This window comes from Paludibacterium denitrificans (assembly GCF_009707705.1).
GTDB classification, from domain to species: Bacteria; Pseudomonadota; Gammaproteobacteria; order Burkholderiales; family Chromobacteriaceae; genus Paludibacterium_A; species Paludibacterium_A denitrificans.
Map to the genome: position 1 here is coordinate 2,753,243 of NZ_WLYX01000001.1, position 111,027 is coordinate 2,864,269.

Here is a 111,027-nt window from a genome sequence, read left to right on the forward strand (position 1 = left end):
GTGGCCCGGTTGGCACTTCGCGTGATCCGTGGCCACTGTTACAATGCGCGCCATATCCGGATGGCTGGATCGGGTCGCCATGACAGGCGGTTCGGCCAACTTGCCATCCTTCTGCAGGCTGAAAGGATTTTCATGTATTTTGTCGATCGTTCCGTGGCTGTGATCAAGCCCAAAGAACCCTTCTTGCAATGGCTGAACAGCGTGCCGGGTAACGACATGGATCTGTCGCTGGACAGCCTGCGTACGGATTGTACGGTGATTTTGCTGCCGGAATTTACCGATCCGGAAGAGGGTATCAACCACGTCGACGAAATGTACGAGCAGTTGTTCAAGATGGAACTGGCGTCATGGTACGAAGACGAAAGCCTGTGGCCCAAGGATTTGAGCCTGAAAGCGTTCTGGGAATGGTTTGATGTGGAAATCCACGCCACGGTGATCGATAGCGTGGAAGGCGACATCACCAACATGCCCGCACACGAACTCTGACCCCATGTCGCACCAGCTGCCACCGTTTGGCCTGAATCTGCGCCCGTCACGGCTGTGGCTGGCGCTGGTTCTGTTGGCCGTGGTGGCGTTTTCTGCCGTTGTGTTGCGATACCTGCCGCTGGCATGGTCGGCCTTGTTGCCCTTGCCGGTGCTGTTGGGCCTGGGCTGCTTGCGGGCCAATGGCTGGTGGCATGGTCGGCAGGCCGTGCGCCGTCTCGAAGTTGATGCCGCAGGTCGGCTGACCTTGTGGTTTGGGACGACAGCCGTGGCGGCGCAGGTGCTGGATGACAGCTTTGTTTCGCCGTGGCTGGTGGTGCTGAACGTCAAGGCGGAAGGCCGACGCCACGCCGTCATGCTCTGGCCCGACTCAACCGATGCGGAATCATTGCGCCGACTCCGGGTCTATCTGCTTTGGTTTGAAGGTCAGCCGCCGCTGGCCGCAACAGAATCTTATGACTGATACTACACGCCGCACGTTGGCCGAATGGCTGGCGTGGCTGGAACACTCCCATCCATCCACGATTGATCTGGGGCTGGCACGCGTCAGCCGCGTACGCGATGCGCTGGGGCTTCGGCCAACCTTCCCGGTCATTATCGTCGGAGGCACCAATGGCAAGGGCTCTGTCTGCGCCATGCTGTCCACCATTCTCAATCGTGCCGGTTTCAAGGTGGGCACCTATACCTCTCCTCACATCGAACGCTATAACGAGCGCATCGCCATTGATCTGCAACCGGTGAGCGACCAGCGACTGCTACAGAGCTTTGCCGCTGTCGACGCGGCGCGCGGCGAAACCTCGCTGACGTATTTCGAATTTGGCACGCTCGCCGCCATGCATGCATTTATCGACGAAGGCGTGGAAGTTGCCGTGCTGGAAGTGGGGCTGGGCGGGCGGCTGGATGCCGTCAATGTGTTTGAACCCGATGTGTCAGTGGTGGTGAGTGTGGATCTCGATCATCAGGCCTATCTGGGCGATAACCGCGAAGACATCGGCTTTGAAAAGGCCGGTATTTTCCGCGCTGGCAAACCGGCCATCTGCGCCGATCCGCAGCCACCGCAACGCCTGCTACAACATGCCGCCGCCATCGGAGCCGATCTCAAACTGTATGGCCGCGATTTTGGTTTCAATCGTATGGAAGTGCAGTGGTCGTTCTTCATGGGCGAGCGTCATCGTCACGCCCTGCCTATCCCGGCCCTGCGTGGCGGTTATCAAATGGCCAATGCCTCCGCCGCACTGGCGGCACTGGAATGCCTGCGCGACCGTTTGCCAGTCAGCATGGGAGCCATCAAGCAGGGTCTGATCGAGGTCGACTGGCCCGGACGCTTCCGGTGTTGCCCGGCCGCCCGGCGGTGGTGCTGGATGTCGGCCATAATCCGCATGCCGTGCGTGCCATGGTGGCCAGTTTGCGCCAGTTGCCATTTGCCGAGAACCGCTATGCGGTGTTTTCCATGCTTTCCGACAAGGATCTGGCGTCGGTGGTGGCGATAGCCAAAGAGGATTTTGATGGCTGGTTTGTTGGCGGGCTGGATATGCCACGCGGGCAGAGTGGCGCGGATATTGCCCGCCAGTTGGCCGAAGCGGGTATTCGCAACGTCACGCCTTTCGAAACTGTGACGCAGGCGTGGGATGCTGCCTTATCGCTGGCCGGAGAGAATGATAGAATCACCGTTTTCGGATCATTCCACACGGTCGCTGAGGTGATGCAAGCCCGGCGCGCCGCACGTTGAGGAAGGCATGGCACTGTCCAACCAAGATGAATTGATACTGCTCAGAAAACGCGCCAGACGCCGTCTGGTGGGGGCAGTCGTACTGGTGGGTATCTCGACCGTTGTGTTGTGGAATGTGGTAGGGCACCTGCCGGATCAGCCGATGAAACCGGAAACGGTAGAGATTCAGAGCGATGCCTCGGCCGCCAGTGCCAGCAAGGCGGCGACCGCTTCCGCTCCAGCCGCCTCTGCGGCGGCGGGACAGACCAAAACGGCATCAGCACCACCGGCAGTTGTTGAAGTGGCCCCGGTCGTCAACAAGGCGGAAACAACCCAATTAGCTGATTTGTCTACCATCGCCGCTCCTGCTGCGGCCGTGGCGCCGTCAGCGGTCGTGGCCAAGCCGGTTGCCCCCGCGCACAAGGTGCCGGAAAACAAACCGGTTGAGAAGCTCAAGGCGCCGTCAACGGTAAGCTAAGCAGACAAACCGCAAGTAGACAAGCCACAAAAAGAGATCACGCCGAAAAAGGCTGAAAGCAAGCTGGATAAGCCGTCCACTAAGTCGTCGGACAAGATGGATAGCCACGCCGCCAGCAAGGCTGAAAGCAAGTCGCATAAGGCAGTCGATCCGGCGGCCATTCTGAACGGTCAGGATAGTGATGCGGTCGCTAAACCCGAACGCAAGAAATCGCAGGACAAACAAGACAAGGCTGACGCCGCCCCCAGTGGCAAATCGATGATCCAGTTGGCCGCGCTGTCCGACCCGGACAAGGCTGATGCGCTCAAGTCCAAGCTCGCTGGTATCGGTGTGTCGGCGCGCTTCAGCAAGGTGCAAACCAGTAAGGGTGAGGTCACGCGCGTACGGGTAGGTCCGTTCGCCAGTCGTGCGGAAGCTGAGGCGACCTTGCAAAAATTATCTCGTGCTGGCGTGTCCGGCATCATAGTCAGCAAATAAGACGCGATGACAGTATTTGACTACATTGTATTAGCCATACTGGCTTAGCTCCGTGGTGATTGCGTTGGTGCGTGGGGTGGTGGCCGAGGTGCTGTCGTTGGGCGCCGGCTGATTGCGTTCTGGTGTGCCAAGGAAATGTCACCGCTGGTTTCCACCTTCCTGCCGGGCGATATTCCGTCGGAAGGGTTGCGTCTGGTTGCTGCGTTTGTGTTGTTGTTTTTCCTGGTGTGGTTACTCACCGCCTTGCTGCGCGTAACGTTGACAGGCTTGATTGATACGGTCGGACTGGGGGGCGTTAACCGCCTGCTGGGTGCGGTGTTTGGCGTGGCACGCGGTCTGGTGCTGGTCACGGTGTTGGTGTTGATGGGAGGTTTGAGCGACATGCCGCGTCAGCCGATATGGAAAAATTCAGTATTGGCTCCGCCATTTGAATCACTGGCCTTGTCGTTGCGACCATGGCTACCGACCATATTGGTCGAACACCTCCATTACACTCAGGAAAGTGTGTGATACAGGCGGAATATCTTGATATCTTTACTTCAAGATATTCCGCTTTTCTTTATCTGTATAGGTAGTTGGGAAGAGAGCAGAAGATGTGTGGAATTCTAGGCGTGGTCGGGCAGTCGCCTGTCAACCAGTTGCTGTATGACGGCTTGCAGTTGCTGCAGCACCGTGGTCAGGATGCGGCAGGGATTGTGACGGCCAATGGCAAGTCCTTTCACATGCACAAAGGCAGCGGCATGGTGCGGGACGTGTTCCGCACACGCAATATGCGCTCGCTGAACGGTAATGCCGGGATCGCCCATGTGCGTTATCCCACCGCCGGTTCTGCTTCCAGCCTGGCGGAAGCCCAGCCGTTTTATGTCAACTCGCCGTTTGGCGTGGTGCTGGCACACAACGGCAACCTGACCAATACCGAAGAGTTGAAGGCCGACATGTACCGCCATGATCTGCGCCACATCAACACCAATTCGGATTCGGAAGTGCTGCTCAACGTGTTCGCCCATGAACTGGCGCAACGTGTCGAGGGCTTTGAACTGTCGGTGGACGCTGTGTTTGCCGCCATCGAAGCCGTGCATCGCCGGGTACGCGGTGCCTATGCTGTGGTCGCCATGATCGCCGGTTATGGTCTGGTTGCCTTCCGCGACCCCAACGGCATCCGTCCGCTGGTGATCGGCGTCAACGAATCCAGTGGCCGTGCCGAGTACATGCTGGCCTCGGAATCGGTGGCACTGGATTGCTCGGGCTTCCAGGTGCTGCGCGATGTGCAGCCGGGCGAAGGCGTGTTCATCAGCTTTGACGGTGATTTCCACGCGCGCAGCTGCGCCACTAACGTGACGCATGCGCCGTGTCTGTTCGAATATGTGTACTTTGCTCGTCCGGATTCGGTTATTGATGGCGCCTCGGTTTATCAGGCACGCATAGTGATGGGCGAGAAGTTGGCCGAAAAAATCCGCCGCGTGTTGCCGCAGATGGATATCGACGTGGTCATGCCTATCCCCGATACCAGTCGCCCCAGCGCGCTGCAATTGGCCAACCATCTTGGTTTGCCTTATCGCGAAGGCTTCATCAAGAACCGCTACATCGGTCGTACCTTCATCATGCCGGGTCAGGCTGTACGCAAGAAATCGGTGCGTCAGAAACTCAATCCGGTTGCCTGCGAATTCAAGGATCGCAACGTATTGCTGGTAGACGATTCCATCGTGCGTGGCACCACGTCCAAGGAAATCGTGCAAATGGCACGTGATGCTTAGGCGCCAAGAAAGTTTATTTTGCCTCGGCAGCACCGGCGGTGCGCTTCCCCAATGTTTACGGTATCGACATGCCCACCCGGGCCGAATTGCTGGCTACCGGCCGTAATGATCAGCAAATCGCAGAAGAAATTGGCGCGGATGCGGTGATTTATCAGGATCTGGATGCGCTTGAAGAAGCGGTGCATAGCGTCAATCCGCAACTTAATGCGTTCGAGACCTCATGTTTCAATGGTGAATATATTACCGGCGACATTACGAATGAATATCTTGATGCAATAGAAAGCGCCCGTTCGCAAGGTAAATCAGCCAAAGATAAAGAGGAGGCATCCAGTTCCCAGATGGTTGATCTCAATTTGAATGTTGCAGAGCAAAACCTGATGTGAGCAAAATAAACGCGCCTGACCGGGCGCGTTTTTATTTAGCCTTCTTTCTTATATCTATATAGCTGGCGATATAGGAAAACCGGCCAATCAGCAGGTTTTACTGTTATCCGGCACCTCGCGGTTATCAGGGGTAGAAAATAATTAGCATGAACCAAGAAAATTCAAACTCACCGTTACATCCGGAAACTCTGGCTATTCGTGCCGGTCGTGAAACCAGCGAGTTTCGCGAACATAGCCAAAGTCTGTTTCTGACTTCCAGTTTTACTTATGATTCAGCCGAACAGGCGGCCGCCATGTTCATGGGCGAACTGGAAGGTTATACCTACTCACGCTTTACCAATCCTACCGTGTCAGCCTTTCAACAGCGCCTCGCCGCACTGGAATGTGGCGATAGCGCGATAGCTACTGCCAGTGGCATGGCGGCCATTCAGGCCGTTGCCATGGCACTGCTCAAGAAGCGATCACATTGTGTCGTCGCAAAGCCTGTTTGGTTCCACCATCAACCTGTTTTCCGGCACCTTGTCCAAATTTGGCATTGAAACCACCTTTGTCGAAGGTGCGGACCTTGATGCTTGGCATGCGGCTGTCCGTCCCAACACCAAGCTGTTTTTCCCGGAAACACCGTCTAATCCGCTGACCGAAGTTTCCGATATTGAGGCGATTGCCGCCATTGCGCATCAGGCGGGAGCCATTCTGGTCGTGGATAACTGCTTCTGCTCGCCAGCTTTGCAGCAGCCGCTCAAACTTGGCGCCGATCTGGTTGTCCATTCCGCCACCAAATATCTGGACGGTCATGGCCGGGTACTTGGTGGGGCGGTGGTCGGCAAGGATGCTCTAGTTGAGCAGGTTTTCCTGCATGTCCGTACTGCCGGGCCGTCGCTATCGCCATTCAATGCGTGGGTCTTGCTTTCCGGCCGGAAACGCTATTTATCCGCATGGAAAAACAGTCGGCTACTTCGCTGGAACTGGCGCGTTGGCTGGAGCAGCATCCTGCCATCGAAAAAGTGTTTTACCCCGGACTAGAAAGCCATCCACAGCACGCCTTGGCAATGAAGCAGCAGGCCAGTGGCGGTGCCGTGGTATCGTTTGTGGTGAAAGGTGGCCGGGAAGCCGCATGGAAGCTGTTTGATAACCTGCAGGTGATTTCCCGCACCGCCAATGTCGGTGATGTGAAAACCACCATGACGCATCCGGCTTCCACTACGCACGCGCGGATTTCTGCTGAGGCGCGAGCCAAGGCCGGGATTGTTGAAGGGCTGATTCGCGTTGCGGTAGGTCTGGAGCATCTGGACGATCTCAAGGCGGATATTGCGCGCGGCCTTGCCTGAGACAATAATTTCACTCGTTTCATTCAAACGGCAGTCTAGAATACAGACTGCCGTTTTTGTGGGCGGCGTTCGGCCCGGTATTGTCTTGACACATTTCAAACCAGAACGTAATTTTGAAACACTTGTTCGAAAGTTGGAGATGAACAAGCTACACTCTGCAAACCTAAAAAAGGCAAAGGTCATCATGGAAGCTAATCGCCCAGACACCGCAACGCGTATTCTGGATGTTGCAGAACAGCTGTTTGTGGAGCAGGGATTTGAGGCGACTTCGCTACGCATGATTACCCAGCAAGCGGAAGTTAATCTGGCCGCGGTGAATTACCACTTTGGTTCCAAGGATGCGTTGTTCGAGTCGGTGTTTCAACGCCGTCTGGCCCCGCTGATCGCTTCCTGTCTGGCCGAACTGGATCAGCTGGAAGCCAAGGAGGAGCACCCGAGTGTGGAAAGTCTGGTGATGACTTTTATCCGTCCTTGTCTCGCCTTGTCCAAGGATCCTGCTCGCGGCGGGGCATTGTTTGTCCGCTTGCTGTCACGTACTCTGGTAGAAAACCACCGATTGCTGCGCGAAACCATTTCACAGCAATACAGTGTGTTTGTGCAGCGTTATACCCGTGCTTTTCGCCATGCCTTGCCAGAGTTTGGGGTGGAAGAGTTGGCTTGGCGCATGCATTTTGCCTTTAGTGTCATGTTTAATGCTTTTGCCGGTAATGATGTGTTGAAGATTTTCTTCCGCAGCCAGATTGTCACCGCGCGTGATCCTGACATGATCGTCAAACATCTGGTGCCCTTTGTTGTAGCCGGGTTGGTTGCACCTGTTCCCGGCTGACACTGTCAATACGGGGGTCGGGCCTCATGATAGCTGCTGTTCTTCTGGTGTTGCTGGTGGGAGGATTGGCTTATTTCCGAGCCCCCATTTTGGCTTGGAGTGCCGTGGTTGCCATATGGCTGTTGAGCTTGCCATGGACTCATGGGGCATCCCTGCCCACTGCTGGCTGGGTGGCGTTTGCCCTGATTGCCCTTGTGCTCAACATCCAGCTCCTGCGCCGTGTCGTTCTGACCGGTCCGTTTTTTGTCGTTTTCAAAAAAATTACACCAGTCATGTCTCAAACCGAGCAAGAGGCGCTCAATGCCGCTCTGTGTGGTGGGACCGCGATCTGTTTTCCGGCAGGCCAGATTGGCAACGCCTATTGGCTTTTCCTGATCCGCAATTATCGGCAGAAGAACAAGCGTTTTTGAATGGCCCGACTGAAGCGTTGTGCCAGATGATTGATGACTGGAAAATCACGCATGAGCTGAAAGATCTGCCGCTGGAGGTTTGGCAATTTATCAAGGAGCATGGTTTCCTGGGTATGATCATCCAGAAACGCTATGGCGGTTTGGAGTTCTCCAATTATGCCCATGCCAAGGTTGTTACCAAGATTGCCACGCGGGGAGGCAGCGCGGCAGTCTCGGTGATGGTCCCTAATTCATTGGGGCCCGGTGAGTTGCTGCAGCACTATGGTACCGATTCCCAAAAAGATTATTACCTGCCGCGCCCGGCCAAAGGCGTGGAGATTCCCTGTTTTGCTCTAACCAGCCCTTATGCTTAAGCTCGGACGCTGGCAATATTCCTGACTATGGTGTGGTGTGTTACGGCAACTATACCGATCCACGTAGCGGTGAGTTGCACCAAAACGTGCTGGGCATGCGTGTTAGTTGGGAAAAGCGCTGGATCACCCGGCGCCAGTTGCCACGATTCTGGGGCTGGCGTTTAAGTTGTATGACCCTGATCACTTGCTGGGTGAAGTGGACGAGCTGGGCATTACTTGCGCGTTGGTGCCAACCGGGCATCAGGGGGTGTGTATTGGCCGACGTCATTATCCCGGCGGTGCGGCGTTCATGAATGGGCCAACCTGGGGTAAGGATGTTTTCATTCCGCTGGAGTGGATCATCGGTGGGCGTGAATATGCCGGGCAGGGCTGGCGGATGCTGGTGGAGTGCCTGTCGGTGGGGCGCTGTATTTCCTTGCCTGCCATGTCGGTAGCGTCTGGAAAACTGGCCAGCTATGTGACGGGTGCCTATGCGCGCATTCGTGATCAGTTTGGCTTGCCGATTGGCAAGTTTGAAGGTGTGGATGAGGCGATGGCCCGTATCGCCGGGCATACCTACCAGATGGAGGCTGCACAGGATCTGGCGCTGACGGCACTCGATCTGGGTGAAAAACCATCTGTCTTGTCGGCTATTCTCAAGTATCACAATACGGAACGCATGCGCAAAGTCCTGAACGATGCCATGGATGTGCATGGAGGCCGTGCGGTGGTGCTGGGGCCACGTAATTATCTGGCACGTGCCTATCAAGCAGTTCCCATCGCCATTACCGTTGAGGGGGCCAATATTCTGACCCGGTCCATGATCATTTATGGGCAGGGGGCGATCCGTTGCCATCCGTTTGTGCTGCGTGAAATGCAGTCAGTGCAGCGTGACGATCTGATTGAATTTGACCGAGCCGTAACCGGGCACATTAATTTTGTCATCAGTAATGTCTTCCGCTCGTTGTGGTTAGGGTTGACCGGTGCCCATCTGACTCGTGTTCCATGTGGGGCTGAAGTCAGGCGTTATTACCAGCAGCTGACGCGGCTTTCCAGTGCTTTTGCCTTGTTGTCGGATATGGCAATGCTTAGTCTTGGCGGAACGCTTAAATTCCGCGAGAAGTTGTCTGCTCGTTTGGGGGACGTATTGTCAGGGTTGTATATCGCATCGGCTTGTCTCAAGCGTTTTGAGCGTGAAGGTGCTGCCAAGGACGATCAGGTAATCCTGCAATGGGCGGTGGAAAGCAATCTCTATGATATTCAGCATGCTATGGATGGCTTTCTGGCTAATTTGCCCAATCGTCTGTTGGCGGGCATTTTGCGCGCCATCATCTTCCCGTGGGGGGGGGGCGTTTCAAGCCACCTTCCGATCGCCTCGGCACCCAAGTGGCGCGCAATCTGATGCAACCTGGTGGAGTGCGTGATCGGCTTACCAACGGCATGTTCGTGCCACTGGACGAACGCGATCCGGTGGGGATGCTGGGTGTGGCCTTGGCGGCGACGCTCAAGGCCGAGCCGGTCGAACAGCGCTTGCGTAAGCTGGCCCGTTCCGGGGCGTTTCATGCCCTGACCGCCAGAGAAAGGTTGGCCGAAGCGCTACAAACCGGCGCGATCTCCCCGGTCGAATTTGAGGACGTCGCACGAGCGCGTAAGTTGAAGCGTGATGTCATCATGGTCGATGATTTTGACATGGCATTGCGTCATCACGATGCAGACTTGCTGGATCGGTTGATCTTCTAACCAAGCGACTGCCCAAGGTGCTCTATTCACTCTTTCAGGCTTGCACTATCTTCCAGATGTGCAGACTTGAAAGCCTATTGTTCTCACCGCCGGTGGTGTGCCATGAACGATGTTCAATTAAAACAACCCGTGTTACGTGTCCGTGCCTTGACCGAAGCGGTTGGCTTGTCTGGCCGGGTGCAGGTGGGGTGGTTGATGGGGCAGGTGGATGCGGCCGGAACGTTGGTGGCGGAACGTCTGACCGGTGGTTGGGTCGCCACCCGTGCGATCAATGCGCTGCAGTTTGCCGCGCCGGTGTGGCCGGGCGAAGTCGTCAGTTTGTATGTGGGAAAACTGCGCCAAGGTGAGACGTCCATTACCTTAAAAATTTCCGTAGAAACCGAGCGGGCTGGGGGTGTCGCCGTGACGGTAACGGAAATTATTGCAACGTTTGTTGCCATTGATGGTGATGGGAGATCAAGAAAGATAGCTGTAGATTAGCGCGTTTTCACGGTCTATTTTTTGCCGTTGTTGTGTAAATACAAAATAAAACGACCGTTTGGAACAAACGCTCTTTATTTTGATAGACAGGTTTGAGTTCTCTGGTAGTATCCCGACAGGACCGCATGCAAAGTGGTTCATAAACGACGCACTTCAAATCAAATAGAGTCGCTAAAAAAGAGGGAGATGACACATGAAACTCAAGCACCTCAGCTTGTCCGTGATGCTCATGGGAGTCACTATCGGAGGCGTTGCGAATACCGCCCATGCCTCGGGTTATCACTTTGGCTCGCAGAGCGTTTCTGCGCAGGGTACGGCGCATGCCAACAGTGCCGAAGCGGCCGATGCTTCGGTTTTGTTCTACAACCCGGCATGTCACGTCTTGAGGGAACCAATCTCTCTGGCGGCCTGACGCTGGTTGTTCCTAATTCCGACTATACCGACAAAGGTTCGACGCGTTTTACCGGTTCACAAACTGGCGGGGGCAATGGCGGTACGTTTGCTCCGGATTATGTTGTCGCCCCGTCTTTCTATCTGACGCATCAGCTGAATGACAAACTCAGTGTCGGTGTAGGCATGTTTGTACCGTTTGGTGCCAAGCTTGATTATGGCAATACCGGCTAAGCCGTTATGGTCTGGAAAACATCACGCTGGAAACCATCGATATCAATCCATCGATGTCCTTCAAGTTTGATGAGCATCATTCGGTGGGTGTGGGTGTGACGGCCGAGTACATGAAGGCCAAGTTGCAGAAGGCAGTGGATGTGCCTGGCGGGGTTTCATACTTGCTGGCACATGGTGCTGGGTCCTCATTGCTGACCAGTTACTATGGTCTGGGTGGTACTCAGGCCCCGGCTGCTGTTCAGTCGGCTTTGTTGGGGGCCAAGGATGGTCAGGCCAAGCTGGATGCCGATGACTGGGGCTATGGCTTTAACCTCGGCTATATGTACCAACTTAACGATGCCACCCGCTTTGGTCTGGCCTATCGCTCCAGCGTACGCCATCGCCCGGAAGGTAACGCAAACTGGTCATTCAATGTGACGTCAGACCCGATCTTGAATCAGATTATTGCCAGTAGTGCAGGCAAGAAAACTTCTGCGGCATCGGTGGATGTGGAAACGCCTGAGTCGGTATCGGGCAACTTCTATCATGACCTGAATGACAAGTGGGCGGTGATGGGCGACCTGACCTGGACCCGTCACTCGCGCATGGATAGCATCGACATCAAGTTCCACAACGTCAATCCGGCGGAAGGTGATCTGATCATCAAGCAAAACTGGAAAGACACGTTCAAGCTGTCGCTGGGTGCCAACTACAAGTACAGCGAGAATTTATTGCTGCGCGGCGGTGTGGCGTATGACCAGTCGCCGGTGAAAAACGACAATCTGCGTCACCCGGCCTTGCCGGATAGCGACCGCTACTGGTTCTCTGTTGGTGCCAATTACAAGCTGAACAAGCAGTCATCCATTGATCTGGCGTACAGCTATGTATTCTTCAAGAATTCCAGTATCAATTATACCGATACGTGTACCCCCGTCACGCCAACCGGTACGTGCACTGGCAACGGTGAAACCACCCGTGGCGATTACAAGACCAATCTGCAGTTTCTGGGTGTGCAGTACAACTATCGTTTCTAACCGGATAGACGTTTAGTTGTGGAAGGGGTCAGGACAGGAAACCTGTCCTGACCAAAGCAAGGCAGGCGTGAGGGGCCTGCCTGATGATTATGTGTGGTCCAACTATAACGAGGAAACCCATGTCTCAATCCAAATTCATCGTACGCAAGGTCGCTGTCCTTGGCGCTGATGATGGGGGCGCAAATCGCGGCTCATCTGGTAAATGCCAAAGTGCCTACCGTATTGTTTGATTTGCCAGCCAAAGAAGGTAACAAGAATGCGATCGCCCTCAAGGCGATCGAGGGTCTGAAGAAACTCAAACCGTCGCCGCTGGCTGGTCAGGACGTTGTCAATGCCATTGAGCTAAGCCAACTATGAAGACCACCTGCATCTGCTGAAAGACTGCGATCTGGTGATCGAGGCGATTGCCGAACGCATGGACTGGAAGGCTGATCTGTATCATAAAGTGGCGCCATTCCCGGGTGAGCATACGATCTTTGCGACCAATACCTCGGGTCTGTCCATTAATACGTTGGCCGAAAACTGCCCGGAATCGGTCCGCCCGCGCTTCTGTGGTGTTCACTTCTTCAATCCGCCACGTTACATGCATCTGGTCGAGATCATCCCGTGCGTGACGTCGGATGCAGGCATTCTGGACAATCTGGAACGTTTCCTTGTTACCACGCTGGGCAAGGGAGTGGTCCGGGCAAAAGACACGCCCAATTTTGTCGCCAACCGTATTGGCGTGTTCTCGATGCTGGCGACCATCGCCAACGCTGAAAAATTCGGAATTCGCTTTGACGTGGTGGATGATCTGACTGGCCCGCGCTTGGGCCGTCCCAAGTCCGCCACCTTCCGTACCGCTGATGTTGTGGGCCTGGATACCTTCGCTCATGTCGTCAAAACCATGCAGGACACGCTACCTGATGATCCGTGGCATGGCTATTTCAAGTCTCCTGAGTGGCTGCAGAAGTTGATTGCTGCCGGTGCCTTGGGCGCTAAAACCAAGGTTGGCATCTACAAGAAAGACGGCAAGCAGATGTTTGTCTTTGACCCGGCCAAAGGCGAGTATGTCGGGGCGGGCGAGAAAGGCGACGACGCCGTTAAAGATATTCTGAAGATCGCCAACCCGGCAGAAAAATTCAAGAAGTTGCGCGATAGCCAGCATCCGCAGGCGCAGTTCCTGTGGGCCTGCTTCCGCGATGTTTTCCACTACATTGCCTACCATCTGGCCGGTATTGCCAACTCTGCCCGTGACGTGGATTTTGCCATTCGCTGGGGCTTTGGCTGGTCTGCCGGGCCGTTCGAAACCGGCAGGCGGCTGGTTGGCAGCAAGTAGCCAAGTGGATTGCCGAAGATGTCGAAGCGGGTAAAGCCTTGGCTTCGGCCAACCTTCCTGCTTGGGTGCTGGAGTCGGATCGTGCTGGCGTGCATTTTGCTGATGGTTCCTACAACGCCGCACACGGCACGCTGCTGGGCCGCTCCTCGCTGGATGTTTATCAGCGACAACTCGCCCCTGCCCGCGTATTTGGTGAGGTTGCCGCTCCGCTGGGCGAGACAGTATTCGAGAACGAAGGCGTACGCGCATTCACTACCGGTGATGACGTGTTGGTAGTGTCGTTCAAATCCAAGGCCCATGCCATTGGCCCGGCAGTGATCGAAGGGCTGAACAAGGCAATTGATCTGGCCGAAGATGGTTTCAAAGGCCTGGTGATCTGGCAAACCGAAGAGCCGTTCTCGGTGGGGGCAGACCTGCAATCGATGCTGCTTAAGGCATTCATGATGGGCGATTGGGAGTCCATCGACGCTACGGTGCGCAAGTTCCAGAACACCTCGATGCGCCTGCGGTATTGCCGGTACCTACCGTGGCAGCGACCCGTGGCTATGTGTTTGGTGGCGGTTGTGAGTTTGCCATGCACTGCGACCGGACCGTGGCAGCGCTGGAGTCGTATGTTGGCTTGGTGGAAGTTGGCGTTGGCCTGTTGCCGGGCGGCGGTGGTTGCAAAGAGTTTGCGCTGCGTGCGGCACAGGAAGCCAAAGGCGACGTGCTGGCCGCTCTCAAGGATTACTTTATGGCGATTGCCACGGCCAAAGTTGCGACCAGCGGTGTCGAAGCGCAGGAAATTGGCTATTTCCGCAAAGGCGATCCGGTTGTTTTCAATAGTTACGAGCTGCTGTATGTGGCTAAACAGCAGGCGCTGGCGTTGGCCGAATCCGGCTATCGTCCGCCGCTGGCAAACAAGGCTTTCCCGGTGGCCGGGCGCCTGGCGCAGCGTCCATCAAGGGGCAACTGGTCAATATGCTGGAAGGGCATTTCATCTCACAGCATGACTTCTTTATTGCCGGGCAGATTGCCGATGTGATGACGGGCGGGGATCTGGAGCCGGGGACATTGGTGAACGAGCAATGGATACTGGATCTGGAGCGCAAGGCGTTTATGACGCTGCTGAAAAACACCAAGACCCAAGACCGCATTGCCAACATGCTGACCACTGGCAAGCCGCTGCGTAACTAATTTGAAGAATGCACGGTGTGACGGCCGCGAGGGGCGAGCCTGTCACACACCAAGGAGATAAAAAATATGGCCAAGCAAGTACAGGAAGCCTATATCGTTGCCACCACCCGCACGCCGGTGGGCAAGGCCCCGCGTGGCATGATGAAACACGTTCGTCCGGATGACATGTTGGCGCATGTGATTACTGGCGCCTTGGCTCAGGTTCCAACGCTGGATCCGACGCTGATTTCGGATTGCGTGGTGGGATGTGCGTTCCCTGAAGCGGAACAAGGTCTCAATATGGCACGTATTGGCGTGCTGCTGGCAGGGCTGCCCGACACGGTTGGCGGCATCACCATCAACCGTTATTGCTCGTCGGGCATCAATGCAGTGCAGATCGCCGCTGATCGTATCCGCATGGGCGAAGCCGATGTGGTCATTGCTGCTGGTGCAGAATCCATGTCCATGGTGCCGATGATGGGCAACAAGGTTGCGCTGAACCCGCAAATTTTTGCCAAAGATGAAAACTACGCCATTGCCTATGGCATGGGCCTGACGGCTGAGAAAGTCGCGCAGCAGTGGAACGTTTCCCGCGAAGATCAGGATGCTTTTGCCGTGGAATCACATCGCCGCGCCTTGGCGGCTATTGATTCCGGCGCTTTCAAAAGCGAGATCACGCCATTGCCGGTTACTTACCGTACGCCGAATCTGGCGACTGGTGAGGTAATCACAACTTCTCGCGTGCTGGATACCGATGAAGGCCCGCGCCGTGAAACCACGCTGGAAGGTTTGGCCAAACTGAAAACAGTGTTCGATGCCAAGGGTAGTGTGACGGCGGGTAACTCGTCGCAGATGTCCGATGGCGCTTAAGCGCGGTGATTCTGGTTTCAGAAAAGATTCTCAAGCAATTCAACCTGACGCCGCTGGCACGTTATGTGACGTTCTCGGTCAGGGCGTGCCGCCTGCCATCATGGGTATTGGCCCGAAAGAGGCGATTCCGGCTGCTTGCCAGCAGGCAGGCATCGGACAGGATGATCTGAAATGGATTGAATTGAACGAGGCGTTTGCCGCGCAGTCCTTGGCGGTCATTCGGGATCTGGAGTTGGATGTCTCCAAGGTCAATCCGCATGGCGGCGCCATTGCCTTGGGACACCCGCTGGGGGCGACTGGCGCCATCCGCACGGCCACTCTGGTACACGGTATGCGCAATGCCGGGCAGCAGGGTTATGGCATGGTGACCATGTGTATCGGCACTGGCATGGGTGCGGCGGGTATCATCGAAGTGTTGTAAGCAACGCTGCATTGTGTGATAAAAATGCCCACCGGATGGTGGGCATTTTTATTGCTGGCAACGTCGTGGGATGAGCGTTGCAGGTCTATGTGTGGCGTCAGTCGACCTTGGCTACCGTTTCAAAATCACTATGCCCACAGTCTTCGAATAACTGCTGGGGTGCCTTGAGGCGGATTTTGTAAGATTTGCCTTGGGCCGTCAGGATCAATTCCTTGTCGGGTACGGTCCAGTTTTTTTGCATCAGGAACCAGCGCTGCCCCCGGCGGGAATTCGGCTGGGTGATGTAGATGGCCGTGGCAGGGTGGCCGTCGGTTTCGCTGGGGTCGAGCAAGGTTACGCCAACAGGGTTTTGTCCCAGAATCTCGATGCCGACCCGGAGCTGGTCTGTTGCAGTTCGATGCGTCGCACAATGCCAAGTACCAGTGGGTGTGACTCGGTCTTCACCAAGATGACCTTGCCGATAGCCAAGGGTTCGTTGGGCTTGCCAACATAGCTTAACCCCATCCCTGTGCCGCTGATATCGGTAATGCGCCATTCTTCCTGCTGGGTATTGTCAGTGTCGTTGAGCGACTGCACCTTGGTTTGAAAGGCTGCGCGTTCAAAGCCAATGCTTACCCACGCCGTGGAACTGTGCAATGAGCGTTCGGATTTGCGTTGCGATTTACCGCGATCACTGGTCCAGCGTACTGCCAGTTTCTCGCACAGGCATGACCACTCTTTACGATCCAGTTCGCACTTTAATGATTTCAGTGCGCTGGGCACCCGTTTGTCCAGCTCAAACATCAGGTCGGCCAGCAGCCCGGTCATGGGCGAGGCGCTCCAGTAACGGTGGTTGGGGCTGGCCATGCCGCGTAACATCAGCTGAGGTTGTTCGGCCTGAGTCAGGTTGATGGCAAATACCGGGTCTTCAATTGGGGGTTGTTTTTCCAGACGCGCGCCCGGCAGAGCAATAACAGCAGTTGATCAACGGCCTGGATTTCCTTGTGCAGCATGTTCTCGGTTTGCGCCAGGTGCAACATGCAGCCTTGCAATAACAATTGTTCGCAGCTTTGTTCGGTTGAGCTGTCCGGATACAGGGCAATGGGAGTACGTGCAATGCCAGACTCTTCTGCCCTGGCTGTAAAAACGATAGGCTTGCAGCCAGCTGCTGCCTTCCGGTTTGAGGTAACGTAATGCATTCCGTGCGATCAATCGCATCTGGTGGTGCAGGCCGCGGGCCGTGATTAGCCGCAGCTGTGGTTCCGGAATGCCGTTGGGCGTGCTTTGGTGAAGTTTCAGGCAGAGCTGGTAGGCGGTGGTCAGTTCATTCCAGTACGCCAGAATGGTCGGCAGATAGCTTTTGCTGCCGGGCTTCTGCTGCAGATAATCCCGGCACAGTTCCCGGTGGATACTGTGGGATTTTTCATCAACATACAGCAGGGTCTTGAAACGCTCTTTGAGCGACATGTCGGTATCCGCGTTAATCTTGGATACCGCCTTGATGATCTCGATCAGTGCAGTGAAGTACTCGGTTTGCGGTAGATCTTGTACCAGCAACGTAGCCGACTGCGCCACATCAGAAGCTGAGGTGTTTTTAGTAAGCAGGGAACTGACGAGCGATTTAAAATCAAACATTGTGTCTAGCTTTTTGGACGTTGTCTTCCCAGATTCATACTGCGCTATCTTACGTGATAAGAACCGTTGGTGAAATAGAAGCCCCACCGGTTTGGTCAACAAATAACAGAGTAAATGCAAGCAAACAGGCTAGTAAATAAAAAAATGACAGTGCAATGGAAATTTCTTGGTTATCTGGTTGTGCTGTGGTGTACGGCGCTGGCGTCCATGCCCTGGTTTGGCGGCAGAGCCCGAGTCTGCGCCAAAGGTTAAGGGCGTCGGTGTGGTGCTGGGCGGCGGCGGCGCTCGTGGCTTTGCGCATTTGGGGGTGTTAAAGGAACTGGACCGGTTGCATGTACCGATCAGTTGTATTGCCGGTACCAGTGCCGGGGCGTTGATCGGTGGCATGTATGCCAATGGTTTGCCATTGGCTGATATGGAACAGGCGTTTAACTCGGCAGACTGGGATCAGATGCTGTCGGGTAAAACCACCCGCTCATCGGTGCCGTATGACCGCAAGCGCGATGACTACAAAAACTACATGGATGTAACGCTCGGCATAAAAAATGGCCAGATCCGTGTGCCACGTAGCGCTATCAATTCACAAGAGATTGATCTGTTTATCCGCAAGCTGACGCGTGACCGTTCCTTCGACAGCTTCGATCAGATGCCAATTCCGTTCCGCGCCATCGCGACCAATCTGTCCAATGGTGACGCGGTGGTGTTTGACAAGGGACCACTGGCGCTGGCTTTGCGTTCCAGCATGGCGGTGCCGGGGGTGTTTGATCTGGTGGAAGATCAGGGGCGATTGCTGGTGGATGGAGGCTTGGCGCGTAACCTGCCGGTGCAGGAGGTGAAGGGCCGTTGTGCCGATCATGTGATCGTGGTGGATGTCAGTGGGCCGTTGCTCAAGCCGGATGAAATCAACTCGTTGTTTGACGTGGTTGCGCAGACCAGCAACATCATGGTGGACCGTAACGTGCGGGAACAACTCGCCCGGCTGGATAAGCGCGATCTGGTTGTCCGGCCGCAGCTGGATGCCTATACCAGCGCCTCTTTTGCTGACAACAAGGCCATCATTGCGCTGGGTGAGGCGGCCGCCCACCGCATGGCAAAGCAGCTGTCTGCCTATGCGGTGAGCCCGGAAGAGTATGCGCGCTGGAAGCAAAGCCTGGTGCGGCCAGCGATACCCATGGTGGACGATGTGCACGTGCAAGGGACGACGGCTTTCGTCAATATCCAGTCGATTGAGAAGGCGGTGGAACACAAGGGGTTGGCCGAACCGATTGATGTGGCACGCGACAAGCTGCGCGATATTTTTGCCCAAGGTGACTATGACCAGCTCGATTACAGTCTGGATAGCCAGTCGGGCCGTAATGTGATGACCGTCATGCCGGTGGAGAAAAGCATCGGGCCAAATTACCTGCGTTTTGGTTTGAACCTCAAGGGCAGTGCGCCGGGCGACGCCAGTTTTACCTTTCTGGCCGCACATCAGCGTACCGGGCCAACCGCGCCGGTGCGTCGTGGCGCAATGAGCTATCGGTGGGCGACCGCAAATTATTCAAGACCGAGTTCTATCAACCCGGTCATTTGACAGCCCGCTGTTTGCTGCCGCGTCGTTCAGTTATAACGAGGAGCCGATTCCGCTGTATAGCCGAGGGCATGTCAAATATGCCGAGCTGACCAATAGCTATCTGAAACTCGGGGCCGATCTGGGCGTGGCGTTGGGTCAGTATGGTGAAGTCAGGCTGGGGGCTTATCGTTCGCGCGTGCGCACCGACGAAACGTTGGGTAATGCATATTCCTACCTCGATGGTACGCGTACCACCGATACCGGGTTACGAGGCAGCGTGGTGGTGGACCAGTTTGATAACCCGCGTTGGCCGCGCCATGGCTATTTTGTCAACGGACAGGTCACGGCCTCATTGCCTAGCTGGGGCAGTTCGCAGGATAGCCGTTTTTATAGCCTGACCGGCGAATCGGCGCAGTCGCTGGGGGAGATGACGGTCCGCCTGACCGGTAAGGTCAAAGGCAATCTTAACCGCAACCCGGACGATTACCGGGTACAGAGCCTTGGCGGCTTTCTTAACCTCACCGGCTATCAGACGGACGAGTTACTGGGGGCGCGCGTGGCACTGGCGCGCCTGATGATGTATTGGCGGGCGGCCTCGTTGCCGTCAGCGCTGGGCAGTGGCGTGTATGCCGGGGCCTCGCTGGAAATGGGCAAGGTCTGGCAGCAGACGTTCCAGAACAAGGATACCCGCTGGATTCCGGCTCGCTTTTCATCGGTGCGGATACGCTGCTGGGGCCGTTCTTTATTGGCGTTGGCTATGCCGAGCAAGGCTTGCTAACCGGTTATCTCTATCTGGGAGTGGATTACTGACGCGGGTTTTCGGCCAACCCGGCCGTACTGGCACCATGAAAAACGGCTCCATGATTCTGGAGCCGTTTGAATTTTGTGCGGCGAGATCAGTTCTGGAACAACCGTTGCAAGGCGGCACCCGGCTGGTCTTCGCGCATGAACGCTTCCCCGACCAGAAAGGTATCGACTTGATGGCTGCGCATCAGGCGTACATCTTCGCTGCTGGCAATGCCGCTTTCGGTGACCGGAATTCGTCCGGCGGCCGCAATGCGCGGCAGCAGGGCAAGGGTGGTGTCCAGATTGACCTCGAAAGTGCGCAGGTTGCGGTTGTTGACGCCAACCAGCGGAGTGGAAAGTTGCAGTGCCAGATCCAGCTCGGCTTCGTTGTGGACTTCCACCAGTACGGCCATGCCAAGCTGATGAGCCAGTGCCTCAAACTCCTGCATCTGCGCTAACGGCAGCACGGCTGCAATCAGCAGGATACAGTCCGCCCCCATGGCACGTGCTTCATAGATCTGGTAAGCGTCGACCATGAAGTCCTTGCGCAATACCGGCAGGGAACAGGCCGCGCGGGCTTCTTCCAGATATTGCGGGCAGCCCGGAAGTAGTGGCGGTCAGTCAGCACCGACAGGCACGCCGCGCCATGATCAGCATAACTGGCGGCGATGGCGGCCGGTTGAAAATCCGGGCGGATAATGCCTTTGCTCGGACTGGCTTTTTTGACTTCGGCGATCACCGCCGCCTGGCCTAGCGCATGTTTGGCACGGATGGCGGCGACAAAGTCGCGATGGTCATCGGCACGGGCCTCTGCGGCGGCTTTGACGGTGGCCAGTGGGCGCGTCTGGATGGCCTCTGCCAGTTCCTGATGTTTGGTGGCAACGATGGTATTGAGAATGTCTGACATGCTGAAAGTGCGTCTTTGCGGGCGAGCGTAAAAAAACATGATGCAGAAGCCGCCGCGCTTTGACAAGTCACGCGCCGGGCTGGCGCGGGCATCAGGTGGTTGGTGTGGCGGCCAGTTGCGCCTGAAAAAAGCCAGAATGTGCTGCGGCAGCCAGTCTATCTGGCCGGGAAACGGCCCGGTGACAAAGCCGACATGGCCGCCTGCCGCGGGGCATTCCAGCGTAATACTGGGGCCGACGTCAGCCGGGTTGGGCAACGCTTCGGCGGGCAGGAACGGGTCATTACGGGCGTTGAGTACGAGGGTGGGGCGCTTAATTTGTGCCAGACGTGGTTTGCTGCTGGCGCTTTGCCAGTAATGCCGGGCGCTGGCAAAGCCGTGCAACGGCGCGGTGACCAGATCGTCGAATTCGCTAAAGGTGCTGGCTTGTCGTACCCGGGTGCCATCAAACAGACCGGGGTAACGGCGCAACGTGTCCAGCGCCTTGGGGCGTAGCGTGCGCATGAATAGCCGGGTGTAGAGCTGTTTGCCCAACCCCTTGTCGAGCCGGGTACTGGCGGCATGGAGATCCAGCGGGGTCGAGATGGCCGCTGCAGCCGTGGGGAGTGCACGGGCACCTTCTTCGGCCAGATAGTTGAGCAACATACTGCCGCCCAGTGAGACGGCGCTGGCCAGTATGACCGGGTAGCGTTCTGTCAGACGCGCAAGAATCCAGCGGATTTCTGCCGTGTCGCCGGCGTGATAGGCGCGCGGTAGCGCGTTTTCGATACCGCCGCAGCCACGAAAATGTGGCACGGCGCCGTGCCAGCCACGTCGCTGCACCTGTTGCATCAACGCCTTGGCATAGTGGCTGTGGCTGCTGCCTTCCAGTCCGTGAAACAGTACAACCAGTGGTTGCCCCGCCGCGCCATCGACAAAATCGACGGCAATCCGGCCGCCGTCCGGCGTGTGCCAGTGTTCACGACGATAGGGCGGCGTCGGCACCTTGATCATCAGTGCTTACCAGATCGTCTGGGAGTGGCCGTCGGGCAGCCAGCGCGGCGGTTGGTATCCCATGGTCAGTGCTGCGCCACGTGATAAAGGTTGGCCGAACGCGGCCGCGCTGTGCTGGTGTGCGGCTTAGCTTTCGTCGCTGTCATCGCTACTGGTATCGCGCGGCGCACCCGGCTCGGGAATCAGATCCTTGATGGCCTGATACAGCAGGCGGAACGACTTGGGCGGCTTGCTCTCTTGCTGTTCCTTGCGGGCGTTACGGATCAGCGTACGCAGTTGCTGCGGGTCGGCCGCCGGGAAGTCGTGGATGAAGGTGGCCAGCATCTTGTCATCCGTCATCAGCCGCTCGCGCCAGCGCTCCAGCAAGTGTTGCCACGCAATATGTTCCGCCGATTCGCCCTTGATCACTTGCAGGTAACGCCGGATCGGTTCCGGATCGACATCGCGCATCAGTTTGCCGATGTATTGCAGTTGACGGCGCAGGGCGCCATGAGCGGTAAAGCGTTTGTAGTCCAGAAGGGCGGTCAGCAGGTCTTCCGGCAGGTCCATCTTCTTGAGGGTGTCGCGCGACAGCTCCACCAATTCCTTGCCTAAATCCTGCAGCGCATCCATGTCCCGTTTGCGCTGGGATTTGCTGACGAGTTCTTCGTCCTGATCGTCATTCTGGTAATCAGCCATTGTTCTCAAGTCTCTTGGTAATTCAAGGCTGGTATGATACCGGAAAAGGGTTGGGCGTAAGCGGCCTTGCGCGCCGATTGCCTCAACCATGACCAGGGCGAAAGACACTATGGCAGATACTACATTCAGTTTTACCCATTCGGCGCTGGAGCACATTGCTTCGCGCGTGCTGGAGCAGGCCCGTGCGCTTGGCGCAACGTCGGCCGAGGTCGATGTCTCGGAGGGCATTGGCCAGACCGTGAGCGTGCGGCTTGCTGAAGTCGAAACCATCGAATACAACCAGGACAAGGGTGTGGCCGTCACAGTTTATCTGGGGCAGCGCAAAGGCCATGCCAGTACCTCCGATTTTTCCGATCAGGCCCGGCCGACACGGTACAGGCGGCGCTGGATATTGCCCGTTATACCGCCGAAGACGAGTGCGCCGGGTTGGCCGAAAGAAGCCTGCTGGCGACGGATTTCCCCGATCTGGATTTGTTCCATCCATGGGACCTGCCGGTAGAGAACGCCATCGAACTGGCGCAGCGCTGTGAAGCGGCGGCGCTGGCGGTGGATGGCCGTATCCGCAATTCCGAAGGCGCGTCGGTTTCGTTGCAGACCAGCCAGTTCGTGTATGCCAACAGTAATGGCTTCATGGCGGGTTTCCCCAGCAGCATAGCCTGTCGGCGGCGGTGGTAGCCGACGAAAATGGCTCGATGCAGCGCGATTACTGGTTTTCCGCTGCCCGCCATGTGGAAGATCTGGATTCGGCAGAACAGGTTGGCCGAAAAGCCGGTGAGCGTGCGGTGCAGCGCTTCGGCGGGCGACGTGTCAAAACTGGCCAGTATCCGGTGTTGTTTGAAGCGCCGGTTGCCTCCTCGCTGCTTGGGCACTTGGTCTCTGCCATCAGCGGTGGCAGTTTGTATCGCCAGTCGTCCTTTTTGCTAGGCGCGCTGGGCACTCAGGTATTTTCCTCGCTGGTGACTATCGACGAAGATCCGTTGATTCTGCGTGGACTGGCCAGTAGCGCCTTTGATAACGAAGGGGTCGAAACCACACCTCGGCGCCTGGTGGATCAGGGCGTGTTGACCGGCTATATGCTCGGCAGTTATTCCGCGCGCAAACTGGGTATGCCAACTACCGGCAATAGCTCGGCGCACACAATCTGATTGTGCACTCCACCGGTGAAACCTTTGATGAGTTGCTCAAGCAAATGGGCACCGGGCTGCTGGTGACCGAGCTGCTGGGACATGGCGTCAACACTGTGACCGGCGACTATTCGCGTGGCGCTGCCGGGTTCTGGGTGGAAAACGGCGTGATTGCATATCCGGTCGAAGAAATCACTATCGCCTAAGCAACTTGCGTGAGATGTTCCAGCGCATGTCGGCGGTCGGTTCTGATGTTCTGGTTCGCGGTGCCAAACACATGGGCTCGGTCCTGATCGAATCCATGATGGTCGCTTACGAGGATTGAACCCCGTTTAAGCCGTGCGGCAGGTGACTGGGAGCATATCCGCTGCCGCCGTGCGCCACTTTCAACGGATTGACCGCCAAATGAGGGCCTCATGGCGCAGAAATCGACGCTAGGACTGGTGCTGTCTGGTGGCGGTGCGCGCGCAGCGTATCAGGCTGGCGTGTTGCTGGCGGTGTCGCGGTTGTTGCCCGATGCGAGCGTCAATCCATTTCCGATTATCTGCGGTACCTCTGCCGGGGCGATCAACGCCACGGCCTTGGCGGCGTCAGCCGATAATTTCCGTCGGGCAGTGATTTCGCTGATCAAGGTTTGGCGGCGGGTGCATGTGTCCGAAGTGTATGACGCCGGTTCACTGAGCCTGCTTAAAACCTTCCTGCATTTTGGCGTTTCCATTTTGTCAGGTGGCCATCTCTGGAAAAATCCGCAAAGCCTGCTCGACAATGCGCCGTTGCGACAGTTTCTGCGGCAGGGCTTGGCATTCGATGGAATTGCCTCGTCAGTGGAGAAGGGGGCTCTCCATGCTTTGGCGCTGACCGCCTCCTGTTATTCGACCGGAATGTCGGTTTCCTTCTTCGAAGGTCGATCAGGGTTGGCCGAATGGTCTCGACATCAGCGTGTTGGTATTCGTGATTGTATTACCCTTGATCACCTGATGGCCTCCGCCGCCATTCCGCTTATTTTCCCGGCGGCCAGATTGGGCGATCGTTATTACTGCGACGGGGCTGTGCGCCAGATGGCGCCATTATCGCCAGCGGTTCATTTGGGGGCCGATAAGCTATTTGTCATCGGTCTGACCGGACGGCAGCCGGTAGTGCACGAGCGGCGTTTACATCATGGTTATCCCTCGCTTAAGCGCAAGTGTTCGGGCATCTGCTGACCAGTGTGTTTCAGGATGGCCTGTCCATGGATATGGAGCGCTTGCTGCGCATCAACCATACGGTATCCTTGCTCGACTCCAGTGCCAGCCGGGTCATGCGTACGCCATTGCGCAATGTCGACGTCTTCATGGTCAATCCCAGTCAGTCGCTGGAGAGTATTGCCTACAAACACATCCGATTGTTTCCCCCGCTGCTACGTTTTCTGCTCAGTGGCGTAAGCGGGCACCAAACCGCGTGGCGCGGCACTGGCAACTTATTTGCTGTTTGAGCCGGGCTATTGCCGGGAGTTGATCCGCTTGGGCTATCGTGATGCCTGGTGTCAGAGAGATGCCATCCGCCGGTTTCTGGAACTTTGATCCGGGGTCGGTATCAGAATGTTTTACTTTTTTTAGCGTGGAGGTAGTGTGAGGTTCGACTTATCGCGTCGTCAGGTGTTTCTCTTTGTTGCCGCCGCCTGTGCGGCGGCAATCGGTTATGCGCTGTATGTGCAATATCAATTGGGACTGGAGCCTTGTCCGTTGTGCATTTTGCAGCGCATCGGCGTCATGGCGATGGGGGTACTGGCGCTGCTGGCCGCATTACATAATCCGGGGCGTGCTGGCTATCGCGGCTGGAGTATTCTGGCCACCTTGGCTTGGCTGGTTCTGCCGTATCGTTACGCCAGCTGTGGTTGCAAAGCCTGCTTAAGCAGAACAAGTGCCAGCGTGTGGTCCGGGGCTGGAATACATGATGCAATCCTTCCCGCTGTGGGATGTGCTATCCAAGGTACTGAAGGGGAGTGGCGAATGTGCCAAGGTCGACTGGACCTTTCTCGGTATGGCAATGCCGTTCTGGACCGCGGTATTTTTTGTCGTCATGATCGTTGTCATGCTATTTACGGCGTTCCGCCGCGACTGAATCGGTTATCCGGTGCCACATGCATTGTGGGCCGGATTTTCTTCTGCTAAGAGTAGACGCAAAAAAAGCAGCCATTTTGGCTGCTTTTTTGTTTGGCGGAGCGGACGGGACTCGAACCCGCGACCCCCGGCGTGACAGGCCGGTATTCTAACCAACTGAACTACCACTCCAAAAAACTGGTGGGCGTTGACGGAGTCGAACCGCCGACATTCTGCTTGTAAGGCAGACGCTCTACCAACTGAGCTAAACGCCCGAAACCGGGTACGACTAAATTGTAAGCTGGCGGAGCGGACGGGACTCGAACCCGCGACCCCCGGCGTGACAGGCCGGTATTCTAACCAACTGAACTACCACTCCAAAAAACTGGTGGGCGTTGACGGAGTCGAACCGCCGACATTCTGCTTGTAAGGCAGACGCTCTACCAACTGAGCTAAACGCCCGAAACCGGGTACGACAAATTGTAAGCTGGCGGAGCGGACGGGACTCGAACCCGCGACCCCCGGCGTGACAGGCCGGTATTCTAACCAACTGAACTACCACTCCAAAAACTGGTGGGCGTTGACGGAGTCGAACCGCCGACATTCTGCTTGTAAGGCAGACGCTCTACCAACTGAGCTAAACGCCCGAAACCGGGTACGACTAAATTGTAAGCTGGCGGAGCGGACGGGACTCGAACCCGCGACCCCCGGCGTGACAGGCCGGTATTCTAACCAACTGAACTACCACTCCAAAAAACTGGTGGGCGTTGACGGAGTCGAACCGCCGACATTCTGCTTGTAAGGCAGACGCTCTACCAACTGAGCTAAACGCCCGAAACCGGGTACGACAAATTGTAAGCTGGCGGAGCGGACGGGACTCGAACCCGCGACCCCCGGCGTGACAGGCCGGTATTCTAACCAACTGAACTACCACTCCAAAAACTGGTGGGCGTTGACGGAGTCGAACCGCCGACATTCTGCTTGTAAGGCAGACGCTCTACCAACTGAGCTAAACGCCCGAAAACTTTGTCGCTGTTAGCGTGTGCCGTTCAGCGAGGAGGCGAATTAAAGCATACGGGTTTTTGTTGTGCAAGAGGCCACCCCAAAAAAAATGGCTGGACCGGGGTTTTTGGGGTAAAAACTCTAGCCGAGTGGGAATTTTGTCCTGCCGTGGCGTGACGGATTCTTGCTGTCTCATGTATGATTGAACGATTCGCTTAAATCGGATGACGTTAAGAATGAAGCCGACCTTTCTCGATTTTGAGCAGCCGATTGCCGAGCTCGAGAACAAAATAGAAGAGCTGCGCTTTGTCCAGGACGATTCAGTTCTGGATATTTCCGAAGAAATTGCCCGTCTTCAGAAAAAGAGCCAAGAGCTGACCAAAACCCTGTATGGCAAGCTGACCCCCGGCAGATTTCCCGGGTTGCCCGCCATCCTCAGCGTCCTTATACGCTGGATTATCTTGGCGCCATTTTTACCGACTTTGAAGAGCTGCACGGTGATCGTTCCTTTGCAGATGATCACGCCATTGTCGGTGGGCTGGCACGCTTCAATGGCCATTCAGTAGTAGTGATTGGCCACCAAAAAGGGCGTGACACCAAAGAAAAGATCTACCGCAACTTCGGTATGCCGCGTCCGGAAGGCTATCGCAAAGCCTTGCGCCTGATGAAGTTGGCCGAAAAATTCGGTGTGCCGGTAATGACCTTTGTCGATACGCCGGTGCCTATCCCGGTATTGGTGCGGAAGAACGCGGTCAGTCGGAAGCCATTGGCCGTAACCTCTATGAGATGTCCCGCCTCAAGGTACCGGTCATCTGCACGGTAATTGGCGAGGGTGGTTCTGGTGGCGCGCTGGCGATCGCCGTGGGTGATTACGTCAACATGCTGCAGTACTCGACCTACTCGGTGATTTCTCCGGAAGGCTGTGCGTCCATTTTGTGGAAAACGGCGGAGCGCGCGTCTGACGCCGCCGAGGCCCCGGGGATTACGGCTCACCGCCTGAAAACCCTTGGCCTGATTGATCGTGTCATTAGTGAACCGGTTGGCGGCGCCCATCGCGATCATGCCCAGATGATGAGCAGCATGAAGCGGGTTTTGCAGGAGCAGCTCAATGAGCTTCTGGTTAAACCGGTCGACAGCTTGCTGAAAGACCGTTTCGAACGTTTGATGAGCTATGGCCACTTCAAGGAAGAAGCAGCCTGATCTTCTGGCGCATCTGATCTCCCATTGGCTTAGCCAATTTGTCCGGCCAATGTTCTTTTGAGGTGGCGCTAAGCGGCGGGCTGGACTCAACGGTGCTCTTGCACCTGTTGTGTCTGGCTCGTCTGCAGTTGCCTGATATATCACTTGGCGCGGTGCACGTGCATCATGGCCTGAGTCCGCGTGCCGATTCTTGGGCTGAACATTGCCAGTCATTGTGCGCTAACTGGGACGTGCCGCTGCGAGTTGAGCGGGTTTGTGTAGAAACGTCCGGCGGGCAAAGTCTGGAGGCTGAAGCTCGGTGCTTGCGTTACCAGGCCTTTGATAGGTCAGCAGCAAAGGTCATTGTGTTGGCCCATCATCAGGATGATCAGGCCGAAACAGTGATGTTGCAGGCATTGCGCGGTGGTGGGGTTAAGGCCATGGCAGCGATGGCAGGGCTACATCGCCGTGGGGCTAAGTGGCTTTGGCGTCCATTGTTGTCTGTGTCACGCTCGCAGCTGGAAGACTACGCGCGCGAACACACATTGACCGGGTGGATGACGAAAGCAATGCCGACACCCGTTGGCGTCGCAATTTGCTGCGTCACGACATTTTTCCGGGGTTGCAAAAATCGCTACCGCAATATCGGCAGCACCTGTGCCGGACTGCCCGTTTGATGGCGGATGCGGCAGATGTCCTTGATGAGGTTGCTCGTCAGGATTTGCTGGCCTGTTGGCGTGACGGCGGTTTGGATCTGTCAGCGTGGTTGGCATTGTCACCGGCCCGGCAGCGGCTGGTTTTGCTTGAGTGGTTGCGGCAATTGTCTGAGCCTTTGCCAACACCGGCGGCGCTGGAAGAATTTCAACATCAGGTTATCACGTCGCAGGTTACTGCTCATCCTGCTCTTGCTTTAACTGGTTACACGCTAATCCGTTTTGCTGGCAAGTTATTGGCCATTGAAAACTTGTGCAGGCCGCTTCCCGAGTCGTCGGTGCTGCCACCGTTGCGACAGGCTTGTTCGCTGGATGTTTTCGAGTGGTCGGGTCGATTGACACTCGAGTGGCGCCCCGGTGGGCTTGCGCCAGAGATGCTGGCAGCAGGCGCCGTGCTGCGCCCGCGCGTAGGTGGTGAGCGGCTGGTGCTAAAGGTTGGCCGAAAACCGGTCAAGACTCTGCTGCAAGAGCACGGCATGCCGCCGCTGTTGCGTCAGCAATGGCCGCTTTTGTATTCACTTGACGACAAGTTGTTGGCGATTCCTGGGGTGGCTGTGGCCGCCGATTGCCAGTCTTCCAGCCTTGGTTTATGGCCAATCTGGCAGTCGGGAGTCCGTTCATTAGGTGTCGGTGAGGGGCTTGCCTAATTTTTGGGGCTCAGGTATTCTTGCGCCTCCTTAAAGACCTGCTCAACAATCCGAGTGGCGTCGTTGTGGTAATGCGAGAGTGGCGGAATTGGTAGACGCACTGGATTTAGGTTCCAGCGCCGCAAGGCGTGAGAGTTCGAGTCTCTCCTTTCGCACCAACTAGATTCAGCACTAAAGCCATCAAGCCAATCAATCTTCAGGCTTCGTGGCTTTTTTTCTGGATATCGGAGTTCTCTTGCGTAGCTTGATTGCTACCCCTCTGTTCCTGCCTTCTGAATGCCTTCCACGCGGCGAGCTTGCCTGTTGAGAGTCCGGGATTTGCAACAGGCTGGCCTATCTGATGTCATGCCCTGATGTTTCCATTGTCTCCCGATATAAACGCATATGAGAGGAAGACCGGAGCAGACCTGCGCTGCATACAAGCTTAAACAGCATGGTATACTTCGTCCTTTGGTCAAGGTGTGTCGGCTTGCTTGAGCGGGTGGGCGGCTTTTTCGGCGTCAGTGTCTTGGTTTGTCTTAAGCCCTGTCCTCATATAGCTTCCATCTGTGAGTAGTTTGGGTTGCATTCAGCCCGAATCATCGGCTCGCCACCTTAATGACATCAAGCAACTAGACTCGTACATAGTTTAAGGATTGAACATGCAAGTACAGCTGGAAACGTTGAGCAATCTTGAGCGCCGCATGAATATTGCTCTGCCGATGGCCGCCATTGATGCCCAGGTGACAGAGCGCCTTAAGCGCGTAGCCCGTAATGCCAAAATTCAAGGCTTCCGCCCGGGTAAAGCCCCTCTGAAGATTGTTGAAATGAACTATGGCGCCCAAGTGCGTGAAGAAGTTCTGGGTGAACAAGTTCAGCAAGGTTTCTACAAAGCCGTCACCGAGCAAAAGCTGCGTGTGGCTGGCTACCCACAATTTGCTCCGCCGGTTGTACAAGACGGCGCCGAGAATTTCTCGTTCTCCGCAACTTTCGAAGTCTACCCTGAAGTAAAAGTGGGTGAGTTGGCCGATAAAGAGATCGAAAAGCCGACTGCTTCGGTTGCTGATGCTGAAGTTGAAAAAACTATCGATATCCTGCGCAAGCAACGTACCCGTTTCAACCGTGTAGAGCGTGCTGCGGCTGAAGGCGATCGCGTCATCATCGATTTCAAGGGCACGATCGATGGCGTGGCTTTTGAAGGCGGTTCTGCAGAAAACTTTCCGTTTGTGCTGGGTCAGGGCCAGATGCTGGCTGACTTCGAAGCGGGTGTCACCGGTTTGAAAGAAGACGAAACCAAAAACATTGAAGTTTCGTTCCCGGAAGATTACCACGGTAAAGATGTCGCCGGTAAAACCGCCGTATTCAGCATTACCGTGAAAAACGTTGCTGAACCGCAATTGCCGGAAGTTGATGGCGAATTTGCCAAGATGCTGGGCATTGCCGATGGCGACGTAGATAAAATGCGTGCCGAAATCCGCAAAAACGTTGAGCGCGAAATGAAGCGTCGTTTGCAGGCACGCACCAAAGAAAACGTAATGCAGGCCCTGCTGGATGTTACCGAAATCGAACTGCCCAAGGCATTGGTGCAATTGGAAATCGGTCGTCTGGTTGAACAGGCACAACGTGACCTGCAGTCCCGTGGCATGAACATCAAGGATATGCCGTTGCCGCCGGAATTGTTCCAGAAACAGGCTGAACGCCGTGTGGCTCTGGGCTTGATCCTGGCCGAACTGGTTGATATCAATAAGCTGGAAGCTTCGCCGGAAAAGGTAAAAGCCTTGGTTGAAGAATTTGCCGAAAGCTACGAACAACCGGAAGAAATGGTTAAGTGGTACTACGCCAGCCCGGATCGTCTGGAAGGCCCGACTTCCATGGTGCTGGAAGATAATGTGGTTGAATTTGTGTTGTCCAAAGCCAAAGTGACGGAAAAAGAGCTGTCCTTTGAAGAGCTGATGGGTAACAACGCCTGATAATGCTGTACCGGAGAGGCCGATGAAATCAATGATGGATGCACAAGGACTGGGGTTGGTCCCCATGGTGGTAGAACAGAGTGGTCGTGGCGAACGCGCCTACGATATCTACTCTCGTTTGCTGAAAGAGCGGATCGTATTCCTTGTTGGCCCCGTCACGGACGAATCGGCCAATCTGGTTGTGGCACAAATGCTGTTTCTGGAGTCGGAAAATCCGGATAAAGACATCTATTTTTATATCAATTCACCAGGTGGTTCCATTACTGCCGGTATGTCGATTTATGACACGATGAACTTTATCAAGCCGGATGTTTCCACTTTGTGTATTGGTCAGGCGGCCAGTATGGGAGCGTTCCTGATGACCGCTTACACCAAGGGCAAGCGTTTTGCTCTGCCCAACAGTCGCGTCATGATCCACCAGCCGTTGTTGTATGGTGGTGGTTTGAGCGGCCAAGTCACGGATATCGAAATTCATGCCCGTGAATTGGTGAAGGTGAAGGCCAAGATGAATGAGTTGCTGGCCAAGCACTCCGGGCAATCGCTGGAGCGTGTTCAGGCAGATACCGAACGTGACAATTTCATGTCGGCAGATGAAGCTTGCGAATACGGTTTGATTGATAAAGTGCTGTCGTCCCGCAAGGATGTTGCAGCGTAAGCAGTGGAATTCCCATGGCAGATAAGACCAGCAGTGAAAAGCTTCTTTATTGCTCTTTTTGTGGAAAGAGCCAGCATGAGGTGCAGCGTCTGATTGCAGGGCCTCAGGTATTTATCTGCAACGAGTGTGTCGAGTTATGTAACGATATCATTCGCGAGGAGCTGGAAAAGGGCATTGGTGGCGAGACTGCCTCAACAGCCGATGTTCCGGCATTGCCTGCTCCGCAGGAAATTCGCGCCGACCTTGATCAGTACATTATTGGTCAGGATTTGGCAAAAAAAGCCCTGTCTGTTGCGGTATATAACCACTACAAACGCCTGTATACCCCGGCCGCCGAAGATGATGTCGAACTGTCCAAGAGCAATATTCTGCTGATTGGGCCGACCGGGTCTGGTAAGACGCTGCTGGCGCAGTCGCTCGCCAGATTGCTGGATGTGCCGTTTGTAATCGCCGATGCAACCACGTTGACTGAAGCGGGGTACGTTGGTGAGGACGTTGAACACATTATCCAGAAGTTGCTGCAGAAATGTGATTACGATGTAGAAAAAGCGCAGCGTGGTATTGTCTACATCGATGAAATCGACAAGATTTCGCGTAAGTCTGAAAACCCTTCCATAACCCGCGATGTTTCGGGTGAGGGGGTGCAGCAAGCGCTGCTTAAACTGATTGAAGGTACGGTCGCTTCTATTCCGCCGCAGGGTGGACGCAAACACCCGAATCAGGAATTTATCCAGATTGATACCACCAACATCCTGTTCATTTGTGGTGGTGCATTTGACGGGCTGGAGCGGATTATCCGTCAGCGCTCCGAAAAGGGCGGTATCGGCTTTGGTGCACAAGTAAATTCCAAAGACGATGGCAAGAGTGTTTCTACCTTGTTCAAGGAGGTTGAACCGGGGGATCTGATCAAGTTTGGCCTGATTCCGGAGTTGATCGGTCGTTTGCCGGTTGTTACGACGCTGGACGAGCTGGATGAAGAAGCATTGGTTACCATTCTTACTCAGCCCAAGAATGCGTTGATCAAGCAATATCAGAAACTCTTCTCGATGGAATCGGTCGATCTGGAAGTTCGCCCTTCAGCTTTGCGTGTGATTGCCAAGCAGGCTCTGGCGCGCAAGACCGGGGCGCGTGGTCTGCGTTCCATTCTGGAACGGGCTTTGTTGGATACCATGTACGAGTTGCCTTCCATGGATAATGTGGAAAAAGTCGTGGTTGACGAAAAAGTTATCGAAAAAGGTGATAGACCCCTGTTTATCTATCGAGAGCAAAAAGATCAGGTGCAGTCCGCCTGAGTGGTGGGCCAGCTAGAAAAGCCGCCTGTACGGGCGGTTTTTTATTTGTATGGTGCGCAAACTGTTTTAGTATGGGGAGCTTGATTTTCACCCCGCATGCCCCATCTCCAATGCAATGTTTCATGTAAGCAAGGTTAGGTGATATGCCCCAACCCGCAGAACTCAAAGAAGAAACCGTGTTGCCGTTGCTCCCCTTGCGGGACGTGGTTGTCTTCCCTCATATGGTGATCCCGCTGTTTGTCGGGCGCGCCAAGTCTATTCGTGCGCTGGAAACAGCCATGGATGAAGGCAAGCAGATATTGTTGGTGGCACAGCGTTCCGCCTCCAAGGATGAACCGGCTGCTGATGATCTGTACGACGTCGGAACGATCGCTTCCGTTCTCCAGATGCTTAAGTTGCCCGATGGCACGGTCAAGGTATTGGTAGAGGGGCGCCAGCGCGCCCACGTCAAGGATGTGGTCGAAGACAATGATTGCTTTGTCGGTACGGTCATGCCCTTGAGCGCGGATGTTGAGGATTCGACTGAAACCGAAGCGATGCGTCGGGCTCTGCTCACTCAGTTCGAGCAGTACGTAAAACTCAACAAGAAAATCCCTCCGGAAGTCATCACCTCGTTGTCTGGCATTGAGAAAGCCGGACGCATGGCTGATACCGTGGTCGCCCATCTTCCGCTCAAGCTTGAGCAAAAGCAGGAAGTGCTGGAAATGTTTGATGTCCCGGCTCGTCTGGAACATTTGCTGTCTCAGCTGGAAGGTGAGATTGAAATCTTGCAGGTAGAAAAGCGCATCCGTGGACGTGTGAAGCGTCAGATGGAGAAAAGCCAGCGTGAGTACTATCTGAATGAGCAAGTTAAAGCGATCCAGAAAGAGTTAGGCGAGATGGATGAAGTCAGTGATCTTGATGAGCTGGAAAAGCGCGTCAAGGCGGCTGGCATGTCCAAGGAGGCACGCGAAAAAACGCTGTCCGAGCTCAAGAAGTTACGCATGATGTCCCCCATGTCGGCCGAAGCCACTGTGGTGCGTAATTACATCGATACTGTGCTGGATTTACCCCGGAAGAAAAAAACCAAGATCAACAAGGATGTTGCCGAGGCTGAAGAAGTCTTGGACGAAGATCATTTTGGTCTGGAAAAGGTCAAAGAGCGCATTCTCGAATACCTTTCCGTGCAGCAACGTGTTGACAAGCTGAAAGCGCCTATCCTGTGCCTAGTAGGGCCTCCGGGTGTTGGTAAAACCTCTTTGGGGCAGTCGATTGCCCGCGCCACCAATCGCAAATTTGTGCGCATGGCCTTGGGCGGCGTGCGAGATGAGTCGGAGATTCGTGGCCATCGCCGTACTTATATCGGTTCCATGCCGGGTAAAGTGCTGCAAAACATGACCAAGGCCGGTGTCAAGAATCCATTGTTCTTGTTGGATGAAGTCGACAAGATGGGGGCTGATTTCCGTGGCGATCCCTCTTCGGCATTGCTGGAGGTGTTGGATCCTGAGCAGAACCACGCCTTCATCGATCATTATGCCGAGGTGGAGTACGACCTGTCCGACGTTATGTTCGTGGCGACGGCCAACTCGTTGAATATTCCGTTTAAGCCTTGCTTGATCGGATGGAGATCATCCGCTTGTCCGGCTACACCGAAGACGAGAAGGTAAATATTGCGCTCAAGTACCTCGTACCCAAGCAGATGAAGGAAAATGGCGTGCAAGAAGATGAATTGCACATCCGAGGAATCGGCATTGCGGGATATCGTTCGCTATTACACGCGAGAAGCCGGGGTGCGTAGTCTTGATCGTGAGATTGCCAAGATTTGCCGCAAGGTGGTGACCGGCCAGTCGCTGAAAAAAGCCAAGGCTGCCAAGGTAACGGTTTCCGCCAAGAATCTGGAAAAATATCTGGGCGTACATCGCTTCGACTATGGTGTGGCCGAAGAGGAAAACCGTGTCGGTCAGGTTACCGGCTTGGCCTGGACTGAGGTGGGCGGTGAGCTTCTGACGATTGAAGCGGTGGCTTTGCCCGGTAAGGGTAATATCATTCGTACTGGGCAGCTGGGCGAGGTTATGCAGGAGTCTATTACCGCGGCCATGAGTGTGGTGCGTAGTCGTGCACAGACATTGGGTATCAAGCCCGATTTCTATGAAAAACACGATATGCATATCCATGTGCCCGAAGGTGCAACACCTAAGGATGGACCGAGTGCTGGTATTGCCATGACGACCGCTCTGGTTTCCGTTTTGACCGGAATTCCGGTACGCTCTGATGTTGCCATGACAGGGGAAATCACCCTGCGTGGTGAAGTTTTGCCGATTGGCGGCCTGAAGGAAAAATTGCTGGCGGCGCATCGGGGGGTATCAAGCAAGTATTGATCCCCAAAGGTAACGTCAAGGATTTGACTGAAATACCGGCCAACATCAAGCAGAAACTGGAGATTCATCCGGTTAAGTGGATTGATGAAGTATTGGCCTTGGCATTGGAGCGTCATCCGGAGCCGTTGCTGGATGAGGTGAAAGATGCCGTTATTTCCGCTCAGCCAGAGTCGGGGTCGGGTGTCTCGGTCATGACGCATTAAAAATCATGACGTTACCGTAGTATCGAAATCCTTGTGTCGGCGCGGTTTCTGATGGAAATATCCAAGCCGCGAAATGTAGCTGAATGGCGCTTGACACAAGGATTTTAGCCTTGCTATAAACGAGCAGTTTTTATCCGAATTACGTAGACCGAGAACGACGAAAGGGGACTTACGTGAACAAGTCTGAACTGATTGACGCTATTGCTGCTGAAGCAGATCTGTCCAAGGCTGCAGCGGCCAAAGCACTCGACGGTGTAGTGGCTGCCGTGACTGAAGCTCTGAAAAAGGGCGATACCGTAACGCTAGTGGGTTTTGGTACCTTCTACGTGGGTGAGCGAGCAGAACGCAGCGGGCGCAATCCTAAAACCGGTGAAACCATCAAGATTCCGGCGGCCCGTTCTCCGAAGTTCCGTGCTGGTAAAGCGCTGAAAGACGCATTATAATTTGAACCCTGTCGTTTAACCCAAAGCGGCAGGGTTTTAGCTTTATCCGGGTGATTAGCTCAGTTGGTAGAGCGTCTGCCTTACAAGCAGAATGTCGGCGGTTCGACTCCGTCATCACCCACCATAGTTTGGAGCGGTAGTTCAGTTGGTTAGAATACCGGCCTGTCACGCCGGGGGTCGCGGGTTCGAGTCCCGTCCGCTCCGCCAAGATATGCAAGAAAGGTGAACGGCAGAGTCGTTCACCTTTTTTTATTTTCCTCAACAGAGGTGGCTTCCGCCTAATTCGCTATGTTCCACTTTGTCCAGAACAATAAAATTGTCATTCAAGTTATTCTCGGTGCTGTAGCGCTGACCTTTGTTGGCTTCGGCGTCGGTAGCTATACCTCTGCCGTGGATGATCCCTACCGGCTAAAGTCGGTGGGGTAAAAATCTACAAGCGCGATCTGGATCGAGCCTTGGAAGGGCAGCCGAATGATGCTGCAACTCGTCAGTCGGTGCTGGAAAACCTGATTCGGCAGGAGTTGTTGCTGGCTGATGCGCATCGTAATGGCGCGAGTGTATCGCCGGAGCAGTTACGCCGCGCTATTGCGGCTATTCCGCTGTTTCAGGAAAACGGCAAGTTTAGCCCGGAGCGTTATAAGGAATTCTTGAAAGCACGTTATCTGTCGCCAGAAGCCTTTGAGGCTCAGATGGGCAAGGATATTCTGCTGCAGGGTCAAGTCAATGCCTTGGCGGGTAGCCAGTTTACCTCCCGCTCCATGGTGGCACGTCTGGCTGGGGTAATGGGTGAGGGACGTGAATTTCGTGCAGAGCTGTTCAAACCAGCCGACTTCGTCGCAGAGGCCAAGGTAGACGAGCCTGCACTGAAAGCTTTCTATGATGCGAACTCCAAGCGTTTCCGCACGCCAGAAGCAGTAAAGCTGGATTATGTTGTGTTGTCGCAAGAGGCGCTGGCGCAGTCACTACAGGTGACGGATGCGGAGTTGCAGAAGTTTTATGATGAGCATCAACGCGAGTTCGCCGGTGAGCAGCGTCGGGCATCGCATATTCTGTTGTCAGTGCCAAAAGGTGCTCCGGCAGCTGTAAAAGCGAAAATCAAGGCAGAAGCGGAAGCTCTGCTGAAGCAGTTGCGGGCGACACCTGCCAAATTTGCCGAACTGGCGAAAGCCAAGTCGCAAGACCCGGGGTCTGCCGCGAATGGTGGCAGCTTGGGTTTCTTTGGCCGTGGCATGATGGTCAAGCCGTTTGAAGATGTGGCCTTCAGAATGCGGCCGGGGCAGATCAGTGAAGTAGTGGAAACCGAGTTTGGTTATCACATTATCAAGCTGGACGAAATCAAAACGGCTAGCCTGGCTGAGGTCAAGGCGGCTGTTGCCGATAAATTGAAACGCCAGAAAGCTGCGGCAATGTTCCGTACCCAGTCGGACAAGTTGGCCGAACTCGCCTATCAGCAAGGCGACAGTTTGCAAGCATTGCAACAGGGGCTCAAGCTGGATATTCATCACTCGGACTGGGTGAGCAAGGCCAAGGCAACGGATGCGGTGCTGTCTAATCCCAAGGTTCTGGCCGCCGCGTTTAGCGATGATGTTTTGAAGAAAAAGCACAATAGCGAACCCGTGGATGTCGGCAACAATACGCTGGTTGTGCTGCGTGTCGCAGCGCACCAACCGGAGCGCCTGCAAAAACTGGACGAAGTGCGTAACGTGATTCGTACTGAGTTGTTGGCCCGTGAGGGCGCGAAACTGGCAGAGAAAAAGGGCCAAGCATTGCTGGCAGCTTTAAAAGCTGGTAGCGCACCGGCAGAACAGAAGTGGGGTGAAACCAAGGTGGTGTCTCGCCGCCAGCTGCAAGGTCTGCCGCCTGCTGATGTCCGTGCCGTTTTTGCCGTTTCGTCTGCCAAGCTGCCAGCTTTTGTCGGGGTAAAGCGTGATACTGGCGAATATGTGGTGTATCGCGTGGATAAGGTAATCCCGGCGCCTGCAGCGGGTGAGGCGGAGCGCAATCAGCTGGCCGGAGTGGTGAATGAAATGAAGGCGAATGCCATGTTGGCCAGTTATCTGGAAGCGTTGCGGCAGCGCTATCCAGTGACGTTGGGTAAGCAGCAACCGGCTGATCAGTAATCGTTGTTGCCGGTAGGGCAAGTCATCATCGGTTTGGTGGCTTGCTGCCTGATATCAATTTCGGGATGGGTAATAAAAAAGGACCTCGATGAGGTCCTTTTTTATTGAGCCGGGTTGATCAGGCTGCAAAGTTTTTGGCAACGAAGTCCCAGTTGACCAGTTTCCAGAAGCTGTCCATGTAGTTGGGACGGCTATTGCGGTAATCGATGTAGTAGGCGTGTTCCCATACATCACAGGTCAGCAGCGGTTTTTTGTCGGCAGTCAGCGGAGTGGCAGCATTGCTGGTGGATACCAGATCCAGCGAGCCATCGCTGTTTTTTACCAGCCAAGCCCAGCCAGAGCCAAAAGTGCCCACGGCAGTTTGGGTAAAGGCTTTTTTGAATTCTTCAAAAGAACCCCACTTGGCGTTGATGGCATCAGCCAGTGCGCCAGTCGGTTCGCCACCGGCATTCGGAGCCAGGCCAAACCAGTAGAAGGTGTGGTTCCACACTTGAGCGGCATTGTTGAAAATACCACCAGAAGATTTCTTGACGATTTCTTCCAGTGTGGCGTTTTCGAACTCAGTGCCTTTGATCAGGTTGTTCAGGTTGGTGACGTAGGTCTGATGGTGTTTGCCGTAGTGAAATTCCAGAGTTTCCTTGGAAATGTGGGGGGCTAGCGCGTCCAGCGCGTACGGCAGTTCCGGCAGTTTGTGTTCCATCGTGCACTCCTTGTTGAGAAAGTAAACCGCATAAGCGGAAGCTTTGACCATAGTTTACTGGAATATGGTCCCATCCGCCAATAGTTGACTAAAAAAGTACGGTATGAAAGGGCTGTGCCTCACCAGTCAGGTGCCAGTGGTCCTATTCCTGAGTGTAGGTGTTCGCTGCTTCAATATTATGTGACTATTGTGAATACGCGAGTCATGCCAAGGCAAACCTTGCCGCTGGTGGTGGGGAAAACTGTTAAAATCACCCCTTGTTTGCCAGTTGTGCAATAGCGTCTTGTACTCCATTTTGAGTCTGAATGACCGAATCCATTGAAAATTTTGATGGCCAGATGGCCTCGCTGCGCACTCCGCCGCATTCCATCGAAGCTGAACAGTCTGTGTTGGGCGGCTTGTTGCTGGATAACAGCGCACGGGACAAAATCGCCGACGTTATCAGCGAGGCGGATTTTTATCGCCATGACCACCGGCTGATCTATAAGCATATTGCCCGGTTGGTGGAGTTAGCGCGTCCTGCCGATGTTGTGACGGTGTCGGAGAGCCCGGACAAGAATGCCGAGCTGGGTAATGTCGGTGGCTTGGCTTACCTCGCTACCCGGCGCAGAACACACCGTCGGCGGCCAATATCCGTCGCTACGCTGAAATTGTGCGTGAGCGCTCGGTTATGCGTCAGCTGGCTCTGGTAGGCACCGAGATTGCCGAATCCGCCTATAGCCCGATGGGGCGTGATGCGGCACAGCTACTGGATGAAGCGGAGGGCAAGGTTTTTCAGATTGCCGAATCCACTGCCAAGTCCAAGCAAGGCTTTCTGGAAATGCCCAATCTGCTCAAAGAGGTGGTTGAGCGGATCGACATGCTCTATAGCCGCGACAATCCGGATGAAGTCACCGGTGTGCCGACCGGGTTTATCGATCTGGATGCCAAAACCTCCGGTTTGCAGCCCGGTGACCTGATCATCGTGGCCGGTCGTCCTTCCATGGGTAAAACCGCCTTCTCGATGAATATTGCCGAGCATGTGGCGGTCGAACAGCACCTGCCTGTGGCGGTGTTTTCCATGGAAATGGGCGGTACTCAGCTGGTCATGCGGATGTTGGGATCGGTGGGGCGGCTGGATCAGCATGTGTTGCGTACCGGCAAGCTGGGCGATGACGATTGGCAGAAGCTGACGTACGCCATCGGCAAGCTGTCCGATGCGCCGATGTATATCGATGAAACGGCGGCACTGACAGCCCTTGAGGTGCGTGCGCGAGCCCGCCGGTTGGCGCGGCAGCATGGCGGCAAGCTTGGCTTGATCGTGATCGACTATTTGCAGCTGATGTCCGGTTCTGGCCGTGGCGATAACCGTACTACTGAGCTTGGTGAGATTTCGCGTGGTTTGAAAGGCTTGGCCAAAGAGTTACAGGTGCCGGTGATCGCCTTGTCGCAGCTGTCGCGGGCAGTAGAGCAGCGGCCGAACAAGCGCCCGATGATGTCGGATTTGCGTGAGTCGGGTGCCATTGAGCAGGATGCCGACTTGATCATTTTCATGTATCGGGATGAATACTACAACCCGGACTCCGATCAGAAAGGGTTGGCCGAGGCCATTATTGGCAAACACCGTAACGGGCCGACCGGTGCCGTGCGCCCTGGCGTTTATCGGTCACTATGCCAAGTTTGATAATGCCGCGTCGGTTGGCGCCACAGGCTGGGCGGATAGTGACAGTTAAGCGGTTGGCTGTTGATGCGGTTTTCGGCCAACCTTGCTAGAAAGTGGAATCATGAGTTTTTTTGAAAAGCATGTGTTTGTATGTTGTAACCAGCGTGCCGAGGGTGAAACCTGTTGCAACAACCATGGCTCCAGCGAGCTGATGGCGTACATGAAGGATCGGGTCAAGGCTTTGGGTCTGGCTGGTGAAGGCAAGGTTCGCATCAACAAGGCCGGTTGTCTTGGCCGTTGTGATGATGGCCCGGTAATGGTGGCCTATCCGCAGGAGACTTGGTATACCTTTGTCGATCGGGATGATATTGACGAGATCGTTGATGAGCATCTGCAGCATAACCGGATCGTGGAAAGGTTGAAGCTCTGATGTTGAAGCAACCTGCGCGTTTAACCATTACCGGCCCGGTCGGTGGTTTGGAAACGGTTTTTGTCCCGGCAGTTGGGGAAATAACCGGTGTCGCCGTGTTGTGCCACCCTAATCCGCTGCAAGGCGGGACCAATACCAACAAGGTCATTCAGACGGCCGCCAAGGCGTTGTCACAAATGGGGTATGCCTGTTACTGCCCGAATTTGCGTGGCGTAGGAGAGAGTGAAGGCGTGCATGACTACGGTGTTGGTGAGGTGGAAGATGTGCTGTCTGTTATTACCTACGCCAAGGCTGCACATGGAGAAGATCTGCCTCTGGCGTTGGCTGGTTTCTCGTTTGGTGGTTTTGTTGCCGCGCGTACACGTGAGCGCATTGTTGCCGACAAACTGCTACTGATGGGTTGTGCAGTGGGTAAATATGCCATAGCCACGCCCGCGGTGCTTAAGCTGATACACTGGTGATTCACGGTGAGCAGGACGAAGTGATACCCTTGTCCGCCATTATGGACTGGGCACGTCCGCAGAGCTTGCCCGTCATTGTTTTCCCCGGTGCCGGGCATTTCTTCCATGGCAAGCTCGTGACTTTGGCCCAGATCATTCAGCGTTGCTGGTAACGCTAGTTTCGGCCAACCTTGTTGCGTTGAAAGTTGAAAAAAGCCTGCATTCTCATGCAGGCTTTTTTATCGCTTAGTGAAATACTGGTTTGGGTGGCGTGCCATCGGAAATGGTCAACACTTCATAACCCGTTTCCGTAACCAGAATGGTGTGCTCCCATTGCGCTGACAGGCTGCGGTCTTTGGTCACGACAGTCCAGCCGTCGGCCAGAACGCGCAGATGTCGTTTGCCCTGATTGAGCATCGGCTCAATGGTAAAGATCATGCCCGGTTTTAACTCCAGTCCGGTACCCGCCCGGCCGTAGTGCAGCACTTGAGGTTCCTCGTGGAAGTTCTTGCCAATGCCATGACCGCAGAATTCTTGTACAACGCTGTAGCCAGCTTTTTCCGCATGCTGCTGAATGACATGGCCAATGTCACCGAGATGCGCGCCCGGCTTGACCTTCTCAATGCCTTTCCACATGCATTCGTAGGTGATTTTGCACAAGCGGCGTGCGTGATCACTCACTTCACCAACATAGAACATGCGGCTGGAGTCGCCAAAGTAACTATCCTTGATGACGGTGACGTCGATGTTCATCACGTCGCCATTCTTCAATGGTTTTTCGTTAGGAATGCCATGGCAGATGACATGATTGATCGAGGTGCAAATGGATTTTGGATACGGATTGTGACCATCCGGCGAGTAGTTGAGCGGAGCGGGAATGCTGCCTTGCACGTTTACCATGTAATCGTGAGCTAGCTTGTCCAGCTGTTCGGTGGTGACGCCGGGTTTAACAAAGGGGGTGAGGTAATCGAGGAGTTCTGCTGCCAGCCGACAAGCGACTCGCATCTTTTCGATATCTTCCGGGGTTTTTATCGTAACGCTCATTGCTGTGTGCTTTAGGTGTGTGGCAATGAGACATTCTATCAAATGGATAGAAAACAGGCACCCGAAGGTGCCTGTTTTAGCTTGGCGAGGAAAGTGCTTTGCTTAGAAAGCGACTTTCATGCCTACGCCGATAGCTTGCGGGTCGTTGCCTTTGGTCAAGACAGCGGCGCTTGAGCCAGAGCCAGTGTCATACACCGGGTTGTTGGCGAAGTTGGCGTTTTGCAGTTTGTTGTTGTTGATTTTGGTGTAGTAGCCATACAGCGAAGTCGACTTGGACAAAGCGTAGGTGCCACCCAAGGTCCATTGTTTAGCCTTGTAGTCGGAATCGCTACCAGTCGTGGCGTTGCGCAGTTTACCGATTTCGCTGTAAGACAGGCTAACGGTTGCGGCACCAAAAGTTTGACCAACAACAACGGTCCAGTCGTCTTGTTTCAGTTTGGTGTCAGTGGTGGTGTCGAAGCGACCAAACTCATAACCAGCGCCGACGAACGTGCCAGTCGCAAATTTGTAGCTACCTGCCAGTTTGTAGAACGTCAGGTTTTTGCCGTTCGCAGCGGTTGCGCCGAATGCCGTATCATTGGTGCGGTTATAACCACCAGCAACGGTCAAGCCACCGTTAACGTAGTTAGCGCCCAGAGAGTAAACTTGACGGTTGGTGCGTTCCAGATTGGCATCATAAGCACGAGTCTCGTCCGCGCCATACGATGCACCAAACTTGAAGCCATTCCAAGTCGGGGAGAAGTAGTGAATTGAGTTGACCAGGCGGGCTTCGCCACGGCTGTAGGTGGAGGATGCACCGTTGTTTTCGGCAGTGGTATCGCCCATCGGGTCCAGCAGCAGGTAGCTGGCTGCACCGGGAGCTTACCAAGGCTTTGTAGGCGCTATCGTTTTGGCCCAGCAGTACCTTACCGTAGGTGGCGTCATCCAAACCTACAAAGCTGTTGCGGGTAGCAAACGAAGCGGTTTGGTTTTTGTCGTTGGTGCCGCCGTTTTCGAAGTTACGCAGGCTGCTTTCAACTTGCCAGATAGCCTTGGTGCCGTTGCCCAAGTCTTCAAAGCCCTTGAAGCCAATGCGGGAGTTGCTGTCGACAACGCGACCACGGGATTTGTAGTCTTTAGTTTGATCACCATTGCCAGTGGCTTTGGTGGATTCGATACCGGCGCTAACGAAACCGTACAGGGTTACATCAGCGTGAGCGGCAAACGGTACGGCGAACAGGGTGGCGACGAGTGCTGCCGGGTTCTTCTTTTGCATTGTGAGTGCTCCATCTGGGTTTGATTTTATTCAAGAACAGAGTGGGCCGGATTTACATCACGGATGGGCTTGGACACTGTTCTTCAGCATTATCTTAAAGATACTGGCTAGTCCGTCAAAGCTGATTTTCGACTAAGCACAGCAGAAAACCGTCAGGGTAGTTCTGCTGTGGATCAAAACCTTTGCCAGAGCCAGTGATAATGCTGTCGCAGGATAACCACAAAAGATGACAGCTGTGTTGCATTTTTGGTTTTTTGGCCGGTTTGCGGGTGATGCTGTTGTAATTAGGCCAAAAACTGGTTCGGATAGATTTCGTCGATCAGCGTACGACAATCGACGATACGCAGATCGTTGTCTTTGGCGAAGTCCATCAGAAATTGAAAAACCTGAGGATTGACGCGTTCCAGTTTCTTGTCGACGGCGACGCAACGTACGCCGTCTAGCAGCATGGGGCGAACGTAAGCGTGGTATTCCAGCCTTTTCTGGCTGTCGCCAAAGGAGGCCAGAATTCCGGATAACCGCTCCGCCCAATCACTCGGGCGAAAAGTACGGCCTTCAGAGGTGAGCCCCTGAATAACGATTTCATATGGGTTGCAGATCATGATGGTGGAACCGGATATGTGCTTTCGGTGAAGTCTCTTGTGGCCCGATCCGTAAAGCGGGTTATCAATTTTTGTCCCTGTTTATCAGGTTTTCTTGTTGTTTTCGGGTTTACCCTTAATTTTACCTGAAAATTAGAGCCGCTTGAACGGGGGGAGTGATGCCAATAGTTTTTTGCCGTAACTTTGCTTGACCAGGGCGGTTGTCCAGAATGGTGACCCGGCCGTAGTCGCGCTCGGTTCGAATCAGTCGGCCAACCGCCCGGATCAGTTTGATGCTGGCTTCCGGGATGGTGAGTTCGATAAAGGGGTTGCCGCCACGCTTTTCGATCCAGCGTGACAGGGTCTTGCCGACCGGATCGTCCGGCATGGCAAAAGGCAGCTTGGCGATAATGACGTGTACACAGCTCTCGCCCGGCAAGTCCAGGCCCTCAGAGAAGGAATCCAAGCCAAATATCACGCTGGATTGCTGGGTTTTCAGGCGGGAGTGGTGGGTGTCGAGCAGGACACTTTTAGGGAGTTCTCCCTGGACCAGTAATCGTTCGCGCAGGCTATCGGGTAGGGTGCTGGCTACTTCCTGCATCTGTTTGCGAGAGGAGAACAGTACCAGTGTGCCAACCGGTTCGTTGACGTCGATTAGCTTGGGAAGCCACTCGACAATTTCACGGGTGTGCCCGGCTGGATCTTTGGGGCTGGCTAGCAGTGGTGGTAAGTAGAGTTCACCTTGTTCTTGGAAATTGAATGGTGAGTCCAACGTAATGCAACTGACTTCCGGAAGCCACTTGAGGCCAGTTTGTGATAGCAGCAGATCAAATTCACCCAATGAACGAAGGGTTGCCGAGGTCAGTACTGCTCCAGCGATACGGCGCCACAGTGTGCTAGCCAGGCTGGCAGCGGCGCTCACCGGTGAGGCGCAAAACTGGTAGTCGCCTTTGCCATCCGCCCGGCGCGTGATCCATTTGGCGATAGGCGGTGCCTGTTCTTCGGTTTCCTTTTCGAACAAGTCCCACACAGCCATAAGCTGTTCGGCCTTGCCATTGATAAAACCAAGGTCACCCGCTGCCTTGTCAAACAAGGGGGCATCGTTGCCTTTATCCTTGCGGGCTTCGGTGAGGGAATCGTTCAGCATGGAGAGGTGCTTGAATACCATGCGTGCGGACATGGCCATGTTGGCCGCTGGTAGTTTGAAACGTTCCGGTAATTGGCCGTCTTCAATTAGCCGGTGGGCTCGAGATTGTCGCTGCTGGCAGTCAGGCTTTCTTCGCCTTCCAGTAACCATAGCCATTCGGTCAGCGTTTCCATGCAGGCGCCAGCGGCCTCAGTGGCTTGCTGGCTAAGCTCGGTTTTGTTGGTGAGGCTTTCTACCCGGGCGGCGACACTGGCTACCTTATCGAGCCAGAACATGGCTTGGGTCAGTGAATGTTCTGCCGAAAACTGATTAATGGCTTTTTTCGCCAGATGATGTGCCTCGTCGATGCAGTAGAAGCTGTCCTCGGGTGCTGGGAGAATGACGCCGCCGCCCATAGCGATGTCTGCCAGCATGAGATCATGGTTGGCAACGATGACATCGACGGTTTCCAGTGTTTCGCGTGCCAAGTAAAACGGGCATTCCGGGCGGTTGGGGCAGGCGGCTTTCAGGCAACCGTGGCGATCATTGGTGACGCGTGACCAGAGACTGTCTTCGATGACGTCCTGCCATTCATCTCGGTCACCGTTCCAGTTGCGGTAATAGAAGGCATCGGCCATCTTGCGCAGGGCATCGATTTCTTCGGCTTGGGGTTTGCGGTCCCAGAGCGCCAAGGATGGATCGATATCGATCAACTGGCCTTGTGCTGTTTCGGCCGTCAACGCGTAGAGGCGCTGCGGGCACAGGTAGCGACCGCGGCCCTTGGCCAAGGCGAAGGTGAGAGGCAGGCCGCTGTTTTCGACTACAAATGGCAGGTCGCGGTTGACCAGTTGTTCCTGCAAGGCAATCGTGGCACTGGTCACAATCAGCTTCTTGTTGCGCGCCTTGGCCATGATGCCGCCAGCCAGCAAGTACGCCAGACTTTTGCCGACGCCAGTTGGCCCTTCTATGACGGTGATGCTTTCACCTTGTCGATCTGGCCATTCGTCGCCCTGCTTTTCTTGGCAGCGCGACAGAGTGTTGGCGATTTCGGCCAACATGCGCCGTTGTGCCGCGCGCGGACGAAAGCCGGGCAGGTTGTCGGCTATGGTCCGGTAATGGTCACGGATGGCGTCTTTTTCAGCATCATTCAGCATAGGTCGCGATTGTACCGTATGAGGCGGATGTGCGCCTGCTGCTTGATGTTGGCCGAACCGGCAGATGAGGATGGGCAGAGCAGGATTGGCGGCTCGGTATTATAAAGACATAAAAAACCCTGAAACGGATAAGGACTGCTGATCCTCCCAGTAAATGATCATGTCAGGGGAGGGAAACGCGGTGTTTTTATCTGTGTTTGGCAGGATGTTGTGTGTGGGAGAGCTTGTCAGAACGAGTAATTTCCGCTAAATATAACCATTCTGCGCTATCTTTTGCGGAACTTTCCTCGATTTATATAGGAATAAAACCCGTTAGCTTGATGGCGTGGAGTTGACGTGTAGTAATGTGCCGTCGCGCATGAAGACAGTCATTGTGTTCAGCGTGCGATGGCTCTTTTTTTGGATTTTTTTGGATAGATAACCATGACGCAAGTCAGACATTACCTGCAATTCAGCGACCTGAACCATGATGAGTACCGTCATATCTTTGAGCGGAGCAAGGTCCTGAAGCGACGACGCGAGGCGGGCGAGTTGTATCAGCCGCTGGTGGGTAAGGTGATGTCCATGGTGTTCGAAAAGAATTCCACCCGCACGCGTGTGTCGTTTGAAGCAGGTATGTCCCAACTGGGTGGGCATGCCATGTTCCTTGACAGTAAGTCGTCCCAGCTTGGGCGCGGCGAGCCGATTGAGGATACGGCGCGCGTGCTGTCGCGTATGAGCGACATCATCATGATCCGGACCTTCGACCAGTCTCTGGTTGAGCGATTGGCGGCGCACTCGCGAGTGCCGGTGATCAATGGTCTGACCAATGAATATCATCCGTGCCAGATTCTGGCTGACATCTTTACCTTCCTCGAGCATCGTGGCTCGATCAAGGGCAAAACCGTGGCATGGATCGGTGATGGCAATAATATGTGCCGCACTTGGCTGCAAGCAGCTAAAATACTCGGCTTCAAGCTGAAAGTGGCCACTCCGGTCGGCTATGAGTTGTCCATACTGGATGGCGAGCATTACGGTTCGGATGTTTTCGAGCCGAGCCACAGTGCCGAACATGCGGTTGCTTAAGCGCAGATCTGGTGACGACCGACGTGTTTACCAGCATGGGGTTTGAGGCGGAAGCGCAACAGCGACTGGATGCTTTCCGTGAGTATCAGGTAACGTCTGCCTTGATGAAGCTGGCCAAGCCGGATGCGCTGTTCATGCACTGCCTGCTTACCCATCGTGGCGAAGAAGTCGAGGCCGCGGTCATTGATGGCCCGCAAAGTGTTGTGTGGGACGAAGCTGAAAACCGTATGCATGCCCAAAAGGCGCTGATCGAATTTCTGTTGCTGGGCCAAAAGTACGACTAAAACCCGGTTGCAGAAAAACTGAAACGTTTCGCTGGAAAGAAAAAGCAAATGTCCGAGATCAATAAAGTAGTACTGGCTTACTCTGGTGGCCCGGATACCTCCGTCATTCTGAAATGGCTACAGGATACCTATAACTGTGAGGTCGTGACCTTTACCGCTGATATCGGTCAGGGTGAGGAAGTTGGTAAGCCCGCAAGAAGGCATTGTCGCTGGGCATCAAAGAGGAAAACATCTTCATTGATGACTTGCGTGAAGAATTTGTGCGCGATTTCGTGTTTCCGATGTTCCGCGCCAATGCCGTTTACGAAGGGGAGTACCTGCTGGGTACCTCTATCGCGCGTCCGCTGATTTCCAAGCGTCAGATTGAAATTGCCAATCAGGTCAATGCTGATGCGGTATCGCATGGCGCTACCGGCAAGGGTAACGACCAGGTGCGTTTCGAACTGGGCTACTACGCTCTGAAGCCGGACGTCAAAGTTATTGCTCCGTGGCGTGAATGGGATCTGCTGTCCCGTGAAAAATTGCTGGCCTATGCCGAGAAAAACGGCATCGACATCAGCAAGAAAAAGAATGGTGGCAGCCCGTACTCCATGGATGCCAACCTGTTGCATATCTCGTACGAAGGTACCGTGCTGGAAGATCCGGCTCGCGAACCGGAAGAAGATATGTGGCTGTGGACGGTTAGCCCGGAAAATGCCCCGGATGCTGCCGAATACGTGGAATTCGAGTACGAGAAGGGCGATATCGTTGCCATTAACGGCCAACGGATGAGCCCGGCTCAGGTTCTGACTGAACTGAACCGCTTGGGTGGCAAGCACGGTATTGGTCGTCTGGATATCGTAGAAAACCGCTATGTGGGTATGAAGTCCCGCGGTTGCTACGAAACCCCGGGGGGCACCATCATGCTCAAGGCACACCGTGCCATTGAGTCGATTACGCTGGATCGTGAAGTGGCTCACCTTAAGGATGAGCTGATGCCGAAGTACGCCAGCATGGTCTACACCGGTTACTGGTGGAGCCCGGAACGCAAGATGATGCAAGCCATGATCGATGCGTCTCAGGCTACGGTAAACGGCTGGGTGCGCGTGAAACTGTACAAGGGCAATGTGATCGTGGTTGGCCGTGAATCGAAGACGGACAGCCTGTTTGATCCGACCATCGCTACGTTTGACGAAGATGGTGGCGCTTACAACCATGCTGATGCAGCTTTATCCGCCTGAATGCCTTGCGTATGCGTATTGCTGCCAATGCCAAATTGAAGCGTGGCTAAGCTGTTGCCTGCGCTGTAATGAGCGAAAGCCGCCTCCGGGCGGCTTTTTTGTTGTGTGGCGGATGCAATTGCTGTGAATTCCCCTTATCACTACACGGGTTTGTGGTCACGTAATTTGAGGGCAAATCTTGAGCTTGATCAAAATCAGGGGTATCTTTGGCGCCGAGATTGTGGCGCTGGCTGTGAATTTATACCTGTCTGGTTCTGTTTGCCCGGTGGCTGGAATGAAATCTATTGTAGAGAAGGGCATTGAGAGTGTCTGAAGAGCAATTTACCAATATCTCCATGGTGGTGTGCCTGTCCGGTTTGATCATCTTCATGGGTTTTATCATTTGGGACTTGGGGAAGCAGTCCAATGCCGGAAAATTTGGCACGGCGGTGCTGTTTCTGGTGCTAGGGTTGGGCGTGGGTGGCTTTATCTTCAAGAATGTGCTGGTGGAGTTTCTGGTGCTGAAAAAATAAGTGCCGCGCGGGTTACGTCAAAAAGGTTGGCCGAACGCCAGCCTTTTTGTTGGCCCGGAATGGCCCGCTGCTGTCGTAGCGTGAGGGCTATGATGGAAATTGGGGTGCGTCGTGACAAGGTGCGATTGGCACACTAGAATCGGCGGCTAGTGAATGTTGTGGAATGAAAAATCATGCCGTCGTTTGATATTGTCTCGGAAGTAAACAAGGTCGAAGTGCGTAATGCCATGGACCAGGCCAACAAGGAAGTTTCTACCCGCTACGATTTTAAGGGTAGCGATGCCCGTATCGAGGTGGCCGATAAGGTGCTGACGCTGTTTGCCGATGCGGAATTCCAGCTGGAACAGGTCAAGGACATTCTCATCAACAAGCTATCCAAGCGTGGGGTGGATATTCGTTGTCTGGATTACGCCAAGCTGGAGTCGGTGAGCGGTAACAAGGTCAAGCAGGCGGTCACGGTGCGCGAGGGCGTGGAAACCGATCTGGCCAAGAAGATTGTCAGGCTGATCAAGGATTCCAAGCTGAAGGTGCAGGCGAGCATTCAGGGTGAAGCGGTGCGTGTTTCGGGGGCCAAGCGCGATGTCTTGCAGGAATGTATTGCCTTGATGCGCAAAGAAATAACGGACTTCCCCCTGCAGTTCAATAACTTCCGCGACTAGGTTTGTGGTTTGGCAATGAAAAAAGGCACCGTAACGGTGCCTTTTGTGTTTTCGGCCAACCTTGGCGGGGTTCAGAGCTTGATCAGCGTGCTTTTCAGTTCGGTGTACTTTTCCAGCGCGTGCAGCGATTTGTCGCGCCCGTTGCCAGACTGTTTGAATCCGCCAAACGGCAGATTCATGTCACCACCTTCGTCGTAGCAATTGACCCATACTGTCCCGGCTCGTAGCCGTCGAGCCATTTTATGCGCGGTGCTCACGTTGGCGGTCCACACCGCCGCGGCCAGACCGTACTCGCTATCGTTGGCCAGCTGGATGGCTTCTTCGACCTCGTTAAAGGTAATAGCCGACAGCACTGGCCCGAAGATTTCTTCCTTGCAGATGGTGAGGTCAGGGCGCGGGCAGTCGAATACGGTCGGTTCGATGAACAGCCCGGTTTCACCATGGGCCGCTTGGCCGCCGGTAATGAGTTGGGCGCCTTCGCCACAGCCTTTGTCGATGTAAGACAAAACTTTTTCGTACTGGATGCGATCGACAATCGCGCCCATGCGGGTGGCTGGGTCGAGCGGGTCGGCCGGGGCGTAGCGCGCCGCAGCCTGCTTGATGGCTGCCAGCAGGGGCTGCTTGATGTCCTGTTGCACCAGCAGGCGCGAGCCTGCCGTACACATTTCCCCCATGTTGTAAAAGATGGCGCTTAGCTTGCTGCGCGGGCTGCTTTTTCGATATCCGGACAGTCGGCCAGAACGATGTTGGGTGATTTTCCGCCGAGTTCCAGCCAGACACGCTTCAGGTTGGATTGGGCCGCATAGCTAGGCGATGAGCTTGCCCACCGCCGTTGAACCGGTAAAGGCAATGCAGTCGACATCCATGTGCAGGGCCAGCCATTTGCCCACGTCACCGGCGCCGGGCAGAACCTGAAAGATGCCATCTGGAATCCCGGCTTCTCGCGCCAGCGCTCCCAGTCGAATGGCGGTAAGGGGGGATTTTTCCGATGGTTTGAGGATGACGGCGTTGCCAGCAGCAAGCGCGGGGCCAAACTTCCAGCTGGCCATCAGAATGGGGAAGTTCCACGGCACGACGGCGGCGACAACGCCAATCGCTTCGCGTGTGACTAGTCCGAGCAGCTTGGGGTCGAGCGGAGCGACTTCGCCGCCGATCTTGTCGATGGCTTCGGCAAACCATTCCACGCAGTAGGCGGCACCGGGGACGTCGACGGTGGTGGAGTCGCCAATCGGTTTGCCCATGTCCAGCGTTTCCAGCAGTGCCAGCTCGTCACCATGTTGGCGAATCAGCGCGGCAAAACGCTTGAGGATTTCACCACGCGCGCGTGGAGCCAGTTCGGACCACTGGCCAGACTCGAATGCCTGACGTGCTACCTTGACGGCGTAGTTGACATCCTCCTCGCTGCACCAGGCGATTTCGGCCAACTTCTCGCCGTTAGCCGGATTGATACAGCTAAAGAGATTGCCATTGCTGGCGGGCACATATTCGCCGTTGATGAAGGCGCGTCCTTCGATCTGCAGTGCGGCGGCACGCTGTTGCCACTGGGCATGGGTTGTTGCCATGGGTTTCTCCTTGTGTTGTGTCATTCCGGCCAGTTTGGCTTGGCCTGTTGTCAGAAAGTAGGTGGCGAGCTGGCGCTGACTACCTCACAGATTTCATCGCCAACATTGCGGAAGCGGTGTGGCAATTTACTATCAAAGTAGTAGGCGTCACCGGGGCCGAGAACCCGGGTTTCCTGCCCGACCGTGATTTCGATGGCGCCTTTGATAACGACGCCGCCTTCTTGCCCCTCGTGCGTGATCATGTCCGGGCCGGTGTCGGCGCCGGGTTCGTAGGCTTCTTTGAGGATGGCGATGTCACGGTGAGCATGAGCCGTGCCAACCAGCAGAAATTTGATCTGATTGGTGCCAAGATTGGGCAGTTCGGCTGCGTCATAAAAGACACGTGGCGGCTGTGGGTCGGCATCAAAGGTGAAAAATTCGGTCAAGGACATGGGGAGTCCTTCTAACACTTTTTTCAACGAACTGACCGACGGGCTGACCCGGTTCTGCTCAATCAGCGAAATGGTGCCGTTTGTAACTAGCGCCCGTTTGGCCAGCTCACGTTGTGATAGACCGAAACGGTCCCGGACCATTCTCAATCGCGCTCCAACGTCCATTGTTCCTGTTCCATCTGTGTGTTAATAATTTTAGACGTTACATGATACGTGGTTTGCTGCAGCCTGCGGTGGGTTTGTTGTTTGGTTGTCATCGGTGTTTTGATGAATTTGATCAAATATCTTTACAACTGTGAAGTCTTGTCGCCAGAATTAGCCATGGCAAGTTAGCCGGTGTGACTTTTTCGTCAGTGGCGCGGTGCGCGGCAATACGAAAACAGGAGGAGGCGGTTATGTGGGTTGGCGTTCCGAAAGAGATCAAGGCGCAGGAGTTCCGTGTTGGCCTGACGCCTTCTGGTGTGCGTGAGTTGGTGGCGCATGGTCACAAGGTTTTGGTGCAGCAGCAGGCCGGGTTGGCGGTGGGCTTTACCGATGAGCAGTACCTGCAGGCGGGTGCTGCCATTGCCGCCAATGCCGAGGAGGTGTTTGCCCGCGCCGAGATTGTCGTCAAGGTCAAGGAGCCACAGCCGGTGGAATGCCTACTGTTGCGAGCCGGGCAGGTGTTGTTTACCTATCTGCATCTGGCGCCCGACGCGCGCCAGACGGCGTTGCTGTTGGAGTCGGATGCGGTGGCGATTGCTTATGAAACCGTGACCGACGAGCGTGGAGGCTTGCCGTTGTTGGCGCCCATGTCCGAGGTGGCGGGTCGCATGGCGATTCAGGCTGGCGCGCATGCGCTGGAAAAGGCCCAAGGCGGACGCGGAGTGTTGCTGGGCGGCGTGCCGGGGGTGTTGCCGTCGCGTGTCTGCGTTCTCGGTGGTGGAGTGGTGGGACTTAATGCGGCGCGCATGGCGCTGGGGATGGGGGCGGATGTCACCATTCTGGACAAGTCGCTGCCACGCTTGCAGGAAATTGACATGCTGTTTTGCTAAGCCGCATCAAGACCCTGATGTCGAATGCCGCCAATATTGAAGAGTCGTTGTGTGATGCCGACTTGGTGATTGGCGCGGTACTGGTGCCGGGTGCTGCTGCGCCCAAGCTGGTGACACGCGCCATGTTGGGCGCGATGAAGCCGGGGGCGGTGTTGGTGGATGTGGCGATTGATCAGGGTGGCTGTTTTGAGACCAGCCGTGCCACAACGCATCAGGAGCCGACGTATGAAGTGGACGGCATTGTGCACTACTGTGTGGCAAACATGCCCGGAGGTGTGGCACGGACATCGACACAGGCGCTGACCAACGCCACGTTGCCGTATTTGCTGGCACTGGCGGACAAAGGCTGGCGCCGCGCGTTGCTGGACCACGCACATCTGCGTAACGGTTTGAATATTTGCCGGGGGCGAGTGACCTATCCTGCGGTCGCACAGGCTCTTGGCTATCTCTATGTTGATCCGGTGGAGGCGATCAAGGCCGCTGCCGATGTTCCTCTGAGGTAAGCATGTTACATCCGATTATTGGCATTCCCTGTGATATCAAAACGGTGGGCGCGCTGCCGTTTCATGCGGTTGGGGTGAAATACGTCACGGCGGCGTGGGAAGCGGCTGGCGGTACGCCTTTGTTGATTCCCGCTCTGGGCGACATGTCCCGCTTGCTGGATGTGCTGCCACTGCTGGATGGCGTGTTGCTGTCCGGTTCGCCGTCCAATATTGAGCCGCATCATTATGGTGGCGCGGCCAGTCGCGAAGGCACCTTGCATGACCCGGCCCGCGATGCCACCACCTTGCCGCTGGTGGAGCTGTTGTTGGCCGAAGGGATTCCGCTGCTGGGGATTTGCCGCGGTTTTCAGGAAATCAATGTGGCGCTGGGGGGCGAGTTGCACCAGTACGTGCAGGAACAACCCGGCCTGCGTGACCATCGCGAACCGGAAAGTCCGTTGCTGGATGATCATTATGCACCGTCGCATGACATTCATTTTAATGACGACAGCCTGCTACATTCATGGCTAGGCACGAATTCTGCAACAGTCAATTCGCTACACCAGCAAGGCATCAAAAGGTTGGCCGAACGGCTGATCGCCGACGCCCATGCGGATGACGGCCTGGTGGAGGCGTATCGCGTACGGGACGCCAAAACCTTTGCCTATGCCGTGCAGTGGCATCCGGAATGGAAGTATTGGGACAACCCGGTGTCCCGGTGCCATTTTCAACGCTTTCGGTGACGCTTGCCGTGAGCGTCGTGCCAGCAAGATGCAGGGCTGACACGTTTATCCAGAGCCGGAATACCGGCCGGACATTAGAGGAAAGCATCATGAACCATCAGCTCAACGAGTGGCTGCGCGAGAATCGCATTACCGAAGTGGAGTGTATCGTGCCGGATATGACCGGGGTGGCGCGAGGCAAGATCGTCCCCAAGGACAAATTTGTTTCTGATCCGGAAATGCGTCTTCCGGAAGTGGTATTGATCCAAACCGTGACCGGGGATTATCCGGATGACAGCATGCTGGATCTGACCGATCCGGACATGGTGCTCAAGCCCGATCCCGCGTCATTACGCTTTGTGCCGTGGGCAGCCGACCCCACTGCGCAGCTGATTTACGATTGCTACCGTGCCGACGGCACGCCGGTGGATGTGGCGCCGCGCAACGTGCTCAAACACGTGCTGTCGTTATATGACGACCGGGGCTGGAGCCGGTGTTGGCGCCGGAAATGGAGTTTTACCTGCTGTCGCCCAATCCGGACCCGGATGTGCCATTGTCCGCGCCAGTGGGGCGGACCGGCCGTGCCGAGTTTGGTCGCCGCTCTTACGCCATTGATGCGGTCAACGAATTCGACCCGCTGTTTGAGGATATCTACGATTACTGTCACGCGCAGAATCTGGAAGTGGATACCCTGATTCACGAAATCGGCACCGCCCAGATGGAAATCAACTTCCTGCACGGTAATCCTCTGGATCTGGCTGATCAGGTTTTCCTGTTCAAGCGTACCGTGCGTGAAGCGGCCTTCCGCCACAACATGTACGCCACCTTCATGGCCAAGCCGATGGAAAACGAGCCGGGCTCCGCCATGCATATCCATCAGAGCCTGATCTGCAAGGAAACCGGGCGTAATGCTTTCTGCAATGCCGACGACAGCCCGTCCGACGTGTTCTTCCAGTTCATTGCCGGTCTGCAACGGTTTGTGCCGCAGTGTATGCCGCTGTTTGCCCCGTATGTGAACTCGTTCCGTCGCCTGTCACGCTATACCGCCGCGCCCACCAATGTGGAATGGGGCTATGACAACCGCACGGTAGGGTTGCGTGTGCCGCATTCCTCGCCCGCCGCGCGCCGGGTGGAAAACCGGGTGCCGGGCGTGGACGTCAATCCTTATATCGCCATGGCGGCAACGTTGGCGTGTGGCTATCTGGGTATCGTCAACAAACTCAAACCGAGCGAACCACGACAGACCGATGCCTATGAGCTGCCATACCAGTTCCCCAACAGTTCTGAGGAAGCGCTGATCAAGTTGGCCGAATGCAAGGAGATTGCCGACGTGCTCGGCCCGCGTTTCGTCACCATGTATGTGGGGATGAAGGAAAAAGAATCGGCTGAGTATTTCCGCGTGATCAGCCCGTGGGAACGCAAGTTCCTGTTGTTGCACGTTTGATGATTTTCGATATCCGGTTGGCGCGGTTCGGCCAACCTTGGTGGCCGGGGTCGGCCGAGAGCAACCTGAGAGAGTGCTATGCAAAAGCAACGTTCCACCCGTGAGCTGCGTGAATTGGATGCGGCTCATCATTTACATCCGTTTACCGATACGACCTCGCTCAATCAGCAGGGCGCGCGCGTCATCACCAAAGGCGAGGGCATTTACCTTTGGGATTCGGAAGGTAACAAGATCATCGACGGCATGGCCGGGCTGTGGTGCGTAAACATCGGTTACGGTCGCAAGGATCTGTCCGAAGTGGCCAAGCGGCAAATGGATGATCTGGCTTATTACAATACCTTTTTCAAAACCACCCATCCGGCGGTGGTTGAGCTGTCGCATCTGTTGGCCGAAGTGGCCCCGGCCGGGTTCAGTCATGTGTTCTATACCAACTCCGGCTCGGAGTCGGTGGATACCATGATCCGCATGGTGCGCCGCTATTGGGAGGTCAAGGGTCAGAAGCAGAAAAAGACGCTGATCGGTCGCTGGAATGGTTATCACGGCTCAACCATCGGCGGAGCGTCGCTCGGTGGTATGGCCTACATGCACCAGGATGGTGGTGATTTGCCAATTCCCGGCATCGAACATGTGCAGCAGCCGTGGTGGTATGGTCTGGGCGGCGACATGACGCCCGAAGAATTTGGTCTGGCAGCGGCCAAGTGGCTGGAAGACAAGATTCTGGAAATCGGGCCGGACAAGGTGGCCGCCTTTGTCGGTGAGCCGATTCAGGGAGCCGGTGGTGTGATCATTCCGCCATCTACCTACTGGCCGGAAGTGGAACGTATTTGCCACAAATACGATGTGCTTTTGGTGGCGGATGAGGTGATCTGCGGCTTTGGCCGTACCGGTGAATGGTTTGGTCACCAATGCTTTGGCTTCCATCCGGATATCTTTACCACCGCCAAAGGGCTGTCATCCGGTTATCTGCCGATTGGTGCGGTCTTTGTCGGAGACAAGGTTGCCGCAATGTTGGCCGAAGGCGGGGATTTCAATCACGGTTTTACCTATTCCGGCCACCCGGTCGCGGCGGCGGTGGCCTGTGCCAATGTTCGGGCGTTGCGCGATGAAGGCATCATCGAGCGGGTGAAGCATGAAACCGGTCCATACATGCAGCAGCGCTGGCGCGAAGTATTCAGCCGTTTCGAGCATGTGGGCGATGTGCGTGGCGTGGGATTGATTCAGGCCTTTACGCTGGTCAAGAACAAGGCGACGCGTGAACTGTTCCCCAATACCGGCGAGATCGGGTTGATCTGTCGCGACATTTTCTTCCGTCACGACCTCATCATGCGGGCCTGTGGTGATCACATGGTGTCGGCACCGCCGCTGGTGATCAGCAAGCAGGAAATTGATGACATGCTGGCACTGGCGGCCCAGTGTATGGAAGAGTTTGAAGCAGAGCTGAAAGCCCGTAACCTGGTGTAATTGCCATTGGTTAACAATCCATATGCACTTGGCGTGGTTTTTGCCGGGGTGAAGCGGGTTTGATACAATCAAGCCCGCTTTTTTGCTTCATGCGGTACGAATCGTGCTGTAATGTCTGGCCACGTAGATACCAAAAAACATCATCACAGGACTTGACGCATGTTCGTCGGAATCGGGTATGTCATTATCCTTGCCTCCGTATTGGGGGGGCTTTGTCGCTGCAGGGGGCCATCTGGCGGCGTTGTTGCAACCGCTGGAAGTTGTGATGATCGCCGGTGCGGCCGCAGGTGCTTTTGTTGTGGCCAATGGCGGCACACCGCTCAAGGCCACGCTCAAGGCCTTGCCGACGGTGTTCAAGCCGACACCGTACAACAAAGCGTTTTACATGGAATTGTTCTCCTTGCTGTTTGAAATCCTGACCAAGGTGCGCAAGGAAGGTCTGATGTCGGTGGAAGCCGACGTGGACAACCCGGAAGCCAGTCCGGTGTTTACCAAGTATCCGGCTATCAGCGGCGATCACCATGTGGTCGAATTTGTCTGCGATTATTTGCGCTTGATGGTCGGCGGTAACCTCAACGCCTTCGAGATCGAGAACCTGATGGATGTCGAAATCGAAACGCACCATCATGAAGCCGAAGTACCGGTGGCAGCGGTCAACGGTATTGCCGACGGCATGCTTCGGCGTTCGGTATTGTGGCGGCGGTAATGGGCGTGGTGCACACCATGGAATCGGTAGGTGCGCCGCTAGCAGAGTTGGGTATGCTGATTGCCCACGCACTGGTAGGGACGTTTCTGGGTATTTTGCTGGCCTACGGTTTTGTCGGCCCGCTGGCTTCGATTCTTGGTTTCAAGGCAGCGGACAGCACCCGTGTTTACCAAACCATCAAGGTTACCCTGTTGGCCAGCCTCAACGGCTATGCTCCGCAAGTGGCCGTTGAATTTGGCCGCAAGGTGTTGACCTCCACGGATCGTCCGTCCTTCAAGGAACTGGAAGATCACGTCAAGCACAAGAAATAATCGGTAACAGGCAAAGCCATGGCTGACGAATCGCAACGCCCCATTATTGTTAAGCGCATCAAGAAAGGTGGCCACGGCCACCACGGCGGGGCATGGAAGATTGCTTACGCTGACTTTGTGACAGCAATGATGGCGTTCTTCCTGTTGATGTGGCTGCTGGGCTCGGCATCGCAGGGTACGCTGAACGGTATCGCTGAGTTCTTCAAGACGCCGCTGAAAGTGGCGATGTCTGGCGGTAGCGGTGCCGGTGACGCCACCTCGGTGGTCAAGGGCGGCGGTAATGATCTGACCAAGAATGCCGGGCAGGTCAACAAGAAGTCGAAAGAGGCCGAAAAGCAGCGCAAGGCGCAGGAAAAGGCCTCGCTCAGCAAATTGCAGCAAAACATTCAGCACACCATCAACAACAATGTTTTGCTGAAGGATTACAAAAACCAGCTCAAGCTGGAAATGACGCCTGAGGGCCTGAAAATCCAGATCGTGGATGAACAGAATCGGCCGATGTTCGACTCCGGCAGTTCGCGCATGCTGCCGCATACCCGCGTCCTGCTGCAGCAACTGGCGCAGGATCTGAACCAGCTGCCCAATCGCATCAGCATTTCCGGTCACACCGATGCTACGCCGTTTAGCGGCGGGCAGGCCGGTTACAGCAACTGGGAGCTGTCTGCTGACCGTGCCAACACCGCGCGGCGTGAGCTGATTGCTGGTGGCTTGCAGCAAGACAAGGTATTGCGTGTGGTAGGCGTGGCCTCCGCTAATCCGTTGATCAAGACCAATGTGTTTAGCCCGGAGAACCGCCGCATTACGATCGTCGTGCTCAATCAGGAATCCGAAGAAGCCATCCAGAATGACGGTATCCGCCCGGGAAGTGAGGGCGATACGCCGTCACCGGCTGCGGCCGCAACGCCTACCAGTCCGGGGGCGCATGGCTGATGCCAGCTTGCGCCGTAGGGCGTGGTGGCGCCGGTGGCCTGATTCAGCTATTAGCCGCTGTGGCGGCCCTGGTACTTTATTGCCCCGGCCAGCCAGCCTGCCGCCCGGGCCGTGCTGCAAGGTTTGCTGAGTTGTTTGCTGGCGTTTGTGTATCGTTTGCCCTGGTTGGCAGAAATGGGGTCATGCGCTGTTCATGCCTGCCGTGGTCGTGATGCAGCAGGCGGCCTTACCGGCCTGGGTCTATTTGCTTGGCTTGTTGCTAACACTGGCTGTGGGGCGTAATGCACTGGTGGAGCGCGTACCGCTTTACCGTTCGGCCTCTGAGGTGGCGCAAAAGCTGGCTGAATGTTTGCCCCAGAATGCCAGCTTGCTGGAAGCGGGCTGCGGAGATGGTCGGCTTGCCTTGCAATTGGCACGCTTGCGTCCCGATGTGCATATTCAGGCTCTGGAAAATGCGTGGGGCAGCTGGTTGCTGGCGCAGCTACGTTGGTATTGCTCTGGGCGCCCGTCGCAAGTTCGCATGCGTTGTCACAGTTTCTGGCAAGAAGACTGGTCCGGCTACGATGCGGTTTATGCGTTTCTGTCACCGGCACCAATGCCACGCGTCTGGTCCAAGTTCATGGCTGAAGGCAAACCCGGCTGTGTTTTGATCAGCAATACCTTTGCCATTCCTGATACCCAACCCGATGAACGCCTGCCGCTTTTAGCGCGCTCCAAAAAGAATTACTGATCTGGCACACTCCCCATGGACCTCGTTAACTGGCTTAAATCCATCGCGGAACGACGATGGCCGATTCTGCCCGCTACCCTCGTGGAGTTGCGTGCCACCAGCGCACGCCATAGCGATCTGATCAGCTTTTCCGATTTGGCCAATCTGTGCCTGTCCGATCCGTTGCTGTTGTTTGATCTGCTACGCGTAGTGGGTGGTTCGCGAGCCTTGCAGCGTAATGAAAGCCTGCCGACGGTTGAGCAAACGCTGATGCTGATGGGCATGGAAGCGCTAGGGCATCGTTTTGACAAGCTCACCCCGTTACAGCCGGTGGCGGACAAGTTGTCGCCGGAGGTGTTGGAAGCGGTGGCGGACTGGCTGGCCCGTGGCCGGGTAGCCGCGCTGATCGTCAAGGAGTGGCTGTCGCTGGCAGATGAACACAAGGTGGAAGAATGCTTTGTGGCGGCCTTGCTCTACAATCTTCCCGCTTGTCTGTACCTGATTTACCGTAACCGGCTGCCAGACCGTCCTCTGCTGCAGGAGGTGTCCGATCATTTTGCTACCGACTATCCTCGCGTGCTTGAGCAGTTTGTGCAGGCCATGCCGTTGCCGCTTGGTTTGCTGTCCATGCTCGGTACCGGCCCGCTGACCCCGCGCCGACAGTTGCTGAAGCTGGCAATGGCAACGGCCAATTCGTTGGAGCAGGGCTGGTGGCGCTCGTCGTGGCATGTGGGTATCGAGGCGGCGGCCAAGTTGATCGGCACGGATTACGCCCAGGCTTATGGCGCTGTGGTGCGCGCGGTGCTGGCGGTGGCGCGTTCACCGCGATCTTCCGGCTATACCTACCCGGCACGGGCGTTGTTGCAGCTGCAAAGTGATCATCAGCCTTCCAGCATGAAAACCGTGGCCACGTTGGCCGAACCGCAGCAGCTGGAACAGGCCGTACGTGAGGCTATCCGCTATCTGGCCAATGATCTGCGTTTTGAACGGATTGTGTTTTACCGCTACGAGCGGACCAGCCATGAGCTGAAACTGCGTTACCAGGTAGGGTTGGCCGAAAATCATCCGCTACGCAAACTGGCGGTAGAGCTGGAACCCGGCTCCTTCTTTGCCTTGCTGACCAGCAAGCCACAAAGCTTTCATGCCCCGATGGCCGTGCGGGCCAAGCTGGTGGCCACGTATCAGGATGCCTTTTTCAACCATATTGGTAATGGCGAGTTTGCCGTGATGACGCTGTTTGCGGGGCACGAACTCGCCGGGGTGTTCTACGTTGACAACGGCAACAGTGGCACGGCTATCACTCAGGATCACTATCTGAAATTCAAGGAATGTGTGACGTTACTGACGCGTCGCCGGGGATGAATGGCGTACCAGAGCAAAATCATTACTTCGCCGCAAAACGAAGAAATCAAACATCTTAACCGCCTCGTGCAAAACGGCCGCGAGCGGCGCAAGGAAGGCGTCATGGTGCTGGAAGGTCTGCACCTGACCCAATCCTGTCTGGAAGCCGGTGGCCAATTGCGCCGCTTGTACCTGAACGAACGTGCGCTGGATCACCCGGAGCTGAAGGCGCTGCTGACGCGGCTGCCGGATGCCGCCGTGGTGGTGACCGTGCCAGACAGTATTCTGGCGCGGGTGACGGCGCTGAATACCGCCGCCGAGGTGCTGGCCGTGTGTGCCCGGCCGCAACCGGCCATGGCGGCGGCTGACGCCAGCCGGGTGTTGCTGGAGGATATTCAGGACCCGGGGAACCTTGGCACCATCTTGCGTTGTGCTGCCGCATCCGGCGTGCGTGAGGTATTTCTTTCCAAAGGTTGTGTCGACATCTTTTCACCCAAAGTGCTGCGGGCATGGGGGCGCATTTTGCCCTGAACCTGCATGAGCAGGCCGAGCTGGCTGATGAAATGTGTGCGTTTGGCGGCCGCAAGCTGGTGACGCATCTGGATGGCAGTGTTTCGTTGTATCACGAAGATTTGACTGGGCCGGTGGCTCTGGTGTTTGGCAATGAGGGCGCCGGTGTGAGCGCGTCGCTGGTGGCGCAGGCTGACGCGCGGGTGCGCATCCCGATGCCGGGCCATGCCGAATCGCTGAATGTGGCGATGGCAGCTACCGTGTGTCTATTCGAGAGGGTGCGTCAATGCGAAGCCAAGGCTGGACGATGAAACGACGGCTCCTCTCCATGGTTGTTCTGCCTTGCTCGGTCTGGGCGGGCATACCTGCCGTGGCGGTGGATGTGGGGCATGGACTGAAGGCCCCCGGTGCACGCAGCGCCAGCGGGCAGACCGAGTTTTCCTTCAACCAGCGTCAGGCGCGGCAGTTGTCGCAGGTGCTGGCCGCGCGCGGCATCGGCAACGTGCTGATTGGCGAGTGGGGCGAGATGGAAAAACTGACCGATCGTACCGACAAGGCAGCGGCGCAGCGCTTGTTCGTCTCCGTGCACCATGATTCGGTGCAGCTACAGTATCTGGCTGAATCCAGTCGCTTTCACGGCTATTCGGTGTTTGTCTCGCGCCGCAATCCTTACCCCCGAGGCCAGCCTGGCTTGTGCCCGGCGCATTGCCACCGCATTGCAGCAGCGCGGTGAAACCCCCACTTTGCATCACCATGAGGCGATTGCTTAGCGAAAATCGCCCGCTGGCTGACGCGGCGCTGGGGGTGTACTGGTTTGATGATCTGGTGGTGTTGCGCACGGCCCGTCAGCCGGTACTGGTGGAGCACGGCGTGATCGTCAATGCGCAGGAAGAAAAGCGTCTGGCAGATCCGGCGGTGGAGCGCAAGTTGGCCGAAGCGGTGGCGGATGGTATTCAGGCTTGTTTGCCTGCCTTGCCGTTACGATAAAAGCCCAACAACACAACAGCCCCGCTGGTTTGCTCTGGCGGGGCTGTTGTGTTTCCGTGTAGCCGGGTTGATGACCGGCAAGGAAGCGGATTACTGCAACTTGCTGTTCATGCAGCGCTGTTGCACTCGCGCTTGCGGTCGTTGAGGAACTGCAGGCGTTCGATGGTGGCTTGAGTGGCGCAACTCAGGTTGACGAAGAAGCCGCGGTGATCCTTGTAACTGCAGCTGTCGTTGCGATTGCTGATCCAGGCCATTTGGCTGGCTTTCAACATTTTCTTGCCGTTGGCGTCGAGCAATTTGGCCAGTTCGCCATAGCTCTTGTTCAATTCCTTGTCAGCCTGGCTGTATACCTTGTTCAGACAGTAGATATCATCAAAATCGTTCTTGGGCTTGTCGCAAGCGGAGTTGGCGTAGGCGCGCTAGCGGCCAGCAACAGGATGGCGAGCAGTTTTTTCATGATGACGGTTACTCTTCGGACAAAAGGCCAATTTAGCACTTTGTCATGTATTTGCCCATCTGGCGCTGTCAACCAAACGAGTAGAGGTCCCGTGCTGAGGTAGCCAACTGCCAGTAGTCCGGCAAGGGTGCAACACTGGCACGGGAGGTTGGCGGTTATAACGGCTTGGCAGCCAGCCCCAGTTCTTTGCGTGCCACAGCGATAGCTTGCACACGGGCGGCGTCTACCTCTGCTGGAATGCGCTGCTTGTCTTCGCAGGCCGCCGCGATGGCGCTTAAGCGATCCACCTGTCGGGCAGCGTCCAGCATGGTGCCCAGCCAGTCGGCCTGCGGGTAGGACGCCTGCTCGAAGCCAAGCCGACCGCGCGCGTCGGCCACACAGGTGGCCAGCATCAGGCGAAAGCGCTCGGGGCGGCGCAAGGCATCGGTGTCGCGGAACAGGCGCAGGATGGTGGAGGATTTCATCTCGTGCTTACGCCGTGCACCTTGGTGTGGTGCAACGCGGTAATGCGTGCGAGGTCACGGCAGTCGGCTGGCACGCGCAGGCGCTGGCACAGTGCGAGCAGTGGTTTTTCCCCGCGAGCTTCGTGGCCGATGTGGCGCGGCAGCACCTCTGCCAAGCGTCAGCGCTTTGCCCAGATCATGTGTCAGGGCGGCGAAGCGTGCCGCTAACGGCAGCGACATGGCCGCGGCGGTATCGATGACGCGCATGGTGTGATCGCCGGTGTCGATTTCCGGGTGGTAGTCGGCGCGCTGCGGTACGCCGAACAGCGCGTCCACTTCTGGCAAAATGCGCGCCAGTGCGCCGCATTGGCGCAGGACACGAAACATGCGCGAAGGTTGATCGGCCATCAACCCCTTGGCCAGTTCCTGCCAGACCCGTTCGGGTACCAGTGCATCCACTTCGCCGTTGTCGACCATTTGCCGGGCCAGTGCCAGCGTTTCCGGCGCCACCTCGAAGCCAAAGCGTGCGGCAAAACGCGCCAGCCGCAGGATGCGCACCGGGTCTTCCATGAATGCCGGGCTGACATGGCGCAAAAGCCGTGCTTGCAGGTCTTGCTGGCCGTGATAGGGGTCGATGAGCTGGCCATTTTCGTCCTGCGCCATGGCATTGATGGTGAGATCGCGGCGAGCCAGATCGTCTTCCAGCGTGACATCCGGCGCGGCATGGAAAGCAAAACCATGATAGCCCTTGGCCGTTTTGCGTTCCGTGCGCGCCAGTGCGTATTCCTCCGGGTCTTGGGGTGCAGAAAAACCGGAAAATCCTTGCCGACCGGGCGGAAGCCCTGTGCCAGCATGGCTTCCGGCGTGGCACCCACGACCACCCAGTCTCTATCCTTGACCGGCAAACCCAGCAGACGGTCGCGCACGGCGCCGCCGACGATGTAGATCTTCATGCCTTAACGCGTGGCCTTTTCTCGGTAAGCGGATAGCCGGGTGTTTTTGTCGTCACGGCCAAGGTAGCCTGGTGCCACGGATTCCAGCGCCGTCGGGGCAAACCCGAGCAAGCTGGTGGGGAAGGGATCGGGGCTGGTGTTATCCACGGCCAGTGAGCGGACGTTGTCGCGACTCATCAGCGGCCTGCCCGGCAGGCACTCCATCAGGGTGGCTTGTAGCAGTGCCAGCCCGGCCTAAGCAGCGGAATAACCGGACGCGGGTGGGCGGTGAGGCGGCCAACGTAGCCAACCAGTTCGGCCAACGTGTAGGTGCGCGGGCCGGTGAGATCGAGCCGTTGGTGGATGGTCAGCGGATTGTGCAGGCAGGCGACCACGGCGCGTGCTACGTCATCGGCCCATACCGGGGCAAAGCGGGTATGCGCACCCGCCAACGGCAGCAGGGGCAGGCGGTTCAGTAGCCCGGCAAACAGGTTGAGAAAGCTGTCGCCAACGCCAAACACCACCGATGGCCGCAGGATGGTCCAGTCCAGCCCGCTGGATTTGATGCGTTCTTCGGCCAACCCTTTGGTCTGCTGATAATCGCTGGGGCCATTGGTGGCGGCGCCCAGCGCGCTGATATGCACCAGACGACGGATGCCTTGCTGCTTGCAGGCCTCAATGATTTTTTCCACCAGTTCGACATGCGCGTGTTCGAAGGCCCGGCGCGAACCATGCAGGATGCCGACCATGCTGACCACCGCATCGTGCCCTTGTAGCAGCTGCGCCAGCGCTTGCGGATCATGCAGGTTGGTTTCCACCAGCTCGGTTTGTGGCAGCACGATCAGCTGCTGTTTTTGCCGTTCGCGCTGGCGCGTGGGGATGGTAAGGGCGACATCCTGTTCGGCCAACCTTTCGGCAATGTAGCTGCCGATGAAGCCGCCGCCGCCCAGTAGGGCGATGCGTGAATAGTTCATGTGTCTGCTCCCTGTATGCTGTACCGGTGTTAGCGTGGCGGAATGGTGCCCATGCGGGTTTTCAGCGAGATATTGCCATGACCAAAGGTGCTGGCGTAATACGCGGCATTGGCCATGACTTTTTGAACATAGTCGCGCGTTTCGCTAAAGGGAATGGTTTCTGCATAAATGCTGCCTTCCAGCAGGTTGCTGTCCTGCCGGGCGCGGGCGCGGGCCGGGGCATTGTAGGCGGCCGTGGCCATCACCATGTTGCCGGACAGGTTGTTGAGTACGTAGCGCAGATACCGGGTGCCCAGTTGCACGTTGGTGTCGATGTCGTGCACGGCAAAGCTGTTACCCAGCCCCATTTTTCGCGCCACCCAGTGCGCGGTGGCCTAAGCATCAGCTGCATCAGGCCGGAAGCGCCAACGCCCGAGCGTGCCATGGTGATGAAACGGCTTTCCTGACGGATCAGGCCGTAGACCCAGTGCGTCGTCAATGCCCAATTGCTTGGCGTAACGCTGTGTCACTTCGCGGTACGGCGTGAGGTAGCGCAGCGAGAAATCATGATCGGTCTGGGTGCGTTCCGCGCTGTAGATGGCCATATCGTAAAAGCCCTGACGGCGCGCCAGTTCGGCGGCGGCCAACAGGTCGGCATCACGACGGCCACGCATGCTCCAGCGCCATTCGCGCTGGGCATCTGTGCGGAATTCCGGCTTGCGATAGCGCTCGCTCAGGTTGAACAGCGCCAGTGCGCGCCGAATGCCAGGCTGGTTTTGCAGTCGGTTGATGCTTGCCTCATCCGGGTTGATGCGGCTGGCGGGCGTGGAGAGCGAGTTGCCGATTTCTTCCAGTGAGAGCAGAGCATAGTAATGGTGCCCCTGACTGGCCTTGACGAACAGTGAGGTGGCTTCGCTGGTCCGTCCCAACTGTTTGAGCGAGCGGGCGCGCCAGTATTGCCGGGCGGGTTTGTCGGCAACTTCGGCTGGCATCAGCCGCGTGATGCGTTCCACTTCCTGCCATTGGCGGGTGCGCAGTGCCGAGCGCGTCCACCATTCCCATTGTTCGCTGGTGAGTTGTGCCGGGTCGGCTTTTTCAAACCATTGCAGGGCTTGTGGCATCTGCAAGCGCTTGGCCGATTGCAACGCCAATTGCCCCGAGGCAAAGCCGGCGCGTTCCTTGCCGAGCGAGGCTTCAACCGCGCGCAGTTCGATGGCGGCGCCATTGATGTCGCTCTTGGCCTTGCGCACCACGTCGTAGGTCATGGCCTCTTGCCCGCTGGGGGTGGCAAGGTTGGCCGAAGCGGGTTTGTTGAGGTCCGCCGCATCCAGTGGCAAGCCACCGGCTGCGGCGGTTTGCCGGGCGGCGCTGACATAGCCACCGGCCAGCAGCAAGCGGGTACGGCGCCAGAGCCAGTTACTGTCGACCAGGCCTTTTTGCGCGGCGGCGCTGATCAGCCTACTACAGCCTTCCGGGACGCTGCGGCTATCCAGAAAACGGTTGAGGTTGGCCGGGGTGCCGCCCGGCGCAGGCTATATAGCTGGCCGTAGCAGCTGGATTCCTCGTCGCGCCCGTCTTCCGGCAGCTTTTTCCATTCATTGCCAAACGTGCTCCAGTCTTCACGCTTGCCCAGTTTTTTTACCCATTCGTTGCGGATACGTTCCGGCATGCTGCCTTCGCGGGCGCTGTTGAGAAAGGCGATTACCGGGCCATCGTTCTGTCGTTCCAGCGCCTGCCGGCCAGCCAGTAACTTGGGTACTGCCGCAGCGGGTAGTCGGCTGGCAGGCTGTCGGCGTAACTGGCCAGTACGGCGCTATTGTTTTTACGGAATGCTTCGCGTGCAGCGATCAGGTCGTCATCGCTGCTTACCTGTGCCGTCAGCGGAAGTAAGGCGGTGAGTGCCAGCGTCAGGCGGCACAACTGGGGAGCAAGCGGTTTCATGCGGGATATCCGGGTTTTTGTCAGGTTCCGTCGGTTCGGGCGACAGACGGAACGGCCTCATCGGCGCGGTGGTTGTGCCGCTGAGGTGTGGAATAGGGTCAAGGGCAGAGTTTAATGGCTCATGCCGCACGCTGCACGGGCTGACGGATGGTAATAAGAAACTCCAATCAAAAAGCTTTAAACAATCAATTAGACGTATTTGTTTGTTTCTATCAATATTGCCACATCGATTGATTAAACACTTAACCCCGTGCAAGGAGTCAGCCATGTTGCAAAATCGTGAAGGTCAACGCGTTCCGAATGTTACGTTCCACATCCGTGAAAACAACGAGTGGAAAGATGTTACCAGTGCCGAGCTGTTTGATGGCAAAACCGTCGCCGTGTTCTCGCTGCCGGGTGCCTTTACCCCGACGTGTTCGTCTACTCACCTGCCGCGTTTCAACGAACTGGCACCGGCCTTTTTCGCCAATGGTGTCGATGCCATCCTGTGTGTGTCGGTCAACGACACCTTTGTGATGAACGAATGGGCCAAGGATCAGGAAGCCGAAAATCTGGTGATGATCCCGGACGGCAACGGCGAGTTCACCGCTGGCATGGGCATGCTGGTGGACAAGAACGAGCTGGGCTTTGGCAAGCGTAGCTGGCGCTACTCCATGTTGGTGAAAGATGGGGTGGTGGACAAGATGTTCATCGAACCGCAAGAGCCGGGTGATCCGTTCAAGGTGTCCGATGCCGATACGCTGCTCAACTACATCAACCCCAACGCTCGCAAGCCGGATCAAGTTGTGGTGTTCAGCAAGGTAGGTTGCCCGCACTGCGCACGTGCCAAGGCGCTGCTGACGGAAAAAGGCTACCCGTTTGTTGATGTGCCGCTGGATAACAAAGTGCGTGGCAAGGTACTGGGTGCCGTATCCGGCAAGATGACCGCGCCGCAAGTGTTCATCAATGGCCAGCTGGTGGGTTCCGCCGACGATCTGGAAGCCTATTTCGCCAACTGAGCTAGGTTGGCCGAAACCCCTGACGGCCCCGTGCCTGTCGACAGCATCGGGTCCGTGCCAGCGCGGCACGGAAGCTGTGGGCAGGAATCGGGCAGGGGCCGCTCAGGTTGTTACAGGGATACGGGATGGCCAACGGGAAAGCCCTGCCGTATCCCGGTAAATGCCGCACAAGGATGACAAACATGAAGACGATCAAAGTAGATGTGGCCGTGATTGGCGCCGGGACGGCCGGTTTGGCGGCGTATCGTGCTGCCAGGGCGCAGGGCCGTACGGCCGTGGTGATTGAAGGTGGTGCCTATGGCACGACTTGCGCGCGCGTGGGCTGCATGCCGTCAAAGTTGCTGATTGCCGCAGCCGAGGCGGCACACGAAGCCCGCCACACCGCCCCGTTTGGCGTGCACGTGGATGGCACCATTCGTATCGACGGCCGTGAAGTGATGGATCGCGTACGGCGCGAGCGTGACCGCTTTGTCGGTTTCGTGCTGGAAGGGGTGGAAGCGATTCCGGCTGAAGATCGCTTGCGTGGCTACGCTCGTTTTATCGATAACACCACCTTGCAGGTGGACGAGCACAGCACGGTACAAGCCAGCCGCGTGGTAATCGCCACCGGTTCGTCGCCAGTGATTCCGGAGCCGTTCCGGGTGTATGGCGACCGCCTGATCGTCAACGATGATGTCTTTGCCCGGGAAACCCTGCCCGCCAGCGTGGCCGTGTTCGGCCCCGGCGTGATCGGGCTGGAACTGGGGCAGGCACTGTCGCGTTTGGGCGTGCGGGTCCGCGTGTTTGGTCGTGGCGGTTCGATTGGCCCATTGTCCGACCCGGCCGTGGCACAGGTCGCCAGACAGGTGCTACAGGCAGATTTTTATCTGGATAGCGATGCCACCATTCTCGAATCATCACGCGAGGGCGAGCAAGCCGTGATCCGTTATGTTGGCCGCGATGGCCAGCAGGTGACCGAGCACTTCGACTACGTGCTGGCGGCCACCGGGCGGGCGCCCAACGTCAAGGGTCTGGGGCTGGAGAACACCTCGCTGGCGCTGGATGCTCGTGGCGTACCGCTGTTTGACCCGCAGACCTTGCAGTGTGGCAGCAGCCCGGTATTCATTTTAAGCGATGCCAACAATATCCTGCCGTTGCTGCACGAGGCGGCTGACGAGGGCAAAACCGCCGGTGAGAACGCGGCCAGTTATCCTGCGGTGCGCGCCGGGTTGCGCCGCGCACCGATTGCCGTGGTGTTTTCCGATCCGCAGATCATGCTGGTGGGCAAGCGCCATGCCGAGTTGGCCGCAGGTAGTTTTGTGACCGGTGAGGTGAGCTTTGAAAATCAGGGGCGCAGCCGGGTGATGCTCAAGAACCGGGGCCTGTTGCACGTCTATGCCGACAAATCCAGCGGGCAATTTATTGGAGCCGAGATGATCGGCCCGCGTGCAGAGAATCTGGCCCACCTGTTGGCCCTGGAGCGTGCAGCAACAGCTGACTATCGCCCAGATGCTGGACATGCCGTTTTACCATCCGGTGATTGAAGAAGGTCTGCGCACCGCCTTGCGCGATGCTGCCGCCAAGCTGTAAGCCGTGGCGCTGGGCCGGTCAGGTGGATGGACAGGTTGGCCGAAACTCTGCTGCGTTTGCCCGTCGCTTTCATTTCCCGGAAAGCGGCGGTTTTTTTATTGGAGAGGTGTGTTCAGTCGCGGGCTTTCAGCGCGTCGAGCCATTGCCACCGTTGTTGCCAGATGCGCGGCGCGTAGCGCACCAGATGCAGCGTGGCCAACAGGTTGGCGATGGCGGCCGCCAGCAGAAACACCGCGATGTTGTTGTATAACTTCAGCGCCAGCGCACCACCCACGGCCGCGGCCACCATGTAAAAGCCATTGATGATGTTGTTGGCGGCAATGGCCCGGGCGCGGAAATTGTCCGGGCTGGCGGTTTGCAGCCGGTATACAGCGGCACGGTAAAGAAACCGCCAAAAAAGCCGAGCAGGGCGACATCCAGTAGCGAACGCCAGTTATGCGGCTGATGCAGGAATTCGGCCAACGTTGCCAGAGTGCCGTGATGGGGTTGTAGCCCGGATAGCGCCAGATCGCCGCCAAACAGCGTCATCCCGACACTGCCGACCAATACCAGTCCCAGCTGCAAAGTGCCCTGCGACAATTTGGCACAGCGCACCGAGCCGAGTCCGACACCGATGGAAAACAGAGCCAGTAGTAAAGTATAGACATCGGCATTGCCGCCCAGATGTAGGCGGGTAAAGGTGGGCAGCTGCGTGGTATAGGTGGCGCCCATCAGCCAGAACCACGAAATCCCAAGGATAGCGCTACGCACATCGTGCAGGCGCCGTGCATCGCGTACCAGCTGCACCGAATCCTTGATGAAGTTGGCCGAAAGCTGCAAGTTTGGCGCCCGCGCCGCGACTGCTCGGCATCCGGCGGCTACAGGCATAGCCAGTGATGGCGGTGGCCAACAGCATGGCCAGTATCATGACTGGCCCGCCTTGCGTCAGCTGGCTGCTTAACAATCTGGCCCAGCAAAATGGCGAGAAAGGTGCCCATCTCGATCAGACCGTTGCCGCCGACCAGCTCATGCTCGTCCAGATATTCCGGCAGCACGGCATATTTGAGCGGGCCAAAGAAGGCCGAGTGGGCTCCCATCAGAAACAGCGCGGCCAGCAATAGGCCCGCGGCGTGCAGAACAAATCCGGTGCCAGCCAGCAGCATGATGCCGATCTCCACCAGCTTGATCCAGCGCGCCATGGCGGCCTTGTCAAAACGTTCGGCCAACTTGCTTACTGTGGCGGAAAACAGGAAAAACGGCAGGATGAACACGCCAGCAGCCATGTTGACCAACTGCTCGGGTGGCATGCCTTACCAGCGTCAACCCGTGGTAGCTGATCAGCACCACGATGGCGGTTTTCAGCAGGTTGTCATTGAACGCACCAAGAAACTGGGTGGCAAACAGCGGAAGAAAACGGCGCGTGGCGAAAAACTGGAAACCGGCTTTCACGATCGGGGGTATTCACCGTTCAGGATGGGATACGCATGCTAGCCGATTGCGGCGGACCTGTCAGCCCGCCGTCAGCTCAGTTTTGCGCGGGTGTGTCGTCTTTGTGCGGGCGGTCGTCATCCATCAGGATGCGGTGCGCCGGGCCTTCCAGATCGTCAAACTGGCCGGAATGCGTGGCCCACCAGAAAATGCCCCCGATTACAAATACCAGAACTAGGCTCAACGGGATGAGCAGATACAGGCTTTCCATCAGTGCTTTCGTTTGACTAGGCGCAGCGCATTGCTGACCACGATTAAGGAACTGGCTGCCATGCCCAGGCTGGCAATCCACGGAGTGACATGGCCGCTGATCGCCAGCGGCAGGGCTACCAGATTGTAGCTTAGCCGCCCACCACAGGTTCTGACGAATCACCCCCAGCGTCTTGCGCGACAGGCGCAGTGCACTGGAAATCAACGTCAGGCTGTCGTTGATCAGAATCATGTCGCCACTGGCCCGCGCCACATCGGTGCCGCTGCCCATGGCCAGCGAGACATCGGCCCGTGCCAGCACCGGTGCATCGTTGATACCGTCACCCACCATCAGCACGCGGTGCCCGGCTTGCTGCAACGCCGACACGTAGCGCAGTTTGTCTTCCGGGGTGGCGCGCGCCGTGTAGTGGTTGATGCCCAATGCACCCGCCAGCGCGGTGACGGCGCCATCGCCGTCGCCACTAAGCAGATGCACGCGGATGTGTTGCTCGCCCAACGCCTGCATCAATGCCGGGGCATCACGTCGTATGGCATCGCCGACGGCAAACAGTGCGACGATGCCTGTGTCGTTGGCCAGCGCCACGTGGGTGGCTTCGGGGTGCCAGTTGTCGGGCAGGGACGGAACAGCATGGCCTTGCGCGGCAAATTCCAGCGTGCCCAGTCGCCAGCGACGTCCGTCGATAGTTCCTTCAACGCCCTGACCCGGCAGGTTGTTGACATCGCTGGCCCGCCGCGTTGTGGTCTGGCCCTCGGCGGCTTGGCGCAAAGCCTTGGCCACCGGGTGTTCCGAGCTTTGCTCCAGCGCTGCGGCCAGTGCCAGCGCCTCGTCCCTGCCGGTGTCGCCGGGTAGATGGCAGTCCAGCAGGCGCATGTCGCCGTAAGTCAGGGTGCCGGTCTTGTCAAACACCACGTCAGTGACTTTGGCCAGTGTCTCCAGCGCATGGCCGCGCGTGGTGAGTACGCCCAGCCCGGCAAGATGGCCCGAGGCGGCTGTGAGCGCTGCTGGGGTTGCCAGCGACAGGGCACACGGGCAAGAGATGACCAGTACCGCCACGGTAATCCACAGTGCGCGGTCGGGTGCGACCATGTACCAGCCCACATAGGTGCTTAAGCCGCTGCCAGCAACAGCAGCGCCACGAACCAGCTGGCAAAACGGTCGGCAAGGACCGCCAGACGCGGTTTTTCTGCCAGAGCCTGATCCAGTAGCCGGACGATGCCAGCCAGCCGGGTTTGCTGGCCGCTTTGCGTAGTCTGGATAAACAGCGGGCTGGTGGTGTTGACGCTAAGCTAATTACCGTGCTGTCTACCGTCTTGCTGATCGGTCGGCTTTCACCGGTCAGCAGTGATTCGTTGATGGCGCTGTGGCCTTCCAGCACAGTGCCGTCCACCGGGATGGTTTCCCCCGGTTTGACCATGATCACTTGGCCGGGTTGCAGCTGGCTGACGGTGGTTTCGGCCAACTCGCGTGAGTCCGGCCAACCCGGCACCTGGTGGGCAAACGCCTTAAGCACCAGCTTGACCGAGGCTCTCGGCCGCTTCACCTGCCTTGCGCCGGGCGATGCCTTCCAGATAGCGTCCGGCCAGCAGCAGGAAGACAAACATCGACACCGAGTCGAAGTAAATGCCGTGCTCTACCCGGTGCAGCAGCGCCCGGTGCTGGACAGAAACGCCGTAAGAATGCCGATGGTCACCGGCGTATCCATGCCCACGCGGCGTGTCTTGATGTCGCGCCGGTGGCGCGGTAGAACGGTACGGCGGAATACAGCATCACCGGCAGCGTCAGCAAAAAGCTGGCCCAGTGCAGCAGCCACATAAAGTCGGGGCTAATGTCGCCATCCGGTGCCAGATACACCGGCACGGCGTACATCATGACCTGCATCATCGACAGGCCCGCGGCCCACAGGCGGTTGATGGCCTGTTTGCGCTCTTTCTGGCTTAATGCTTCCTGTCGTTCTGCGTCGTAGGGGTGGGCGCGGTAGCCAATGGCGCCGATCGCTTCCAGTATCTGCGACAGCTGGACCTGGCTATTGTCCCAGCGCACGCGGGCGCGGTGGCTGGTGTAGTTGATGTCGACCGAAATCACCCCCGGCAACCGCCGGATATGCTGTTCGTTCAGCCAGACGCAGGCGGCGCAGGTGATACCTTCCAGTATCAGCGCGGCTTCGCGCACGTTGCCTTCTTCGCGGTGCACAAAGCTCTTTTGCAGCTCGTCCGAATCGTACAGACGGATCTGCTCCAGCAGCTCTTGTGGCAGCGCTTCGGCTTGTCGCGCTTCCCGGCTGCGGTGGTCATAGTAGTCCGCCAGCCCGGAATCGATGATGGTCTTGGCCACAGCCTGACAACCGGCGCAGCAGGTGGTTTCGGTTTTCTCCCGGTAGCGTACCGGGTAGTCCGCGCCTTCCGGAACAGGAAGGCCGCAATGGAAGCAGTGATCACTCATGGCGTGGTATTGTAATCAATTGAAATTCAATCCGCTTGATAAGGGTTAAAGATGTCGATGCAAGCCGTAATACAGGATCATCCGGGCGGGGTGGAAACCCTGAAAATTGCCAGCGTGGCCAAACCGGTGGCAGGCCCCGGCCAATTGCTCGTCAAGGTCATGGCCTCGGGGATCAATCGCGCCGACCTGATGCAGCGCGAGGGGAAATATCCGCCACCGCCCGGTGTGACCGAAATCATCGGGCTGGAAGTTGCTTAAGCGTGGTGGAAGAAGCTCCGGCCGACAGCCGTTTCCAGTCGGGCGATGCTGTGTTCGGCCTGATTGCCGGTGGCGGCTATGCCGAATATGCCGTACTGGACGAGGCACTGGCGGTGCCCAAGCCGGATTGGCTGTCGTGGGTGGAAGCGGCCAGTTTGCCGGAAGCCCTGGATGACAGCGTGGTTCAATCTGGTGAATGTCGGCAAGCTGGCACCGGGCGAAACGCTGCTAATGCACGCCGGAGCCAGTGGGGTGGGGGCGGCCTCCATCCAGTTAGCCAATTTCCTCGGCGGCCGGGCCATTGCCAGTGCCGGTAGCGAGGAAAAACTGGCCTTCTGCCGTCAGCTTGGCGCTGCCGAAGTGTTCAATTACAAGGAATTGCCCGCGTTTTCCCGCCAGATCAAGGAATGGGGCGGTGCCAACATGATTCTCGACCCGGTGGCGGCCAGTTATCTGGCGGAAAACATCGCCAGCCTGAAGCCGGATGGGCGCTTGGTGATTATTGGTTTGATGGGCGGCATCAAGGGGGAAATCAATCTGGGGCATGTGCTGATGAAGCGCCTGTCCCTCATCGGTTCCACCTTGCGCTCGCAGCCGCTGGCCGTCAAAGCCGGGTTGGCGCGGGCGCTGGAAGAGCAGGTGCTGCTTACCATCCAGCCCGGTCAGCTCAAGGTGACTGTGGATTCCAGCTTCCCGCTGGCACAGGTGGCCGAGGCGCAGGAATACGTCGGGCGTAACCAGAATCTGGGCAAGGTGGTCCTGACGCTGTTCCCTGTCATGCCGATGCAATAATCCGTCGCTACACTGGCGGGAGTCAGGTCGGTGCCTCTGCCGTCTGAATTCTGACTGGTATGGATGGGATTGGGGGTGGCTGCGGCCATCCCTTCTTTTTTTGTGCAGGTTGGCCGAAACCGCTGTATCGCCGGGTTTCGGCCAACCTTTCGTGCTTGCTTAGTCTTCTGCTGTGTCGCTCTCTGGTAGCGGCGACAGCGCTTCAATCAACGCCACTTCCTGTGCGTAACTCAGGGCTTTCATTTTGTTCAGCAGCGCGGCGCTGTCCACCTTCAGCTGGCGGTCCAGTTCGTCATGCACCAGCCGTGCTTCCACGGCCAGCCACAAACCACGGCAGGCGGCAGCGCTGTCAAAATGAATGTCCTTGAGTACGGCAGCGATCAGATGCAGCTCGTTGTCGGAGAACAAGCGCGACAGCACGGCCTGTTCGCGTTGCACCATTTCCGCGTAGCGATCACAGATTTCCTGTATCCGGGCAGCATCGCCGTAGTGATGCTCGGCGACCTCGGCTTCGGCCAGTTCGCCATGCTCAAACCAGTGATCGATCAACGGTTGCAGTGCCGGAATGTCCTCGCGCCAGACGCGCGCCAGCTCGGCGCGGAAACGTTCGTTGTTGTTAAACGACAGTGTGTCGAACGCCATGGCCGGGGGCGTGGCGGCATTGATCGGCTGGCCAGCCACCAGAATCTGCCCCTGCTGGTTGAGCGTGATGGCGCCGCGCCATAGCGCCTGCTCGGCTGTGGCCAGATTGTCGACATGGATTTCCACGTAGGGCAGCGGCGTGTCCTGACCTTCGTCCTCCGTCACCAGACGAGTGGTGACGTCAAACAGGTGGTGTTTGTTCATTTCCAGCAGTTGCAGGCCGTCATCGTGGCCAGCCAGAATGAATTTGTCCGGCGTTTCGTAAACCGCCACATCGTGCAGGTCGGCGGCCGGTTTGTAGAGGTTGGCCGAAAGCTCGGTGGCCAGCTGGTTGATGTCGTCATGCGCGACGTGATAACCGGTCTTGTAGCCGTCGCGTTCATGCCACAGGGCGTTCCAGTCGTACATCGTCAACTCCTTCATTTGCCAGTTTTCCAGTTTTTCCGCAGTGTAACCAAAACATTATGGCTTTGTCGCACAAGGTTTGTTGGGGCTTGCCGTGGATGCGTGGTAAAATCAACGATTATTTTCCGATCCTCAATTCCTGAGACATGACCCGACAGATTCGCAACATTGCCATCATCGCCCACGTGGACCATGGCAAAACCACCCTCGTTGACCAGCTTTTGCGTCAAAGCGGTACCTTCCGTGACAACCAGCAGGTTGATGAACGGGTAATGGATAGCAACGATCTTGAAAAAGAACGTGGCATTACCATTCTGGCCAAGAACACCGCCATCGAATACGAAGGTGTTCACATCAACATCGTTGACACCCCGGGACACGCCGACTTCGGTGGTGAGGTGGAACGCGTACTGGGCATGGTCGATGGCGTGTTGCTGCTGGTGGATGCCGTCGAAGGCCCGATGCCGCAAACCCGCTTCGTGACCAAGAAAGCCCGGCACTGGGCCTGCGCCCGATCGTGGTGATCAACAAGGTTGACCGCCCGGGTGCTCGTCCGGACTGGGTCGTGGATCAGACTTTCGATCTGTTCGACAAACTCGGCGCCACCGACGAACAACTGGATTTCCCGATTCTGTACGCTTCCGGCCTGAACGGCTTTGCCAAGCTGGAGCTGGAAGAAGAATCCACCGACATGCGTCCGCTGTTTGAAACCGTGCTGAAGCATGTACCGACTCCTCCGGGTAGCGCCGATGCGCCGTTGCAATTGCAAATTGCCGCGCTCGACTACTCCACCTACACCGGCCGCATGGGCGTGGGCCGCGTACTGAATGGCCGCATCAAGCCGGGTCAGCAGGTTGTGGTGATGAACCACGAAGAACAAGTGGCCAGCGGTCGTATCAATCAGGTACTGGGCTACCGCGGTTTGGACCGTGTGCCGGTGGAAGAAGCCGAAGCCGGTGACATCATCATCATTTCCGGTATCGAAGACATCGGTATTGGCGTCACCATCGCCGACAAGGAAAACCCGGTTGGCCTGCCGATGCTGACGGTGGACGAGCCGACGCTGACCATGGACTTCATGGTTAACACCTCGCCGCTGGCCGGTACCGAAGGTAAATTCGTTACCAGCCGTCAGATACGTGATCGCCTGAACAAGGAACTGCTGACCAACGTAGCCCTGCGCGTGGAAGACACCGCCGATGCCGACGTGTTCCGTGTTTCCGGTCGTGGTGAACTGCACCTGACCATCTTGCTGGAAAACATGCGTCGTGAAGGTTTCGAGCTGGCTGTTGGTAAGCCGCGCGTGGTCTTCAAGGAAATCAACGGCGAAAAATGCGAGCCGTATGAAAACCTGACCATTGATCTGGAAGACAACTTCCGTGGTGGCGTGATGGAAGAACTGGGCCGCCGTCGTGGTGAACTGACCAACATGGAATCTGACGGCAATGGCCGTACGCGTCTGGAATACCATATTCCGGCCCGTGGCCTGATCGGCTTCCGTGGCGACTTCATGACCCTGACCCGTGGTACTGGCCTGATGAGCCACGTGTTTGACGACTACGCTCCGGTTAAACCGGATATGCCGGGTCGCCATAACGGCGTGCTGATCTCGCAAGAAAACGGTGAAGCTGTAGCCTACGCCCTGTGGAACCCGGAAGACCGTGGCCGCATGTTCGTGTCCCCGGGCGACAAAATCTACGAAGGCATGATCATCGGTATTCACAGCCGCGACAACGACTTGGTCGTTAACCCGCTCAAGGGCAAGAAGCTGACCAACGTACGTGCTTCCGGTACTGATGAAGCCGTGCGTCTGACCACGCCGATCAAGCTGTCGCTGGAAGGCGCGGTGGAATTTATCGACGACGACGAATTGGTGGAACTGACTCCGCAAACCATTCGTATGCGCAAGCGTTACCTGCAAGAGCACGAACGTCGCAAAATGTTCAAAAACCCGGAAGCCTGATCAGGTAACGGGAAAATGAAAAAGGCACCGCAAGGTGCCTTTTTTGTGCCGATTGACCAGCTTATATCGCAAAGTTGGCCGAAAAGATGGCGTGTCTGATCATGCCATCATGGCCGCTCAAGGTTCGGTAACGTAGCTGCCGGGCGCATCCATCAGCGCCGGGTAGGCTTTGCTTTCCACCGCCGGGGCTTTCTTTAGTTCACCCGAGCGGGGCTTGATCCACTGCATCCAGTCTTCCCACCAGCTGCCCTGATGGTGTTCGGCCGTTTCTTTCCAGCTGTCCGGCGTGTGGTGGCGCTCGGCCGGTGCCACCCAGTACTCGCGTTTCGGCGGATTGACCACCGGGTTGATGATGCCGAGGATGTGGCCGGAAGAAGACAGCACAAAGCGCTTGTCTCCCGCTACAAAATGGGTAAGGCGGAATGCCTGCCGCCACGGCGCAATATGGTCATCCACGGCGGTGACGGCGTATACCGGCTGGACCACCTGTTCCAGATCTATGCTTTCCCCGGCAACAGTCAGGGCGTTGGGTTTGATCAGGTTGTTATTCAGATAAAACTCGCGCAAGTACCAGGCGTGCATGGTGGCTTAGCAGGCGAGTGGTGTCCATGTTCCAGAACAGCACGTCAAACGCCGATGGTTTTTCGCCATACAGATAGTTATGCACGACGTAATGCCAGATCAGGCTGTTGGAGCGTAGCAGTCGGAACGACAGTGCCATTTCCTTGCCATCCAGATAGCCTTTTTCTTCCATCTTGTTGTCCAGCCATTCGATGGTGGCTGGATCAAGGAAGACTTCAATGTCCCCCGGCTTGTGGTAATCCACTAGCGTAGTGAAGAAAGTGGCGCTCGCCACTGGCATGTTTTCCTTGCCGTAATGACGATTGGCCCAAGCCATATACGTTGCCAGCGCTGCCCCGCCGATGCAGTAACCAACCGCATTCACCTGAGCGCTGCCGGAGAGTTCACGCGCCACGCGGAAGGCCCTGGTCCAGCCCGTCGGTGAGGTAGTCATCAAACCCGGTGTCGTGCATTTCTCCGCTGGGGTTCTTCCAGCTCACCATGTATACGTCCAGCCCTTGCTCCAGCAGGAAACGCACCATGCTCTTCTTGGGGTTGAGGTCCAATACGTAAAACTTGTTGATCCACGGTGGGACGATGACCACCGGCACGGCATGGACTTTGGGTGCGGTTGGCGTGTAGTGAATCAACTCCATCATCCGGTTGCGATAGATGACTTTGCCGGGTGTGACCGCCAGATTCTTGCCGACCTGAAACTCCTCGGTACTGCTCATGCGGACAGTGCCAAGTTGCAGGTCTTCCAGAAAGTTATTGAAGCCTTGCAACAAACTTTCGCCATGGCTTTCCACTGCGCGCTGCAAGGCGATGGGGTTGGTCAGCAGAAAGTTGGTGGGTGCCAGTGCATTAAGCCAGCTGCGCCACCAGAATGCCGCCCGCCGGTTTGCCTTGCTGGATTGCCCCGGGGTGTTGTACAGCATGTCCTGACTGTGGTGTGTCAGCGTAAGATACCATTCCTTGGCAATATCCCAAGTGGGCGACTCGGTCCACTGCGGGTCGGCAAAACGCGTATCGTCGGGATGCGGCAGTTCGACATCCTTGCACGGCATGCCGAGAGCCCGTTTCCGGTGTACTGCTGCAAGGTGGCTATTTTCTCGATGAATTCTGCGGTCGCTTGCGACAGCTCCTGCGGGTGCGACAGCCAAGACAGTTGCGCGTGGCACAGCGAGGTTGTCATCCCCAAAGGGTCCCAGATGGTTTCCATCGCACGATGGAACTGTCGGGTAGTGGCTTGCAGGTTGAGGAGGTAGCCTCCGTTGATTGGCTTGCTTCTGCTAGGCATGGTTGTCTCACTATTCAAAGGAAGATCGCATCCGCAATTTCTCCCATCATGCTACGCGATTTATCAGTCGCTGGATGGACTAATCAGCGATATGGCATGAAAAAAGACGACGGTCGTACGGGCTTAGTTGTCACCTTTGGCCGGATGGCCGGGGCGGCGGGTTGCCCAGTCTTCGCTCAACGCATGACGCATTTCATCCTCGGCATGCAGGTAGCGACGGGTGGTTTCCAGCTTGGCATGGCGCAGGTTCTGGCTAACCACCAGCAACGGCACGCTTAAGCATCCAGTTGATGCGACGCCGAACTGTGGCGTAACCAGTGTGTCGAGGCGCGTCGCAACTGTGCGGCGACAGTGTCGTGTCCTGCCAGGCTGGCATCATCCGCGGCGCGCTGCATGATGTCTTTCATGCACTTGTGTATGCCGGCGGCGCTCATGGCGCTGTAGCCGGGATCGTGCTTTTTCCGGTACAGGCTGCATACCAGTGGGGTGGTATCGGAGGGCGAGGGGAGTTCGGCCAACCCTAGATGCTGACGGTAACGTTTCAATGCTTCAAGCAGGGCTTTGTTAACGGGGACATCGCCCTGTTTCTCACCTTTACCCAAAACCTTCCACCACCACTGACCGCGAATCAGCCGGATTTCTCCCATGGTGGCGCGAGTCACTTCGCGCAGCCGCGCCGCCGAGTAGTAGTACAGCGAGATCAGCCAGCGCGCGCGTTCGGCGTGTTGTACGTCACGCTCGGTTTCGGTTGGCCAGTCGTTCAGCCAGCGCATCAGGAATTCCAGAGCTTCGTGCTCCAGAATGCGGTCTTCGTGAATGGTCTTGATGCCTTTGGTACGGCCGCGCTTGAGGGCAAAGGGGTTATGTCGTAAGTAGCCTGCCTGTACCAGATAGTTGTACAGGTTCGATAAAATTGTCTTGGCCTGCTGCCGTGACCCTACCGACAAGCCGCCTTTGGCTGCTGCACCGGTTTTGGATGGCCAGTAGGCAAAAGGCTTCCAGTCCGGGTGCGTGCGTGGTCGTGTCGGCCCGCACCAGTCTCTGTCCGGGCTTTCCATGAAGCGGTCGTAGTCCAGCACATCATCACGCGTCAGATCGGACAGCGTCTTGCCGCGGCGTTGCGATGCCCACAGTAAAAAACGCTCCGCTTCTTTACGGTACACATCCAGCGTGCGCGGTTGGCTGCGATATTCCTTCAGCCAGGTTAACACTGCTTCCACGTCAGAAGATGCCTCGATAAGGCAAGCGCCATCAGCCCGATTCCAGCCCGGATGTTGGCCCGGAACAAGCCGGGCATCGTCTGGATAAGCCAAGATGGGAAAAGCCAAGCCACGATCCTTTTGTTATGCTGATAAATGAGTGTCGTGCCTGAAAGGCAGCGGCTGTGTTGTCGATTGTAATAAAGTCAAAGCAGGTTCGTCATGGGCGTTTCCCGTCGTGGTGCTTTTATTTTGAACGCAGGCGAACCCGGAATTAACAAGCAGGAATGGATGTTGCGTCATCTTGCCAAGATAGTATGCTCCCACCATGGAAATGAAAACCGCACTCCCTCTATCCAGCGTGATCGATCTCCTGCTCGACGCCGTTTGTGTCGTCGACGCAGCGGGACTCTTCGTCTATGTCAGTGCGGCATGCGAGCGCATTTTTGGCTACAGCCCGGAAGAAATGCTGGGCAAATCGATGATTGAAATGGTGGTGCCCGAAGATAGGGAGAGAACGCTGCAAGCGGCTCGCCAGATCATGTCGGGGCAGGCACAACCGCATTTCGAGAATCGCTACCTGCGCAAGGATGGCGAAATCGTTTATGTCATGTGGTCCGCTCGCTGGTCGGAAACGGACCAGCTCAGGATCGCCGTCGCCCATGACGTGACCGAACGCAAACGGGCCGAGTCCGTGCAAGCGGCCATTTACGCCATTTCCGAAGCTGCCCACGCGGCAGAAGATTTGCCCGCGCTTTTCCAGCAAATTCACCAGATCATCGGCCAACTGTTACCTGCGAATAATTTCTACGTGGCACTTTATGATGAGGACAGTGGCCAGTTAAGTTTTCCGTATCATGTCGATTCCCTCAAGCCGGACCCGGCAATACCCAAGCCAGCCAGTGGCACGCTTTGTGCCGAAGTCATCCGCACCCATCAGCCGCTATTGCTGACCCGGTCAAGATTGGCGGCTTGCCCGGTGCATTTGATTGATGCCTTTGGGCAAAATGTCTTGTGCTGGCTGGGCGTGCCGCTTAATACGGGACGTGGAACCATCGGTGCCCTGGTGTTGAAAAGTTATTCTGGTGAAGCGTGTTATACCGAAAAAGATCAGGATCTATTGCAATACGTTTCTACCCAGGTTGCAACGGCGATTGAACGCAAGCAGTTGCATACCCGGCTACAGTTTATGGCGCAATATGATGCCCTGACGCATCTTCCCAACCGCCGCTTGCTGCATGACCGTCTGGAAAGCGCCCTGATGAGAGCCCGGCGCGAACAATGGCAATTCTCCCTGCTTTATCTTGATCTGGATAAGTTCAAGCAAATCAACGATACCTTTGGTCATGTAGCGGGCGATCTGCTATTGCAGGCCGTGGCACGCAGGCTTAAACAGTGCGTGCGTGAATCGGATACCGTGGCCCGGGTGGGCGGGGATGAATTTGTGGTGTTGCTGGAAAGCACGCTGGAGCCTGAACATGTTGCCGTGGTGGTGGATAAAATCCACAAGGCGTTTGAATTGCCTTTGGATATCGCCAGCCACAGCCTGAGAATCCAGCCTAGCATCGGCATCGCTCACTATCCCGAGCATGGTGAGGAAGCGCAGCAGTTGCTCAAGTACGCTGACGAAGCCATGTATTACTCAAAACATAACGAGAAATAGCAAGAACTCTGCTTTGCTCCAAGCGTTTTTCATCGCAGCCGGAGCGACAGGATCAGCACTTTCTCCGACTATGCGTGGTGAAAATATCATTAGCGAGACATTGGTATCGCCCGGTTTTTTAGATAACGTCCGGGTCGATAAAAATTGGTGTGCCGTTATTGAATCGCGCCAATGAGAAAGGCATTGCATCAACAATTGGTGTGACTCCACGTATCAGGTCAGCCGCTAATTTTCCAGCCCCCGGACCAATACCAAAGCCGTGCCCGCTAAATCCGGTGGCAACAACCAGACCGGTAATCCCATCTACGCCGGAAATCACCGGGACCAGATCCGGTGTGAGGTCAATGCGACCGGCCCGGACACCATCAAGTTTTACTTGCGCCAGTTCTGGTCGCTCTTCTTTGAGGCGTTGTAGTGCACGCCGTGTAACGCTTGTGTCAGGTGCAGGGTTGTATATTCGTTGACGTTCAAATGGTGATTGAATCGCCCCCGCTTTCGTAGATACCTCGTGAGCCTCACACTAGGTCCCACAAGGAGGTGTCATGAGCAGCAAGCGTTTCCCCGAAAAGTTCAAGATTGAAGCCGTCAAACAGATTACTGAACGCGGCTATCCCGTCGCCGAAGTCGCCAGCCGTCTCGGCGTATCTGCCCACAGCCTGTATCAATGGCTGAAACGCTACGGCCCCAAGCGTGCCAAACCAGCCGAATCTGCGGATCAGCAAGCCGAAATCCGACGTCTCAAGGCTGAGCTCAAACGGGTCACCGAGGAGCGCGACATCCTAAAAAAGGCCGCCGCATACTTTGCCAAGGAGTCCGGGTAAGGTATGCCTTCATCCGGGCCCACGCGCAGTAATTTCCTGTTCGACGACTGTGTTGGGTCATGGCAGTGCACCCCAGTGGCTACTACGCCCGGAGAGCGTCTCCGCAATCACGTCGAGCGCGTGAAGACTAGCGTTTGCTGGGGCAAATCAAGCAGGCCTGGTTAGAGAGTGGCGGAGTCTATGGGTACCGCAAGGTGCATGACGGCCTGCAGGCTCAGGGAGAGCGCTGTGGCAAACATCGCGTGGCACGGCTGATGAAGCAGGAGGGCTTACGTTCGCAGACGGGTTACCACCGGCGTCTTGGGCATTACAGTGGTCGCCCAGCAGTGGTGGCACCTAATCACCTGCAACGCAGGTTCTCCGTGAATGAGCCAAATAAGGCCTGGGTAACCGACATCACTTATATCCGCACGCATGAGGGGTGGTTGTATTTGGCGGTGGTGCTGGACCTGTTCTCGTGACAGGTGATTGGCTGGTCGATGCAGTCACGTATCGACGAGAGCTGGTGCTGAATGCCTTGCTGATGGCGGTATGGCGGCGTCAGCCCAAGCAGGAGGTGCTGGTGCATTCCGACCGGGGGAGTCAGTTCAGTAGTTACGACTGGCAGGACTTCTTGAAGGCCCATCGCTTGGTGCCCAGCATGAATCGGCGTGGGAACTGCCATGACAATGCCGTGGAGGAGAGTTTCTTCCAGTTGCTGAAGCGGGAGCGCATCCAGCGAAAGGCCTATCGCGACCGGGAGGAAGCCCGACGAGACATCTTCGATTACATCAAGATGTTCTACAACCCGAAGCGCCAGCGATGGTTCCGCAAATGGGCTATCGCCGGTAGAGTTTGAGAAGCAATATTTCCAACGGCTCAAGAGTGTCTAGAGAAGCTGGGGCGATTCAGGTAATGAACGGACATAAAAATAGCCGCTAGCCGATGGTGGACACTGGAATGTCACCGACAATATCAATGAACAGTCGGAAGATTGCCCGGTTATCCAAGCTGGTTTTCTCAAGCCAGTTCCCCGCCTGTTCTTGTTCTGTGCAGTACTGCTCAATCAGAGCGGAAAGCAGCACGTCTCCATGGGAAAGATGCCCAGCCTTGGCTCTTAGTGTTGCCATGGATACTGGCTCAGGGGTAGGCACTGCCTTGCCCTTATCGCGCAGCCTGATGCCCTCTAAAGCATCCACGCCTGTCTGAGAGAAAGCATATACAAGGCGCTTCTCCAAGCTGCTCTCAGGCTCAACCATGATGCCGTGATCTTCGAGGTAACCACGAACAATGCGTGTCATCTGATGGTTATCGTGGCCTGCCACCGCATTCTTGGCTGCCTCTTCCATGACATCAAGGCCTGCCTCGTAAGCCTCGGGGATATTGCCTGCCATGCGGTGCTGTTCATCCTCCAGCATCAGGGAGCGAGCGAAGGCCAGAGATGCTCTACGAATCTCCTCGGGGGTGAGGCCTGAAACCAGATTGGCTTTGATGGCTTGCCGGAGAACAGTGAATTTACCTTGTAGGCGCAGACCTTCAGCAGCAGCTTTGAGTTTGGCTTCGGCGGCGTCTTTGGTCTTCAGGCTAAAAATGATCTCGTTCTTGCCGTAGTGTGCAAGGAGATCGGCAGGTACTCTGAGGCGGAAGTAATAGATCGCCCCACGGCGTACAACATGGGCTGTTTTGGACATCAATTTCTCAGTCATGTGTAACACTCACAGGTAACAGCCAAAGAAAAAAGCCATTGATAACCAGTAAGTTACTTGTGCCGTTAAGCGTTTCATGTCTCGGAGTAAAGCATAAGCTGTCGGAAACTAGGAACCGAACCGGGCTCCCTAGCTGTCTTGGTAAAGCATGATTTGGCGCATCGGCAAAAAATTAAGCATAAAGTGTCAAAAAAATCACGTTTAATTCTATGGTGATTTTTAGCGTTCCTTGCTGAGCTTGGTGGCCATCTCTGCAATGATGATGCGGACAATGCCTCGTAGCCAGACTTCCTCTCCGGTCAAAACAGCGCGCAATTCTGGTTGCGTGGCAGACAACTGTGCATTTTCACATACTATCTGCTCATACAGCTCCTTCGCAGCCGGAATGATGCGCCTGACCATCTCGCATAGCAGGTGACGTGCACCTGTGCGGGCGACACCTAACTGCTCTGCCACTTCCAAAAGCCGGGGAGTATCACATTGTGCCAACCGCGAAGTTCCCAGTACATCCGATGCGAGTGTCGTCGCTTCGGGCCAACCGTCATGGCCATTCATCCGTGTTTCATACACGGCAGTACAGAGCAGGTCATAGTGAGGGGCTAGGCTGATGCCATCCTTGGTCACCGGGCAGCTAATGTTTTTTAGGTGTGCATCGGTATTGCCGACCAGTATATTGAACAGTAGCCATTGAAACAGTGCCCGCCGCGTTACCATGGGCGGTCGGGTTTGTGTCGCCAGTTGGCCGTAGGTGGCAATTGAGCCTGCGCTGTACTTGAAGCCGGAAGCAATTCCTAGTAGCTGACAACCATCGATGACATGCTGGCGTTGCCATTGCCCGTTCAATAATACCCGGTCAAATCGTTCTACCAGATATACGGGTTCAGGTACGTACAGTCGGGTCACGGCAGGAACCTTTAGCCCCAAGATTGCCGCCAGTCGCATGATGAAATACTCGTTGGCTACTGAGTGTGGAAAGCTACCGCTATCGTGGTTCGGCTTCAGAATATGGGTCGATGGTGTCGACCCGCGTGGCTCCCACAGTTGTTTGCCATCCCAGATAAGTGCGAGTTTGTGCTGGGCCCCGGCAAGTGACATTTTTTTGGGGCTACGTGTACCAGTGGAAGTCGTGGCATGTTGGCAATGCGAGCTGACAGTTGCTCAAACAACAATGGCTGTGCACCCTCTGCATTCGGCAAGTCCTGCCCGTTGGGCAATAAAGTCAGGGAGCCTGCTGACTCGGCACCGTAATAGGCCAGTATGTCAATCAGCGTCGAATTTTGACCAGCAAACAGCGTCCAAATTTGACCAGGCAAATCAGCCGTTTTTCCTCCTCTGCTTGAACCGGTAAGAGTCATTTCCGGTTTCCAGAATGTCGCAGTGGTGCGTCACCCGATCCAGCAGCGCAGTGGTCATCTTGGCATCGCCAAACACGCTCACCCACTCCCCGAAACTCAGATTGGTCGTGATGATCAGCGAAGTCTTCTCATACAACTGACTGATCAGGTGAAACAGCAACGCCCCACCCGATTCGGGGAATGGCAGGTAGCCCAGCTCATCCAGAATCACGGCATCCATCAGTACCAGTTGGCGTGCCAGCAGTCCCGTTTTACCCTGCTGTTTCTCTTTCTCCAACTGGTTCACCGGGTCTACCGCATTGTAGAACCGCACCCGTTTGCCCTGATGAATGGCCGCAATACCCAAGGCTGTCGCCAGGTGGGTTTTACCGGTTCCAGTGCCCCCCACCGAGGATCAGGTTGTGCGCGGTATCCAAATAGCTGCCACTCGCCAGTTGCTTGATACGGGCTGACTCCAGCGGGGTCTCTGACCAGTCAATGCCGCTCAGGTCACGGTGCACCGGGAAGCGTGCTGCTTTGAGTTGATAGCTCAGACTGCGTGCCTGTCGGTCGGCTTGTTCTGCATCGAGCAATCGTCGCAGCAGCGCCTCTCCCGAAAGGGGCTGCCGGTGAACCTCTGCTTGCAATTCGCGCCATGCTTCGGCCATGCCGTACAACCGCAGTGTTTGCAGTCGGGCCAGATGGGAGGATTCAGACATGCGCCACCTCCCGCAGGGTATCGTAGCGGTCGCAATTCGCCACCGGCTCCTCACGGAGGCTCAATGTGTCGGGTGTCTCCACCACGGCCACTCGAGGGGGGCGGGTCAATCGCCGTAACTCGTTCAGTACAATTGCCGTGCTGGGCTTACCATATTTCTGCGCCAGTTGGCAGGCCACTTCCAGCGTCTCCGTGCCGGATTCACGCGCCACCAGCAGTAGCTCGGCAAAGGCACGATCTCCCCGGGCTGTTTAAGGGCCTGCTGACGAACCGCTTCGATAGCGGGAGGGAGGACCCATTCGATGAATGGCCGCCCGTGACGGAGGGCACCAGGTTTCGTCTCCAGTATCGACAGGTAATGCCGGGGCTCGCAGACCATCTGGTCCCGGCCAAAGTGGCGAACATGGCAGGCCAGCTCCCGGCCATCGGCCACGATACGAATCGTGCTTAAGCATTGATACGTACCGAAACGACCTTGCTTACCATTCGGCGGGGACGCTATAACGGTTGCGATCCACCGAGACCAGACAGGTGCTGGAGACGCGCAACAGATGTTCGACGTAACCGTCGAACGGCATGGTGACCGGTCGCAGATGAGGGCGTTCCACCTTCAGTACATCCGCAATGGTGGCCTCTTGCGTGGGATGACGTCGTCCCGCCAGTTCTCGACAGCGCTGTTCCAGCCACTGGTTCAAGCCGCTGAAGTCAGCAAAGCGCGGCGTCGGCGTGAATAGCCATTCACGGATATTGCCCACCTGATTCTCGACCGGCCCTTCTCCCAGCCTGAAGCGTGCAGGCTACCGGCTCAAACAGGTAATGATTCGCCAGCGCCAGAAAGCGGCGATTGAACTGGCGCTCTTTGCTTAAGCAAACACTGTCTCCACCACGGTCTTGAGGTTGTCGTAGACCATCTTGTGCGGGACCCCACCGAAGAAAGCGAAGGCGCGGCGATGGGCATCGAACACCATCTCCCGGGTCTCGCGCGGATAGGCAACGACAAACATCTGCCGACTGTAGGTCAGACGGAAATGGGCTAGTTTGATGGTCTGGGTAACACCACCGAGCACCACATGTTCGTAGCTCCAGTCGAACTGACCCACTTCACCGAGGAGCGAATGACAACGGGACAAAAGCCTGTGTTCTGACGATCTTTGTAGCACTCGCATTCCAGGCCCGGACATAGCGCTGGATGCTGTCGTAGGCCCCGCGATAGCCTTCAGCTTGTAGGAATTCGAATAATCGGCGAGCCGTACGGCGCTGCGCTTTGGGCAGAGAGTGGTCGAGCTCATGTCAAAGGCTACGCCGTGCTGTTCTTTGCCAGTCAACGCCTCCATGATGGACTTGGTCCGTTGCACCTGTGGCAATAGGGCATACGCCTCGCTCATGTGGTCTTTGCCGAACACAGAGCGCAACTCGCGGATAGCGGTAAGGTTGGCCGAAGCGCTGGAAGTAATCACATCCTTTGATGTTTGCCACGCCGAGGATGTTGCTTTTGCAATCTCAAGCTGAGACATCCCGGCAGCACTCATCAAGGAAAGCTGGCGTGTGTACTCCTTGCTCGCCTCAACCGTTTTGCCCATGAATCCAAACATGGAGCTGCCGATGTGTGACAGGCCCCAGCCGACGCCGATCATCTTCAGCGCCTTGAACTTGTCTTGCAGGCTGACAACGTTTTTCTCAAGCCCCGTCAGGTCTTTTGCGATCATGCCCAAGCCAGAGCTGACCATATTGGTTAAACTGAGCTTTATGGCAACTGAATAGGCTTCGAAGGCCATGAGATACCCTTTGCGTTATCGTGTTCAGGAGTGGCTCGCCGAGCGGTTTAGATGGGTTCAATACCCACGGCAAGAGTTCATCCCACGAAACCAGACAACAAAAAAGACAGATAATGACTGGCTTGATAAGTTGCTGAGATGGATGATGTTCGGCTATGCGATGTGGTGGATTTTTTCGTCTGTATTGGCTGTTATCGCGTTTTTCGTTATTGCGTCTTTTGGGAAAGAGCCATAAATGAGAGTTTCTTTAATTTACGTGATTTTTTTTACACTATTCGTCTCTGGTTGTTCAAAGGTGGAACCAAGCATTTGCTATAGCGATGAAACAAAAAACACGGTAGGGACGTTAATAGAGAAAGAGCTAAATAACTTAGGAGAACATGCCTATAATATTGCTGTAGACAGAGGGTTTCATCCTATTGGAAAGGTAGAAACACCAATAAATGTTACTGGTTTCGTTGCGAAATCAATTGATAAAGATTCTGGAAGTGCTACCTGTGCATTTTCTTTTGAAATGACAATGTCTGGTGGAAAAGACAATACCTTCACTAGCAAGGGATTAGTTCAATTCACCAGCATGCAGGGAGAGAATGGAAGAACCGTTTCGCTTAACGAAAATGATTTGATATCCATCGTTAACTCCATGCACCGAGCAAAATAAACAAACCCGGCCTTGTCCGGGTTTTTTGCATTACTACCCGTCATACCCCAAGCTCGGGTGTATCCGCTCGCCACCCACCAGCCCTGAAACAGCCGCGTTACCAATCGTGCGTAGGATAAAGTCCATGCTCCGGAACGCGGCAGGCCCAATGACTGGACGGGGCGGAATAGTTAGCGTGCCGAGTTCGTGGTAGAACAGCTTCTTGTTTTTTGAGCCGACCACGGCCTCAAGTCCATGTACTTCATGCGTGATGCTGTCGCGCATCTCGCCGGTTCTGAGCAGCGGCGCGTCGACAGGGTAGCCATTCCCGGCCTTTTCCTGCTCGGTCGAGTCAGCCAGATCAGCCCAAGCCGGGAATGGCCCGGACGCTTGCTGGTAGTGGCCAATCTCGTCCTTGGCGGTCTGCTCGATCTTCTTGGCGCACTTTTCCAGTCCATGCTGTAACTCAACCACCTGCATGGCTGGAAGGGCGGCAAGGTGAAGGGCCAAGTCCCCGAGGCTTTTAAACTCCATCCTTGCGCTCCTTGAACTGCATGGCGTGCCAGTCGAACTCGTTGCCTTCAAACTCGCTGAACGTGATCGACATGGCCATCTGCTCATGCTTCATCAGCCGCTCCACATCAAACACTTTGTCGAAGGGAACCCCATTTCTCACCAGCCAACAGCGGCTGCGGAAATCGGGGTTCTTCGCTAGTTTTTTGCGGCGGCCTGCTCAGTCGATTGCGTGGCTTTTTCCATCTCGGCTTTGGCCGCCTCGAACTTGGCCATCAGGTGAGCGTTGATGGATGCCATACCTTCGGTACCCAGCTGCTTGAGCATGGCCTCGATCTGGGCCACAGAGCCGGGGAAGCCGAAGAACTCGTCATCGATGCTTTCCACCATGGCGGCTTAGCAGGGCGAAGCCGTTCATGTAGGTGGGGTTGGCGGCGACATCGCCACCCACGGCCATGACGAGACGCGCTTGCTGCAGCGGGTCCAGCTCGCGCAGGGTAATCACGCGGCCCTTGCTATCGGTGACGGTTTCTTTGGTCGGAGCAGCCGGTTTCGCGGCTTCCTGCGGGGTATCGTGTACTTTTACTGCTGCCATTTCGTTGTCCTCTCGTCAAAAGTCGTCAGGTTGGCGTGGCTGGCTAAGCGACGAACCCGGCCACGGTGCCCCGCTGCCACGCCGAAGGTGTTACGCCACTTTCTTGCGGCGGCGCGCGGTCCAGGTGAACTCTTGAGCGACGGTTTTCTCTCCGCTCGCGTCACCGGCATCGGTCAGGTGCAACTGCACGTTTTCGTATCGGTAAACCGACACCGAGCCGTTCGATTCGGTGATGGTTTCCGTGATGGTGGACGGATCACGGTTGACGCCGTTGAAGTAGTCGTCTTCCCACTTGGCCTGCCAGTCATCGGCGGTCGAGTTGGTGCGCTCGATGATGATGGTGCCGTTCCAGCCCTTCGGCCATTGCAGCTCATCCGTCTGCCCGTTGAGCGGGACGATCTCCTGTGTGCCCACCTTGGGCTTGCGCGTGAACTTGGTGATCTTGTCGAACCGCAACACACCGCTGGAAGTCATCACATCCAACGCAACGTCACGGCCAATCGTATAGCCTTGTAGCGGCATATCTCATACTCCGGAGGAGAAGCCCTTTCGGGCCTCTGTGGTTAGCGTGGCGAGGTGGATACGGTGATGGACACAGAGCCACCGCCTTCGACGTTGATCAGGAAGTAGCGCACCACGTTCAGGTATTTCACCTGCACGTCGGCCTGCATATAGCCCAGCGCCACGCGGCTGTCCGGGTTGTTGGTCTTGTCGATCTGCACCGAGAAGGCCGGACCGCCGTTCGGGTCTCCGATCATGGCGCCGCCTGATCTGGTTGGGTCTGCCAAGTTCGCGAGGAACGACTCCAACGTGCTTTTCTTCTCGCGGCGCAGGTCAACGGTCTGGTTCTGGCCCACCACGTCGCCGAACGAAGCGGCCAGCGTCAGCGCGATGAAGTTGGTCATCCGCGTGTAGGTGTCGCCGTTCTGCGTCGGGTTGCTGGAGCAGTTCAGGCCGGAGCGGTGGCCGAAGTAGTTGCCGCCCGGGCACGGGTTGGTGATCACATCCAGACGTGCGGTGTTGATCGCGCCGATTTCCGGCAGGCTGTACGGCTGGTTGGCCAACTGGCGCTGCGTTGCCACCACATTGCGTAGCGGCTTGTTCAGCGGCGAGATATGCGGAGCCAACGCGGCAAGCTCGGCGGCCGCGAAGGTCGCCGGAGCCAGCATGCGGTTGACGCCGTTTACCTGGTCGTACCAATACACCCAGTCACCTACCAGCACCTTGAGCGCGTAGCCATCGCAGCCAGCAGTGTTCAGAGAGGTCGATACGGTCGTATAGGACGCACCAGCCGGGCCTTGCGTCGGCAGGTAAGCGCCTTCAGACAAGCCATAGGTCAGCATCGACGGCCATTGCGTCGAGTCTGTGACGTCCACCAGGTTGATCACCTGCGCATTGGTGCCGCGCAGTGCGTACAGGCCCTTGCGAGTGGTGCCATCCATGCCGATCAATACCGAATCGGTCAGCGTGGTGGCGCCGTCCGTGCCGCCAGCAAACGCATAGGTATTGGTCGTATTCGGCGCGGCAGAAGAAGTGCCGATCGATGCCACCACCAGCTGCGACGGGCCACGGATGCCGGACTGTCCGTTGTTTACTGCGTTGACGAGCCCCTGCCAGAAAGCAGATCCGGAGCCGGTCAGGTTGTCGAAAACTTCCGGGTTCTGGCCCGGCATGATAACGGTCAGCTTGAAGCTGCCAACGGCGGTGCCAGAGATGCTGGCCTGTAGGTTGTTGCCGAGCGTGCCGGTGTAGATGCCGGTCAGCGTAGCGCCAGTCACCGGCGTGCCTGCGGTATCTTTCAGCGCGACACTGGCGGCCACATCGGTGCTATCCGTCACACGCACAGCGCGGATGTTGGAGGCGCCAAGTTGCAGCGACACGGCCACGGCGGTGGCAAGGTCATACTTGCGCACCTGCGGCTGGCCGATCATGCGTTGCTGGTCGACGGCAGAGCCGATCAGGAACGGGCTGTTCACCGGCCCCCAGCTGGCGACACCAACGATGCCGAGAACGTCCGTCGCTACGCCATTGATGAAGCGGGTTTTCGGCGGCACGACCTGCACATACAGATCGGGCGCCGACAGTGCGGCAGTATTCAAGCTGCCAGCCTGATAAATGGGCATTGTCTAGCTCCATAAATGCAAAAACCCGCCACAGGGGCGGGTTCAAGTTGTTTGAGGTAGCGGCTTATTCGGCGGCTGGCGTCTTGTTGACGTAGCTGGCGCACTCGCCAGACAGCACTTTGTCGATTTCATTCGGGTCAGTGATGCGCTGGCCCTTTTGGTAGTCGGCAAAGGGGTGGATGACCACCAGCACAAAGGCCGTGGCGTCTTGCTCATAGGGCATGGATTACTCCTGAATGGTGCGGATGGTCTGGCCGCTGTTCTGGTTGATGACGTTGATAACCGGGGCGATAACCTGCGGCGCGTCGACGGTTTGCGTCGTGGCGTAGTCAACCGTGTAGATCAGGTCACGGCGGTACATGCCACTTTTCGTTCTGGTCGGTCTGGATCGTGTGGCTGTACAGCAGGATGCCGTGCGAGCCATCGGCAAAGGCCAGATCGCTTGACACGGCCAGCGCGACATCCACCGGTCCGGCCGTCGCATCGCGTAGCGCCGGGGTCGACGTCCAAACGGTGATCTGGAACTGCTTTTCCTGCCGCTTGAGTTCACGCATGGCCGTGCCGACCGCGCCGACACGTGCGATGACGCTGTGAGGTGACGGTAGCGTGATGACAGCCCCCGAACTGCTCGCGCCGGGTATCTGCATAGCCAGTGCCGTGGCAATACTGGTCAGCGTATCCGCTGGCTGCACGGCGTAGGCGTAGCCCTTGCCGTCCACCAGCAGGTAGACGTTCTGCGGTGCAGACACCGTACCGCCCAGCGTTACCTGGTTGAGGTTGACCGTCGCTGTCAGCGTTGGCGCACCAGTGGCGGTAATAGTCCACCCCCGGCCAATATGGCGGCTGGTCTTGCGTTCGGTGGGCAGCGGGTACACGCTGACGTGCACCTTTCCGGCCTTCAGATCGGCTTCCAGTACGTTCGGTGCTTAAGCCAGCCTGGATAAGCCTTCACCGGTGCGTTGCACACGCTTGGCTGCGAGGTGCCGTGCGGGTAGACAGCGGCCGCGACAAGGCCGGACAGCGTATTGAGTACGTCGGATAGATCGGCCATCTCACACCTGTGCTTGCATGGCGGTGATCCGCCACCCCATGTCGGTCAATTCGGCACTGGAAACGACGTATCGCCGCCCAAGTTCGTCAGTAATGATGTCGCTGGTTCGCAGCGTCACCCCGTCCCATGCTTCAGCATCAGGATGGCCCACCATGGCGTACGCGTGTCACCGGGCAGCCCAGCTTCGTTGCGCTCGCCCTTTGTTCCCTGCAGCACACTGGCAGGCCAGCCAGACATCAGCACCTGCTCGGTGTCGGCGGTGTCGCCACCGTAGCCAATCTGGCCGACGCCACTATCCATGCTGACGCGCAGCACGTTCACCGTGCGATTGCACTGCACGCAGTAGATCGGCAGCGTGTCCTGCATGGCGGCGACGAAGTACGTGCCCTGATGGCCAACAAGGAAGTCGCCCGGCTGGACGCTTGTGGCGTCAAACAGGCCAAGCCGGTGGCCTGCCCGTACTTGTTCGGCTGGTTGAAGGTGAAGTTGGTCGTGAACGAGCAGGGCAGGGATTGCAGCGCGGTCGTGGACAATGGGTTATTGGCCGACGTCGCCCGGAACTGCTGGTAGCTGAAACCGATGCGTTTGGCCGCCCGCCCGTAACCCTTGTAGATCTTCGCCTGTAGCGTAGCGCCGTCCATCATTCATCCTCGCCCGGCTGTAGGTATTCAACCCGCGAGTCGATGAAACAGCGCATGTAGTCACGTTTTAGGACTTCAAGCGCGCCAATCATCCCCATCTTGCTTGCCGAATCATCTAGGGTCGGGAAATTGTCGTAAAAGCAACCGTTTTCATCTTCGATGATCAGCGCAAACTGCTTTACGCGGCCTTCTATGATCATCTGGACCAGCAGGCGCGCCTCTTCAGGCAGGGCGTTCACATGTGTGGCATCGATTTCCATGTCACCCCCTTACCACACGGATACCGCCACCCAATCCAAGTCCGAGGCCCGGTGCTGCACCAATAAACTGGCACATGCGACGCCGCCATGAATCAAACAGTCGATCCCTGTCAGACTGCTCAAGGGCGTTATGTGTCCAGACGGATGCTTGCGCCGTATCCAGATTGCCGCGAATGCCGATGATGTCCTGTTCCATGCTGTTGAGCGGCGCAAGGTAGGTATTGATCAGCACTGCCTCTTCACTGGCACTCAAGGTGGTCAGCCGATGATGAAGCGACATGGTCACCATGCCGAACTGCACATAGACCACATCCTGATCGTTGGTGATCGGCATGGTGGTGCCGGTTAAGGCATATCCCATGTAGCGGCGGACATCGGCCATTTGTGCATCGGTCAATGCCATTTTTAGACCCCTTCGTTGCCGTCCTGCTCATCAGTTTTGGTGTCGTCGGCGGAATCTTCCTTTTTGCCCTTGGACTTCTTATTCGACTCATCGAACAGCACGTGATCTTCAGTCAAATCTGACTTGTTGATGATGATGTAACCGAGCGGGTTCAGATCAGTAATTTCGGCGGTGATTTTTACGGTTTCAAGTTCCATGTCAGGCCTCCAGACAGAGGGCCGAAGCCCCCTGCTTTGTCGATTAACCCAGCAATTGGGCGATATGGTTAGACTTGATGGCTTGGCAGCCCCAAGCCAGTCGAACGTGGTAAACAAGCTGCATGAACTGGCGATAGACGGCCACGTCAAAAACGATGCCAGTCATCGGGTCTGTAACTTGGATAACGTCGTCGGCCATATCCATGGCCACACCATCGGGCCCGATCGGCATTTGCGGAGAACGAGTAATCAGCTGGATGGCGCTGGAGCTGAACGACAAGTTCGGCGTTGCCGTGGCGCCAACGGTAACGGCCGTTGCAGACGCCGGGATAGCCTGCAGTAGGCCGGGAGCCGCAATGGTTACCGCGCCAGCCGCTGCAATACCACCGGTAACAACGTATTTGTTGGAATCGCTAATACAAAGGTGATCGTGTTGCCGCTCAAGATCGTGCCAGTGCCAGTGATCAGGTTGATGCTGGTGGCGCCGACGGCATAGCCTGCCGTATCGGTGGTGTAGCTTGCGCCGGAGCCCTTGGCGACCGACTGCACCGCATTGGAGTTGCGGATCATCTGACCTTCCAGTTGGCCGATGATGCCTCGGCGAAGCAGCTCGTCAGTGCCGGATTCATTCACCTTGAACAGCACGTTCTGCTTGCCGCGCAGGTTGGCGATGGCAGAGGAGCCCAGCACCAGGTTCAGATCGGTTTGCGGAGCTCCGTTATCATCCAGGATCTTGCGAACCTGAGCGATATCGGACAGATCGCCAGCAGTACCAAACGGCGCAGTGCCGGGAGTGCCGTAAGCGCGGGAGGCATTCTGGTAAGCAGTGGCGAACAGGTCGGCTTCGATCTGGTTCGACAAGGTACGAAATGCCCTGGGTGAACTGGTTCATCAGAATGCCACCGTAGGTGCCTAACATTGTTCAGGCCGCGCTGCTCTTCACCATTCCAGCGAATCGGATAGCAGCAGATCGTGCTTACGATGCTTGGATTCAGGCGGGTGACATGAGCGTCAGCAAGGGGATAACTGATCGAACGGTGTTCAACGCCCACCAATTGGAGCAGGTGCGCGTTCTGTTGCGCGGCCTGTACGACCTGATGCCGCAGATGGAAGTTGGAGCGTGGATGTCTTTTGTGGAAAACGCAGCCCGGCGCTGGAACAAGTATGCCAAAAAGTCAGTGTTCGGCCATTCAAGAGGCGGGAAGAAATTAAGGATGATGACGTCGACCCGTTCACGCAGGAAGAGCAGTCGGCCATCCTCGCCCAGCTTACCGGGCATGGCCACAACCTTTTGAAGTTCGCATTCTGGACAGGCATGCGAACAAGTGAGCTTGTGGCGCTCGAGTGGTCAGACATCGACTTTGTGCGTGGCTATGCGAGAGTAACCAAAGCACTGACTCAGGCCGCAATGGATTTTGAGACACCAAAGACGCGGGCCGGAAAGCGTGATGTAAAGCTCCTAGCGCTTAAGCACTAGAGGCAATCAGTGCGCAGAAATCGTTGTCATTCCTGCATCCATCCGGTCGAGTGTTCCTGAATCCGAGGACTGGAAAGCCGTGGGAGGGTGACCAAGCTATCCGCAAGACGCTATGGCAGCACGCGTTGAAACGGGCAGGGGTTCGCTACCGGCGTCCATACCAGACGCGGCACACCTTCGCTTCAATGATGCTATCGGCAGGTGAGTCACCCATGTGGGTAGCCCGTCAGATGGGCCACTCGTCATGGCTTATGATCGGAAGAGTTTACGGAAAGTGGATACCGGATCAGGCTGATGCGGCAGGTGAAAAGGCAGTGGCCGCATTTAGCGGCCACGGAGTAAAACAAATGCTGGCAAAAAAGCTGGCAGAATGAGCCAAATATAGCCAATTACAGCCAGATTCTTACCATTTAGCAAATCGTAACTACTTGATTTTGCTAGGAAAAGTGGTGGAGCTTAGGGAATCGAACCCGCGTCCGAAAGTCCTCTACAGTGAGTTCTACATACTTAGCCGTGTCATTTGGATTTAACTCCGGGTCACGCCGACGGGCAGGCTGGACTGGAGCGAGTCACCTATTGTTTCGCGTTGGATCAAGTGACCCGGTACAACGCTAGCTGATGTAAAGTGACACTGCAGCGGTTTGACCCACCCGACCCATCAGCGAATCGTTGCAGTGTCTGGCGCGATTAAGCAGCCAGAGCGTAAGTTTCGTCGTTTGCGACTATATAAATTCAGTGTTTAACGGGGTGACTGAAATCCCGGTATGCCCTCAGCTGCTTTGTAACCCCCGTCGAAACCAGGTCGGCCCCAAATGCAGTAAGTCGGTCAAGTATACAGACAAGCAATAAGGCTTAGCCAGTTCCTTTTTTCTCAAAATATTTTAAGTAAGTCTTGTGGGGTGTCGATGCAATGATCGGCGCCCCAGCTGAATGGGGTGTCGTTGGCCGAAATATAGCCCCAGTTGGCCAATACGGTGCGCATACCGACGGCGCGTCCAGCCCTGGATGTCACGTTCCGCATCGCCGACATAAATGCAATGCTGCGGGGCGATGCCGATTTGTTCGGTAGCAAACAGCATGGGGAGCGGGTCCGGTTTGGCGGCGGGGGTGGTGTCGCCGCTGACGACCACGGCAGGAGCGGTAACGAAGGGCAGGGTGGGAACCAGCTGATCGGTAAACCGCATCGGTTTGTTGGTGATGATGCCCCACGGAATCTGGCGTTCGGCCAACCCGGTCAGCAGGGCGTTGATGCCGTCAAACAGGCAGGTTTGGTCGGCGAACCCGTTGGCGTAGTGGTCAAGAAACCGCAGGCGCAGGCTGTCGAAATCCGGGTGGTCGCGGTCGATGCCAAATCCTAGCTGAACCAATCCTCGAGCGCCGTGGCTGGCGATCGGGCGAATGGCTTCGTAGGGTTGCGGCGGTCGGCCTTCTTCTGCGAGAAGGCGGTTAAGGGCGGCACCCGTGTCGCGGGCGGTATCGGCGAGTGTGCCATCCAGGTCGAATAAGGCGGCTTGAATCATGAATCGGTAAGTCATGGCAAGTTCGGCCAACTTGTCAGGGTTGGCCGAACGGGGGTTAACGGATGGTTTTGCCAAGGAACAGCTTGTAGGCCGGATTATCGGTTTCGTCGACCCAAACATAGCCCAGATGGTCGAGGAAACGCTGGAATTCAGCGTTGTCTTCAGGCGGAACCTGAATGCCAACCAATGCGCGACCGTAGTCGGTACCGTGGTTACGGTAGTGGAACAGGCTGATGTTCCAGTCGGTGCGCATGGACTCAAGGAAGCGCATCAGCGCGCCCGGACGTTCCGGGAATTCGAAGCGCAGCACGCGTTCGTGCTTGAGCTGTGGTGCGTGGCCGCCAACAAGATGGCGGATGTGCAGTTTGGCCAGCTCATTATCGGTCAGGTCCAGCGCTTCCAGTTCATTGCTGGCCGGTCGCTCAGGATTTTGTCGGCATCCTGCTTACCGGCAATTTGCACGCCCACGAAAACTTGCGCTTCACGCGGGTCGGCAAAGCGGTAGTTGAATTCGGTAATGTTGCGATTGCCGATGACTGAGCAGAACTTTTTGAAGCTGCCCGGTTGTTCCGGGATCGTGACGGCGATGACGGCTTCGCGGCGTTCGCCCAGCTCGGAACGCTCCGAGACATGGCGCAGGCGGTCGAAGTTCATGTTGGCACCGCAGGTGATGGCAACCAGTGTTTCGTCGGTACAGCCTTCACGCTGGATGTAGGCCTTGGCACCGGCCACGGCCAGAGCGCCAGCCGGTTCGGCGATGGAGCGCGTGTCTTCGAAGATGTCCTTGATCGCGGCGCAGATGGCGTCGGTATCGACCAGAATGATTTCGTCCAGCAGTTCTTTACAGATGCGGAAGGTTTCTTCGCCTACCAGCTTGACGGCTACGCCATCGGCAAACAGGCCAACGTCTTTCAGTTCGACGCGTTCGCCTTTCTCGATGGATTGCTTCATGGCGTCAGAGTCAACCGGCTGAACGCCGATGATCTTGATTTCCGGCTTGAGGCGCTTGATGTAGCTGGCCACGCCAGCAGCCAGCCCGCCGCCGCCAATAGCGACAAATACGGCATTGATGGTGTCGGGGTGCTGACGCAGGATTTCCATGCCGATGGTGCCCTGTCCGGCAATCACATCGGGGTCGTCAAACGGCGGAATGTAGGTGGCGCCGGTTTCTTCGGCCAACTTCATGGCATGTTTGTAGGCGTCGCTGAACGATTCGCCAGCCAGTACCACTTTACCGCCACGGCTGGTGACGGCGTCGATCTTGATCTGCGGGGTGGTAACCGGCATGACGATGGTGGCGGTACAGCCGATTTTCTGGGCGGAGAGCGCCACGCCCGGGCATGGTTGCTTACGCTGGCGGTGATGACGCCTTGTTTCAGCTGCTCCGGCTTGAGCTTGGCCATCTTGTTATAGGCGCCGCGCAGCTTGAACGAGAATACCGGTTGCAGGTCTTCGCGCTTGAGCAGAATGGTGTTGTGGTAGCGACGGGAGAGATTGGGGGCTTTTTCCAGCGGGCTTTCGATGGCGACATCGTAAACCCGTGAAGTGAGGATACGTTCCAGATAATCTTGGTTGTCTTGCATGGTGATGCCAATGTCCGTTTCTTTTGAACTGTCAGGGTATCAGGAACAGCAACCCCTCGGAAAGTCGTGGAGGCATTTAAGTGCGGCATCCACCGCAGGCAATAAAAAGATGGCAAAAAACCCGTGAGCTTGGCCAATCCATCGTGGCTGCGGTGTGTATAATATCGGGCTACTGTATTGCGATCCCACCTCGAAGACGCACGTCTACACCATGAAAACTTTCACCAGCATGCTTGTTGCGGCAGCTATTGCGTTGCCGTCTCTTTCCTTTGCCAATACTGCCTTTGTCCCTCCGGTGCCGGAGATTGCTGGCAAGGCCTACTACCTTGTCGATTTCTACAGCGGCCAGATTCTGGCGGCGCGTGATCCCGATTCCCGAGTGGAACCGGCTTCGCTTACCAAGCTGATGACGGCTTACCTGACGTTCAAGGCGCTGAAAGAGAAACGCCTCTCGCTGGACCAGACGCTGACCGTGTCGGCCAAAGGCTGGAAGACCGAAGGGTCGCGCATGTTCCTTGATCCCAAGACGCCGACCAAGGTGGAAGACCTGATCAAGGGCATGATCGTGCAGTCGGGCAACGACGCTTGCGTTACGTTGGCCGAAGCCATTGCCGGTAGCGAAGAAGTGTTTGGTCAGATGATGACCCAGCAAGCGCAAAAGCTGGGCATGAAGGGGACGCAATTCAAGAATGCCACCGGCCTACCGGACCCTAACCATTACACCACCGTGCGTGATTTGGGCATTCTCGCCGCGGCCATCATCCGTGACTTCCCGGAGTACTATCCCATCTACTCGATGAAGTCATTCACCTACAACAACATTACCCAGCCTAACCGCAACCTGTTGCTCTACCGTGACCCGAACGTCGACGGCATGAAAACCGGGCACACCGAATCGGCAGGCTTCAACCTGATTGCATCCAGCCACCGCGATGGCCGCCGTGTGCTGTCGGTGGTGGTTGGCACGGAAAGTGCGGAGGCCCGTGCGGTTGAGAGCTCCAAATTGCTCAACTACGGCTTGCAGTTTTTCGATACGCCCAAACTATATGCTGCAGCAAAGCCGGTATCCGAGCTGCCGGTTTACAAAGGTAATGCCAAGTCGGTAGCCATCGGCTTTAGCTCTGATGTCTACGCCACGGTTCCCAAAGGCCAAGCGGCACGTCTGAAGGCAGACCTGACCACCAATCAGCCGGTCATTGCGCCGGTCAAGGCCGGACAGGTCGTTGGCAAACTGGTGGTGTCGCTCGATGGCAAGCCGGTGAACGAACGGCCGGTTGTGGCACTCAAAGCCGTGGATGAAGGCAACTTCTTCAGCTTCTTGGGACAGCATCAAGCTGATGCTTGGCAAGAAATAACCCGCTTTCCGCGACGGCGTTGCCGTCAGGACAAGCCAGCCCGGACCGATGCCCAGCCATGGTCCGGGTTTGTTGTTGTAGGAGTGAAAGTAATGACGGAACGCCAAGAGCTGCTGCAATTTCCCTGCCGTTTCCCTTTGAAAATCATGGGAGAGCAGCACGAATCATTTCAAATGACCATCATTGAGGTCGTGCGAACCCATGCGCCGGATGTGAGCGAACGCGATGTGCAAAGCCGCGACAGCTCCAGCGGCAAATATGCTTCGCTAACGGTAACGGTAACGGCAACCTCGCGAGAGCAGCTTGATAACATATATCGGTCGCTAACCAGTCACCCGATGGTGAAAGTGGTTTTCTGACCGAGGGAGCAACAGGTGGAGCGCACCATCAACTATCTGGGGCTGGTTGACTACCAGCCCACCGGCAGGCCATGCGGGCGTTTACCGACCAACGCACCACCGATACGCGTGACGAGATCTGGGTGCTGGAGCATCCGCCGGTGTACACACTGGGCTTGGCGGGCAAGGAGGAACACATCCTGCGCCACACCGCCATTCCGCTAGTGCGTACCGACCGTGGCGGCCGGTCACTTATCACGGGCCTGGGCAGTTGATCGTGTACCCGTTGATCGACTTCAAACGCATGCATATCGGCGTGCGTGATCTGGTACGGCGTATCGAAAATTCGGTGATTGATACGTTGGCCGAACTGGGCATCGAGGCAAATGGCGATGTCAACGCGCCGGGCGTGTACGTGGCGGGTTCCAAGATTGCCTCACTGGGCCTGCGCATCAAGAACGGCGCGGTGTATCACGGGCTGTCGCTCAATGTCGACATGGACCTGACCCCGTTTAACTGGATTAACCCTTGCGGCTATGCTTAAGCCTCAAGGTGACACAAATGAAGGATTTGGGTGTTGACCTGTCCGTGTTGCAAGTAGCTGAGAAGCTGCTGCCGCATCTGGACCGACACCTGACCGTGATGAAGGAGACTGCATGAAGCCGGACAACCAGACGGGCGTTAAACACAAGGGCGCCGCCAAAACCGCACGCATTCCCATCAAGATCGTGCCGCTGGATGAAAAACTGAAAAAGCCGGAGTGGATTCGCGCCAAGCTGCCCAATGGTCAGCGCTTTACCGAAATCAAGCAGATCTTGCGCGATCAGAAGCTGCACACCGTCTGTGAAGAGGCGACCTGCCCGAATATCGGCGAATGCTTTAGCAAAGGCACGGCAACCTTCATGATCATGGGGGATATCTGTACCCGTCGTTGCCCGTTCTGTGATGTCGGTCATGGCCGCCCCAATCCGCTGGATCCGAATGAACCCAAGCATCTGGCCGAAACCGTAGCCGCGCTGCGCCTGAACTATGTGGTGGTCACCTCGGTGGATCGCGACGATCTGCGCGACGGTGGCGCCGGACATTTTGCCGACTGCATTACCGCCGTCCGCGCGGCTTCGCCGAAAACCCAGATCGAGGTACTGGTGCCGGACTTCCGTGGCCGCCCTGGAGTTGGCGATTGACGTGTTGACCGAAACCCCGCCCGATGTGATGAACCACAATCTGGAAACCGTGCCACGGCTCTACAAGCAAGCACGTCCCGGCGCGGATTACGCCCACTCGCTGCAGTTGCTCAAGGATTACAAGGCGAGAAATCCTGACGTGCTGACCAAATCCGGCTTGATGGTCGGCTTGGGTGAAACCGATGAAGAAATTCTGGAAGTGATGCGCGATTTGCGTGCGCATGATGTTGATATGCTGACAATTGGCCAGTACCTGCAGCCGTCCGATGGCCACTTGCCTGTCTTGCGCTATGTGCATCCCGATACCTTCCGCCGTTTCGAAGAACAGGCAAAGGAAATGGGATTCAAGCATGCCGCGGTGGGCGCCATGGTGCGTTCAAGCTACTATGCCGATCAGCAGGCACATGGCGTTAGCTTTAAGTTGGCGTCATGATCAATTCAACGGGCACACAAGTGCCCGTTTTGCATTGGGTGCCGCAACAGATATTAACCATTTTGCTGTGGATGGCGCAGGATGCTGCGGCACACTGTCGCTCAGTCAGTAGGATGCAATGGAGAACAAGGCAATGAGTCAGTACGTCAGGGTGTGGGATTTGCCGACCAGGCTGTTTCACTGGTCGCTGGTAGGCTTGGTCGCGGCGATGTGGGCCAGTGGTGAGCAAGGTGGCGAGTGGCTGCAATATCACGTGTGGTGTGGCATTGCGCTGGCAGTTTTGTTGCTGTTCCGTGTGTTGTGGGGTATGGCCGGTAGCCAGACGGCGCGTTTTGCCAGTTTTGTGCGCGGGCCGGTTGGTGTGTTGGCGTATATCAAGGGCCAAGTCACGGAACAGGATAACCCCGGCCACAACCCCTTGGGTGGCTGGATGGTGCTGCTGATGTTGCTGGCGCTGCTGGTGCAGGTGGGAACCGGGCTGTTTGCCTCGGATGTGGATAGCTATACGTTCAATGGCCCGCTGGCTGGCAAGATTGCCTCGGATCTTTCCGAATCACTGACCAGCTTCCACAAAAACTTTTTAATCTGATTCTGGCGTTGGTGGCGTTGCATGTCTCGGCCATCATCGCCTATCGCGTGTTCAAGAAGCAGAACCTGGTACGGCCGATGATTACCGGCTACAAACAGATGGATGGTCAGCCGTCACCCCTGATGTTCAAGCCGCTCATCATGGCGGTGGTGACACTGCTGCTGTCGGGTCTCGCCGTCTATCTGTTGCTGACGTATTTCTGACAAGGCCGCAGGGTTGGCCGAAAACGACAAAGCATATCGCTATACTTTGTTTGCTTGGGGGCGAGATATTACTTCTCTGGCCCACGGAAGCTGTCGTGACAGGATTTGCAGCTTTGTGCGACAACGCCGTAACTCTTTTTGATGGCAGCCAGATCGCCACCGCGAGCGGTGGTGTCCAGATCGTTGACGGCTTTCAGGAATTTGTCTTTTTCTGCCGGAATTTGGCCGGTTGAGTCCAGATGCCCGGTTTGGCGCGGCTCTTGCCGGTAATGCTGTTGGCCGGGAAATGGGCAAACGGCTCGTTGGCGATGGCTTTAAGCGTATCGGCGTTCTTCAGGAACGTGGCTTTGACGTACGGGTCGCGATCGCGCACAACCTGTCCCATCGGCTCGAAGCTGCGCAGGATTTTCTTGAAGGATTGCGTGCGGATTTCTGCCGGGGTATCGGCATAGGCGGCGGGAATCGCCACGGCCAGCAAAAGCAGGCTTAGTACAGTGTGTTTCATGGTGTGTAGTGTGTCCGGCGAAAAAGAGGGTGTAACGCCAAGCGTACTTCTTGGTTAACGAATGGCCGCGCTTGGCGTTTACCTCAGTGCTCAGTCTTTACGGAAGCTGTCGTGGCAGGCCTTGCAGGTTTTCTGCACGGCAGCAAATTGTACCTTGATCGCGCCCAGATCGCCGCTGGCCGCCGTTTGTTTCAGCTTGGCCGTTTCTGCCTTATGGGTGTCGATGGCTTTTTTCCAGTCTGCTTTGCTCCAGATTTCTGGTTTGGCATCGGTTTCGCTGGCGGTTTTACCGGTAGCGGTGCTTACCGGGAAGTATTGCCACGGTTGCTGCGCCAGCGCATCCAGATGGGCGGCGAGTTTGGCAAAGTCGTCCTTGTTGAACGGCGTGCTGCCCTTGGTCATTTTTCCCATCTGGCCGAAGGTTTGTTTGTATTGCTTGAAAACTTCTTTGCGGGCTTTGACCGGATCGGCGGCAAAGACTTGGCTGGCGAGCAGGCTGGCGAGGGTTGCCAACAATAGGGTTTTTTTCATGTGCACTCCTTTGGGTAGGCAGTTTGCGAGCTTTTTGCAGCCTACCACATGCCGTTGGCAACTATAGCCGTGATGTGTTAAGGGTTGTTAAATAGAAATGTTATAATGTAACATTATTGCCTGTACGGGATATGGTCGGGGAAAAATCATGAACCACGAAGCCTATTTGCAGGCGGCGGAACGCCATTGTGTGGCGCGCGGCAGCAAGCTCACTACCTTGCGCCGACGGGTGCTGGAACTGGTGCTGCGCCATCAGGGCGTGGTCAAGGCGTATCAGGTCCTGGCTGATCTGCAGCAGGAGCGTGGCGTCACGGCACCGCCTACCGTTTACCGCGCACTGGATTTTCTGGTGGAGCACGGGTTGCTACACCGGGTTGAAGCCCTCAACGGCTTTATTGTTTGTGATCATTTTGAATGTCAGCACGAGGGTTTGATTCTGGTGTGTGAAGACTGTGGCAGTGTTGAGGAAATTGACGCCACGGCGGGCCTCAGTGCGCTGCGCATGGCGTCACAGTCGGTTGGGTTTGCACTCTCGCCCCAAAATCTGGTGTTGGCTGGGCACTGCAAGGCATGTCATCTATGAAAAAAACTATTGTTAACCTGTTTACCGGCTTTTTGGGAGTCGGTAAAACCACGGCCTTGCGCCATCTGATTGAGCATCGTCCGACCGATGAAAAGTGGGCCATCATCGTCAATGAATTCGGCGAAGTGGGTATTGATGGTGCCGCCTTGATGAATGATGAATTGCCGGTAGCTGAAATCGCCGGTGGCTGTTTGTGCTGTGTGGCCGGGCCGCAGATGACGGTAACCGTAGCCAATTTGCTGCGGCGTGAGCGACCGGATCGTCTGTTGATCGAAGCCAGTGGTCTGGCGCATGCCGCCGGGGTGATTGATGAATTGCGTGAGAAGCCGCTGAGCGATGCGCTGGAAGTGGGGGCGGTGATTACCTTGGTTGACCCGCGCCAGTTTGTGAACGGCGATTACCTGCGCCAGCCGTTGTATCGCGATCAGGTTGCCATTGCCGATGTGTTGGTCGCCAACAAGACGGATGTGGCAGATGTTCCCACCATGGAAGCGTTCCGCCAGCAGGCCGCCGCCTTGTTTCCCCCGAAAACGCTGGTGGCGGAAGTCACCAATGGCGAGCTGGAGCCCTGGCTGGCTGGCGCTGGCGACAGCACCCAAGCCGCGTTATCGGCCCGCTGTGCCCGCTGGCAGCAGCTCTGGCTGGACATCGATGGGCTGGACGTTCCCGCCCGAGCAGCCATTTAGCGGTGAGGCGTTGACCAACCTGTTTGATCGGCTGCCGAAGCTGGTCCCCGGGCTGGTGCGGGCCAAGGGTGTGTTCCGGGTACTGGATAGCTGGGTCTGGCTGAACTGGGCTGAAGGTCAGTGGGGAGCAACGCAGGTGTCCGGCGGCGCGATAGTCGTTTCGAGTTAATTGCCCCGTCGTTTGACGCCGAACAGATCGAAGCACAGCTCAAGTCCTGCTTCGAGTAAGGAAAGACTGCACATGAAACACCAACATTTGACCATGGCGACCTATCGCGCGCCACGGACGTTGTTGTCGATGTCAGCCCTGGCAACGCCTGTTACTGGTGCTGCTGGCCCTGTCTGCCTTATGGCTGGTAGTGGTGTGGGCCTTACAGGAGGTGGCATGACTGTCGGCATCGAGAATTTAACCGTTTCCTACCAGCGCCATCCGGCGGTGCATCATGTTTCCGGGCGTTTTCTGGAAGGAGAATGTACCGCCATCTTTGGCCCGAACGGAGCAGGCAAGAGCACCCTGCTCAAAACCATGATGGGTTCGCTTACGCCTGATGCGGGCCGGGTCGTACTGGAAGGTTACCAGCGCAAGGATATCGCCTATCTGCCGCAGCAGGCGGAAATTGACCGCTCGTTGCCGGTAAGTGTGCTGGACTTGGTGGCCACCGGTTTGTGGCATGAGACCGGTGTCTTTGGCAAGGTTGGCCGAAACGGTCAGGCGCGTGCCTTGCAGGCGCTGGAGCAGGTGGGGTTGGCCGACTTCGCTCCTCGCTCGATTTCTGCACTGTCGAGCGGACAGTTTCAGCGGGTGTTGTTTGCCCGGATTCTGGTGCAGGATGCACGCCTGATTCTGCTGGATGAGCCATTCAATGCTGTCGATGCCAAAACCACCTACGACTTGCTCGAGCTGGTACGCCTCTGGCATGACGAAGGCCGCACCGTGATTGCCGTATTGCATGATTACGAGCAGGTGCGCGCCTATTTTCCTCAAACCCTGCTGCTGGCACGCGAAGTGGTGGCCTGGGGTAAAACCGAAGAAGTCCTGACGGACGTGCACCTGAAGCGCGCCGTAGAAACCGCCGCGCACTGGCATGAGCGCGCGCCGGTGTGTCAGGCCGATGGAGTTGTTGCCTGATGTCTGAAGTGTACGATTTACTGATTTCCCCGTTTGTCGATTTCGCTTTCATGCGACGAGCCTTGGCGGGCTGTTTGGCGCTGGCGCTGGGTAGCGGGCCGATTGGTCTGTTCCTGGTGATGCGCCGCATGAGCCTGATGGGCGATGCCATGAGCCATGCGGTATTGCCGGGTGCCGCCATTGGTTTTCTGTTGGCAGGGCTGAGCCTGCTTACCATGAGCTTGGGTGGTTTTTTTGCTTAAGGTGCTGGTGGCATTGCTGGCCGGGCTTGCCACACGCTTTACCACGATCAAGGAAGACGCCAGTTTCGCGGCGTTTTACCTGCTGTCGTTGGCGCTGGGGGTGTTGCTGGTCTCCAAGAGCGGCAGCAATGTCGATCTGATGCATATCCTGTTTGGCTCGGTGCTGGCCGTGGATAATGCTGCGCTGTATCTGGTGGCTGGCGTAGCAACCGTAACCCTTACGGTGTTGGCGCTGATTTACCGCCCGCTGCTACTGGAAAGCCTGGACCCGGTGTTCCTGCGGGCCGTGGGGGCGCGCGGAAGCTGGTGGCACATGCTGTTTCTGATGCTGGTGGTGCTGAATCTGGTGGCCGGTTTTCAGGCCTTGGGCACCCTGATGGCCGTTGGCCTGATGATGCTGCTTAAGCGATTACTGCGCGGTTATGGGCGGAAACGGTGGAGGGCATGCTGCTGGTGTCGGTTGGTATTGCCTTTGCAAGTGGTTTGGGTGGTTTGCTGTTGTCTTACTATTTTGAGTTGCCATCTGGCCCTTCCATTATTTTGCTGGCTGGTCTGGTGTACCGGCTTCCTTGCTGATCGGCCCGGTAGGTGGGGCGTTACCCCGCTATGTCCGCGCCCGGCATCTTGAATCCTGACTGATAAGGTTGTGTCGAATGAAAAAGACGTTTTTGGCAGCGTTATTGTTGAGCGTGCTTAAGCACTGGCTTGGGCCAAGCTGCCGGTAGTGGCCAGTTTCAGTATTGTGGCCGACATGACGCGGGAGATTGGTGGGGATCGCGTTGAGGTGGTGTCGCTGGTTGGGCCCGATCAGGACGCGCATGTGTTTCAGCCGTCTCCCTCGGATGTCAAAAAGGTGGCGGGTGCCAAGGTGTTTGTTGCCAATGGCTTGGGGCTGGATGGCTGGATGGGGCGCTTGACCAAATCAGCGGGCTTTCGCGGCGTGGTGGTCGAAGCCTGCAAGGGGATTCGCACCCGTATGGCACCGGAGGGCGAAGAGCATGGCGCAGCCCACGATCATGGCCATGATGGCGTTGATCCGCATGCCCTGGCATGACCCGCGCCGGGTGCAGACTTATATTCGCAATATCACCGCCGCGCTGACGCAAGCCGATCCGGCTGGGAAAGCCGTATATGCCAAGCGTGCGGCTGATTTTTCCGGCAAGGTTGCGGCGCTGGATGCCCGGGCCGCCAAGGCTTTTGCCGCTGTACCGGCAGCAAAGCGCAAGATATTGACGTCGCACGACGCGTTTGGCTACCCGGGTGAGCGCTATGGTATTCGCCTGTTGGCGGTGCAGGGGGTGAGTACGGAGTCCGAGGCTTCGGCCAAGGGCGTGGCGCAACTGGTGCGTCAAGTGCGGCAGGAAAAGGTAAAAGCCGTGTTCATGGAGAACATGAGCAATAAGCGTTTGCTGGAACAACTATCGCGTGAGGCCGGGGTTTCCATTGGCGGAAAACTGTATGCAGACGCGCTGTCCGGGCCGAGTGGCCCGGCGGCCAGCTATCAGGCGCTATTCCGCTACAACGTCAGCACCATACTCAAATCGTTTAACTAGCGATGCCGGTTACAGGAAGGTTTCGGCCAACCTGTATACTCCCATCGCAGCGACGACCAGTCCCGCCGTCAGGCGCACTGGTCGTTTTTGTATCCACTGGCGCAGGGTGTCGGCAAATACGCCCATCAGTAGCAGGTTGGGCAAAGTGCCCAAGCCAAAAGCCAGCATGGCGCCGCCACCATGTAGCGCCGACCCGGTTGCCAGTGCCGATAACGAAGCGCTATACACCAATCCGCAAGGCAGCCAGCCCCAGATCATGCTTAGGCCAGCAAGGCGCCGCTTGCATGGCGTACCGGTAGCAGACGGGCGACCCAAGGTTGCAAGCGTGCCCAGATTGGGCGACCGAGACTTTCAATCATGGTGATTGCACGGGAAAATCCAGCCAGATAGAGGCCCATGGCAATCAACATCAGGTTAGCCAGTAACAGTAATGCCAGCTGGAACGGACGGGTGGTCAATAAACTGAGGCCCGCTTCGGCCAACCCTCCGAGCAGGATACCGATAAGCGTGTAACTGGCCAGACGCCCCACGTTGTAACTCAGCAGAATTAGCCAGCGCTGGCGGTTATCCGGTAAGTTCAGGGTCAGGGCCGTCACAATGCCGCCGCACATGCCAATGCAATGGCCGCCACCCAGCAATCCAGCCGAGAACAAGACCCAGTAACTCGTTTCTATCATGCCGAGCGCTGCCGTAAAAAGCCCCATTCTACCAGAGGTCAAGGGCTAAGCCAGACGTGATACCGTGCAAAAGTTGCTGTTGTCCTGTTTGCCGGTCAGTAAATTGTTGTTGGCATTGTTGCCATAATCAGGCTAGAAAAATTATGGAGTGGCTTCAGGTAACCACTAGAAAAAACCGGAAATACACCAGACAATACCGGCCAGCCTGGACTGGCAACGGTGGCAATGATTGAACATTGCGCGAGTCGGGGCCGATTAATCATGCAGTGATGAACACATGCTGAAATGTGAGGAACATACATGGGCAAGTACCTGACGCTGGAACGCCCGGGCCAGTCAGCCATTCTTACCATCAATAACCCGCCAGCCAACCTCTGGACGGTAGACAGCCTTAACGAATTGGCTCACACCATGGCCGAACTGGATGCTGACCGCTCTTATCGTTCGGTAGTGATTACCGGGGCGGGGGAGGCGTTTTTCTCCGCTGGCGCCGATCTGAAACAGTTCCTGACCGGAGACAAGACGGCGGCCTTGCAAGTGCTGGATGCCTTTGCTGCCGCCTTTGGTGCCATTCGCCGTTATCGTGGCGTCACCGTTGCGGCAATCAATGGCTATGCGCTGGGGGGCGGCTTGGAAGGTGCTTTGGCCTGTGACTATAT

The 111,027-nt window shown here is 56.5% G+C and carries 105 protein-coding genes, 13 tRNA genes, 1 other RNA gene and 39 pseudogenes (1 of these 158 running past the window's edge); 86 read left to right on the forward strand and 72 right to left on the reverse strand.

Annotated elements, in window-relative coordinates; all coding sequences use genetic code 11:
* The first annotated feature begins 132 nt into the window (after positions 1 to 132).
* The 19 genes and pseudogenes from GKE73_RS17715 to GKE73_RS17795 all read left to right on the forward strand — a co-directional run bounded on the left by GKE73_RS17715 (position 133) and on the right by GKE73_RS17795 (position 15,800).
* Positions 133 to 486, forward strand: a complete 354-nt coding sequence (locus GKE73_RS17715; protein ID WP_230370960.1) for a hypothetical protein — start codon at positions 133 to 135, stop codon at positions 484 to 486.
* A 4-nt stretch (positions 487 to 490) separates the two neighbouring features.
* Positions 491 to 946 (forward strand): protein YgfX, encoded by a 456-nt coding sequence (locus GKE73_RS17720; protein ID WP_230370961.1) that lies wholly within the window; start codon positions 491 to 493, stop codon positions 944 to 946.
* Positions 939 to 2,212: pseudogene (gene folC, locus GKE73_RS17725) on the forward strand (bifunctional tetrahydrofolate synthase/dihydrofolate synthase). The gene GKE73_RS17720 and the pseudogene folC overlap by 8 nt, the downstream one beginning before the upstream one ends.
* Before the next feature lie 7 nt (positions 2,213 to 2,219).
* Positions 2,220 to 2,669, forward strand: coding sequence for a hypothetical protein (locus tag GKE73_RS17730; RefSeq protein ID WP_230370962.1), 450 nt, complete (start codon positions 2,220 to 2,222; stop codon positions 2,667 to 2,669).
* Positions 2,670 to 2,765: 96 nt separating this feature from the next.
* On the forward strand, positions 2,766 to 3,146 hold the full coding sequence (locus GKE73_RS17735) for an SPOR domain-containing protein (protein WP_230370963.1): 381 nt from the start codon (positions 2,766 to 2,768) through the stop codon (positions 3,144 to 3,146).
* 111 nt (positions 3,147 to 3,257) lie between these two features.
* Entirely contained in the window at positions 3,258 to 3,656 is a 399-nt protein-coding gene (locus tag GKE73_RS17740) for a CvpA family protein (protein ID WP_312854589.1), read from the forward strand.
* An 83-nt stretch (positions 3,657 to 3,739) separates the two neighbouring features.
* A pseudogene (gene purF / locus GKE73_RS17745) lies at positions 3,740 to 5,283 on the forward strand (amidophosphoribosyltransferase).
* 146 nt (positions 5,284 to 5,429) lie between these two features.
* Positions 5,430 to 6,611 (forward strand): annotated as a pseudogene (locus tag GKE73_RS17750) (O-succinylhomoserine sulfhydrylase).
* A gap of 184 nt (positions 6,612 to 6,795) precedes the next feature.
* The gene (locus GKE73_RS17755; protein ID WP_230370965.1) at positions 6,796 to 7,437 is read left to right on the forward strand and encodes a TetR/AcrR family transcriptional regulator; all 642 of its coding nucleotides are present in this window, start codon (positions 6,796 to 6,798) and stop codon (positions 7,435 to 7,437) included.
* A gap of 26 nt (positions 7,438 to 7,463) precedes the next feature.
* Positions 7,464 to 7,847, forward strand: coding sequence for a hypothetical protein (locus GKE73_RS17760; RefSeq protein WP_230370966.1), 384 nt, complete (start codon positions 7,464 to 7,466; stop codon positions 7,845 to 7,847).
* Positions 7,799 to 8,200: an acyl-CoA dehydrogenase family protein gene (locus GKE73_RS17765; RefSeq protein ID WP_230370967.1), complete on the forward strand. Its 402-nt coding sequence runs from the start codon at positions 7,799 to 7,801 to the stop codon at positions 8,198 to 8,200. The genes GKE73_RS17760 and GKE73_RS17765 overlap by 49 nt, the downstream gene beginning before the upstream one ends.
* Before the next feature lie 106 nt (positions 8,201 to 8,306).
* Positions 8,307 to 9,581 carry an acyl-CoA dehydrogenase gene (locus GKE73_RS17770; protein ID WP_312854509.1) on the forward strand — a complete coding sequence of 425 codons (1,275 nt, stop codon included), beginning with the start codon at positions 8,307 to 8,309 and terminating at the stop codon, positions 9,579 to 9,581.
* Positions 9,518 to 9,919: an acyl-CoA dehydrogenase domain-containing protein gene (locus GKE73_RS24150; RefSeq protein WP_312854510.1), complete on the forward strand. Its 402-nt coding sequence runs from the start codon at positions 9,518 to 9,520 to the stop codon at positions 9,917 to 9,919. The genes GKE73_RS17770 and GKE73_RS24150 overlap by 64 nt, the downstream gene beginning before the upstream one ends.
* Before the next feature lie 102 nt (positions 9,920 to 10,021).
* The gene (locus GKE73_RS17775; RefSeq protein ID WP_230370968.1) at positions 10,022 to 10,399 is read left to right on the forward strand and encodes an acyl-CoA thioesterase; all 378 of its coding nucleotides are present in this window, start codon (positions 10,022 to 10,024) and stop codon (positions 10,397 to 10,399) included.
* 193 nt (positions 10,400 to 10,592) lie between these two features.
* On the forward strand, positions 10,593 to 10,811 hold the full coding sequence (locus tag GKE73_RS17780) for a hypothetical protein (protein ID WP_230370969.1): 219 nt from the start codon (positions 10,593 to 10,595) through the stop codon (positions 10,809 to 10,811).
* Entirely contained in the window at positions 10,772 to 11,023 is a 252-nt protein-coding gene (locus GKE73_RS24155; RefSeq protein WP_280955012.1) for an outer membrane protein transport protein, read from the forward strand. Before GKE73_RS17780 ends, GKE73_RS24155 begins: the two co-directional genes overlap by 40 nt.
* A 53-nt stretch (positions 11,024 to 11,076) precedes the next feature.
* The gene (locus tag GKE73_RS17785; RefSeq protein ID WP_280955013.1) at positions 11,077 to 12,036 is read left to right on the forward strand and encodes an OmpP1/FadL family transporter; all 960 of its coding nucleotides are present in this window, start codon (positions 11,077 to 11,079) and stop codon (positions 12,034 to 12,036) included.
* Positions 12,037 to 12,155: 119 nt separating this feature from the next.
* Positions 12,156 to 14,530: pseudogene (locus tag GKE73_RS17790) on the forward strand (3-hydroxyacyl-CoA dehydrogenase/enoyl-CoA hydratase family protein).
* A 66-nt stretch (positions 14,531 to 14,596) separates the two neighbouring features.
* Positions 14,597 to 15,800: pseudogene (locus tag GKE73_RS17795) on the forward strand (acetyl-CoA C-acyltransferase).
* Between the two features lie 97 nt (positions 15,801 to 15,897).
* Here the strand turns inward: GKE73_RS17795 and GKE73_RS17800 are convergent.
* The 4 genes and pseudogenes from GKE73_RS17800 to GKE73_RS17810 all read right to left on the reverse strand — a co-directional run.
* Positions 15,898 to 16,131: a hypothetical protein gene (locus tag GKE73_RS17800; protein ID WP_230370970.1), complete on the reverse strand. Its 234-nt coding sequence runs from the start codon at positions 16,129 to 16,131 to the stop codon at positions 15,898 to 15,900.
* A gap of 2 nt (positions 16,132 to 16,133) precedes the next feature.
* Complete coding sequence (locus GKE73_RS17805; protein ID WP_230370971.1) at positions 16,134 to 16,646, reverse strand: PilZ domain-containing protein; 513 nt, start codon at positions 16,644 to 16,646, stop codon at positions 16,134 to 16,136.
* A 35-nt stretch (positions 16,647 to 16,681) separates the two neighbouring features.
* The gene (locus GKE73_RS27055) at positions 16,682 to 16,978 is read right to left on the reverse strand and encodes a cyclic-di-GMP receptor FimW-related protein (RefSeq protein WP_512698907.1); all 297 of its coding nucleotides are present in this window, start codon (positions 16,976 to 16,978) and stop codon (positions 16,682 to 16,684) included.
* Positions 16,965 to 17,414 (reverse strand): annotated as a pseudogene (locus GKE73_RS17810) (cyclic-di-GMP receptor FimW-related protein); the annotation flags it as partial. The gene GKE73_RS27055 and the pseudogene GKE73_RS17810, both read right to left, overlap by 14 nt.
* A 265-nt stretch (positions 17,415 to 17,679) precedes the next feature.
* On the opposite strand from GKE73_RS17810, the gene GKE73_RS17815 reads away from it, so the two are divergent.
* Positions 17,680 to 18,987 (forward strand): patatin-like phospholipase family protein, encoded by a 1,308-nt coding sequence (locus GKE73_RS17815; RefSeq protein WP_230370973.1) that lies wholly within the window; start codon positions 17,680 to 17,682, stop codon positions 18,985 to 18,987.
* 7 nt (positions 18,988 to 18,994) lie between these two features.
* Entirely contained in the window at positions 18,995 to 19,744 is a 750-nt protein-coding gene (locus GKE73_RS17820; RefSeq protein ID WP_280955245.1) for a BamA/TamA family outer membrane protein, read from the forward strand.
* A 118-nt stretch (positions 19,745 to 19,862) separates the two neighbouring features.
* Here GKE73_RS17820 and trpC read toward each other — a convergent pair.
* The 3 genes and pseudogenes from trpC to yjgA all read right to left on the reverse strand — a co-directional run bounded on the left by trpC (position 19,863) and on the right by yjgA (position 22,327).
* Positions 19,863 to 20,659: pseudogene (gene trpC / locus GKE73_RS17825) on the reverse strand (indole-3-glycerol phosphate synthase TrpC).
* Positions 20,660 to 20,890: 231 nt separating this feature from the next.
* Positions 20,891 to 21,649, reverse strand: a pseudogene (locus tag GKE73_RS17830) (YheT family hydrolase); the annotation flags it as partial.
* Between the two features lie 126 nt (positions 21,650 to 21,775).
* The gene (yjgA, locus tag GKE73_RS17835; RefSeq protein WP_230370974.1) at positions 21,776 to 22,327 is read right to left on the reverse strand and encodes a ribosome biogenesis factor YjgA; all 552 of its coding nucleotides are present in this window, start codon (positions 22,325 to 22,327) and stop codon (positions 21,776 to 21,778) included.
* A 109-nt stretch (positions 22,328 to 22,436) separates the two neighbouring features.
* On the opposite strand from yjgA, the pseudogene pmbA reads away from it, so the two are divergent.
* The 5 genes and pseudogenes from pmbA (at position 22,437) to GKE73_RS24165 (ending at position 25,551) form a co-directional block, all read left to right on the forward strand.
* A pseudogene (pmbA, locus tag GKE73_RS17840) lies at positions 22,437 to 23,776 on the forward strand (metalloprotease PmbA).
* Positions 23,777 to 23,867: 91 nt separating this feature from the next.
* Positions 23,868 to 24,653 (forward strand): patatin-like phospholipase family protein, encoded by a 786-nt coding sequence (locus tag GKE73_RS17845; RefSeq protein ID WP_230370975.1) that lies wholly within the window; start codon positions 23,868 to 23,870, stop codon positions 24,651 to 24,653.
* Positions 24,635 to 24,922, forward strand: coding sequence for a hypothetical protein (locus GKE73_RS17850; RefSeq protein ID WP_230370976.1), 288 nt, complete (start codon positions 24,635 to 24,637; stop codon positions 24,920 to 24,922). The genes GKE73_RS17845 and GKE73_RS17850 overlap by 19 nt, the downstream gene beginning before the upstream one ends.
* 217 nt (positions 24,923 to 25,139) lie before the next feature.
* Positions 25,140 to 25,235: pseudogene (locus GKE73_RS24160) on the forward strand (disulfide bond formation protein B); the annotation flags it as partial.
* A 115-nt stretch (positions 25,236 to 25,350) separates the two neighbouring features.
* Positions 25,351 to 25,551, forward strand: coding sequence for a disulfide bond formation protein B (locus GKE73_RS24165; protein ID WP_312854511.1), 201 nt, complete (start codon positions 25,351 to 25,353; stop codon positions 25,549 to 25,551).
* Between the two features lie 93 nt (positions 25,552 to 25,644).
* On the opposite strand, the gene GKE73_RS17860 is transcribed toward GKE73_RS24165, so the two are convergent.
* From GKE73_RS17860 to GKE73_RS17905, 10 genes are all read right to left on the reverse strand, one after another.
* Positions 25,645 to 25,721: transfer RNA gene (locus GKE73_RS17860), tRNA-Asp, on the reverse strand.
* 7 nt (positions 25,722 to 25,728) lie between these two features.
* Positions 25,729 to 25,804, reverse strand: a tRNA-Val gene (locus tag GKE73_RS17865).
* A gap of 27 nt (positions 25,805 to 25,831) precedes the next feature.
* Positions 25,832 to 25,908: transfer RNA gene (locus GKE73_RS17870), tRNA-Asp, on the reverse strand.
* 7 nt (positions 25,909 to 25,915) lie between these two features.
* Positions 25,916 to 25,991 (reverse strand) — tRNA-Val (locus GKE73_RS17875).
* A gap of 26 nt (positions 25,992 to 26,017) precedes the next feature.
* Positions 26,018 to 26,094: transfer RNA gene (locus GKE73_RS17880), tRNA-Asp, on the reverse strand.
* Positions 26,095 to 26,100: 6 nt separating this feature from the next.
* A tRNA-Val gene (locus tag GKE73_RS17885) sits at positions 26,101 to 26,176 on the reverse strand.
* A 27-nt stretch (positions 26,177 to 26,203) separates the two neighbouring features.
* Positions 26,204 to 26,280, reverse strand: a tRNA-Asp gene (locus tag GKE73_RS17890).
* Positions 26,281 to 26,287: 7 nt separating this feature from the next.
* Positions 26,288 to 26,363, reverse strand: a tRNA-Val gene (locus GKE73_RS17895).
* Between the two features lie 26 nt (positions 26,364 to 26,389).
* Positions 26,390 to 26,466: transfer RNA gene (locus GKE73_RS17900), tRNA-Asp, on the reverse strand.
* Between the two features lie 6 nt (positions 26,467 to 26,472).
* Positions 26,473 to 26,548: transfer RNA gene (locus GKE73_RS17905), tRNA-Val, on the reverse strand.
* A gap of 219 nt (positions 26,549 to 26,767) precedes the next feature.
* Between GKE73_RS17905 and GKE73_RS17910 the strand changes: the two are divergent.
* The 13 genes and pseudogenes from GKE73_RS17910 (at position 26,768) to GKE73_RS17965 (ending at position 38,089) form a co-directional block, all read left to right on the forward strand.
* Positions 26,768 to 27,731 (forward strand): annotated as a pseudogene (locus GKE73_RS17910) (acetyl-CoA carboxylase carboxyltransferase subunit alpha).
* Positions 27,732 to 27,823: 92 nt separating this feature from the next.
* Positions 27,824 to 28,204, forward strand: a pseudogene (gene tilS / locus GKE73_RS26140) (tRNA lysidine(34) synthetase TilS); the annotation flags it as partial.
* Entirely contained in the window at positions 28,204 to 29,070 is an 867-nt protein-coding gene (gene tilS / locus GKE73_RS17915; RefSeq protein ID WP_376767445.1) for a tRNA lysidine(34) synthetase TilS, read from the forward strand. The pseudogene tilS (GKE73_RS26140) and the gene tilS (GKE73_RS17915), both read left to right, overlap by 1 nt.
* A gap of 73 nt (positions 29,071 to 29,143) precedes the next feature.
* Positions 29,144 to 29,228 (forward strand) — tRNA-Leu (locus tag GKE73_RS17920).
* A gap of 483 nt (positions 29,229 to 29,711) precedes the next feature.
* Positions 29,712 to 31,019, forward strand: a complete 1,308-nt coding sequence (gene tig, locus GKE73_RS17925; RefSeq protein ID WP_230370978.1) for a trigger factor — start codon at positions 29,712 to 29,714, stop codon at positions 31,017 to 31,019.
* A gap of 22 nt (positions 31,020 to 31,041) precedes the next feature.
* Positions 31,042 to 31,674, forward strand: coding sequence for an ATP-dependent Clp endopeptidase proteolytic subunit ClpP (gene clpP / locus GKE73_RS17930; RefSeq protein WP_280955014.1), 633 nt, complete (start codon positions 31,042 to 31,044; stop codon positions 31,672 to 31,674).
* Between the two features lie 14 nt (positions 31,675 to 31,688).
* Positions 31,689 to 32,966: an ATP-dependent Clp protease ATP-binding subunit ClpX gene (gene clpX / locus GKE73_RS17935; RefSeq protein WP_230370979.1), complete on the forward strand. Its 1,278-nt coding sequence runs from the start codon at positions 31,689 to 31,691 to the stop codon at positions 32,964 to 32,966.
* 143 nt (positions 32,967 to 33,109) lie between these two features.
* Positions 33,110 to 34,612 (forward strand): LON peptidase substrate-binding domain-containing protein, encoded by a 1,503-nt coding sequence (locus GKE73_RS17940; RefSeq protein WP_230370980.1) that lies wholly within the window; start codon positions 33,110 to 33,112, stop codon positions 34,610 to 34,612.
* Between the two features lie 108 nt (positions 34,613 to 34,720).
* Positions 34,721 to 35,526: pseudogene (locus tag GKE73_RS17945) on the forward strand (S16 family serine protease); the annotation flags it as partial.
* Positions 35,527 to 35,699: 173 nt separating this feature from the next.
* A complete protein-coding gene (locus tag GKE73_RS17950) occupies positions 35,700 to 35,969 on the forward strand; it encodes an HU family DNA-binding protein (RefSeq protein WP_230370981.1) in 270 nt (89 codons plus the stop codon).
* Between the two features lie 48 nt (positions 35,970 to 36,017).
* Positions 36,018 to 36,093 (forward strand) — tRNA-Val (locus GKE73_RS17955).
* Between the two features lie 6 nt (positions 36,094 to 36,099).
* Positions 36,100 to 36,176, forward strand: a tRNA-Asp gene (locus tag GKE73_RS17960).
* Between the two features lie 248 nt (positions 36,177 to 36,424).
* Positions 36,425 to 38,089 (forward strand): peptidyl-prolyl cis-trans isomerase, encoded by a 1,665-nt coding sequence (locus tag GKE73_RS17965; protein WP_230370982.1) that lies wholly within the window; start codon positions 36,425 to 36,427, stop codon positions 38,087 to 38,089.
* A gap of 118 nt (positions 38,090 to 38,207) precedes the next feature.
* Here the strand turns inward: GKE73_RS17965 and sodB are convergent, their stop codons facing one another.
* Entirely contained in the window at positions 38,208 to 38,789 is a 582-nt protein-coding gene (gene sodB, locus GKE73_RS17970) for a superoxide dismutase [Fe] (protein WP_230370983.1), read from the reverse strand.
* A 305-nt stretch (positions 38,790 to 39,094) separates the two neighbouring features.
* On the opposite strand from sodB, the pseudogene dnaB reads away from it, so the two are divergent.
* From dnaB to GKE73_RS17985, 3 genes and pseudogenes are all read left to right on the forward strand, one after another.
* Positions 39,095 to 40,501 (forward strand): annotated as a pseudogene (gene dnaB / locus GKE73_RS17975) (replicative DNA helicase).
* Between the two features lie 51 nt (positions 40,502 to 40,552).
* A complete protein-coding gene (locus tag GKE73_RS17980) occupies positions 40,553 to 40,861 on the forward strand; it encodes a (2Fe-2S) ferredoxin domain-containing protein (protein WP_230370984.1) in 309 nt (102 codons plus the stop codon).
* A pseudogene (locus GKE73_RS17985) lies at positions 40,861 to 41,474 on the forward strand (alpha/beta hydrolase). The gene GKE73_RS17980 and the pseudogene GKE73_RS17985 overlap by 1 nt, the downstream one beginning before the upstream one ends.
* A gap of 73 nt (positions 41,475 to 41,547) precedes the next feature.
* Here GKE73_RS17985 and map read toward each other — a convergent pair.
* The 5 genes and pseudogenes from map to dinG form a co-directional block, all read right to left on the reverse strand.
* A complete protein-coding gene (gene map, locus GKE73_RS17990) occupies positions 41,548 to 42,345 on the reverse strand; it encodes a type I methionyl aminopeptidase (protein WP_230370985.1) in 798 nt (265 codons plus the stop codon).
* A gap of 102 nt (positions 42,346 to 42,447) precedes the next feature.
* Entirely contained in the window at positions 42,448 to 43,170 is a 723-nt protein-coding gene (locus GKE73_RS24170; protein WP_280955015.1) for a porin, read from the reverse strand.
* Between the two features lie 103 nt (positions 43,171 to 43,273).
* Positions 43,274 to 43,600, reverse strand: a pseudogene (locus GKE73_RS24175) (porin); the annotation flags it as partial.
* 284 nt (positions 43,601 to 43,884) lie between these two features.
* Positions 43,885 to 44,202 (reverse strand): DUF3579 domain-containing protein, encoded by a 318-nt coding sequence (locus GKE73_RS18000; RefSeq protein ID WP_312854512.1) that lies wholly within the window; start codon positions 44,200 to 44,202, stop codon positions 43,885 to 43,887.
* A gap of 132 nt (positions 44,203 to 44,334) precedes the next feature.
* A pseudogene (gene dinG, locus GKE73_RS18005) lies at positions 44,335 to 46,461 on the reverse strand (ATP-dependent DNA helicase DinG).
* A 423-nt stretch (positions 46,462 to 46,884) separates the two neighbouring features.
* Here dinG and GKE73_RS18010 point away from each other — a divergent pair.
* The 5 genes and pseudogenes from GKE73_RS18010 (at position 46,885) to GKE73_RS18030 (ending at position 50,201) form a co-directional block, all read left to right on the forward strand.
* Complete coding sequence (locus GKE73_RS18010; RefSeq protein ID WP_230370986.1) at positions 46,885 to 47,526, forward strand: Rossmann-fold NAD(P)-binding domain-containing protein; 642 nt, start codon at positions 46,885 to 46,887, stop codon at positions 47,524 to 47,526.
* 11 nt (positions 47,527 to 47,537) lie between these two features.
* Entirely contained in the window at positions 47,538 to 47,810 is a 273-nt protein-coding gene (locus GKE73_RS18015; protein WP_230370987.1) for a Rossmann-fold NAD(P)-binding domain-containing protein, read from the forward strand.
* A 48-nt stretch (positions 47,811 to 47,858) separates the two neighbouring features.
* A pseudogene (locus GKE73_RS18020) lies at positions 47,859 to 49,030 on the forward strand (argininosuccinate synthase).
* 335 nt (positions 49,031 to 49,365) lie between these two features.
* A complete protein-coding gene (locus GKE73_RS18025; protein WP_230371523.1) occupies positions 49,366 to 49,542 on the forward strand; it encodes a DUF2788 domain-containing protein in 177 nt (58 codons plus the stop codon).
* Between the two features lie 173 nt (positions 49,543 to 49,715).
* Positions 49,716 to 50,201: a YajQ family cyclic di-GMP-binding protein gene (locus tag GKE73_RS18030; RefSeq protein WP_230370988.1), complete on the forward strand. Its 486-nt coding sequence runs from the start codon at positions 49,716 to 49,718 to the stop codon at positions 50,199 to 50,201.
* Between the two features lie 71 nt (positions 50,202 to 50,272).
* On the opposite strand, the pseudogene GKE73_RS18035 reads toward GKE73_RS18030, so the two are convergent.
* Both GKE73_RS18035 and GKE73_RS18040 read right to left on the reverse strand, forming a co-directional pair.
* Positions 50,273 to 51,763: pseudogene (locus GKE73_RS18035) on the reverse strand (aldehyde dehydrogenase).
* Between the two features lie 50 nt (positions 51,764 to 51,813).
* Positions 51,814 to 52,359, reverse strand: coding sequence for a cupin domain-containing protein (locus GKE73_RS18040; RefSeq protein WP_280955016.1), 546 nt, complete (start codon positions 52,357 to 52,359; stop codon positions 51,814 to 51,816).
* 230 nt (positions 52,360 to 52,589) lie between these two features.
* On the opposite strand from GKE73_RS18040, the gene GKE73_RS24180 reads away from it, so the two are divergent.
* The 13 genes and pseudogenes from GKE73_RS24180 (at position 52,590) to GKE73_RS24195 (ending at position 62,831) form a co-directional block, all read left to right on the forward strand.
* Positions 52,590 to 53,228 carry an alanine dehydrogenase gene (locus tag GKE73_RS24180; RefSeq protein WP_280955017.1) on the forward strand — a complete coding sequence of 213 codons (639 nt, stop codon included), beginning with the start codon at positions 52,590 to 52,592 and terminating at the stop codon, positions 53,226 to 53,228.
* A 17-nt stretch (positions 53,229 to 53,245) separates the two neighbouring features.
* Positions 53,246 to 53,731 (forward strand): alanine dehydrogenase, encoded by a 486-nt coding sequence (locus GKE73_RS24185; RefSeq protein ID WP_280955018.1) that lies wholly within the window; start codon positions 53,246 to 53,248, stop codon positions 53,729 to 53,731.
* Positions 53,732 to 53,733: 2 nt separating this feature from the next.
* Complete coding sequence (locus GKE73_RS18055) at positions 53,734 to 54,453, forward strand: gamma-glutamyl-gamma-aminobutyrate hydrolase family protein (RefSeq protein WP_312854513.1); 720 nt, start codon at positions 53,734 to 53,736, stop codon at positions 54,451 to 54,453.
* Positions 54,454 to 54,542: 89 nt separating this feature from the next.
* Positions 54,543 to 55,876 (forward strand): annotated as a pseudogene (locus GKE73_RS18060) (glutamine synthetase family protein).
* Between the two features lie 78 nt (positions 55,877 to 55,954).
* Complete coding sequence (locus GKE73_RS18065; protein WP_230370989.1) at positions 55,955 to 57,337, forward strand: aspartate aminotransferase family protein; 1,383 nt, start codon at positions 55,955 to 55,957, stop codon at positions 57,335 to 57,337.
* Between the two features lie 178 nt (positions 57,338 to 57,515).
* Complete coding sequence (locus tag GKE73_RS18070) at positions 57,516 to 58,043, forward strand: motility-associated protein (RefSeq protein WP_230370990.1); 528 nt, start codon at positions 57,516 to 57,518, stop codon at positions 58,041 to 58,043.
* On the forward strand, positions 58,043 to 58,354 hold the full coding sequence (locus GKE73_RS18075; RefSeq protein ID WP_230370991.1) for a MotA/TolQ/ExbB proton channel family protein: 312 nt from the start codon (positions 58,043 to 58,045) through the stop codon (positions 58,352 to 58,354). Before GKE73_RS18070 ends, GKE73_RS18075 begins: the two co-directional genes overlap by 1 nt.
* An 18-nt stretch (positions 58,355 to 58,372) precedes the next feature.
* Positions 58,373 to 59,284, forward strand: coding sequence for a flagellar motor protein MotB (gene motB, locus GKE73_RS18080; protein ID WP_230370992.1), 912 nt, complete (start codon positions 58,373 to 58,375; stop codon positions 59,282 to 59,284).
* A 193-nt stretch (positions 59,285 to 59,477) separates the two neighbouring features.
* Positions 59,478 to 60,014 carry a class I SAM-dependent methyltransferase gene (locus GKE73_RS18085; protein WP_230370993.1) on the forward strand — a complete coding sequence of 179 codons (537 nt, stop codon included), beginning with the start codon at positions 59,478 to 59,480 and terminating at the stop codon, positions 60,012 to 60,014.
* A gap of 15 nt (positions 60,015 to 60,029) precedes the next feature.
* Positions 60,030 to 61,355: an HDOD domain-containing protein gene (locus tag GKE73_RS18090; protein WP_230370994.1), complete on the forward strand. Its 1,326-nt coding sequence runs from the start codon at positions 60,030 to 60,032 to the stop codon at positions 61,353 to 61,355.
* Positions 61,356 to 62,155 (forward strand): annotated as a pseudogene (locus tag GKE73_RS26145) (TrmH family RNA methyltransferase).
* Positions 62,152 to 62,577 (forward strand): N-acetylmuramoyl-L-alanine amidase, encoded by a 426-nt coding sequence (locus GKE73_RS24190; protein WP_280955019.1) that lies wholly within the window; start codon positions 62,152 to 62,154, stop codon positions 62,575 to 62,577. Before GKE73_RS26145 ends, GKE73_RS24190 begins: the two are co-directional and overlap by 4 nt.
* Positions 62,574 to 62,831 (forward strand): N-acetylmuramoyl-L-alanine amidase, encoded by a 258-nt coding sequence (locus GKE73_RS24195; protein ID WP_312854514.1) that lies wholly within the window; start codon positions 62,574 to 62,576, stop codon positions 62,829 to 62,831. Before GKE73_RS24190 ends, GKE73_RS24195 begins: the two co-directional genes overlap by 4 nt.
* A gap of 107 nt (positions 62,832 to 62,938) precedes the next feature.
* Here the strand turns inward: GKE73_RS24195 and GKE73_RS18105 are convergent, their stop codons facing one another.
* From GKE73_RS18105 to GKE73_RS18145, 9 genes and pseudogenes are all read right to left on the reverse strand, one after another.
* Positions 62,939 to 63,157: a lysozyme inhibitor LprI family protein gene (locus tag GKE73_RS18105; RefSeq protein WP_376767383.1), complete on the reverse strand. Its 219-nt coding sequence runs from the start codon at positions 63,155 to 63,157 to the stop codon at positions 62,939 to 62,941.
* Between the two features lie 286 nt (positions 63,158 to 63,443).
* Positions 63,444 to 64,684: pseudogene (locus GKE73_RS18110) on the reverse strand (multifunctional CCA addition/repair protein).
* A gap of 3 nt (positions 64,685 to 64,687) precedes the next feature.
* Positions 64,688 to 64,861 carry a hypothetical protein gene (locus GKE73_RS18115; protein WP_230370995.1) on the reverse strand — a complete coding sequence of 58 codons (174 nt, stop codon included), beginning with the start codon at positions 64,859 to 64,861 and terminating at the stop codon, positions 64,688 to 64,690.
* 26 nt (positions 64,862 to 64,887) lie between these two features.
* Positions 64,888 to 65,637, reverse strand: coding sequence for a complex I NDUFA9 subunit family protein (locus GKE73_RS18120; RefSeq protein WP_230370996.1), 750 nt, complete (start codon positions 65,635 to 65,637; stop codon positions 64,888 to 64,890).
* Between the two features lie 29 nt (positions 65,638 to 65,666).
* On the reverse strand, positions 65,667 to 65,996 hold the full coding sequence (locus GKE73_RS18125) for a transglycosylase SLT domain-containing protein (RefSeq protein ID WP_230371566.1): 330 nt from the start codon (positions 65,994 to 65,996) through the stop codon (positions 65,667 to 65,669).
* Positions 65,879 to 66,115, reverse strand: coding sequence for a transglycosylase SLT domain-containing protein (locus tag GKE73_RS18130; protein WP_230370997.1), 237 nt, complete (start codon positions 66,113 to 66,115; stop codon positions 65,879 to 65,881). The genes GKE73_RS18125 and GKE73_RS18130 overlap by 118 nt, the downstream gene beginning before the upstream one ends.
* Entirely contained in the window at positions 66,012 to 67,010 is a 999-nt protein-coding gene (locus GKE73_RS18135; RefSeq protein ID WP_230370998.1) for a hypothetical protein, read from the reverse strand. The genes GKE73_RS18130 and GKE73_RS18135 overlap by 104 nt, the downstream gene beginning before the upstream one ends.
* A 59-nt stretch (positions 67,011 to 67,069) precedes the next feature.
* Positions 67,070 to 67,285 carry a hypothetical protein gene (locus tag GKE73_RS18140; RefSeq protein WP_230370999.1) on the reverse strand — a complete coding sequence of 72 codons (216 nt, stop codon included), beginning with the start codon at positions 67,283 to 67,285 and terminating at the stop codon, positions 67,070 to 67,072.
* Positions 67,286 to 67,317: 32 nt separating this feature from the next.
* Complete coding sequence (locus GKE73_RS18145) at positions 67,318 to 67,557, reverse strand: hypothetical protein (RefSeq protein WP_230371000.1); 240 nt, start codon at positions 67,555 to 67,557, stop codon at positions 67,318 to 67,320.
* A 266-nt stretch (positions 67,558 to 67,823) separates the two neighbouring features.
* Here GKE73_RS18145 and GKE73_RS18150 point away from each other — a divergent pair, with 266 nt between their 5' ends.
* Positions 67,824 to 68,555, forward strand: a complete 732-nt coding sequence (locus GKE73_RS18150) for a glutathione peroxidase (protein WP_230371001.1) — start codon at positions 67,824 to 67,826, stop codon at positions 68,553 to 68,555.
* 182 nt (positions 68,556 to 68,737) lie between these two features.
* Positions 68,738 to 70,124: pseudogene (locus GKE73_RS18155) on the forward strand (dihydrolipoyl dehydrogenase).
* Between the two features lie 112 nt (positions 70,125 to 70,236).
* Here GKE73_RS18155 and GKE73_RS18160 read toward each other — a convergent pair.
* The 3 genes and pseudogenes from GKE73_RS18160 to GKE73_RS18170 form a co-directional block, all read right to left on the reverse strand.
* Positions 70,237 to 71,552: pseudogene (locus GKE73_RS18160) on the reverse strand (MFS transporter).
* Between the two features lie 76 nt (positions 71,553 to 71,628).
* Complete coding sequence (gene ccoS, locus GKE73_RS18165) at positions 71,629 to 71,802, reverse strand: cbb3-type cytochrome oxidase assembly protein CcoS (RefSeq protein ID WP_230371002.1); 174 nt, start codon at positions 71,800 to 71,802, stop codon at positions 71,629 to 71,631.
* Positions 71,802 to 74,241: pseudogene (locus GKE73_RS18170) on the reverse strand (heavy metal translocating P-type ATPase). The gene ccoS and the pseudogene GKE73_RS18170 overlap by 1 nt, the downstream one beginning before the upstream one ends.
* Before the next feature lie 51 nt (positions 74,242 to 74,292).
* Here GKE73_RS18170 and GKE73_RS18175 point away from each other — a divergent pair.
* The 3 genes from GKE73_RS18175 to GKE73_RS18185 are packed head-to-tail and all read left to right on the forward strand — an operon-like array spanning position 74,293 to position 75,291.
* Positions 74,293 to 74,499: an alcohol dehydrogenase catalytic domain-containing protein gene (locus GKE73_RS18175; protein ID WP_230371003.1), complete on the forward strand. Its 207-nt coding sequence runs from the start codon at positions 74,293 to 74,295 to the stop codon at positions 74,497 to 74,499.
* A gap of 5 nt (positions 74,500 to 74,504) precedes the next feature.
* Positions 74,505 to 74,816 carry a hypothetical protein gene (locus GKE73_RS18180; RefSeq protein WP_230371004.1) on the forward strand — a complete coding sequence of 104 codons (312 nt, stop codon included), beginning with the start codon at positions 74,505 to 74,507 and terminating at the stop codon, positions 74,814 to 74,816.
* Positions 74,752 to 75,291, forward strand: coding sequence for a zinc-binding dehydrogenase (locus GKE73_RS18185; protein ID WP_230371005.1), 540 nt, complete (start codon positions 74,752 to 74,754; stop codon positions 75,289 to 75,291). The genes GKE73_RS18180 and GKE73_RS18185 overlap by 65 nt, the downstream gene beginning before the upstream one ends.
* Positions 75,292 to 75,450: 159 nt before the next feature.
* Here the strand turns inward: GKE73_RS18185 and GKE73_RS18190 are convergent, their stop codons facing one another.
* Entirely contained in the window at positions 75,451 to 76,356 is a 906-nt protein-coding gene (locus tag GKE73_RS18190) for a hypothetical protein (protein ID WP_230371006.1), read from the reverse strand.
* 128 nt (positions 76,357 to 76,484) lie between these two features.
* Between GKE73_RS18190 and typA the strand changes: the two are divergent.
* Positions 76,485 to 78,301: pseudogene (typA, locus tag GKE73_RS18195) on the forward strand (translational GTPase TypA).
* Positions 78,302 to 78,418: 117 nt separating this feature from the next.
* Here typA and GKE73_RS18200 read toward each other — a convergent pair.
* From GKE73_RS18200 to GKE73_RS18220, 5 genes are all read right to left on the reverse strand, one after another.
* On the reverse strand, positions 78,419 to 78,883 hold the full coding sequence (locus GKE73_RS18200; RefSeq protein WP_230371007.1) for a polyhydroxyalkanoate synthase family protein: 465 nt from the start codon (positions 78,881 to 78,883) through the stop codon (positions 78,419 to 78,421).
* Positions 78,846 to 79,277: a polyhydroxyalkanoate synthase family protein gene (locus tag GKE73_RS18205; protein WP_230371008.1), complete on the reverse strand. Its 432-nt coding sequence runs from the start codon at positions 79,275 to 79,277 to the stop codon at positions 78,846 to 78,848. The genes GKE73_RS18200 and GKE73_RS18205 overlap by 38 nt, the downstream gene beginning before the upstream one ends.
* Entirely contained in the window at positions 79,267 to 79,929 is a 663-nt protein-coding gene (locus GKE73_RS18210) for a polyhydroxyalkanoate synthase family protein (protein ID WP_230371009.1), read from the reverse strand. The genes GKE73_RS18205 and GKE73_RS18210 overlap by 11 nt, the downstream gene beginning before the upstream one ends.
* Positions 79,930 to 80,285: 356 nt before the next feature.
* Positions 80,286 to 80,435 carry a hypothetical protein gene (locus GKE73_RS18215; RefSeq protein WP_230371010.1) on the reverse strand — a complete coding sequence of 50 codons (150 nt, stop codon included), beginning with the start codon at positions 80,433 to 80,435 and terminating at the stop codon, positions 80,286 to 80,288.
* A gap of 2 nt (positions 80,436 to 80,437) precedes the next feature.
* Positions 80,438 to 81,490, reverse strand: coding sequence for a tyrosine-type recombinase/integrase (locus GKE73_RS18220; RefSeq protein WP_230371011.1), 1,053 nt, complete (start codon positions 81,488 to 81,490; stop codon positions 80,438 to 80,440).
* 199 nt (positions 81,491 to 81,689) lie between these two features.
* On the opposite strand from GKE73_RS18220, the gene GKE73_RS18225 reads away from it, so the two are divergent.
* Positions 81,690 to 83,024 carry a sensor domain-containing protein gene (locus tag GKE73_RS18225; RefSeq protein WP_230371012.1) on the forward strand — a complete coding sequence of 445 codons (1,335 nt, stop codon included), beginning with the start codon at positions 81,690 to 81,692 and terminating at the stop codon, positions 83,022 to 83,024.
* Between the two features lie 118 nt (positions 83,025 to 83,142).
* On the opposite strand, the gene GKE73_RS18230 is transcribed toward GKE73_RS18225, so the two are convergent.
* The gene (locus GKE73_RS18230; protein WP_312854591.1) at positions 83,143 to 83,508 is read right to left on the reverse strand and encodes an NAD(P)/FAD-dependent oxidoreductase; all 366 of its coding nucleotides are present in this window, start codon (positions 83,506 to 83,508) and stop codon (positions 83,143 to 83,145) included.
* A 58-nt stretch (positions 83,509 to 83,566) separates the two neighbouring features.
* Here GKE73_RS18230 and GKE73_RS18235 point away from each other — a divergent pair.
* Positions 83,567 to 84,717 (forward strand): annotated as a pseudogene (locus GKE73_RS18235) (IS3 family transposase).
* 45 nt (positions 84,718 to 84,762) lie between these two features.
* Here GKE73_RS18235 and GKE73_RS18240 read toward each other — a convergent pair.
* From GKE73_RS18240 to GKE73_RS18265, 6 genes and pseudogenes are all read right to left on the reverse strand, one after another.
* Positions 84,763 to 85,530 carry a DUF6538 domain-containing protein gene (locus tag GKE73_RS18240; protein ID WP_230371013.1) on the reverse strand — a complete coding sequence of 256 codons (768 nt, stop codon included), beginning with the start codon at positions 85,528 to 85,530 and terminating at the stop codon, positions 84,763 to 84,765.
* Between the two features lie 219 nt (positions 85,531 to 85,749).
* A complete protein-coding gene (locus GKE73_RS18245) occupies positions 85,750 to 86,625 on the reverse strand; it encodes a HipA domain-containing protein (protein WP_230371014.1) in 876 nt (291 codons plus the stop codon).
* Positions 86,626 to 86,844: 219 nt separating this feature from the next.
* Positions 86,845 to 87,583: pseudogene (istB, locus tag GKE73_RS18250) on the reverse strand (IS21-like element helper ATPase IstB).
* Complete coding sequence (locus GKE73_RS18255) at positions 87,576 to 87,794, reverse strand: hypothetical protein (RefSeq protein ID WP_230371015.1); 219 nt, start codon at positions 87,792 to 87,794, stop codon at positions 87,576 to 87,578. The pseudogene istB and the gene GKE73_RS18255 overlap by 8 nt, the downstream one beginning before the upstream one ends.
* A gap of 267 nt (positions 87,795 to 88,061) precedes the next feature.
* Positions 88,062 to 88,337 (reverse strand): Mu transposase domain-containing protein, encoded by a 276-nt coding sequence (locus GKE73_RS18260; RefSeq protein ID WP_230369798.1) that lies wholly within the window; start codon positions 88,335 to 88,337, stop codon positions 88,062 to 88,064.
* Between the two features lie 108 nt (positions 88,338 to 88,445).
* Positions 88,446 to 89,357 (reverse strand): DDE-type integrase/transposase/recombinase, encoded by a 912-nt coding sequence (locus GKE73_RS18265; protein ID WP_230371016.1) that lies wholly within the window; start codon positions 89,355 to 89,357, stop codon positions 88,446 to 88,448.
* 295 nt (positions 89,358 to 89,652) lie between these two features.
* Here GKE73_RS18265 and GKE73_RS18270 point away from each other — a divergent pair, with 295 nt between their 5' ends.
* Entirely contained in the window at positions 89,653 to 90,018 is a 366-nt protein-coding gene (locus GKE73_RS18270) for a hypothetical protein (protein WP_230371017.1), read from the forward strand.
* A 33-nt stretch (positions 90,019 to 90,051) separates the two neighbouring features.
* On the opposite strand, the gene GKE73_RS18275 is transcribed toward GKE73_RS18270, so the two are convergent.
* The 11 genes from GKE73_RS18275 to GKE73_RS18320 form a co-directional block, all read right to left on the reverse strand.
* Positions 90,052 to 90,531, reverse strand: coding sequence for a phage virion morphogenesis protein (locus tag GKE73_RS18275; RefSeq protein WP_230371018.1), 480 nt, complete (start codon positions 90,529 to 90,531; stop codon positions 90,052 to 90,054).
* A complete protein-coding gene (locus GKE73_RS18280; RefSeq protein WP_230371019.1) occupies positions 90,521 to 90,673 on the reverse strand; it encodes a hypothetical protein in 153 nt (50 codons plus the stop codon). Before GKE73_RS18280 ends, GKE73_RS18275 begins: the two co-directional genes overlap by 11 nt.
* Positions 90,674 to 90,708: 35 nt before the next feature.
* Complete coding sequence (locus tag GKE73_RS18285) at positions 90,709 to 90,900, reverse strand: hypothetical protein (RefSeq protein ID WP_230371020.1); 192 nt, start codon at positions 90,898 to 90,900, stop codon at positions 90,709 to 90,711.
* Positions 90,881 to 91,105 carry a hypothetical protein gene (locus GKE73_RS18290; protein ID WP_230371021.1) on the reverse strand — a complete coding sequence of 75 codons (225 nt, stop codon included), beginning with the start codon at positions 91,103 to 91,105 and terminating at the stop codon, positions 90,881 to 90,883. Before GKE73_RS18290 ends, GKE73_RS18285 begins: the two co-directional genes overlap by 20 nt.
* A gap of 90 nt (positions 91,106 to 91,195) precedes the next feature.
* The gene (locus GKE73_RS18295) at positions 91,196 to 91,627 is read right to left on the reverse strand and encodes a hypothetical protein (protein ID WP_230371022.1); all 432 of its coding nucleotides are present in this window, start codon (positions 91,625 to 91,627) and stop codon (positions 91,196 to 91,198) included.
* Positions 91,628 to 91,668: 41 nt separating this feature from the next.
* A complete protein-coding gene (locus tag GKE73_RS18300) occupies positions 91,669 to 93,228 on the reverse strand; it encodes a hypothetical protein (protein ID WP_230371023.1) in 1,560 nt (519 codons plus the stop codon).
* A 64-nt stretch (positions 93,229 to 93,292) separates the two neighbouring features.
* Complete coding sequence (locus tag GKE73_RS18305; protein ID WP_230371024.1) at positions 93,293 to 93,451, reverse strand: hypothetical protein; 159 nt, start codon at positions 93,449 to 93,451, stop codon at positions 93,293 to 93,295.
* Positions 93,452 to 93,454: 3 nt separating this feature from the next.
* Positions 93,455 to 93,589, reverse strand: a complete 135-nt coding sequence (locus tag GKE73_RS24200; RefSeq protein WP_280955020.1) for a hypothetical protein — start codon at positions 93,587 to 93,589, stop codon at positions 93,455 to 93,457.
* Entirely contained in the window at positions 93,576 to 94,115 is a 540-nt protein-coding gene (locus GKE73_RS18310) for a hypothetical protein (RefSeq protein ID WP_230371025.1), read from the reverse strand. The genes GKE73_RS24200 and GKE73_RS18310 overlap by 14 nt, the downstream gene beginning before the upstream one ends.
* 11 nt (positions 94,116 to 94,126) lie before the next feature.
* Positions 94,127 to 94,279, reverse strand: a complete 153-nt coding sequence (locus GKE73_RS18315) for a hypothetical protein (RefSeq protein WP_230371026.1) — start codon at positions 94,277 to 94,279, stop codon at positions 94,127 to 94,129.
* A 114-nt stretch (positions 94,280 to 94,393) separates the two neighbouring features.
* Positions 94,394 to 94,645, reverse strand: coding sequence for a hypothetical protein (locus tag GKE73_RS18320; protein WP_230371027.1), 252 nt, complete (start codon positions 94,643 to 94,645; stop codon positions 94,394 to 94,396).
* A 24-nt stretch (positions 94,646 to 94,669) separates the two neighbouring features.
* Here GKE73_RS18320 and GKE73_RS18325 point away from each other — a divergent pair, with 24 nt between their 5' ends.
* Positions 94,670 to 94,849, forward strand: coding sequence for a hypothetical protein (locus GKE73_RS18325; protein WP_230371028.1), 180 nt, complete (start codon positions 94,670 to 94,672; stop codon positions 94,847 to 94,849).
* A 70-nt stretch (positions 94,850 to 94,919) separates the two neighbouring features.
* Here GKE73_RS18325 and GKE73_RS18330 read toward each other — a convergent pair whose 3' ends face one another.
* The 5 genes from GKE73_RS18330 to GKE73_RS18350 all read right to left on the reverse strand — a co-directional run bounded on the left by GKE73_RS18330 (position 94,920) and on the right by GKE73_RS18350 (position 96,641).
* Positions 94,920 to 95,180, reverse strand: a complete 261-nt coding sequence (locus GKE73_RS18330; RefSeq protein WP_230371029.1) for a hypothetical protein — start codon at positions 95,178 to 95,180, stop codon at positions 94,920 to 94,922.
* Position 95,181: 1 nt separating this feature from the next.
* Entirely contained in the window at positions 95,182 to 95,583 is a 402-nt protein-coding gene (locus GKE73_RS18335) for a hypothetical protein (protein WP_230371030.1), read from the reverse strand.
* 2 nt (positions 95,584 to 95,585) lie between these two features.
* On the reverse strand, positions 95,586 to 95,780 hold the full coding sequence (locus GKE73_RS18340; RefSeq protein WP_230371031.1) for a hypothetical protein: 195 nt from the start codon (positions 95,778 to 95,780) through the stop codon (positions 95,586 to 95,588).
* Positions 95,781 to 95,823: 43 nt separating this feature from the next.
* Positions 95,824 to 96,060: a hypothetical protein gene (locus tag GKE73_RS18345; protein ID WP_230371032.1), complete on the reverse strand. Its 237-nt coding sequence runs from the start codon at positions 96,058 to 96,060 to the stop codon at positions 95,824 to 95,826.
* Positions 96,061 to 96,140: 80 nt separating this feature from the next.
* Entirely contained in the window at positions 96,141 to 96,641 is a 501-nt protein-coding gene (locus GKE73_RS18350; protein ID WP_230371033.1) for a major capsid protein, read from the reverse strand.
* A 259-nt stretch (positions 96,642 to 96,900) separates the two neighbouring features.
* On the opposite strand from GKE73_RS18350, the gene GKE73_RS25105 reads away from it, so the two are divergent.
* From GKE73_RS25105 to GKE73_RS18360, 3 genes and pseudogenes are all read left to right on the forward strand, one after another.
* Positions 96,901 to 97,257: a tyrosine-type recombinase/integrase gene (locus GKE73_RS25105; RefSeq protein WP_230371034.1), complete on the forward strand. Its 357-nt coding sequence runs from the start codon at positions 96,901 to 96,903 to the stop codon at positions 97,255 to 97,257.
* A 50-nt stretch (positions 97,258 to 97,307) separates the two neighbouring features.
* Positions 97,308 to 97,466, forward strand: a pseudogene (locus GKE73_RS25110) (site-specific integrase); the annotation flags it as partial.
* A 3-nt stretch (positions 97,467 to 97,469) separates the two neighbouring features.
* Complete coding sequence (locus tag GKE73_RS18360) at positions 97,470 to 97,631, forward strand: hypothetical protein (RefSeq protein WP_230371035.1); 162 nt, start codon at positions 97,470 to 97,472, stop codon at positions 97,629 to 97,631.
* 73 nt (positions 97,632 to 97,704) lie between these two features.
* Here the strand turns inward: GKE73_RS18360 and ssrA are convergent.
* The 3 genes and pseudogenes from ssrA to ilvA form a co-directional block, all read right to left on the reverse strand.
* Positions 97,705 to 98,067, reverse strand: a transfer-messenger RNA (tmRNA) gene (gene ssrA / locus GKE73_RS18365).
* Between the two features lie 61 nt (positions 98,068 to 98,128).
* Positions 98,129 to 98,777, reverse strand: a pseudogene (locus GKE73_RS18370) (HAD family hydrolase).
* 55 nt (positions 98,778 to 98,832) lie between these two features.
* A pseudogene (gene ilvA / locus GKE73_RS18375) lies at positions 98,833 to 100,360 on the reverse strand (threonine ammonia-lyase, biosynthetic).
* A gap of 211 nt (positions 100,361 to 100,571) precedes the next feature.
* On the opposite strand from ilvA, the pseudogene GKE73_RS18380 reads away from it, so the two are divergent.
* The 6 genes and pseudogenes from GKE73_RS18380 (at position 100,572) to GKE73_RS18405 (ending at position 104,462) form a co-directional block, all read left to right on the forward strand.
* Positions 100,572 to 101,715: pseudogene (locus tag GKE73_RS18380) on the forward strand (D-alanyl-D-alanine carboxypeptidase family protein).
* Between the two features lie 119 nt (positions 101,716 to 101,834).
* Positions 101,835 to 102,074: pseudogene (locus GKE73_RS18385) on the forward strand (HP0495 family protein); the annotation flags it as partial.
* A 15-nt stretch (positions 102,075 to 102,089) separates the two neighbouring features.
* Positions 102,090 to 102,713 (forward strand): annotated as a pseudogene (gene lipB, locus GKE73_RS18390) (lipoyl(octanoyl) transferase LipB).
* Positions 102,710 to 103,670 (forward strand): annotated as a pseudogene (lipA, locus tag GKE73_RS18395) (lipoyl synthase). Before lipB ends, lipA begins: the two co-directional pseudogenes overlap by 4 nt.
* 133 nt (positions 103,671 to 103,803) lie before the next feature.
* A complete protein-coding gene (locus GKE73_RS18400; protein ID WP_230371037.1) occupies positions 103,804 to 104,259 on the forward strand; it encodes a cytochrome b/b6 domain-containing protein in 456 nt (151 codons plus the stop codon).
* 11 nt (positions 104,260 to 104,270) lie between these two features.
* Entirely contained in the window at positions 104,271 to 104,462 is a 192-nt protein-coding gene (locus GKE73_RS18405) for a hypothetical protein (RefSeq protein ID WP_230371038.1), read from the forward strand.
* Between the two features lie 68 nt (positions 104,463 to 104,530).
* Here GKE73_RS18405 and GKE73_RS18415 read toward each other — a convergent pair.
* Both GKE73_RS18415 and GKE73_RS18420 read right to left on the reverse strand, forming a co-directional pair.
* Positions 104,531 to 104,967 (reverse strand): annotated as a pseudogene (locus tag GKE73_RS18415) (c-type cytochrome).
* Between the two features lie 90 nt (positions 104,968 to 105,057).
* A complete protein-coding gene (locus GKE73_RS18420; RefSeq protein ID WP_230371040.1) occupies positions 105,058 to 105,498 on the reverse strand; it encodes a c-type cytochrome in 441 nt (146 codons plus the stop codon).
* Positions 105,499 to 105,646: 148 nt separating this feature from the next.
* Here GKE73_RS18420 and GKE73_RS18425 point away from each other — a divergent pair, with 148 nt between their 5' ends.
* From GKE73_RS18425 to GKE73_RS18445, 6 genes and pseudogenes are all read left to right on the forward strand, one after another.
* Complete coding sequence (locus tag GKE73_RS18425) at positions 105,647 to 106,081, forward strand: Fur family transcriptional regulator (protein ID WP_230371041.1); 435 nt, start codon at positions 105,647 to 105,649, stop codon at positions 106,079 to 106,081.
* Positions 106,069 to 106,995 (forward strand): annotated as a pseudogene (locus tag GKE73_RS18430) (CobW family GTP-binding protein). Before GKE73_RS18425 ends, GKE73_RS18430 begins: the two are co-directional and overlap by 13 nt.
* A 157-nt stretch (positions 106,996 to 107,152) precedes the next feature.
* On the forward strand, positions 107,153 to 107,896 hold the full coding sequence (locus GKE73_RS18435) for a metal ABC transporter ATP-binding protein (RefSeq protein ID WP_230371042.1): 744 nt from the start codon (positions 107,153 to 107,155) through the stop codon (positions 107,894 to 107,896).
* Positions 107,896 to 108,773, forward strand: a pseudogene (locus tag GKE73_RS18440) (metal ABC transporter permease). The gene GKE73_RS18435 and the pseudogene GKE73_RS18440 overlap by 1 nt, the downstream one beginning before the upstream one ends.
* An 89-nt stretch (positions 108,774 to 108,862) precedes the next feature.
* Positions 108,863 to 109,192, forward strand: a complete 330-nt coding sequence (locus tag GKE73_RS24210; RefSeq protein WP_312854515.1) for a metal ABC transporter solute-binding protein, Zn/Mn family — start codon at positions 108,863 to 108,865, stop codon at positions 109,190 to 109,192.
* Positions 109,137 to 109,691 (forward strand): metal ABC transporter solute-binding protein, Zn/Mn family, encoded by a 555-nt coding sequence (locus tag GKE73_RS18445; protein ID WP_280955021.1) that lies wholly within the window; start codon positions 109,137 to 109,139, stop codon positions 109,689 to 109,691. Before GKE73_RS24210 ends, GKE73_RS18445 begins: the two co-directional genes overlap by 56 nt.
* 9 nt (positions 109,692 to 109,700) lie before the next feature.
* Here the strand turns inward: GKE73_RS18445 and GKE73_RS18450 are convergent.
* Positions 109,701 to 110,368: pseudogene (locus tag GKE73_RS18450) on the reverse strand (sulfite exporter TauE/SafE family protein).
* Positions 110,369 to 110,668: 300 nt separating this feature from the next.
* On the opposite strand from GKE73_RS18450, the gene GKE73_RS18455 reads away from it, so the two are divergent.
* Positions 110,669 to 111,027 carry the 5' end (the start) of an enoyl-CoA hydratase gene (locus GKE73_RS18455; RefSeq protein WP_230371043.1) on the forward strand. 421 nt of this gene lie beyond the right edge of the window, so only the first 359 of its 780 coding nucleotides appear in the window; the start codon lies at positions 110,669 to 110,671; the stop codon falls past the right edge of the window.

Coding starts and splice junctions, on each gene's coding strand:
- GKE73_RS17715 (WP_230370960.1), top strand. CDS start 133: ATGTATTTTGTCGATCGTTCCGTGGCTGTGATCAAGCCCAAAGAACCC.
- GKE73_RS17720 (WP_230370961.1), top strand. CDS start 491: ATGTCGCACCAGCTGCCACCGTTTGGCCTGAATCTGCGCCCGTCACGG.
- GKE73_RS17730 (WP_230370962.1), top strand. CDS start 2,220: ATGGCACTGTCCAACCAAGATGAATTGATACTGCTCAGAAAACGCGCC.
- GKE73_RS17735 (WP_230370963.1), top strand. CDS start 2,766: ATGGATAGCCACGCCGCCAGCAAGGCTGAAAGCAAGTCGCATAAGGCA.
- GKE73_RS17755 (WP_230370965.1), top strand. CDS start 6,796: ATGGAAGCTAATCGCCCAGACACCGCAACGCGTATTCTGGATGTTGCA.
- GKE73_RS17760 (WP_230370966.1), top strand. CDS start 7,464: ATGATAGCTGCTGTTCTTCTGGTGTTGCTGGTGGGAGGATTGGCTTAT.
- GKE73_RS17775 (WP_230370968.1), top strand. CDS start 10,022: ATGAACGATGTTCAATTAAAACAACCCGTGTTACGTGTCCGTGCCTTG.
- GKE73_RS17780 (WP_230370969.1), top strand. CDS start 10,593: ATGAAACTCAAGCACCTCAGCTTGTCCGTGATGCTCATGGGAGTCACT.
- GKE73_RS24155 (WP_280955012.1), top strand. CDS start 10,772: ATGTCACGTCTTGAGGGAACCAATCTCTCTGGCGGCCTGACGCTGGTT.
- GKE73_RS17785 (WP_280955013.1), top strand. CDS start 11,077: ATGTCCTTCAAGTTTGATGAGCATCATTCGGTGGGTGTGGGTGTGACG.
- GKE73_RS17805 (WP_230370971.1), bottom strand. CDS start 16,646: ATGGCCAGCCCCAACCACCGTTACTGGAGCGCCTCGCCCATGACCGGG.
- GKE73_RS27055 (WP_512698907.1), bottom strand. CDS start 16,978: ATGCATTACGTTACCTCAAACCGGAAGGCAGCAGCTGGCTGCAAGCCT.
- yjgA (WP_230370974.1), bottom strand. CDS start 22,327: ATGGCTGATTACCAGAATGACGATCAGGACGAAGAACTCGTCAGCAAA.
- GKE73_RS17845 (WP_230370975.1), top strand. CDS start 23,868: ATGGCGCAGAAATCGACGCTAGGACTGGTGCTGTCTGGTGGCGGTGCG.
- tig (WP_230370978.1), top strand. CDS start 29,712: ATGCAAGTACAGCTGGAAACGTTGAGCAATCTTGAGCGCCGCATGAAT.
- clpP (WP_280955014.1), top strand. CDS start 31,042: ATGAAATCAATGATGGATGCACAAGGACTGGGGTTGGTCCCCATGGTG.
- clpX (WP_230370979.1), top strand. CDS start 31,689: ATGGCAGATAAGACCAGCAGTGAAAAGCTTCTTTATTGCTCTTTTTGT.
- GKE73_RS17940 (WP_230370980.1), top strand. CDS start 33,110: ATGCCCCAACCCGCAGAACTCAAAGAAGAAACCGTGTTGCCGTTGCTC.
- sodB (WP_230370983.1), bottom strand. CDS start 38,789: ATGGAACACAAACTGCCGGAACTGCCGTACGCGCTGGACGCGCTAGCC.
- GKE73_RS17980 (WP_230370984.1), top strand. CDS start 40,553: ATGAGTTTTTTTGAAAAGCATGTGTTTGTATGTTGTAACCAGCGTGCC.
- map (WP_230370985.1), bottom strand. CDS start 42,345: ATGAGCGTTACGATAAAAACCCCGGAAGATATCGAAAAGATGCGAGTC.
- GKE73_RS24170 (WP_280955015.1), bottom strand. CDS start 43,170: ATGGGCGATACCACTGCCGAAAACAACGGTGCATCCTCCACCTACAGC.
- GKE73_RS18000 (WP_312854512.1), bottom strand. CDS start 44,202: ATGATCTGCAACCCATATGAAATCGTTATTCAGGGGCTCACCTCTGAA.
- GKE73_RS18010 (WP_230370986.1), top strand. CDS start 46,885: ATGACGCAAGTCAGACATTACCTGCAATTCAGCGACCTGAACCATGAT.
- GKE73_RS18025 (WP_230371523.1), top strand. CDS start 49,366: ATGGTGGTGTGCCTGTCCGGTTTGATCATCTTCATGGGTTTTATCATT.
- GKE73_RS18030 (WP_230370988.1), top strand. CDS start 49,716: ATGCCGTCGTTTGATATTGTCTCGGAAGTAAACAAGGTCGAAGTGCGT.
- GKE73_RS18040 (WP_280955016.1), bottom strand. CDS start 52,359: ATGGACGTTGGAGCGCGATTGAGAATGGTCCGGGACCGTTTCGGTCTA.
- GKE73_RS24180 (WP_280955017.1), top strand. CDS start 52,590: ATGTGGGTTGGCGTTCCGAAAGAGATCAAGGCGCAGGAGTTCCGTGTT.
- GKE73_RS24185 (WP_280955018.1), top strand. CDS start 53,246: ATGTCGAATGCCGCCAATATTGAAGAGTCGTTGTGTGATGCCGACTTG.
- GKE73_RS18055 (WP_312854513.1), top strand. CDS start 53,734: ATGTTACATCCGATTATTGGCATTCCCTGTGATATCAAAACGGTGGGC.
- GKE73_RS18065 (WP_230370989.1), top strand. CDS start 55,955: ATGCAAAAGCAACGTTCCACCCGTGAGCTGCGTGAATTGGATGCGGCT.
- GKE73_RS18070 (WP_230370990.1), top strand. CDS start 57,516: ATGTCATTATCCTTGCCTCCGTATTGGGGGGGCTTTGTCGCTGCAGGG.
- GKE73_RS18075 (WP_230370991.1), top strand. CDS start 58,043: ATGGGCGTGGTGCACACCATGGAATCGGTAGGTGCGCCGCTAGCAGAG.
- motB (WP_230370992.1), top strand. CDS start 58,373: ATGGCTGACGAATCGCAACGCCCCATTATTGTTAAGCGCATCAAGAAA.
- GKE73_RS18085 (WP_230370993.1), top strand. CDS start 59,478: ATGCCTGCCGTGGTCGTGATGCAGCAGGCGGCCTTACCGGCCTGGGTC.
- GKE73_RS18090 (WP_230370994.1), top strand. CDS start 60,030: ATGGACCTCGTTAACTGGCTTAAATCCATCGCGGAACGACGATGGCCG.
- GKE73_RS24190 (WP_280955019.1), top strand. CDS start 62,152: ATGAAACGACGGCTCCTCTCCATGGTTGTTCTGCCTTGCTCGGTCTGG.
- GKE73_RS18115 (WP_230370995.1), bottom strand. CDS start 64,861: ATGAGTCGCGACAACGTCCGCTCACTGGCCGTGGATAACACCAGCCCC.
- GKE73_RS18120 (WP_230370996.1), bottom strand. CDS start 65,637: ATGAACTATTCACGCATCGCCCTACTGGGCGGCGGCGGCTTCATCGGC.
- GKE73_RS18140 (WP_230370999.1), bottom strand. CDS start 67,285: ATGCCGGAACGTATCCGCAACGAATGGGTAAAAAAACTGGGCAAGCGT.
- GKE73_RS18145 (WP_230371000.1), bottom strand. CDS start 67,557: ATGAAACCGCTTGCTCCCCAGTTGTGCCGCCTGACGCTGGCACTCACC.
- GKE73_RS18150 (WP_230371001.1), top strand. CDS start 67,824: ATGTTGCAAAATCGTGAAGGTCAACGCGTTCCGAATGTTACGTTCCAC.
- ccoS (WP_230371002.1), bottom strand. CDS start 71,802: ATGGAAAGCCTGTATCTGCTCATCCCGTTGAGCCTAGTTCTGGTATTT.
- GKE73_RS18175 (WP_230371003.1), top strand. CDS start 74,293: ATGTCGATGCAAGCCGTAATACAGGATCATCCGGGCGGGGTGGAAACC.
- GKE73_RS18190 (WP_230371006.1), bottom strand. CDS start 76,356: ATGAAGGAGTTGACGATGTACGACTGGAACGCCCTGTGGCATGAACGC.
- GKE73_RS18200 (WP_230371007.1), bottom strand. CDS start 78,883: ATGCACGCCTGGTACTTGCGCGAGTTTTATCTGAATAACAACCTGATC.
- GKE73_RS18210 (WP_230371009.1), bottom strand. CDS start 79,929: ATGCCGTGCAAGGATGTCGAACTGCCGCATCCCGACGATACGCGTTTT.
- GKE73_RS18225 (WP_230371012.1), top strand. CDS start 81,690: ATGGAAATGAAAACCGCACTCCCTCTATCCAGCGTGATCGATCTCCTG.
- GKE73_RS18240 (WP_230371013.1), bottom strand. CDS start 85,530: ATGACTGAGAAATTGATGTCCAAAACAGCCCATGTTGTACGCCGTGGG.
- GKE73_RS18245 (WP_230371014.1), bottom strand. CDS start 86,625: ATGTCACTTGCCGGGGCCCAGCACAAACTCGCACTTATCTGGGATGGC.
- GKE73_RS18265 (WP_230371016.1), bottom strand. CDS start 89,357: ATGGCCTTCGAAGCCTATTCAGTTGCCATAAAGCTCAGTTTAACCAAT.
- GKE73_RS18275 (WP_230371018.1), bottom strand. CDS start 90,531: ATGGAGTTTAAAAGCCTCGGGGACTTGGCCCTTCACCTTGCCGCCCTT.
- GKE73_RS18285 (WP_230371020.1), bottom strand. CDS start 90,900: ATGGTGGAAAGCATCGATGACGAGTTCTTCGGCTTCCCCGGCTCTGTG.
- GKE73_RS18290 (WP_230371021.1), bottom strand. CDS start 91,105: ATGGCAGCAGTAAAAGTACACGATACCCCGCAGGAAGCCGCGAAACCG.
- GKE73_RS18295 (WP_230371022.1), bottom strand. CDS start 91,627: ATGCCGCTACAAGGCTATACGATTGGCCGTGACGTTGCGTTGGATGTG.
- GKE73_RS18300 (WP_230371023.1), bottom strand. CDS start 93,228: ATGCCCATTTATCAGGCTGGCAGCTTGAATACTGCCGCACTGTCGGCG.
- GKE73_RS18305 (WP_230371024.1), bottom strand. CDS start 93,451: ATGCCCTATGAGCAAGACGCCACGGCCTTTGTGCTGGTGGTCATCCAC.
- GKE73_RS24200 (WP_280955020.1), bottom strand. CDS start 93,589: ATGTACCGCCGTGACCTGATCTACACGGTTGACTACGCCACGACGCAA.
- GKE73_RS18315 (WP_230371026.1), bottom strand. CDS start 94,279: ATGGCCGATCTATCCGACGTACTCAATACGCTGTCCGGCCTTGTCGCG.
- GKE73_RS18320 (WP_230371027.1), bottom strand. CDS start 94,645: ATGCAGGACACGCTGCCGATCTACTGCGTGCAGTGCAATCGCACGGTG.
- GKE73_RS18325 (WP_230371028.1), top strand. CDS start 94,670: ATGGCCAACAAGGAAGTCGCCCGGCTGGACGCTTGTGGCGTCAAACAG.
- GKE73_RS18330 (WP_230371029.1), bottom strand. CDS start 95,180: ATGGAAATCGATGCCACACATGTGAACGCCCTGCCTGAAGAGGCGCGC.
- GKE73_RS18335 (WP_230371030.1), bottom strand. CDS start 95,583: ATGGCATTGACCGATGCACAAATGGCCGATGTCCGCCGCTACATGGGA.
- GKE73_RS18340 (WP_230371031.1), bottom strand. CDS start 95,780: ATGGAACTTGAAACCGTAAAAATCACCGCCGAAATTACTGATCTGAAC.
- GKE73_RS18360 (WP_230371035.1), top strand. CDS start 97,470: ATGTGGGTAGCCCGTCAGATGGGCCACTCGTCATGGCTTATGATCGGA.
- GKE73_RS18400 (WP_230371037.1), top strand. CDS start 103,804: ATGAGTCAGTACGTCAGGGTGTGGGATTTGCCGACCAGGCTGTTTCAC.
- GKE73_RS18420 (WP_230371040.1), bottom strand. CDS start 105,498: ATGAAAAAAACCCTATTGTTGGCAACCCTCGCCAGCCTGCTCGCCAGC.
- GKE73_RS18425 (WP_230371041.1), top strand. CDS start 105,647: ATGAACCACGAAGCCTATTTGCAGGCGGCGGAACGCCATTGTGTGGCG.
- GKE73_RS18435 (WP_230371042.1), top strand. CDS start 107,153: ATGACTGTCGGCATCGAGAATTTAACCGTTTCCTACCAGCGCCATCCG.
- GKE73_RS18445 (WP_280955021.1), top strand. CDS start 109,137: ATGGCGCAGCCCACGATCATGGCCATGATGGCGTTGATCCGCATGCCC.